This window comes from Pantoea sp. X-Soil-YNGN-785 (genome assembly GCF_059730585.1).
Genome location: NZ_AP035942.1, coordinates 2638991 through 2754333, shown reverse-complemented (window position 1 = coordinate 2754333; position 115343 = coordinate 2638991). Strand labels below are relative to the sequence as shown.

At 57.5% G+C, this 115343-nt stretch carries 82 protein-coding genes, 1 tRNA gene and 1 riboswitch (2 of these 84 running past the window's edge); of the genes, 36 read left to right on the top strand and 47 right to left on the bottom strand.

Annotated elements, in window-relative coordinates; genetic code table 11:
• Positions 1–489, bottom strand: partial view of an MFS transporter gene (locus AC6I8E_RS12715; RefSeq protein WP_497824064.1) — the 5' portion only. It extends 666 nt beyond the left edge of the window; 489 of the gene's 1155 nt are visible here — the first part of the coding sequence; its start codon is at positions 487–489; its stop codon lies beyond the left edge, outside the window.
• A gap of 738 nt (positions 490–1227) precedes the next feature.
• Here AC6I8E_RS12715 and AC6I8E_RS12710 point away from each other — a divergent pair.
• The 6 genes from AC6I8E_RS12710 (at position 1228) to ompC (ending at position 28205) form a co-directional block, all read left to right on the top strand.
• Positions 1228–19239 carry an Ig-like domain-containing protein gene (locus AC6I8E_RS12710; protein WP_497824063.1) on the top strand — a complete coding sequence of 6004 codons (18012 nt, stop codon included), beginning with the start codon at positions 1228–1230 and terminating at the stop codon, positions 19237–19239.
• A 345-nt stretch (positions 19240–19584) separates the two neighbouring features.
• Positions 19585–21501: an Ig-like domain-containing protein gene (locus tag AC6I8E_RS12705; RefSeq protein WP_497824062.1), complete on the top strand. Its 1917-nt coding sequence runs from the start codon at positions 19585–19587 to the stop codon at positions 21499–21501.
• A gap of 304 nt (positions 21502–21805) precedes the next feature.
• Positions 21806–23161, top strand: a complete 1356-nt coding sequence (locus AC6I8E_RS12700; RefSeq protein WP_013358552.1) for a TolC family outer membrane protein — start codon at positions 21806–21808, stop codon at positions 23159–23161.
• Between the two features lie 16 nt (positions 23162–23177).
• Complete coding sequence (locus AC6I8E_RS12695) at positions 23178–25322, top strand: type I secretion system permease/ATPase (RefSeq protein ID WP_497824061.1); 2145 nt, start codon at positions 23178–23180, stop codon at positions 25320–25322.
• The gene (locus AC6I8E_RS12690) at positions 25319–26488 is read left to right on the top strand and encodes a beta-barrel domain-containing protein (protein ID WP_013358550.1); all 1170 of its coding nucleotides are present in this window, start codon (positions 25319–25321) and stop codon (positions 26486–26488) included. Before AC6I8E_RS12695 ends, AC6I8E_RS12690 begins: the two co-directional genes overlap by 4 nt.
• A 598-nt stretch (positions 26489–27086) precedes the next feature.
• Positions 27087–28205 (top strand): porin OmpC, encoded by a 1119-nt coding sequence (ompC, locus tag AC6I8E_RS12685; protein ID WP_033783713.1) that lies wholly within the window; start codon positions 27087–27089, stop codon positions 28203–28205.
• A gap of 26 nt (positions 28206–28231) precedes the next feature.
• Here ompC and AC6I8E_RS12680 read toward each other — a convergent pair whose 3' ends face one another.
• The gene (locus AC6I8E_RS12680; RefSeq protein WP_013358548.1) at positions 28232–28426 is read right to left on the bottom strand and encodes a hypothetical protein; all 195 of its coding nucleotides are present in this window, start codon (positions 28424–28426) and stop codon (positions 28232–28234) included.
• 149 nt (positions 28427–28575) lie between these two features.
• Positions 28576–28686 carry a hypothetical protein gene (locus tag AC6I8E_RS12675; RefSeq protein WP_013358547.1) on the bottom strand — a complete coding sequence of 37 codons (111 nt, stop codon included), beginning with the start codon at positions 28684–28686 and terminating at the stop codon, positions 28576–28578.
• A 172-nt stretch (positions 28687–28858) separates the two neighbouring features.
• Between AC6I8E_RS12675 and apbE the strand changes: the two genes are divergently transcribed.
• From apbE to AC6I8E_RS12660, 3 genes are all read left to right on the top strand, one after another.
• Positions 28859–29905, top strand: a complete 1047-nt coding sequence (apbE, locus tag AC6I8E_RS12670) for an FAD:protein FMN transferase ApbE (RefSeq protein WP_497824060.1) — start codon at positions 28859–28861, stop codon at positions 29903–29905.
• The gene (gene alkB, locus AC6I8E_RS12665) at positions 29905–30546 is read left to right on the top strand and encodes a DNA oxidative demethylase AlkB (RefSeq protein WP_497824059.1); all 642 of its coding nucleotides are present in this window, start codon (positions 29905–29907) and stop codon (positions 30544–30546) included. Before apbE ends, alkB begins: the two co-directional genes overlap by 1 nt.
• A 95-nt stretch (positions 30547–30641) precedes the next feature.
• The gene (locus tag AC6I8E_RS12660) at positions 30642–32294 is read left to right on the top strand and encodes a multidrug ABC transporter permease/ATP-binding protein (protein ID WP_497824058.1); all 1653 of its coding nucleotides are present in this window, start codon (positions 30642–30644) and stop codon (positions 32292–32294) included.
• A gap of 156 nt (positions 32295–32450) precedes the next feature.
• Here AC6I8E_RS12660 and AC6I8E_RS12655 read toward each other — a convergent pair whose 3' ends face one another.
• The 5 genes from AC6I8E_RS12655 to AC6I8E_RS12635 all read right to left on the bottom strand — a co-directional run bounded on the left by AC6I8E_RS12655 (position 32451) and on the right by AC6I8E_RS12635 (position 36037).
• The gene (locus tag AC6I8E_RS12655; RefSeq protein ID WP_497824057.1) at positions 32451–33167 is read right to left on the bottom strand and encodes a 4'-phosphopantetheinyl transferase family protein; all 717 of its coding nucleotides are present in this window, start codon (positions 33165–33167) and stop codon (positions 32451–32453) included.
• Between the two features lie 72 nt (positions 33168–33239).
• On the bottom strand, positions 33240–33443 hold the full coding sequence (locus tag AC6I8E_RS12650; protein WP_003854174.1) for a hypothetical protein: 204 nt from the start codon (positions 33441–33443) through the stop codon (positions 33240–33242).
• A gap of 439 nt (positions 33444–33882) precedes the next feature.
• A tRNA-Pro gene (locus AC6I8E_RS12645) sits at positions 33883–33959 on the bottom strand.
• Positions 33960–34032: 73 nt separating this feature from the next.
• Positions 34033–35787: an LPS biosynthesis-modulating metalloenzyme YejM gene (gene yejM, locus AC6I8E_RS12640; protein WP_497824056.1), complete on the bottom strand. Its 1755-nt coding sequence runs from the start codon at positions 35785–35787 to the stop codon at positions 34033–34035.
• A 22-nt stretch (positions 35788–35809) separates the two neighbouring features.
• The gene (locus tag AC6I8E_RS12635; protein WP_010248348.1) at positions 35810–36037 is read right to left on the bottom strand and encodes a YejL family protein; all 228 of its coding nucleotides are present in this window, start codon (positions 36035–36037) and stop codon (positions 35810–35812) included.
• 158 nt (positions 36038–36195) lie between these two features.
• Here AC6I8E_RS12635 and yejK point away from each other — a divergent pair, with 158 nt between their 5' ends.
• Positions 36196–37200 carry a nucleoid-associated protein YejK gene (gene yejK, locus AC6I8E_RS12630; protein WP_013358541.1) on the top strand — a complete coding sequence of 335 codons (1005 nt, stop codon included), beginning with the start codon at positions 36196–36198 and terminating at the stop codon, positions 37198–37200.
• Positions 37201–37319: 119 nt separating this feature from the next.
• Here the strand turns inward: yejK and rplY are convergent, their stop codons facing one another.
• Both rplY and radD read right to left on the bottom strand, forming a co-directional pair.
• Positions 37320–37604, bottom strand: a complete 285-nt coding sequence (gene rplY, locus AC6I8E_RS12625) for a 50S ribosomal protein L25 (protein ID WP_013358540.1) — start codon at positions 37602–37604, stop codon at positions 37320–37322.
• A 141-nt stretch (positions 37605–37745) separates the two neighbouring features.
• The gene (gene radD / locus AC6I8E_RS12620) at positions 37746–39500 is read right to left on the bottom strand and encodes a DNA repair helicase RadD (RefSeq protein ID WP_013358539.1); all 1755 of its coding nucleotides are present in this window, start codon (positions 39498–39500) and stop codon (positions 37746–37748) included.
• Positions 39501–39655: 155 nt separating this feature from the next.
• Here radD and rsuA point away from each other — a divergent pair, with 155 nt between their 5' ends.
• From rsuA to AC6I8E_RS12605, 3 genes are all read left to right on the top strand, one after another.
• Positions 39656–40375, top strand: a complete 720-nt coding sequence (gene rsuA / locus AC6I8E_RS12615) for a 16S rRNA pseudouridine(516) synthase RsuA (RefSeq protein WP_033783707.1) — start codon at positions 39656–39658, stop codon at positions 40373–40375.
• A gap of 49 nt (positions 40376–40424) precedes the next feature.
• A complete protein-coding gene (locus AC6I8E_RS12610) occupies positions 40425–41621 on the top strand; it encodes a Bcr/CflA family multidrug efflux MFS transporter (RefSeq protein WP_013358537.1) in 1197 nt (398 codons plus the stop codon).
• Positions 41622–41913: 292 nt separating this feature from the next.
• Complete coding sequence (locus AC6I8E_RS12605) at positions 41914–42234, top strand: YejG family protein (RefSeq protein ID WP_013358536.1); 321 nt, start codon at positions 41914–41916, stop codon at positions 42232–42234.
• Here the strand turns inward: AC6I8E_RS12605 and yejF are convergent.
• From yejF to yeiP, 9 genes are all read right to left on the bottom strand, one after another.
• A complete protein-coding gene (gene yejF, locus AC6I8E_RS12600) occupies positions 42221–43825 on the bottom strand; it encodes a microcin C ABC transporter ATP-binding protein YejF (RefSeq protein ID WP_370426612.1) in 1605 nt (534 codons plus the stop codon). The genes AC6I8E_RS12605 and yejF overlap by 14 nt on opposite strands.
• Complete coding sequence (locus AC6I8E_RS12595; protein ID WP_497824055.1) at positions 43826–44848, bottom strand: ABC transporter permease; 1023 nt, start codon at positions 44846–44848, stop codon at positions 43826–43828.
• A complete protein-coding gene (locus AC6I8E_RS12590) occupies positions 44845–45939 on the bottom strand; it encodes a microcin C ABC transporter permease YejB (RefSeq protein ID WP_013358533.1) in 1095 nt (364 codons plus the stop codon). The genes AC6I8E_RS12595 and AC6I8E_RS12590 overlap by 4 nt, the downstream gene beginning before the upstream one ends.
• Before the next feature lie 11 nt (positions 45940–45950).
• A complete protein-coding gene (locus tag AC6I8E_RS12585; RefSeq protein ID WP_195857834.1) occupies positions 45951–47759 on the bottom strand; it encodes an extracellular solute-binding protein in 1809 nt (602 codons plus the stop codon).
• Between the two features lie 44 nt (positions 47760–47803).
• Positions 47804–49366 (bottom strand): cyclic di-3',5'-guanosine monophosphate phosphodiesterase PdeN, encoded by a 1563-nt coding sequence (gene pdeN, locus AC6I8E_RS12580; RefSeq protein ID WP_187266244.1) that lies wholly within the window; start codon positions 49364–49366, stop codon positions 47804–47806.
• Between the two features lie 221 nt (positions 49367–49587).
• Entirely contained in the window at positions 49588–50163 is a 576-nt protein-coding gene (mepS, locus tag AC6I8E_RS12575) for a bifunctional murein DD-endopeptidase/murein LD-carboxypeptidase (protein ID WP_013358530.1), read from the bottom strand.
• A gap of 513 nt (positions 50164–50676) precedes the next feature.
• Positions 50677–51384 (bottom strand): phosphatase PAP2 family protein, encoded by a 708-nt coding sequence (locus AC6I8E_RS12570; protein WP_013358529.1) that lies wholly within the window; start codon positions 51382–51384, stop codon positions 50677–50679.
• A gap of 43 nt (positions 51385–51427) precedes the next feature.
• A complete protein-coding gene (locus tag AC6I8E_RS12565) occupies positions 51428–52396 on the bottom strand; it encodes a CobW family GTP-binding protein (RefSeq protein ID WP_312215678.1) in 969 nt (322 codons plus the stop codon).
• Between the two features lie 74 nt (positions 52397–52470).
• A complete protein-coding gene (gene yeiP, locus AC6I8E_RS12560) occupies positions 52471–53043 on the bottom strand; it encodes an elongation factor P-like protein YeiP (RefSeq protein WP_003854146.1) in 573 nt (190 codons plus the stop codon).
• A gap of 163 nt (positions 53044–53206) precedes the next feature.
• Here yeiP and AC6I8E_RS12555 point away from each other — a divergent pair, with 163 nt between their 5' ends.
• The 4 genes from AC6I8E_RS12555 to fruA all read left to right on the top strand — a co-directional run bounded on the left by AC6I8E_RS12555 (position 53207) and on the right by fruA (position 57528).
• Positions 53207–53461 (top strand): YkgJ family cysteine cluster protein, encoded by a 255-nt coding sequence (locus AC6I8E_RS12555; RefSeq protein WP_147789442.1) that lies wholly within the window; start codon positions 53207–53209, stop codon positions 53459–53461.
• Between the two features lie 272 nt (positions 53462–53733).
• Positions 53734–54864: a fused PTS fructose transporter subunit IIA/HPr protein gene (gene fruB, locus AC6I8E_RS12550; protein ID WP_312215674.1), complete on the top strand. Its 1131-nt coding sequence runs from the start codon at positions 53734–53736 to the stop codon at positions 54862–54864.
• Positions 54861–55799: a 1-phosphofructokinase gene (gene fruK / locus AC6I8E_RS12545; protein WP_033733296.1), complete on the top strand. Its 939-nt coding sequence runs from the start codon at positions 54861–54863 to the stop codon at positions 55797–55799. Before fruB ends, fruK begins: the two co-directional genes overlap by 4 nt.
• Before the next feature lie 16 nt (positions 55800–55815).
• Positions 55816–57528, top strand: coding sequence for a PTS fructose transporter subunit IIBC (gene fruA, locus AC6I8E_RS12540; protein WP_013358522.1), 1713 nt, complete (start codon positions 55816–55818; stop codon positions 57526–57528).
• Positions 57529–57904: 376 nt separating this feature from the next.
• Here the strand turns inward: fruA and nfo are convergent, their stop codons facing one another.
• Positions 57905–58750, bottom strand: coding sequence for a deoxyribonuclease IV (gene nfo, locus AC6I8E_RS12535; RefSeq protein WP_195857839.1), 846 nt, complete (start codon positions 58748–58750; stop codon positions 57905–57907).
• 52 nt (positions 58751–58802) lie between these two features.
• The gene (locus AC6I8E_RS12530) at positions 58803–59858 is read right to left on the bottom strand and encodes a YeiH family protein (RefSeq protein ID WP_110330654.1); all 1056 of its coding nucleotides are present in this window, start codon (positions 59856–59858) and stop codon (positions 58803–58805) included.
• Positions 59859–59963: 105 nt separating this feature from the next.
• On the opposite strand from AC6I8E_RS12530, the gene AC6I8E_RS12525 reads away from it, so the two are divergent.
• From AC6I8E_RS12525 to AC6I8E_RS12505, 5 genes are all read left to right on the top strand, one after another.
• Entirely contained in the window at positions 59964–60338 is a 375-nt protein-coding gene (locus AC6I8E_RS12525) for a YkvA family protein (protein ID WP_497824054.1), read from the top strand.
• Positions 60339–60347: 9 nt separating this feature from the next.
• The gene (gene yieE / locus AC6I8E_RS12520) at positions 60348–61214 is read left to right on the top strand and encodes a DNA-binding transcriptional regulator YeiE (RefSeq protein ID WP_147789438.1); all 867 of its coding nucleotides are present in this window, start codon (positions 60348–60350) and stop codon (positions 61212–61214) included.
• Between the two features lie 117 nt (positions 61215–61331).
• Positions 61332–62798 carry an amino acid permease gene (locus tag AC6I8E_RS12515; RefSeq protein ID WP_497824053.1) on the top strand — a complete coding sequence of 489 codons (1467 nt, stop codon included), beginning with the start codon at positions 61332–61334 and terminating at the stop codon, positions 62796–62798.
• Positions 62799–63146: 348 nt separating this feature from the next.
• On the top strand, positions 63147–64223 hold the full coding sequence (locus AC6I8E_RS12510) for a FecCD family ABC transporter permease (protein ID WP_003854131.1): 1077 nt from the start codon (positions 63147–63149) through the stop codon (positions 64221–64223).
• Positions 64223–65011, top strand: a complete 789-nt coding sequence (locus AC6I8E_RS12505) for an ABC transporter ATP-binding protein (protein ID WP_033783692.1) — start codon at positions 64223–64225, stop codon at positions 65009–65011. Before AC6I8E_RS12510 ends, AC6I8E_RS12505 begins: the two co-directional genes overlap by 1 nt.
• A gap of 86 nt (positions 65012–65097) precedes the next feature.
• On the opposite strand, the gene fghA is transcribed toward AC6I8E_RS12505, so the two are convergent.
• From fghA to ptrR, 3 genes are all read right to left on the bottom strand, one after another.
• Positions 65098–65940: an S-formylglutathione hydrolase gene (fghA, locus tag AC6I8E_RS12500; protein ID WP_497824052.1), complete on the bottom strand. Its 843-nt coding sequence runs from the start codon at positions 65938–65940 to the stop codon at positions 65098–65100.
• A gap of 12 nt (positions 65941–65952) precedes the next feature.
• Positions 65953–67077 (bottom strand): S-(hydroxymethyl)glutathione dehydrogenase/class III alcohol dehydrogenase, encoded by a 1125-nt coding sequence (locus AC6I8E_RS12495; protein ID WP_010248270.1) that lies wholly within the window; start codon positions 67075–67077, stop codon positions 65953–65955.
• Between the two features lie 74 nt (positions 67078–67151).
• Positions 67152–68063: a putrescine utilization regulator PtrR gene (ptrR, locus tag AC6I8E_RS12490; RefSeq protein WP_013358513.1), complete on the bottom strand. Its 912-nt coding sequence runs from the start codon at positions 68061–68063 to the stop codon at positions 67152–67154.
• Between the two features lie 117 nt (positions 68064–68180).
• On the opposite strand from ptrR, the gene AC6I8E_RS12485 reads away from it, so the two are divergent.
• From AC6I8E_RS12485 to mglC, 7 genes are all read left to right on the top strand, one after another.
• A complete protein-coding gene (locus tag AC6I8E_RS12485; protein WP_033783690.1) occupies positions 68181–69308 on the top strand; it encodes a YbfB/YjiJ family MFS transporter in 1128 nt (375 codons plus the stop codon).
• 124 nt (positions 69309–69432) lie between these two features.
• Complete coding sequence (gene folE / locus AC6I8E_RS12480) at positions 69433–70098, top strand: GTP cyclohydrolase I FolE (protein WP_013358511.1); 666 nt, start codon at positions 69433–69435, stop codon at positions 70096–70098.
• A gap of 50 nt (positions 70099–70148) precedes the next feature.
• On the top strand, positions 70149–71312 hold the full coding sequence (gene yeiB / locus AC6I8E_RS12475) for a DUF418 domain-containing protein YeiB (RefSeq protein WP_497824051.1): 1164 nt from the start codon (positions 70149–70151) through the stop codon (positions 71310–71312).
• 147 nt (positions 71313–71459) lie between these two features.
• Positions 71460–72500 carry an HTH-type transcriptional regulator GalS gene (gene galS / locus AC6I8E_RS12470; protein WP_013358509.1) on the top strand — a complete coding sequence of 347 codons (1041 nt, stop codon included), beginning with the start codon at positions 71460–71462 and terminating at the stop codon, positions 72498–72500.
• 309 nt (positions 72501–72809) lie between these two features.
• The gene (mglB, locus tag AC6I8E_RS12465; RefSeq protein WP_013358508.1) at positions 72810–73805 is read left to right on the top strand and encodes a galactose/glucose ABC transporter substrate-binding protein MglB; all 996 of its coding nucleotides are present in this window, start codon (positions 72810–72812) and stop codon (positions 73803–73805) included.
• Positions 73806–73873: 68 nt separating this feature from the next.
• Positions 73874–75394: a galactose/methyl galactoside ABC transporter ATP-binding protein MglA gene (gene mglA / locus AC6I8E_RS12460; RefSeq protein WP_013358507.1), complete on the top strand. Its 1521-nt coding sequence runs from the start codon at positions 73874–73876 to the stop codon at positions 75392–75394.
• Positions 75395–75413: 19 nt separating this feature from the next.
• Positions 75414–76424: a galactose/methyl galactoside ABC transporter permease MglC gene (gene mglC, locus AC6I8E_RS12455; protein ID WP_013358506.1), complete on the top strand. Its 1011-nt coding sequence runs from the start codon at positions 75414–75416 to the stop codon at positions 76422–76424.
• Between the two features lie 658 nt (positions 76425–77082).
• Here the strand turns inward: mglC and sanA are convergent.
• The 6 genes from sanA to metG form a co-directional block, all read right to left on the bottom strand.
• Complete coding sequence (sanA, locus tag AC6I8E_RS12450) at positions 77083–77802, bottom strand: outer membrane permeability protein SanA (RefSeq protein WP_013358504.1); 720 nt, start codon at positions 77800–77802, stop codon at positions 77083–77085.
• Between the two features lie 135 nt (positions 77803–77937).
• Positions 77938–79635, bottom strand: coding sequence for an NAD-dependent malic enzyme (locus AC6I8E_RS12445; protein ID WP_013358503.1), 1698 nt, complete (start codon positions 79633–79635; stop codon positions 77938–77940).
• A 269-nt stretch (positions 79636–79904) separates the two neighbouring features.
• A complete protein-coding gene (cdd, locus tag AC6I8E_RS12440) occupies positions 79905–80795 on the bottom strand; it encodes a cytidine deaminase (RefSeq protein ID WP_418162902.1) in 891 nt (296 codons plus the stop codon).
• Positions 80796–80915: 120 nt separating this feature from the next.
• A complete protein-coding gene (locus AC6I8E_RS12435) occupies positions 80916–81608 on the bottom strand; it encodes a CidB/LrgB family autolysis modulator (RefSeq protein WP_278497361.1) in 693 nt (230 codons plus the stop codon).
• Positions 81601–81993 (bottom strand): CidA/LrgA family protein, encoded by a 393-nt coding sequence (locus AC6I8E_RS12430; RefSeq protein WP_013358500.1) that lies wholly within the window; start codon positions 81991–81993, stop codon positions 81601–81603. Before AC6I8E_RS12430 ends, AC6I8E_RS12435 begins: the two co-directional genes overlap by 8 nt.
• A 228-nt stretch (positions 81994–82221) precedes the next feature.
• Positions 82222–84255 (bottom strand): methionine--tRNA ligase, encoded by a 2034-nt coding sequence (gene metG / locus AC6I8E_RS12425; RefSeq protein ID WP_312215659.1) that lies wholly within the window; start codon positions 84253–84255, stop codon positions 82222–82224.
• A 177-nt stretch (positions 84256–84432) separates the two neighbouring features.
• On the opposite strand from metG, the gene apbC reads away from it, so the two are divergent.
• Positions 84433–85545 (top strand): iron-sulfur cluster carrier protein ApbC, encoded by a 1113-nt coding sequence (apbC, locus tag AC6I8E_RS12420; RefSeq protein WP_033733277.1) that lies wholly within the window; start codon positions 84433–84435, stop codon positions 85543–85545.
• Here apbC and AC6I8E_RS12415 read toward each other — a convergent pair.
• Positions 85542–85997, bottom strand: a complete 456-nt coding sequence (locus AC6I8E_RS12415) for a GNAT family N-acetyltransferase (protein ID WP_312215657.1) — start codon at positions 85995–85997, stop codon at positions 85542–85544. The genes apbC and AC6I8E_RS12415 overlap by 4 nt on opposite strands.
• 234 nt (positions 85998–86231) lie before the next feature.
• Between AC6I8E_RS12415 and ahpC the strand changes: the two genes are divergently transcribed.
• On the top strand, positions 86232–86795 hold the full coding sequence (gene ahpC, locus AC6I8E_RS12410; RefSeq protein WP_013358496.1) for an alkyl hydroperoxide reductase subunit C: 564 nt from the start codon (positions 86232–86234) through the stop codon (positions 86793–86795).
• Positions 86796–86866: 71 nt separating this feature from the next.
• Entirely contained in the window at positions 86867–88435 is a 1569-nt protein-coding gene (gene ahpF / locus AC6I8E_RS12405; protein WP_315310415.1) for an alkyl hydroperoxide reductase subunit F, read from the top strand.
• 54 nt (positions 88436–88489) lie between these two features.
• On the opposite strand, the gene AC6I8E_RS12400 is transcribed toward ahpF, so the two are convergent.
• Together AC6I8E_RS12400 and AC6I8E_RS12395 are read right to left on the bottom strand one after the other, a co-directional pair.
• Positions 88490–89449 (bottom strand): AEC family transporter, encoded by a 960-nt coding sequence (locus AC6I8E_RS12400; RefSeq protein ID WP_201252339.1) that lies wholly within the window; start codon positions 89447–89449, stop codon positions 88490–88492.
• Between the two features lie 97 nt (positions 89450–89546).
• A complete protein-coding gene (locus tag AC6I8E_RS12395) occupies positions 89547–89744 on the bottom strand; it encodes a hypothetical protein (RefSeq protein WP_013358493.1) in 198 nt (65 codons plus the stop codon).
• Between the two features lie 298 nt (positions 89745–90042).
• Positions 90043–90139, top strand: a riboswitch (TPP riboswitch).
• A 34-nt stretch (positions 90140–90173) separates the two neighbouring features.
• Between AC6I8E_RS12395 and thiM the strand changes: the two genes are divergently transcribed.
• Together thiM and thiD are read left to right on the top strand one after the other, a co-directional pair.
• Positions 90174–90971, top strand: a complete 798-nt coding sequence (gene thiM, locus AC6I8E_RS12390) for a hydroxyethylthiazole kinase (RefSeq protein ID WP_497824050.1) — start codon at positions 90174–90176, stop codon at positions 90969–90971.
• On the top strand, positions 90958–91758 hold the full coding sequence (gene thiD / locus AC6I8E_RS12385; protein WP_497824049.1) for a bifunctional hydroxymethylpyrimidine kinase/phosphomethylpyrimidine kinase: 801 nt from the start codon (positions 90958–90960) through the stop codon (positions 91756–91758). The genes thiM and thiD overlap by 14 nt, the downstream gene beginning before the upstream one ends.
• Before the next feature lie 46 nt (positions 91759–91804).
• Here thiD and AC6I8E_RS12380 read toward each other — a convergent pair whose 3' ends face one another.
• The 13 genes from AC6I8E_RS12380 to AC6I8E_RS12320 all read right to left on the bottom strand — a co-directional run bounded on the left by AC6I8E_RS12380 (position 91805) and on the right by AC6I8E_RS12320 (position 111785).
• Positions 91805–92491 (bottom strand): GntR family transcriptional regulator, encoded by a 687-nt coding sequence (locus AC6I8E_RS12380; RefSeq protein WP_013358490.1) that lies wholly within the window; start codon positions 92489–92491, stop codon positions 91805–91807.
• 100 nt (positions 92492–92591) lie between these two features.
• Positions 92592–94052: a mannitol dehydrogenase family protein gene (locus AC6I8E_RS12375; RefSeq protein WP_497824048.1), complete on the bottom strand. Its 1461-nt coding sequence runs from the start codon at positions 94050–94052 to the stop codon at positions 92592–92594.
• A gap of 67 nt (positions 94053–94119) precedes the next feature.
• The gene (locus AC6I8E_RS12370) at positions 94120–95403 is read right to left on the bottom strand and encodes an MFS transporter (RefSeq protein WP_033733262.1); all 1284 of its coding nucleotides are present in this window, start codon (positions 95401–95403) and stop codon (positions 94120–94122) included.
• A gap of 81 nt (positions 95404–95484) precedes the next feature.
• A complete protein-coding gene (locus AC6I8E_RS12365; RefSeq protein ID WP_013358487.1) occupies positions 95485–96495 on the bottom strand; it encodes a Zn-dependent oxidoreductase in 1011 nt (336 codons plus the stop codon).
• A 10-nt stretch (positions 96496–96505) separates the two neighbouring features.
• Positions 96506–97720, bottom strand: a complete 1215-nt coding sequence (gene manD / locus AC6I8E_RS12360) for a D-mannonate dehydratase ManD (protein WP_497824047.1) — start codon at positions 97718–97720, stop codon at positions 96506–96508.
• Positions 97721–98172: 452 nt separating this feature from the next.
• A complete protein-coding gene (gene yegS, locus AC6I8E_RS12355) occupies positions 98173–99072 on the bottom strand; it encodes a lipid kinase YegS (RefSeq protein WP_497824046.1) in 900 nt (299 codons plus the stop codon).
• Between the two features lie 221 nt (positions 99073–99293).
• The gene (trhP, locus tag AC6I8E_RS12350) at positions 99294–100676 is read right to left on the bottom strand and encodes a prephenate-dependent tRNA uridine(34) hydroxylase TrhP (protein WP_497824705.1); all 1383 of its coding nucleotides are present in this window, start codon (positions 100674–100676) and stop codon (positions 99294–99296) included.
• Positions 100677–100796: 120 nt separating this feature from the next.
• Positions 100797–101504 (bottom strand): envelope stress response regulator BaeR, encoded by a 708-nt coding sequence (baeR, locus tag AC6I8E_RS12345; protein WP_013358483.1) that lies wholly within the window; start codon positions 101502–101504, stop codon positions 100797–100799.
• A gap of 6 nt (positions 101505–101510) precedes the next feature.
• Positions 101511–102899, bottom strand: coding sequence for an envelope stress sensor histidine kinase BaeS (gene baeS / locus AC6I8E_RS12340; protein ID WP_370426598.1), 1389 nt, complete (start codon positions 102897–102899; stop codon positions 101511–101513).
• Positions 102896–104302, bottom strand: a complete 1407-nt coding sequence (locus tag AC6I8E_RS12335; protein WP_195857850.1) for an MFS transporter — start codon at positions 104300–104302, stop codon at positions 102896–102898. The genes baeS and AC6I8E_RS12335 overlap by 4 nt, the downstream gene beginning before the upstream one ends.
• Before the next feature lie 51 nt (positions 104303–104353).
• The gene (gene mdtC / locus AC6I8E_RS12330) at positions 104354–107428 is read right to left on the bottom strand and encodes a multidrug efflux RND transporter permease subunit MdtC (protein WP_013358480.1); all 3075 of its coding nucleotides are present in this window, start codon (positions 107426–107428) and stop codon (positions 104354–104356) included.
• Positions 107425–110547 (bottom strand): MdtB/MuxB family multidrug efflux RND transporter permease subunit, encoded by a 3123-nt coding sequence (locus tag AC6I8E_RS12325; RefSeq protein WP_147789774.1) that lies wholly within the window; start codon positions 110545–110547, stop codon positions 107425–107427. The genes mdtC and AC6I8E_RS12325 overlap by 4 nt, the downstream gene beginning before the upstream one ends.
• Positions 110547–111785 (bottom strand): MdtA/MuxA family multidrug efflux RND transporter periplasmic adaptor subunit, encoded by a 1239-nt coding sequence (locus tag AC6I8E_RS12320; RefSeq protein ID WP_497824045.1) that lies wholly within the window; start codon positions 111783–111785, stop codon positions 110547–110549. Before AC6I8E_RS12320 ends, AC6I8E_RS12325 begins: the two co-directional genes overlap by 1 nt.
• A gap of 239 nt (positions 111786–112024) precedes the next feature.
• Here AC6I8E_RS12320 and AC6I8E_RS12315 point away from each other — a divergent pair, with 239 nt between their 5' ends.
• Both AC6I8E_RS12315 and AC6I8E_RS12310 read left to right on the top strand, forming a co-directional pair.
• A complete protein-coding gene (locus AC6I8E_RS12315) occupies positions 112025–112984 on the top strand; it encodes an aldo/keto reductase (protein ID WP_013358476.1) in 960 nt (319 codons plus the stop codon).
• Between the two features lie 206 nt (positions 112985–113190).
• The gene (locus AC6I8E_RS12310; protein WP_497824044.1) at positions 113191–114534 is read left to right on the top strand and encodes a carbohydrate porin; all 1344 of its coding nucleotides are present in this window, start codon (positions 113191–113193) and stop codon (positions 114532–114534) included.
• Positions 114535–114760: 226 nt separating this feature from the next.
• On the opposite strand, the gene yegD is transcribed toward AC6I8E_RS12310, so the two are convergent.
• Positions 114761–115343, bottom strand: partial view of a molecular chaperone gene (gene yegD / locus AC6I8E_RS12305; protein ID WP_201252349.1) — the 3' portion only. Its footprint extends 770 nt past the window's final position; 583 of the gene's 1353 nt are visible here — the last part of the coding sequence; its start codon lies beyond the right edge, outside the window — the gene reads right to left on this strand; it ends in the stop codon at positions 114761–114763.

Below are 115343 nucleotides of genomic sequence, written 5' to 3'. Positions count from 1 at the left end.
GCTCAGCAACAGGCTCACCGTACCCGCTCCCAGAATCCCGCCCAGGCTGAAGAAGCCATGAAAGCCTGACATCATCGGTTTATCGGCAGCCTGCTCAACCTGCACCGCCTGATAATTCATCGCCACATCCAGCATGCCGAGCCCGGCACCAAACAGCATCAGCGCCGCTGCCATCACCAGATGAGAGTCAGCGGTGGCCAGCAGCGGCATCATAAGCAGCACTAACAGCGTGGAGAAGCCCATGACCCGACGGCAGCCAAACCGTGCCACCAGCGTGCCGGTCACCGGCATCGCGACCAGCGAGCCAATTCCCAGGCAAAGCAGTAATGCGCCCAATGAGGCGCCGCTGAGCTGCAGACGATCGCGGGCAAAAGGCACCAGCGGTGCCCAGGCTGACATCCCTAAACCATTAATCAGAAAGATGGTGCGTGTGCCCCAGTTCAGGCGGCTCTGATACTTATGTTGTTGTGCAGCGTCCAGTGCAGTCATAGGTCAGATTCATCAAGGGTAAAGCGGAAAAGTGTAGCACTGGCCGTGAGTTCAGTGGCCGTTGCGCCTCTTATTAAAGTGGTGCAGCAACATCGTTTAAATGGCAAAACCGGGAGTTTACCGACTTTTGCTGCGCCGCGAATTTTTTCCAGAACTTTCCTGGTATGACCACCACTCACACGGCATGACTTAACTCAAATTTCAATGCTGCTTTTCAACAAGTTGCCACCCAAAAGGCGGAACAGGACCAGCCATAAATGATGGCTGAATCGCATAATTAACAAATTTATTTTTCCGGCCTCAGGTTTTTGAAAGGGTGGTTTTTTAACCAATTTGCATCATTTATGGAAACAGTCAGCAATAAATTGACATGAAAAAACAAGGGCAAAGCGAATTTTCCGAAAACTGAATTTCAGCTATGGCTAATGTAATAAAGATTAAATCATAATGAAATCTGTACATTGAAATTGATTTTTACCAGGGTTACGCTAAAAATTACTTTGTCAGAACCGTTACGTCTTGCGTCAGTCTGTACAACTAAATCTAACAATAATACTGCCATCTTCCGCTTCACCAGGGATGTGTGGTGCAGCTTTGCTTTGCCATTTCAACATACACCAGGTTGAGACGCCTTCTGTGATTCAGAAGGTGAAACTATGTGTGAAGGCCTTAAGCATGAAATAAATTTATGTTTATGGATTCAGTATATTAGCTAATCTGGTGGAATAGAGGTTACAAATGGCAGAACTCACGCAAGGCCGTGTAGACATTATCTCGCGCGAAAACGGCACGCTCCTCTCACAGACCGCTGGCGGTTCGTCACAATCCATCAACCTCACCGAGCCAAGCGTTGTGCGCATCAGCGGCACGCGCGACATGGTGACGCAGTTCGAGCGCCAGGGTAACGATCTCGTGCTGAAAATGCGTGACGGCAGCACGGTACGCTATCAGAAATTCTTCCTCGATGACGCCGAAGGCCAGCACAGCGAACTGGTGTTCGATGATGGGGTTAATCCACCGGAACATGCGCTCTTTCCCCAGACTGCCGAGGGCGCTGAACTCGCCTCCGGTTCGGTTACGCCCACCTATGAGTCACTCGACAGCGTAGAGCCGCTACTGCTGGCGGATAACACCAACACCTCAATGGGCGTGATCACCGCGGGCGGTCTGGGTGTGCTCGGCTTAGCCGGACTGGCCGTGGGTGTAGGTCGTGGTGGAGGCGGCGGTGGAGGGAATGGCGGCGGCAACGATGGCGGCACTGATCCCGGTACACCGGTTACGCCAGGGACGCCTGCCATCACCCTGAATGCATTCGCTGACGATGATGTACTGGATAACGCAGAAAAAAACACCGATCAGGTACTGAGCGGCACTACCAGCAATGTTGAAGCAGGTCAGATTGTTACCGTGACGCTGGGCGGCCAGACCTACAACGCCACCGTGGGTGCGGATGGCAGCTGGAGCGTTACAATCCCGGCTGCGGCGCTGGCAGGACTCGCCGCAGGCACCACCACCATCGACGTCAGCGTCACTAACGCAGCAGGCACGGTGGCCACCGGCAGCCTGCCGATTACCGTCGCCGCCGCCGATCCCGGCACGCCTGCGACGCCAGCTATCAGCCTGAACCCGTTTGCGGGCGATAACCTGCTGGATAACAGCGAAAAAACGACGCCACAAACGGTATCCGGATCTACCAGCAATGTTGAGGCGGGTCAGACAGTTACCGTCACACTGGGCGGCCAGACCTACAACGGCACTGTGGGTGCGGATGGCAGCTGGAGCGTTGCGATTCCGGCTGCGGCACTGGCGGGACTCGCCGCAGGCACTACCACCATAGGCGTCAGCGTCACTAACGCAGCAGGCACGGCGGCCACCGGCAGCCTGCCGATTACCGTCGCCGCCGCCGATCCCGGCACGCCTGCGACGCCAGCTATCAGCCTGAATCCGTTTGCGGGCGATAACCTGCTGGATAACAGCGAAAAAACCACGCCACAAACGCTGTCCGGCTCCACCGGCAATGTCGAAGCAGGGCAGATCGTTACCGTGACCCTGGGCGGCCAGAGCTACAGCGGCAGCGTAGCGGGCGACGGCAGCTGGAACATCACCGTGCCTGCCGATGCGCTGAGCGCGCTGGCCTCCGGCACCACCACCGTCACGGCAACGGTCACTAACCAGGCGGGAACCGCTGCCAGCGGCAGTCTGACTCTTACCGTAGAGGCACCGCTGACCCAGCCGGGGACGCCGGTCATCACCATCGACCAGTTTGCCGGGGATGATATCCTCAGCAATGCTGAGAAAAGCAGTGACCAGCTGCTGAGCGGCTCCACCACCAACGTTGAAGCCGGGCAGATTGTCACCATCACGCTGGGCGACCAGACCTATAGTGCGCTGGTGGATGCACAGGGCAACTGGAGCATCACGCTGTCGCCTGAACTGCTGAATGCGCTGGCCGCCGGGACGGTTGCCATTTCGGCGGTCGTCACCAGTCAGGCTGGCATTGAGGCCAGCGAAAACCGCGCCATCAGCGTCGATACGCCGGTGGTTACGGGCCCGCCAGCGGTCACCGTGGATGACTTTACCGGTGACAATCAGCTGAGTAACACGGAGAAAGCCACCGACCAGACGGTGACCGGCAGCACCAGTAACATCGAACCCGGGCAGCCGGTGACGGTGACGCTGGGCGGTCAGACTTACAGCGGCAGCGTGGACGCGCAGGGCAACTGGAGCGTCACATTGCCATCAGCAGCCCTGAGCGCACTGGCGGCAGGTGAAACCACCCTGACGGTTTCGGTCAGCAATGCTGCCGGTAACACCGTGACCGGCAGCCTGCCGATCAGCGTGGAAGCCCCAGTGACGCAGCCGGGCGAACCGACTGTGACCATCGGTCAGTTTGCCGGGGATGACATTCTCAGCAACGATGAAAAAGGGACGGCCCAGACACTCTCCGGCACGACCACCAATATCGAAGCGGGCCAGACGGTAACCGTCACCCTGGGGGGGCAGACTTATCTGGGCACCGTCGATGGCAGTGGAAACTGGAGTGTGATTATTCCGGCAGCCGCGCTGGGCAATCTGCCTGCGGGCTCGAATGCCATTGGCGTCACCGTCAGTAACGCCGTGGGCCTAACCACCAGCGAAACCCGCGATATTTCGGTGGATGCGCCGACAACAGAGCCAGGCGTACCGGCCCTGACCCTGAATGATTTCGCCGGTGATAACGATCTGAGCAACGATGAAAAGGCGGTTGATCAGCTCGTCAGCGGCACCACCAGTAATGTTGAAGCCGGACAGCTGGTGACGGTTACCCTGGGCGGCCAGACCTACAGCGCCAGCGTGCAGGCTGATGGCAGCTGGAGCGTCACCGTTCCGTCAGCTGCGCTCAACGCGCTGGCCGCCGGCACGACCACACTCACCGTTTCGGTCAGTAATGCGGCGGGCGATGTCGCAACTGCCGCGCAGCCAATCACCGTCGAAGCCCCTGCAACGCAGCCGGGTCAGGCCACCGTGACCATCGACGCCTTTGCCGGAGATGACATCCTCAGCAACAGCGAGAAAGCCAGCGACCAGTTGCTGAGCGGTACCACCACCAATATCCCCGAGGGGCAGCAGGTTACTGTTACGCTGAACGGAGAGACCTTCACCGCCACGGTCGGCGCAGATGGCAGCTGGAGCGTCACGATTCCGGCCAGCTCGCTGGCCGCGCTGACCGCCGGAAGTGCGACCCTGAACGCCACCGTTAACGATTCGCTCGGCACGCCAGTCAGCGAAACCCGCGACTTCCTCGTAGAGTCATCAGGCACCGCGCCAGGCACCCCGACATTAACCATCAATGCCTTTGCTGGCGATAACGTCCTGAGCAACGATGAGAAGCTGGATGCTCAGGCGGTCTCGGGCAGCACCACCAATGTCGAAGCCGGACAGATTGTCACGGTGACGCTGGGCGGCCAGAACTACAGCGGCACGGTCGGCGCCGATGGCAGCTGGAATATCGCGATTCCGGCCAACGATCTCCTTGCTCTGGCTTCGGGCGCTGCCTCGCTGGTCGTGACGGTCAGCAATGCGGCTGGCACGCCCGTCAGCGATACGCTGGCGATTACGGTAGAACCTCTGGTTACCGAGCCGGGCCAGCCGGTGATCACAATCAATCAGTTCGCGGGTGATGACGTCCTGAGTAACGACGAGAAAACCAGCGACCAGCTATTGAGCGGTACCACCACCAACGTTGAGGCGGGCCAGATTGTCACGGTCACGCTGGGTGATCAGACCTACAGCGCTACGGTTGGTGTGGATGGCAGCTGGAGCCTGAGCGTCCCTGCCAGCGCGCTGGCGGCACTGGCGGCGGGCAGTGCCACTATCGCGGCCACGGTCACCAGTCAGGCGGGGGGAACGGTAAGTGAAGATCGGGTGATCGCGGTGGAAGCGCCTGCGGAGCCGGGCACGCCGACAGTCACGATCGCCCTGTTTGCCGGTGATGATCTGGTGGATAATAGCGAGAAGGCCGTCGATCAGACGCTGTCCGGCAGCACCAGCAATGTGGAGGCGGGTCAGACGGTCACCATTACCCTGGGCGGTCAGAATTACAGTGCGCTGGTCAACCCGGACGGCAGCTGGAGCACGCAGATCCCATCTGCGGCGCTCAGTGCCCTGGCGGCAGGCACCACGGCCATCACGGTCAGCGTCACGTCGGTAGCCGGTGCCTTAGCCACCGACAGCCGTGACATTAACGTCGCGCCGGCAGCCGGTGAACCGGGTGTGATCACGATCAGTGAGCCTGTCAGCGTTGATGGTTTCCTTAACCTGCAGGAGCTGAACAGCGATCTGATCATCGGCGGCTCGGCGGTGGGCGTCAATCCGGGCCAGGCGGTGCAGCTTAACTTCAACGGCAACAATTACAGTGCGGTGGTGGGCAGCAACGGCTTCTGGAGCGTCACCGTTCCGGCTGGCGATCTCAGTGGCATCACCGACGGCGTGAAACTGATCTCGGTTACCGCAACTGACGCCAGTGGTGCGCTGCTGACCGACTCCGCTCAGCTGAATGTGGTCACCACCACGCTGCCACAGATCACGCTGGATGAGAGCGCGCTTACCGATGGCATTCTTAATCAGACAGAAGCGGGCAGCGATCTGCTCATCGGTGGCAGCACCGGTAAAGCGGTGGCGGGCCAGTTGGTCGAAGTACAACTCAACGGCAAAACTTACAGCACCACGGTCAATGACGACGGCAGCTGGAACCTGACACTGCCTGCCGCCGATCTCGCCTTACTGCCGCAGGGCGCTAACGGCCTGACCATTACCGCGATTGATGAGGCGGGCAACCGCGTGGACGAGACGCTGAACTTCAGCGTCGACACGCTGCCACCGAACCTGATTGTGGCGGAAGTCGCAGGTGGCGATGGCATTCTTAACAGCGCGGAAGTGGCAGCAGGTGTGCCGGTAAGCGGTTCAGCTGCGCTGCCGGGCGAGCTGGTAACGGTCTCGCTGAACAACGTCGTTTACAGCGCAACCGTGGATGGGCAGGGCAACTGGACGGTGGATCTGCCGCCAGCGGCGCTGCAGGCGCTGTCAGATGGCAGCAGCTATACGCTGGTGGTTACCCTGACCGACGCCAGCGGTAACATCGCGACCCAGTCGCAGACGCTGGCCGTCAGCACGCAGCCGCCGGTTGCCACCGTCACCGCACCGGGCGGGGATGGCGTTCTGACCAGCAATGAGCTCACGGAGCCGCTGGTGATCAGCGGAACCGGCACCGCGGGCGACAGTGTAGCGGTCGGGTTAAACGGTAAAACTTACGCTGCTATCGTGGACGAAAACGGTAACTGGAGTGCATCAGTTCCGATTGCCGATCTTGCCACGCTGAGCAACCAGACTTATCCGGTCACCGTGACCGTGACCGATCAGGCCGGTAACAGCAGCACGCAGGATACCGATCTACGGGTTGCTACCGAAGCGCCTGCTCTGACTCTGAACCCTCTGGACGCTGACGGCGTAATCAACATCAGCGACGCGCAGCAGCCGCTGATTGTCAGCGGAACCGGCGACGAAGGTGACATCATTCGTGTCACGCTCAATAACCTGACCTACAGCGCTGTAGTGGCACAGGGTGGCAACTGGAGTGTAACCGTTCCGGCTGCCGACCTGGCGGGTGTGCCCAACGGTACTCAGCTGGTATCTGTCGTCGCGACGGACGCGGATGGCAATACCACCCCAGCCAGCAGTTCACTGATTTTCGCGACCACGCCGCCACTGCTGGAGGTCTCGACGCCGGGCAGTGATGGTTATATCAACATCGCTGAACACACGCAGGATCTCACCATCGACGGGCGCGGGGGGACGCAGGGCGACACGGTGGCAGTGAGTTTCAATGGCGAAACCTACTCCGCCACGGTTGACACCAATGGCACATGGAGCGTGACGGTGCCCGCCGCCATCATCAGTCAGTTGGGCGATGCACTCTACCCGGTTGACGTGGTAATCAGCGATGCTTACGGCAACAGCACGACCGTCGCCTCCAGTGTCACGGTGCTGGCGGCAACGTCACCGGCGCTGACCATTGATCCTGTGACCGGCGATAATCTGGTCGACAGTGCGGAACAGCTCACTGACATTCTGGTCACCGGTAACGTCACCGGCGTACCGGCAGGCCAGCCGGTATTACTGACCATTAACGGTCAGTCTTACGACGGCGTAGTGCAGGCGAACGGAAGCTGGAGTGTGACCCTGCCCGCCGGATCGCTGGGTGCCGCGGGCGATAAAACCTTTACCGTGGCGATTACCGACGTGGCCGGAAATCCGGCGCTGCCTGCCCAGGGGCAGTTCACCGTGATCACGACCAACGTACCGTCGCTGTCGATTGCCCCGATCAGTGACGACAACGCACTCAACGTGCTGGATGCGCAGAGCGATCTGATCCTCAGCGGCGGTTCCGCAAACCTGCCAGCGAACAGCCCGATCAGCGTGACGCTGGTGCCCGGCGGCACCCTTTACAGCACTACAACCGATGAAAACGGTAGCTGGACTCTGACCGTGCCAGCCGCCGACCTGGCGAACCTGGCGCAGGGTAACACCACCGTTACCGTCACCTCAGGGGATGTACAGACCAGCCAGACGCTGCTGGTGGCAACGACGCCGCTGGCAGAACCCCAAATCAACACGCCTTTCACTGATGGCATTCTCAACACTGAGGAAGCCAGCACAGCGCAGACGCTGACCGGCTCCGTCCAGCCAGGCCAGGCCGTCAGCGTGACCCTGGGCGGCATCAGCTATCCGGCAACGGTAGCGGCAAATGGTGACTGGAGCGTCACGCTGCCGCCAGATGCGCTACAGGCCCTGGCGCAGGGCAGCAATCCCGTTACCGTGACAGTGAGCGATGTCGCGGGTAACAGCACCAGCATCAGCGCACCGCTGACGGTGGATACCGGAGTACCGGTGCTGACCGTTAACCCGATTGCCACCGATGGTATTATCAATGCGGCTGAAACAGCCAGCGATCTGACCGTCAGCGGCACCGTCGCCCCGGGCAGCAGCGTCAGTCTTGTGCTGAATGGTGAGACCTACAGCGCCACGGTCGCCGCGGATGGCAGCTGGACCGCCACCGTACCCGCTGCCGATCTGCAACAGCTGACTGATGGCCGTTACGATCTCAACGTGACCGTTACCAGCGTCAGTGGCAACGTTGCCACCACGCCATTGCCGGTCACCGTGGATACCACCGCACCCGACTTCAGCATTAATGCGCCCGCTGGCGATGGTGTGCTGAACATCGCGGAGCAGGCTGCTGGTTTCAGCTTCAGCGGCGCAGGCAGTGAAGGTGACCGCGTCAGCGTGACGCTGAATGGCGTCACTTATACCGGCACGGTTGATGCGGACGGAAACTGGGCGCTGGCCGTACCGCCTGCTGCGCTTGCCGGTCTGACCAACGGCACCAGCTATCCGGTGGTGGTCACCGTCACCGACGTGGCTGGCAACAGCAGCAGCCAGAACAGTGCGCTGACGGTTGCCACCACGCCGCCTCCGCTGGTGGTTGCGCCGGTCAGCGGGGACAACGCGCTGAACACCGCTGAACTGGCGGAGCCGCTGGTCGTCAGTGGCAGCGGTCAGAACGGCGACATTGTCACGGTCCAGCTCAATGACCAGCTCTACAGCACCACCGTCGGCGTGAATGGGCAGTGGACGCTGCAAATCGATGCTAATGATCTGGCGGCGCTGCCTCCGGGCACGAATCCGCTCACCGTTACCGAAATCAATGCTAACGGCAACCAGAGCAGCCAGGTGGTTGATCTCAATGTGGCAACCTCGCCGGACGTGCAGCCTGTGCTGACCGTCGACAGCAGCACCTTTGCCGGTGACGGTATCGTCACGGCCGCAGAACAGTTACAGCCGGTTACGGTGCGCGGCAGCAGCAGTAACGTCGAGGCGGGCCAGCAGGTCGTCATCACCCTGAACGGCACGGACTACAGCGGCGTGGTCGGGGCCAGCGGCAACTGGAGCATTACGCTGCCTGCGGGCGTACTGGCGGAACTGGGCGAGGGCAGCCAGACGCTGAACGTCAGCGTGATCAACGCCGTTGGCAATACCGCCACCAGCCCGCTTAACTTCACTGTGGACAACACGCTGCCATCGATCGCGCTGGCACCGATCGGCGACGACAACTACCTCAATGCCCAGGAGCTGGGCGGTGCCGTTGTGGTCAGCGGCAGCACCAGCGGCCTGCCTGAGGGCAGCATTATTACCGTGCTTGCCAACGGCACCACAGCCAGCACCAGCGTGGCGGCCGATGGAAGCTGGAGCCTGACCTTACCAGCTGGCACCTTTAACGGCGCAGCCGATGGCCCGCAGACGATTACCGCTACGGCCACCGACGGCAGCGGACAACAGCTTGCCACCAGCGACGCTACCCTGACGGTGGTGGCCAGTGCACTGCCGGTGGCCACCCCTGGCGTGGCCTTTGATGACGGTATTCTCAACGGCGACGAAGCCGTCAGCGGCGGCGTGATCACCGGTAACACCGGCGTACCTGGCGACGGCCAGACGGTTATCGTCACGCTGGGCGGCACTAACTACAGCGGCACGGTCGACGCAGCGGGTAACTGGCAGGTCGCGGTTCCGCCAGCGGCCCTCTCTGCGCTGCCACAGGGCACCACGCCTTACACCGTGGTGGTCAGTGATGTGGCAGGCAACAGCAGCCAGGCTGACGGCAGCCTGGTGGTGGATACCCTGCCACCGGTGCTGAACTTCATCACCCCCTCCGATGGCATTATCAATGCCGCTGAGAGTCAGCAGCCGCTGACGCTGACCGGCAGCAGTGAAGCCAATGCGCTGATTGTGGCCAGCTTCAACGGCATCAGCCTGAGCACCACCGCAGACGTCAACGGTAACTGGTCGCTGGATCTGCCCGCCACGGTTTATACCGGGCTGGGCAACGGCACCTATCCTCTGACCGTGACCGCCAGCGACGCAGCAGGCAATGCCACCACCACCAGCCGCGATCTGGCGCTGAAAGTGGAGGCGGGCACGCTGCCGACCCTGACGCTGGATGCCTTTGCCGGTAACAATGTGGTCGATGGTGCGGAACGCCTCACCGATCAACGTCTGACCGGCACCACCACCAACGTCGAAGCGGGCCAGCTGGTCACCGTCACCCTTGATGGCACGGTCTACAGCGCCGCCGTGCAGGCGAGCGGAGCATGGAGCCTGATCGTGCCAGCCGGTGCGCTGGCGGCAATTGCGGATGGCAGCGCCAGTTTCACCGTGGCGGTCAGCGACGTGGCGGGCAACACCACCACCACTAATCTCACCTTTGACGTTAATAGCAACGCGTCTGGCCTGGCGATGGATGCCATCAGTCAGGACAACTACCTGAATGCGCAGGAACTGGGTCAGCCGCTGATTGTTACCGGCACCTCAGCGAATGTGCCTGAAGGCAGTCTGGTCACGCTGCTGTTTAACAACATCAGCTACACCGCGCAGGTCTCGGCCAGTGGTCGCTGGAGCGTGATCGTTCCGGCTGAGTCACTGACGGCACTCGCCGACGGGCCTTACACCGTCACGGTCACCGCGACGGACAGCGGCGGGGCGACCCTCAGCAGCGAAGCCGCGCTCAGCGTGCTGGCGGCGCTGCCAGCTCCGCAGATCGTCTCTGCTTTTGGCGATGGTCTGCTTAACAGCAGCGAAATCACCACGCCACAAACTCTGAGTGGCACTACAGGTGTGACAGGTGACGGCCAGACGGTGAACGTGGTTCTCAACGGCGTGACCTACAACGGCACGGTCGACAGCAATGGCAACTGGCAGGTCAGCGTGCCTGCCTCCGCGCTGGCCGATCTGCCGGAGGAGACGCTTAACTACACCGTTAACGTGCAGGATGCGGCGGGTAACACCGGCAGCAGCCAGGGCAGTGTCACGGTCGATCTGACGCCACCAACCCTGTCGCTTGATCCGGTTGCGGGCGATAACAGCGTCAATATCGCCGAAAGCACCGCGCCGATTGTGCTCAGCGGTAGCAGTAATGCCGAAGCCGGTCAGCAGGTCACTCTTACTCTTAACAACCAGATCTGGACCACCACCGTGACCCAGGATGGTGACTGGAGCCTGACGCTGCCTGCGGGTGCCCTGGCAGGGATTCCGGCCGGTGCGTATACCCTGACCGTGACGGTCAGTGATGCGGCGGGCAATCCGGTTACTGAAACGCGTGAAATCACCGTCGCAACCGGTGCCCTGTCGGTCAGCATTAATACCCCGTTTGGCGATGGCTACCTTAGCCAGGCTGAAACGGCGATCAGTCAGACGCTGAGCGGCAGCACCGGCGTCGTGGGCGAGGGCCAGACCGTCAGCGTGACGCTGGGCGATAATGACTACACTGCCACAGTCGATGCGCAGGGCAACTGGACGCTGACCTTAACGCCAGCGCAGGTGCAGGAACTGGCTGAGGGCGTGACGACCCTGGTGGTCAATGCCAGCGATGCCGCCGGTAACAGCGGTTCGCTGACCAGCGCAGTTACCGTCGATCTCACCCCGCCTGCGTTAAGCATTAACCCTATCGGCGGTGACAACATCATCAATTCAGTTGAGGTGCTGGAAGCTGTTGCTATCAGCGGAACAGCCTCAGTTGCGGATGCCGGACAAACGGTCACGGTCAGTTTCCAGAATACCGATTACACCGCCCGGGTACTCTCTGATGGCACGTGGCAGGTGACCCTGCCTGCCGCTGTCGTGCAGGGGCTGGCGGATGGCAGCTATCCGGTCGATGTGACGATCAGAGATGCGGCGGGTAACCTGACCACGGCGACCCAGACGCTGACGCGTGATGCGGACAGCCTGAATCTGCCGACCCTGGCCATTGGGACAATCAGTGATGATAACTTCCTTAACCAGGCAGAGTCGCTGCAGGATCTGAGCATCGGAGGCACCAGCACCAATCTGGTGGAAGGCCAGCTGGTAACGGTAACGCTGAACGCCATTCAGTACAGCGGCACGGTGGCCGCAGATGGCAGCTGGACCGTGACCGTGCCGGCCGCCGATCTGGGCAATCTGCCGGATGGCGATCAGCTGCTGGTCGTCGTCTCAGCGGATACCTCTGGCAACCCGGCCAGTGCCAGCGCCAGTCTGGTCGTGCTGGCCAGCGCGCTGGTTCAGCCAACGCTGACCCTGAACGTGGTGGCAGGCGATGATGTGATCAATGCTACTGAGGCCGCTGCGGATGTCGCTGTCAGCGGTGGCAGCACCCTGCTGGCGGCAGGAACGCCGGTAACCGTGTCGTTTAACGGTACTGATTACAGCACCACGATTGATGCTGACGGCAACTGGACGGTGACGGTACCGTCTGCAGCCTTCATCAACGTTGCGCCGGGCAGCACGCAGACCTTTACCGTCACCGCCAGTGATGTCGCCGGTAACCCGGCGGTCGCCACGCAGGAGGTCAGCTTCAGCACCACACCGCCTGTGCTGACGGATATTACGGTCAATGCGGGTGACACGCTAAACCTGGCGGAGTCGCTGCAGGATCTCACTATCAACGGCACCACCACGGGCGCACTGCCGGTGACGGTGACGCTGAATAACGTCAGCTATACCACCACGGCGGATGCGGACGGGAACTGGACCCTCACCATTCCCACAGCCGATGTGCAGCAGCTGGCAGATGGCCCTAACGCCATCACCGTGTCGGTCACTGACGCGGCGGGCAATGTCACTACCGACACCACCACCATACTGGATGTGGCGTTTAATACCCTGCCAGCGCTGACTCTGAACACGCCGTTTGGCGACGCGCTGGTCAGTGCAGCAGATGCCGCCGCGCCATTAACGCTGAGTGGTGACAGCACTAATCTGCCGGAAGGCAGCGTAGTGAATATTACCGTCGGCACACAGACTTTCAGCACCACGACCGATGCCAGCGGCAACTGGACGCTGAACCTGGCAGCGGGCGCACTGACGGGCCTGGACGATGGACTGACACAGGTGGTGGTCACCGCCACGGATGCGGCAGGAAATCCGGCGCAGGTTACCGCAGGCGTTGAAATCCTGCAGGCCCCGCCGGTTTCCGCCAACTTTGCTGCAACACAGTTCGGCGATAACGTGATTAACATCAGTGAAGCGGGTTCCGTTCAGCTGGTCACAGGCACGTCTAATCCTGTTGCGGGCCAGACCCTCAGCGTCACAGTCGGCGATGACAACATCCCGCTGTCGGTGACGGTCGATGCCAGTGGCAACTGGACAGCCAGCCTGACGCCGGAGGTGATCGCCAGCCTGGGTGCCGGTGAACACACGCTGACCCTCACCACCACGGATCGGGCCGGTAACAGCATCACAGAGACGCAGACCTTTGTCTCAGCGATTACCCCGATTGGCGCGCCAACGCTGGATACGCCATTTACGGATGGCCGTCTTAACGCGGCGGAAGCGGCAACGGACGGTATCCTGACCGGTACGGTCAACAGTGCTGATCCGGCCTCGGTGGCGGTGACTATCAATGGCACCGTCTATGCCGCGACGCTCACTGCTGGCGGTGCAGGCTGGTCACTGACTCTGCCGCCTGCCGTATTGCAGTCACTGCCGGATGGCAACCTGCCGGTCAGCGTGACCGTCACCGACGTGAACGGCAACATCGGCACCACCAGTGGTTCGCTGCTGGTCGCTGTCAATACGCTGCCGGATGTCACGCTGATCCTGCCGTTTGGTGACGGTGCGCTGAACGCCACCGAAGCGGGAACAGAGCAAATCCTCAGTGGCACCACCGGCATTACCGGTGCAGGACAGACGGTATCGGTGCTGATCGCCGGCTTTAACGGCGACCAGCCGCTGGCCGCCACGGTGCAGAACGATGGCAGCTGGTCGCTGGCCCTGTCGCCAGCGCAGTTAGCCACCTTCACCAGCGGCACGCATACCATTACCGTGACCGCTACCGACATTGCGGGTAACAGTGACGTGACGGCCCTGAGTGTGGTAACCGAAGTGGCTGTGCCGGTGCCGACCTTCACGCCTGGCGCGTTTGGCGGCGATAACGTCCTGAACATCAGTGAAGCCGCGGCAGGGGTCACCCTGACCGGCACCACCGGCAGCGTGGGGGATAATCAGGCGGTCAGCATTACTGTTAATCTCAATGGCAGCCTCTATTCCGGCACGGTGGATGGCAACGGTAACTGGACCGTTGACCTTCCTGGTAACGCGCTGAGTTCTCTGGGTAACGGGACGCAAATCCTGACGGTTAACGTCGTGGATGCGGCGGGTAACAGCGCATCGGCGCAGCTGCCGTTCACCACCGATCTCAGCGCGCCGCAGCCTGGGGTCAATCCGCAATTCCTCGGTGATTATGTGAATAGCAGCGATGTTGCCGCAGGGATTACGCTGAGCGGTACCACCGGTGAGGCGGGCGCAAATCAGACGGTGCAGCTGACGCTGGGCGGCAACACTTACAGCGCCACAGTGGATGCGAATGGTAACTGGACGGTGCCGCTGACCCAGGCGCAGCTTTCAGCGCTGCCGGATGCTACCTATCCGGTTACCGTGACGGCCACCGATGCGGCAGGCAACAGCACGACGATTAACAGCTCACTGGTACTCGACACCACGCCACCGGTACTGACCACTAACGCCTTTGCCGGCGACAATGCACTGAACTACGCCGAGAGCATTCAGCCGCAGATCCTTAGCGGCACGGCAACGGGCGCAGAGACGGGTGCCGTGGTCACGGTCTCGCTGAATGCCACGACCCTCGGCACCGCCGTGGTTGACGGTAACGGCAACTGGAGCGTGACGCTGACGCCAGAGCAGATGGCCACCTTTGGCGCATCCACAACCCTGGCGCTGGCAGTGACTGACCTGGCAGGTAACACAGCCAATGATGAGGTTGCGCTTGCGGTTAACCTGACGCCACCGCCAGGCCCGCTGGTGACGCTGGGCACGGTTTCGGGCGACAACATCATCAGCACCCAGGATGTCGCGGGTGGCGTCGTCCTGAGCGGCACCTCGGCTAACCTTGGTGCAGGCGGGGTGGTGACGGTGTTAATCAACGGTCAGACCTACGCCACCACGCTGGATGGGTCAGGCAACTGGTCAACGGCTGCGTTGCCGATCAGCGCCTTTGGCAATGCGGACGGCAGCGTCGCCATCACGGTGAATGCCACCGACGGCACGACTCCTGTCACCGTCAGCGGTAACGTGCTGATTGATCTGACGCCACCGGCCCTGACGATCAATGCCTTTGCGGGTGACAACCAGGTCAATGGTAATGAAAGCGCTACCAGCCAGACCATCAGCGGCACCGCCGATGTCGGTGAAGCAGGCCGTACGGTGGTTGTGACCTTCAATAACCAGACGTACAGCGCAGTAGTGCAGAGTAACGGCAGCTGGTCCACCACCGTTCCTGCCAGCGCGATGCAGGCCCTGACCGATGGCAGTACGCCGGTGATCACCGCGCAGTTGTCAGATGTCGCCGGTAACGTGACGACCGTGACACAGCAGGTGACGGTGGATACCGCCGCGCCGCTGGTCCAGGTTGACGCGCTGGCGGGCGATAACGTGCTTAACGCCGCTGATCTGGCCGTCAGTCAGGTACTGACCGGCAGCGCGCAGGGCGCAGAAGGCCAGACCATCGGCCTCTACCTGGGCGATGCCGCGCCGATCGCTACCGCAACGGTGGGTGCAGATGGTCGCTGGAGCATTGATCTTGCACCGAATGTCCTGTCGGGTCTCACTGACGGCGCGCTGGTGTTTGGCGTGCGGGTCAATGACAGTGCAGGAAATCAGACCGACGCGACGCTGACGGTCAACAAAGTGGTTAACAGTGCGCTGACGCTGGTGGTTGATTCGGTATTCGGCGACGGCACGCTCAGTGCGCTGGATACCACGGTGGCGCAGACCATCTCCGGAACTGCGACGTCGGCTGGTGTCGGGGCCACGGTATCGGTGGTGCTGGGCGGCGCCACGCTCTCTGCTTCTGTGGGTCAGGATGGCAAATGGGCCATCTTGGTGCCACCTGCGGTGCTGGATCTGGTCACCGACGGCAATCTTGCGGTTAACGTTACCCTGACCGATGCGGCGGGCAACACCCGCACCGTGGGTGAAACCGTGACGGCGATTGTCGATGCGGTGCCGGTGGTGGGCGCCCTCACCGGGCTGTTTGGCGGCGATAACCTGCTGAACATTGCGGAAGCGGCAGCCGGACAGCTGGTGGGTGGCGTAATCAGTAACGCGGCGGCAGGTTCCCAGGTGACGGTGACCTTCGGCAGTAAAACTTACAACACCACCGTACAGGCGGGCGGAGCATGGAGCGTTAGCCTGCCGGGCAGCGATCTCACCTCACTGCTGGATGGCAATCTGACGCTGGGCGTCAGCGTCCGGGATGCGGCGGGTAACGTCGCCTCGAATAGCGCGACGATCGGCATCTTTACCCAGACACCATCCATTTCCCTGACCTCTCTGTTTGGCGATGGCGTGCTGAATCTGGCTGATATCGCCACCGGCCAGGTGATCAGCGGGGTGGTGAACAACGTTGCGCAGGGCAGTGTGGTGACGCTTTCGGTGGGCAGCAGCCAGCTGACCGCGACCGTGGGTGCGGGCGGTGCCTTCAGCGCCACGGTGACGCCAGATATCCTGGGCACCCTGGCGCAGGGCAACCTGACGGTCGGGGCGTCGGTAACGGATGCAGCGGGGAATACCGCCAGCACCAGCGCCGGTATTCGCGTCGATACGCTGCTGCCAACCATCACGGTAAATCCGCTTTTCGGTGACGGTCTGCTGAACGTGGCGGATGCGCTGGTCACGCAGGTGATTGGCGGCGTCGTCGGCGGTGCAGAAGCGGGATCGCGTGTCGTCGTATCGGTGGGTTCTCAGCAGTTTGTAACGGCAACTGATACCAGCGGCAACTTTAACGTTTCACTGACGCCTGCGCTGCTGCAGGGCATTGCGGATGGCAATCTCACCGTCGGCGTCAGCGTCACTGACAGCGCCGGTAACACCAGCAGCACCACCGCCGGCGCGCTGGTGGGTATTCACAATCTGCCGAAGGTTACGCTCAATCCGTTGTTTGGTGATGGCGTGCTGAACCTGGCGGAATCGCTGGTGAGCCAGACTATCAGCGGCACGGTCTCCGGCGTGGCAGCGGGCAGCAGCGTCAGGCTGGCCATTGGCAACACAACGGCCACTGCGCTGGTCAACGCCGATGGCACGTTCTCCACCACCGTTTCGCCAGCCGTGCTCTCGACGCTGCTGAACGGTAACTTTACTGTCAGCGCGGCGGTCACTGACCTGGTCGGCAACGTCAGCAGCACCAGCGCAGGCGTGTCACTGGGACTGGTGCAGCCAACCCTGACGGTGAATACGGTATTCGGCGACGGGGTGCTGAGCGCAGCCGATCTGGCCTCGAACCAGACCCTGAGCGGGACCTCCAGCCTGTCAGCCGGCTCTACTGTCAGCGCCACGCTGAACGGCCTGACCTACACCACCAAAGTGGTAAGTGGCGGTAACTGGAGCATCAGCGTTCCGAAAGCGGATCTTGCCGCAATCACTGACGGCAGTAAAACCGTGACGGTGACCGGCACCGATGCCTACGGAAACGTGGCGAACAGCAGTGGAACACTGAGCGTTATCAGTCAGTCGACGCCTGTGGTCGCCATTACCTCACTGTTTGGTGACAATGCCCTCAGTGCAGCCGATGTCAAAACCGCGCAGACTATTTCAGGCACCGCCAGTAACGCCGAAGGATCGGTGGTACGCGTTACGCTGGGTGGCCAGACTTACAGCACCACGGTGAGCAGCAACGGCAACTGGAGTCTCTCTGTGCCAGCGGCTAACCTCGCTGCGATTGCGGATGGTCTGCAGACCGTGACGGCCAGCGTCATCAACGGCGCAGGCACCAACGGCGCCACCTCGGCGTCGCTGGGTGTGGTGAGTCACACTACGCCGACCGTCACTGTGAATAGTTTCTTTGGTGGCGATGGTTATCTCAATATTGCGGAAGCCAATACGGCTGAAACCATCAGAGGAACCAGCACCAACGCGGCGGGCGGCACCGTAACGGTTAACATGGCAGGTAATGTCCTCACCACGACCATCGGCGCGAATGGGGCATGGAGCATCAGCGTGCCGTCAGCGACGCTGAAAGGGATCGCAGATGGCAGCCATCCGCTGACCGTCACGGTGACGGATATTGGGGGCAATACCGCGACCAGCACCAGCAGCTTTACTGCGCTGTCCCATAATCAGCCGCTGGTCGGGGTTGATCCGGTGCTTAGCATCGTCGGTTCTCTGCTTACCGGCCTGGTCGTGCAGGGGGGATCGCTGAATGCATCTCAGGGATCGAAAGTCAGCGTGACGCTGCTGCTCTCCAACGGCAGCAACGGACCGACGCTGAATACCACCACCGATGCCCTGGGGCGTTACGCGGTTAACTTCTCACCGTCACTGCTGTCGGTGGGTGGCCTGCTACTGTCGCTGAACACGCTGGCAAAAGTCTCCATCACTGACGTGGCCGGTAACAGCTATACCACTACCAATACCCTATTGCTGGGTTCGGTGCTGCCGGTAACGCTGGCGGCCACCGAGTCGGTGGCACTTTTCTCGGTGGCGGATGACAGCGCCACCGTCGCCAGTGCCAGCGTGGAAACGCAGCATAACAGCAGCACCAGCAGCGACGATAACAGCGCCCATGTAGCCGTGGCCTCGACGCTGATTACCGATGCGGATACGGTGACGCCGGTCAGCAGCAGTGAAACCGTGGTGGCCAGTGACACCGCTGTGGCGGCGGCACCGGCAGAGGAGGTGGGTTACACCATTGGCGGCGTCGTGATTACGCTGGCCGATGGCAGTACGGCAGAGGGCGCTTCGGTGACCGGCAGCAGCGGGGCGGATACCGTGACGGTCAGCGACCTTAACTTTACCCATATTGATGGCGGCGCAGGCACCGATACACTGGTGCTGAATGGTGAATATCTCAATCTGGATCTCACCGCGCTGGGCCTGAAAGTTGAACACATTGAAGTGCTCGATTTGGGTAAAACCGGCACCAACTCTGTGAAACTCGATCTCAATGAGGCACTTAATATTACGGACAAACAGAGTGATGATTTGCTGATCAAAGGCGCAGATGGCAGTCAGGTCACACTGGCGAACAGCAACGGCGGTATCTGGGAAGTGACCGGCGAGCGCACGGTGGAAGGCAGAGTCTTTGAGATCTACCACAACTCGGCGCTGAGCAGTGAGAACACCCTGGGTGATGTGCTGGTGCAGCAGAACCTGCAGGTCCACGTGGCGTAGTCACAGCAACGTCTGTCAGGTCGTTATGAGAAGCGGGTGCGGAAGCACCCGCTTTTTTTGTTTTAGTCACGTAATAATTTCACTTTCCAGATTATCGCCACTATTCATTAGCAGAATGAAAGATTAGGGTAAGCGCAGCAAACGGCGTGACGCCGTAAATCAGCATTCTGACTCCATTTGTCGCTTTTATCAGCGTCTTCTTTCATCATCCCTGTTACCTGCGGGTAATCAGTTCCGACCAGCGGAAACGGGCAGCGTCAGCTGGCCCACTACCCATCGTCAGTCTTAACGTCCGGTTTATCCGGGCGTTTTGGTCTGCGTTTCTGTTCTGAACTGAGGTTACCTATGTCAACACGCGATACGCTTCGTTCCGTCCGGTTCGAATCCATTTTCCAGACGGCGGTGAGCGACTTTGCCGTCGCCGACAGCGCGCTGCCCGCCATTGCGCCAGTCGCAACGCAGAGTCTTAATCTGCCCGTCACCCCTCTCTCTGCGGAGTCTCCGCATAGCAGTCCGCTCAACTACAGTGCCCTGGCGGTCAGCGCGGTGGAAAGTTCGCCACCCGCTGCACTGCGCCCCTATGAACCGATTGCCAGAGATGGCGTCATTGCCGCCTGGGAGGCGCAAAAGCCGGTGCATCTGCGCGGCCGGGCTGAAGGCGAAGCGGGCTCAACGGTCACGCTGACGTTTAACGACCAGAGCTGGCACAGCACCGTTAACAAGTGGGGCTACTGGAACGCCTCCATGCCGGCTGATGCCCTGAAAGGCGTGCCGGATGGCAATCATAGCCTGGCGCTGACCATTACCGATAAAGCGGGCCACAGCACCACGACCGACGTCGATTTTGGTCTCTATGTTGATCGCACCATCAAACCGACCCTGACAGTAGACACGGTCAGTGGCGACAACGCGGTAAATATTGCTGAGAGCATTTACGGCGTTGAAATCAGCGGCAGCGCAACACACCTGCCGGCGGGGTCATTGCTGAAATTAACCCTGGGCACGCAGACCACCACTGCCCACATGGAAAGCGACGGCAAGTGGTATGGCACTTTCCAGGAAAGCGATATGCAGGCGCTGCAGGATGGCGTCTACAGCCTCAAAGTGACGGCGACCGATCCGAATGGAAAAACCGTAACCGACTATCACGACCTGACGCTGATTACCCACCTGAGTAGCCTGCCAAAAATTACCTTTGATAAGATCACGTCGGACGACGTGATTAATCTGGCAGAAACCCAGCAGGATCTGCTGCTGAGCGGCACGCTCTCTACCGTGATGCCGGGTCACCGGCTGGTGATCACCGGTGCCAACCAGAAAGATTATGCTGCCACAATAGGCGAGGATGGCCACTGGCAGGTGGTGATCCCGGCGGCGGATGTGCACGACTTTATTAATATTGGCGAGATCCGCGCCTGGTCGATCGACGGGGCCAATAACTACACGGATGCCACGCATGAGCTGAATATCCACACCGGCTTTATTCCGATTTACACCGAAATGGATCTGGGCGATGACATGACGCTTAACTATCAGGAGGCGCAGCACGATCTGAGCTTCTACGTTGAGGGCTGCAACACGCTGGAGATCAACGGCAAAACCTACCAGCCCGATGCGCAGGGCATGGTGACGCTTACCTCCGGCGAGCTGATGGCGCTGCCGGATGGTCCTGTCGCCGCTACTTTTCATCGCCAGGATCAGTACGGCAACAGCGACACGCAGAACTGGGACTCCCTCTTTACCGTGGCCGTGCATCAGCGGCCAACTCTGACGCTGGACACCGCCTTTGATGACAACAAAATTGATGCCGCCGATGTGAACAGCTGGCATCTGATCCAGGGCAGCTCCAGCCATCTGCAACCGGGCAGCCTGGTAGAATTAACGCTGGGCGATCAACACTACAGCGCCAGCGTAAAAGCGGATGGTGGCTGGGCACTGACCATTCTGGCCGGGGAGCTGGCGCCGCTGGATGATGGTGAGTACCAGATGACGGTCAGCGGTAAAGACAGTGCCGGTAATCTGGCCACGGCCAGCCAGACGGTGCAGGTGGTATCGCATACCGAAACGGCCAGCCTGATGGCGGATCAGACGGTGGATAACCTGCTGGAAACCGTCACGCTGACCCAGCAGGCGGAGACCGCGCACGTGGCGCACGCCTCCACGGCTTCTGCCGTTCCGCAGGAGAGTCATCTCTTCTCCGATGTTTCTTACACCCTTGCCGATCATCTGCTGCAGCATCCTGCGGCACAGCCGATAGTCTGACGCCAACACATTAGTAAAATCACTGCCTTCCGGACAGGTCTGTTAAGCCTGTCTGGATTGGTATGGATTCCTTTGTTGTTTGTTTTTCGTCCATAAAGGAGAAATATTAAAGAATTCATCTGTTTTTAGCAGGAATAAGCGCGGGATATGATCTAATAATGTTAAAGGTCGTTTAGCGTCCCGCTTGCGAACCATAAATAAAATAACGCAATAAAACGGTCTGGCTCTGAGATACACCCCTTTTTGCTCGCTTTGTTCACCAGGAAAAACACCATGATGATAAGAACCCCTGCTGGTATGGATAATGAACAAAGCGCGATTAACTTTTTTGTTGTGCGCCCTGAGTGGCGTGGCAGTGCCCGCGGCCTTTGCCGCACCGTTACCGAAAGCCGAATTTAACTGGCGCGCCGCGCCAACCGAAGAACAGATTGCCAGCTTAACGCTGCGCGACGCCATTCTCCGGGCCTTTGCCCGCAATCCGAAAATCTCGGAAGCGGCGGCACAGATCCACGTCGGTGAGGGGGATCTGGATGCCGCCCGCAGCGCCTGGTATCCGCAGATCTCACTGCAGGGTGCCGCGGGACGCTCTCACCAGACCGACTCAGCCGGCAGTCTGAACAATAATGGCTCCGGCGGTATCACGCTCAGTCAGCTGCTTTACGACTTTGGCCGCACCGGCAGCGCCATTGATGAACAGCATGCCCTGTCAGAGGCTTATCGTTTCGGCCTGTTCGATTCGATGACGACCGTGGCGGAAGATACGCTGCAGGCCTACCTCGAAGTCAAACGCTACCAGGCGCTGTCTGAAACGGCGCACACCAATATCGCCTCGCTGCAGCGGGTACGGGATATCGCAAAACTGCGTGCCGATGCCGGACTCAATTCCCAGTCAGATGTTTTGCAGGCGGAAACCCGCATCGCCGCGATGCAGGCCACGCTGGAGCAATATCGCGCCCAGCTGCGTTCTGCCACCGCGCAGCTGACCGTGCTGACCGGTGTCGTGCCCGCCACGCTGCCCGAACTGCCCCAGGCGTTGCTGAAACAGCAGATCACCCTCGACAAAATTGCCTATGAAAGCAGCGCCGCAGTACGCAGCGCGCAGTCTAAACAGGAAGCCGCCCGTGAGCGGGTGCGCCAGGCTCAGTCCGGGCACTGGCCGACCATCAAAGTGCAGGCAGGCCGGACCCGCTATGAAAACGATCGTTCATCTTACTGGGATGATGAAGTGCAGCTGCAGGTGGAAGCGCCGCTTTATCAGGGCGGCATGGTGAATGCCAAAACTGAGTCAGCGGAGGGCGATCGCGAAGCGGCACAGGCTGCGGTGCAGCAGGCCAAACTTGCCATCAATCAGAACGCCTCGACTGCCTATGCCGACATGATCGGGGCACAGCAGCGGCAGGCCGCCGGAGAAGTGCAGCTGGCCAGCGCCGACCATACCCGTAATGTCTACGCCGATGAATATCGTCTGAGTAAGCGCAGCCTGAACGACCTGCTGAGCGTGGAACAGGATGTGTTTCAGGCCGACAGCTCACGTATCACCGCGCTTTACGATGGCTGGGACGCCACCGTGCGCTATGCCGCCGCGGTAGACAATCTGCTCGATATCATGGGTATCGATCGCCAGCAAAGCAGCGGCGATCTCCTTCCTTCGCTGCAATAGCGATAAGGCATAAATAATGAGTACTTCAACCCTGAATACCGATAACTGGATTGCCGCCATGCTGCGCGTCGCCGCGCGATTCGGTAAACCTGCCGATGGTAAAACCCTGCGTCAGCAGATGCGCTGGTTTGAACATCTGCCGGTGTCACAGCAGCTGGAGCGGCTTTCCGGGCTGCTGGGACTGCATCTGGCCATGGTACCGCAGAACAAACTGCGCTGGCGTCAGGAGATCACCCCGGTGGTGCTGGTGCTGGAAAATGCCAGCGTGGCGGTGCTGGAGAATATCGATTCTGACGGCAGCGCACGCTACTGGCTCAGTGAAGGCGGCGATGTGGTGCGTGAAAGCGCCTTATCGGAACTGCTGACGCGCGCTCAGGGCGATGTCGGCGTGATTGGCGTGGCGGCGCGTGGCCGGGATGCGCGTATCGACGAATTTGTTCAGCCCTATGAGCCGCACTGGTTCTGGAAAAACTTTCGTGGCATGGGTCGCCGTATTACCGAGATCTCGCTGGCCTCGGTGATCAGTAATGTGCTGGCGCTGGCCGGTATTCTCTTTTCGATGCAGGTCTACGATAGGGTGATTCCGGCGCAGTCGCAGTCCACGCTGTGGGTACTGTTTGTCGGGGTGCTGATCGCCGCAGCCATTGAGTATGTGATCCGGCTGATGCGAACTCAGGTGTCAGACTTAATGGGCAAACGCATCGACCTCAAAGTCTCCGCCATGCTGTTTGCCCGGGCGATGAGCATCCGTAATGAGGCGCGGCCAAAATCGACCGGCTCCTTTATTTCGCAGTTGCGTGAGATCGACCAGGTGCGTGAGTTGCTGACTTCAACCACGGTGGGTGCAGCAGCCGATCTGCCGTTTGTCATCCTGTTCCTGTTTATCATGTCGTTTGTGGGCGGCTGGCTGGTGCTGATCCCGCTGGCGGCAATCCCGCTGATCGTTATTCCCGGCCTGCTGGTGCAGATCCCGATGGCGCGGCTGGCCAAAGAGGGGCTGCGCGAGGGCGCGCTGCGCAATGCGGTGCTGGTGGAAACCATCGAAGGGATTGAGGATATCAAGGCGCTGCAGGCAGAACCCTATTTCCAGCGTCAGTGGGAACAGACCCACGAAGTCAGCGCTTCAATCAGCAATCAGCAGCGGTTATGGGGCGCACGCCTTACCGGCTGGGCATCGACCGTGCAGCAGCTCACTTATGCCGGAATGCTAGTGTTTGGTGTCTATCTGGTGCTCGATTCGCAAATCACCACCGGTACGCTGGTTGCCTGTAGCCTGCTCTCATCCCGCACCATCGCCCCATTAATGCAGCTGACCATGGTTTTCTCACGCTGGCAGCACGCCAAAATGGCGATGAAAGGGCTAGATGAGCTGCTGAAAAAGCCGCTCGATCAGCCTGAAGCCGCCACGCTGGCGCACTGTCCGACGCTTACCGGCCAGTACGATCTGCGCAATGTCCATTACAGCTATGACGAAGAGAATGAAAAAAATGTGCTCCACGTGCAGCAGCTGCAGATCAAGCCCGGCGAGAAGATTGCCATTCTGGGCAAAGTCGGGGCAGGGAAGTCGACGCTCCTGAAGATCCTGGCCGGTCAGGCGCAGGCCACTCAGGGCAAAGTCATTGTCGATGGCGTCGACATTGAGCGTATCGATCCTGTCGATTTACGCCGTCAGCTCGGCTGGCTGTCGCATGATTCCCGTCTCTTCTTTGGCACGCTGCGGCAGAACCTGATGCTGGGTAATCCCCACGCCAGCGAACAGGAGATGCTGCAGGCGCTGCGCATCAGCGGCGCGCTGTCGCTGGTCCAGCAGGATGCCGCCAGTCTGGATCGTATTATCAATGAAGGCGGACGCGGGCTGTCAGGCGGGCAGCGTCAGATGGTGATGCTGAGCCGGATGATCCTGCGGCAGCCGCAGGTGGTGCTGCTGGATGAGCCGACTGCGGCCATGGATGAACAGCTGGAGGAACATGTGATCCGTCAGCTACAGGGCTGGATCAGTGGCCGGACGCTGGTGCTGGTGACGCATCGCCCGGCGCTGCTGAAGATGGTTGATAGGATTGTGGTGATGGATAACGGCCGGATTGTGGCCGATGGTCCGCGTGACGAGATCCTGCGCCGTGCGACGACGCCAGCGACGCCAGGGAAAGGAGATGCTGCATGAGTCTGGTTATTGTTGATAAAGATCTTGCCCGTCATGAGCGCCGGACATCGGCAATTATCTGGCTCTGCACCGCCGCGCTGGCGATTTTTCTTATATGGGCGCACTTCGCCATTCTGGATGAGGTGACCGTCGGCACAGGTAAGGTAACACCTTCCAGCCGCGCGCAGGTGATTGACAGCCTGGACGGCGGCATCGTCAAACAGCTGAATGTGCATGAGGGCGATATTGTTGAGAAAGGGCAGGTGCTGGCGACGCTCGATCCGACGCGCTTCCAGTCCAACTTCGGCGAAGCGCAGGCCAAAGTGCGCACGCTGCGTGCCTCATCCGAAAGGCTTGAGGCCGAGTTGTCGGGCACGCCGCTGACGTTCAGCGCCGAAACCCTGAAGGAGCCGAACCTGGTCACGCGCGAACGGCAGCTCTACGAATCGCGTCGTCGTAATCTCACCGAAACCATCAGTAACCTGCAGCAGTCGCTGAAACTGGTACAGGATGAACTGCGGCTGACGGAACCGCTGGTGGCTAAGGGCGCGGCAGGACAGGTCGAGGTGATTCGTTTGCGCCGTCAGGTCAGCGATCTGCGCGGTAAAATTGATGAGGCGCGTAACGACTATCTGGTGCGTGCCCATGAAGAGCAGGTGAAAAACAATGCCGAACTGGATGCACAACTGCAGGTTGCTGCGGGCAAAGAGGATCAGCTGACGCGTGCTACGCTCTACTCACCGGTACGCGGCATCGTCAAAGATATTCAGGTCACCACGGTCGGTGGCGTACTGGAGCCAGGCGGTAAGCTGATGGAAATCGTGCCGCTGGAGGATCAGCTGCTGATTGAGACGCGCATCAATCCACGTGATATCGCCTATATCCGCCCCGGTCTGGCCGCCACCGTAAAAGTGACCGCCTATGACTCTTCTATCTATGGCGACCTGCCCGGCGAAGTTGAAACGGTGTCGCCCGATACCCTGCAGGATGAGGTAAAACGCGATCAATATTACTATCGTGTTTACGTTCGTACCCAGAAAGCGGAGCTGACCAACCGTGCCGGACGAAAATTCCCGATTGTGCCGGGTATGGTGGCCAACGTGGAGATTAAAACCGGTCAGAAATCGGTCATGGACTATCTGATTAAGCCGCTGAATAAAGTCAAAGAATCGCTACGCGAGCGCTGACAATCAGCAGCATCCCCACTATCCGCCTGCTTAATTACGGTGATAAATTAACATGGCGGATATCTCATCATTCCGTGTGCAAAGCGTGCGCAATTTAACACTCTGTGTGGAAATAAGACGTAGTTAATTTAACCCGCTTAAGAAAGTTTACGTGGATATAACGGAACGGCAAATTGCAGGCAAAAAAATGCCGGACGATTTGTCCGGCGGGAAATAATAAGTTGTACATCTCATTCGGGGAGAATGAAGGTAATAATGGAATAAATGATGATAGCGGGGTCTATTCTATTACCAGATTCCGCAAAAGTTTTATCATTCAGTGCTTCAGAAAGGTCTGATGCAACCTGTTGATAACAAAGAATACCAATTGAGATTGACGATTCGTGCGCTGATTTTTATCGATCCGTGCTGGTTATTAGTTCCTCGATATTTACATTAAGAAATAACTGTTTCGACTTATGAAACACTTTTGGAAATTTAGTAGCATTTTCCTGGTGGATTATTGCCCGTTATATAACAACAATGGCCTGCCGGCTGAATTTTTAATCATTCAGTTCGCAGTGGCAAATAATAAAGGCACATAACAGAGGGTAATAAAATGAAACGTCGCGTTCTCTCCCTGGTGATCCCTGCATTGCTGGTTGCAGCAGGATCAGCAAACGCAGCTGAAATCTATAACAAAGACGGCAACAAATTAGACCTCTTCGGTAAAGTTGACGGTCTGCACTACTTCTCTGATAACGACAGCTCTGACGGCGACCAATCCTACGTTCGCTTCGGCTTCAAAGGTGAAACCGAAATCAGCAATGAGCTGACCGGTTACGGCCAGTGGGAATATCAGGCCGCGCTGAACAACGCCGAGTCTCAGGGCACTGCTGACAGCTTCACCCGTGTCGGCTTTGCCGGCGTGAAATTTGGGGATGCAGGCTCGTTCGACTACGGTCGTAACTACGGCGTAGCCTACGACATCGGCGCATGGACCGACGTGCTGCCCGAGTTTGGTGGCGATACCTATGGCGCGGATAACTTCATGTATCAGCGCGGTAACGGCATGGCGACCTACCGCAACAATAACTTCTTTGGTCTGGTGGATGGCTGGAACTTTGCAGTCCAGTATCAGGGCAAGAATGGCAACAGCAGCGAATCACCTAATGGCCGCGACGTACTGGGCCAGAACGGCGACGGCTGGGGTCTGAGCACCACCTATGATCTGGGTCAGGGCTTCGGCATTGGCGCAGCAGCTTTCCAGTCTGACCGTACCAACGATCAGAACAGCGCAACGTCAGGTATTCTTGGCCGCGGCGATAAAGCGGAAGTGTACACAGGCGGTCTGAAATATGACGCGAACAATGTCTATCTGGCAGCGATGTACTCACGTGCTTACAATGCGACCCGCTTTGGTGACAGCAGTGACGCCTCTTCAGCTTACGGGTATGCGGATAAAGCGGATAACTGGGAACTGGTTGCACAGTATCAGTTTGACTTCGGCCTGCGTCCATCCCTGGCCTATGTTACCTCACGCGGCACCGATGTTCAGAACTGGGGCAAACAGAATCTGAAAAAATATATCGATGTTGGCGCGACGTACTACTTCAACAAAAACATGTCTACCTATGTTGATTACCAGATCAACCTGCTGGACGACAACGCCTTCACCGACGCAGCCGGTATCAATACCGACGACGTGGTGGCACTGGGTCTGGTTTACCAGTTCTAAATGTTCTGAGTTGTCAGGGAGCGCAGTTACCGCTGCGCTCCTGCATCACCTTCCGGGCTGAGCGCTTCAGCCTTTTGCCACTTTGTGGGTTCTGGTGCTGTTGTTACCGACGACACAACACTGCCGAATCGTGCACCTTCAAATGCCACACCTGCCAGCGTAAAGGCTGAAAAGCTCAGCCAGTGATGCCATGCTGTTGGCCACTTCTGTGAATTTTTCATTCTGCACCTCTCAGAGATAAACACTGTTTCAACAGTGCAGAATTCATGCCAGCTTTACCGCTCTCACAGCCACAGACGGCGCGCCCGTTTTGGTACACTTGCCGCGCGCGTCAGAGAGGCATTGCCCCAATCAGGTGCAGCCAGGCCTGTTAATGGCGCGGCCGGGAAGGCGTCATATGACGATGACGACGCTGTTCGACCACTTTATAACTTCCATAAACAAACAGACCCAGGGCAATAACGAGAATCGCATAAATCATCTGTAGCTCCTTACTTTGAATTAATGTTTATCGCCTGTCGGGAGGCGGGGTCAGGATAGATGACCGGTGAATGTTCTCGTGATTCAGAAAAATATTCAACGCTATTTAAGCTAATTTACCCGAAGTTTATGCTTTGTAGCAGAGCTGAATAAAGTGTTACAAGTGAGGGAAGATGCGTTCTCAGATTAATCTGCTGTTTATAGCGATGTTGGTACTGATGTTAGCAGCCTGTGATAAGCCAGCGGCAACAACCGCACTGGTACTGGAAGGAAAAACGATGGGGACCGTCTGGCGTGTGAGCCTGGCGGGAGTAGAGAGCGAACGTAAAGCGGAGCTGCAGCAGCGCATTCAGCAGCGGCTGGACGCGGATGATGCTGAACTCTCAACCTGGAAAGCCGATTCCGTGCTATCGCGCTTCAACCAGAGCCGGGAGCTGTCACCGCAGCCGGTGAGTGAAAATATGGCGGATATTGTCATCACCTCTTTGCGAATTGGCCGCCAAACCGGCGGGGCGATGGATATCACCGTCGGGCCACTGGTTAACCTGTGGGGTTTTGGGCCGACGAAACAGCCTGGTCATACGCCGGATGCGGCACAGATCGCTGCCGCCCGGGCGCAGATCGGGTTACAGCATCTGCGGGTGGTGCAGGGTGCAGACGGGCAGTGGCTGCAGAAAGATCTGCCTGACCTTTATGTGGATCTCTCAACGGTGGGCGAGGGCTTCGCTACCGATCATCTGGCGCGGCTGATGGAGCAGCTCGGCATCAACAACTATCTGGTGTCGGTCGGGGGTGCGGTGCTGAGTCGTGGTCTGAATGCGCAGCAGCAGCCGTGGCGTGTGGCGATTCAGAAACCGACGGATCGCGAAAATGCGGTTCAGGCGCGCGTTGATCTGCAGGGACACGGTATCAGCACCTCCGGCAGTTATCGCAACTATTATGAACTGGACGGCAAGCGCATTTCTCATGTGATCGATCCCGTTACCGGACGGCCCATTGAGCATAAACTGGTCTCCGCCACGGTGATCGCCACTACGGCACTGGAAGCCGACGGCTGGGATACCGGATTGATGGTACTCGGTACCGAAAAAGCCAAAGCGCTGGCGATAAAAGAGCATCTGGCGGTCTATCTGATCAGTAAGCAGGGCGATAAATTTGTCAGCTGGATGTCGCCGCAGTTTGCTGCCTTCCTGATCCCCGACAAATCCGGAGAACCCTGATGTTAGATCTTTTTAGTGAAGAGCAACCCTGGCAGGAGCCGCTGGCTGAAGGTGCTGTGATCCTGCGGCGTCGCGCGCGCGAAGAGGCAGAAGCGCTTTATCAGCAGATCATGACGATTGCGGAACAGAACCCGTTTGCCCATCGCATTACGCCCGGCGGCCATCGCATGTCGGTGGCGATGACCAACTGCGGCGATTTTGGCTGGTCGGTGGATTCACGTGGCTACAATTATCAGCAGCAGGACAACCTCAACGGACGTCGATGGCCACCCATGCCACCGCTGTTTCGTACTCTGGCAAAGCAGGCGGCATCAGAGGCAGGATTTCCTGACTTTAATCCGGATGCCTGCCTGCTTAATCGCTATGAACCGGGCGCGAAGCTGACGCTGCATCAGGATAAAGATGAGAAAGATCTGCGCCAGCCTATCGTTTCGGTGTCGCTGGGCTTGCCGGCGGTTTTCCAGTTTGGCGGCTTCGAGCGCGGCGACACGACTCAGCGTGTGCTGCTGGAACATGGCGATATTGTGGTGTGGGGCGGGCCGTCGCGCCTGCGTTATCACGGCATCCTGCCGCTGAAGCCAGGCGTTCATCCGCTGGCCGGTCCCTGGCGTTATAACCTGACGTTTCGCCGCGCCTTTTGACCCGCCACGCCGGTTATGGCGTGGTGAGAATAACTATTGCTATCATTTGGCATCCCATTACACTGCAGGCTGTTTTTAGCTGATGGATTGCCTGCATGACGTTGTTAAGCGTTGTTTTTCGCCAGTTCCGCTGGCCTTTTCTCGGGGTGATTGCGCTGACGTTGTTAAGCGCCGTGCTGGGTATCGGCATGATCGCCTTCATCAATCGCGAAATGATTGTCGCCATTAACACCTCCTTTGCGGTATTGCCGCAGTTTCTGTTGCAGTTGGTGGTGCTGATGGCGGTGACGCTGGCCTCGCAGCTGGCGCTGACGATGCTTGGCCATCAGTTTGTCTGGCGACTGCGCGGCGAGTTTATTAAGCGTATCCTCGATTCCCGGGTTGAGCGCATCGAGCAACTCGGCAGTGCGCAGCTGCTGGCGGGGCTGACCAGCGATGTGCGGGCGATTACGCTGGCCTTTGTACGCCTGCCGGAGCTGTTTCAGGGCGTCATCATTACGCTTGGCTCGGCAATTTATCTCGCCTGGCTGTCGCCCAAAATGCTGCTGGTGACCAGTCTCTGGCTGGGTGTCACGCTGGTGGGCGGCTGGATGCTGGTTTCACGCGTGTATCAGCACATGGCAAAGCTGCGGGAAATCGAAGATAACCTCTATCGCGATTACCAGACGGTGATTGAAGGGCGCAAAGAGCTGCAGCTTAACCGCTTCCGTGCACAGCAGGTCTATGACACCGTGTATCAGGAAGATGCCCGCGCCTGGCGTCATCATATTGTACGCGCGGATACTTACCATCTCAGTGCGGTTAACTGGTCAAATATCATGACGCTAGGCGCTATCGGCATGGTCTTTTTTATGGCTAACAGCCTGGGCTGGGCTAATACCGCCGTCGCCGCCACCTTTTCCCTGACGCTGCTTTTCTTACGCACGCCGCTGCTTTCGGCGGTGGGTGCGTTACCGACGTTGCTCAGTGCCCAGGTCGCTTTCCGTAAGCTCAACGCCTTTGACCTCGCGCCTTATCAGCCCGGGTTTCATGCCCCATCTGCCGTCTCTGACTGGCAGACACTGGAGCTGCGCGACGTCTCTTTTCACTATGGTGATAATGGCTTCCAGGTGGGACCAATTAACCTGACGCTGCGCCGGGGAGAACTGGTGTTCCTGATTGGCGGCAACGGTAGCGGGAAATCGACGCTGGCGATGCTGATGACCGGACTTTATCAGCCGCAGTCCGGCACGCTGCTGCTTGATGGTAAAGCGATCACGGCTGACGAGCTGGATGTGTGGCGCAGCCAGTTCTCGGCGGTCTTTACCGACCTGCATCTGTTTGACCGGTTAATCGGGCGGGAAGGGGTTGCGGCCAATCCGGCGCTGGTTCAGCAGTGGCTGGAGCGGCTGAAGATGCAGGACAAACTGAAGATTGAAGGCAACAAAGTGCTGAACCTGCGGCTATCTAAAGGGCAGAGTAAGCGACTGGCGCTGCTGCTGGCGGTGGCGGAAGAGCGCGATGTGCTGTTACTGGATGAGTGGGCGGCCGATCAGGATCCCCATTTTCGCCGCATCTTTTATCGCGAGCTGCTGCCGTGGTTGCAGCAGGCGGGTAAAACGGTGTTTGCCATCAGCCATGACGATCACTACTTCATTCATGCCGACCGGCTGCTGGAGATGCGCGAAGGCCAGTTAACGGAACTAACCGGTAATGAGCGCGATCTTGCCACGCTCGACTCGGTCAAGCGCACCGACACCGGACTTTGACGGCAGCTGGCAAAACTTAGCAGAAAAGCGCACTGGCGTGCTGCGCGTCAGACAGGCTACTTTAGCAATCAGCAGAAACGTCGGTTTCTGCCATCCTGAAACGTCTTCTTTCGTCTGTGTTTACCCCGGCTAAATACCCTTGTTTAGCCGGTTTTTTTAAAGCCGATGCGTGACCAGGGTGATGACCTGATTCTCCTGCCACATAAAGTCCGCTTCCAGTAACGTCCCCCTCGCAAAACGCTCGCCGAAGTGCTGAGTCAGGCTCAGCGTGGCACTTTGCTGCGCGAAATCTACGGACACCAGTGCCGCATCCAGAAAGTCCATCGGCTGATGCAGTTGTGGCCATAGCGCTTTATATACGCTTTCTTTGAACGAGAAGAGCAGGGTAGCGGCCGCACTGAAGGAGATGGGCAGCGTCCGCAACAGCTGCTGTTCCTGCTCGTTCATCAGCAGCGTTGCCGTTTCCTGTGCCGTGGTCTCTGACATCAACTGCTCGACATCGACGCCAACTGCGCAGGGCTGACGGGTAGCCGCCACGACGACGACACCACTACTGTGTGACAGTGACGCCTGAATGCCGGCAGGCCAGAGGGGGGAGCGGTCAGGCGCGTTAGTCAGAATGAAATCATCAATGCCCAGTTCTGCCATTACTGACCGGGCAAGTAACCGGCTGGCAAGATATTCCGCACGTCTTTTATTGACCGCCTGCTGCAGTCGGGCGGGCAGTGGAATACCCCATTCGACAGCCAGCGCGTCATGGTATTTTTGTGGGTCAAAGTGACTCACCGCCAGCAAAGGATCGCTGTGGTTAAGATGACAGGAAAGGATGAAGCCGCCTGCAACAGGCGGCAGCGGCAGGTCGGGATAGCGCATGCGAAACCATCATCAGAACCCAAAAAGGCATTTAATCAGGCGCGATGGTTCAGGGCAAGCAGCCCGCCGCAATCAGTCGTTGGGAGGAATGGCAAAACTCTTGAGAGAAACAACGAAATGGTGGTGACCCCTGCTGATGCGTGCACCCCGGTCGCACCAGTGGCTCGCCAGACGAAAGAAATCGTCGCTGCCAATGTCATACGCCAGTTCCACTTTGCTAATGCCTGAATGAAGTAACGCTTCTGCATCTTTCAGGCTTTTCGCTTTGATCGCCATAAAAATTATCCGTCAATTTCTGGGGAGTTCAGGGTAGTTATTTTCTGTGACATTTTTGTTTCAGTTTGATGAAAAAGCGCAGCGGGTGGCTACTTTTGTGAGGCGGATCAGGCTTTTTTGCAAGCTTTAACCTGATGATTACATGAGGAATGTTAACCCCGTTCGGGATTAATCTGAATATTAAGCAATGGGAAGCAGCGACAAAGAAAGGCCGCGTCAGACGCGGCCCTGTGGGTTACTTTTCGTCTGGCGGGGAAGGTTGCTTATCGCCGGACTCGGGTGCTTCGGTTGGATCGTCTTTTTCGATGAATGTCATGAACTCTCCTCTTGTTACCCACACGTTTTGAAGTATAGATCGGATTGCTGGACGTGCGAGGGAAGTTAAAGTCTGACGACAGAAACGAAAAAAGCAGCCTTTTGGGCTGCTTTTCAGGGAATTTGGTCGGCACGAGAGGATTTGAACCTCCGACCCCGGACACCCCATGACCGTGCGCTACCAGGCTGCGCTACGTGCCGAACACTGGAAGATAAGTCTACTGGTTATCGTCATGAATGCAAGATACCCGCAAACTATTTGCCTGATAATTAATCAGTTAGCGATAAACCGCTTCTCCTCGGTGAGTACCTGCAACAGCAATGCCAGCTCTGGCTTGTGATCTTTAAGCGCGTTGCCCTGCGCATCATAAGCGCGATAGCTGCCATTGTTGTTGAGCACCAGCGTCACCTGCGGCGTGGTAATGACCAGTTTATTCTCTTCGCTGCTGGCGACCCAGTCATGGCGACGACGCGCTGCAAACAGATCTTCACTCTGCGAGTAATTCACCGGATTGGTCCGCACATGCAGCAGGCGCTGCATCAGCGTCGCCATCACATCCTGATGATCCGAAAGGCGATCAACCGTCTGCGCGGGGGTGTCAGGCCAGTGAATCACTAACGGCACCTGCAACGTCTGGCGGTTTCCGGCACTGTCAGGATTGCCATCCAGCGCCAGACCACGCTGCGCGGTGATCACCACGACGGTGTTCTTCAGCAAATCACGTGCCTGCAGGCTGCTGAGCACCGCGTGAATCTGTTCATCAACAGCCGGAGCCTGACGCAGATAGCTGCGCTGACGCGCTTTGGCACTGTCGCCGGTCACATCAGGGCCGTTCAGGGCGATCCATGAGAACCAGGGCGCCTGTGAATCTTTCTGTTTCTCCAGCCAGTTCTGCCATTGCCCCACGGTGCTGGCGTTGGGCTGACTGCTGGTGGCAGGCAGTGAATAATCGGTCAGCAACGCCTGGCGGTAGAGCGGCGGATTAAAGCCTTCTGAGGAGAACAGGCCAAACTGATAACCCTGGGTACTCAATGCACCCAGCAGGGCAGACGGCGTCCGGGAGGCCAGAATGCCGTTCATGTAGCTGGAGGAGATACCGTAGAACAGGCCGAATAAGCCTTTCTCCGGCGTATCACCCGCGCTGTAGTGCTGCGTGAAACGCACGTTCTCGCTGGCAAACTGATTGAGTTGCGGCAGCGCTTTGGCCAGCGTGGCGTTGTTCAGACCATCGACGGTCAGCACCAGCAGGTTATTGCGTGTCCCGGCGTCACGGAAAGTAATGTCGCTCAGCGGATACTCTACCGCCAGCGCTTCCGGATCCCCCTGCTGAACCAGACGGCGCTGATACTCCTGCGCATCCAGCAAGCCGTGACGTTCCAGGAAGCGGCGGGCGGTCATCGGATAGGAGAGCGGCAGATTGGCTCGCTGCATGGTAATCGGGCGATAGAAGTTGGCATCGGCCCAGATATACATCAGGTGGCTGGCAAAGAAGGCGCTGATAAACAGAGCTGCGACAGGTTTACCAAATGAACGGCGATTGAGGCTGCGCAGCTTCTGCCAGCTCCAGGTCGCAAACAGCATCTCGACCAGGAAAATCAGCGGCACGCTGATAAACATCAGCTGCCAGTCACGCGCCATCTCGCTCTGATCGGGGTTAATGACCAGTTCCCATACCACCGGATTCAGGTGCAGGTGGAAACGGCTGAAGACCGCACTGTCGACCATCACCAGCGTCAGCCCGGACGTCGCAATCACCGCAGATAACACCCGCATCAGCCGTTGCGACATCACCACAAAGGTCAGCGGGAAAATAATCAGCAGATAAGCGGCAAACACGACAAAACTGAAGTGGCCAACCCAGCTGGTATAGGCGTAGATACGCCCCGCCAGCGAAGAAGGCCAGTCGGCGACCAACAGGTAGCGACTGCCTAAAATCAGCGCGAATAAGATATTAAACAGAGCAAACCAGTGCCCCCAACTGATCATCTGGGAGACTTTTTCGCGGTAGCGCTGCCGGTTGGTTACCATATTATGAAGTCAAATCAGCCAATTAATGAGCGTTGTCGTCGCGCACAGATGCCTGAAGGGCATCGGCGAAAGAGCGTGCCAGTGAACGACGTTGCGCCGGAGCGACATCGCTGTTAATTAAGTTGGTCACCATATTTCCCAGTACCATCAGGGAGAGGTCGGTGGGGGCTTTATCCTTGTGCAGGATTTGGGCCATTTCCGCGAGGAGTTGTTCCACGCGTTCGTCACTGTAGCGTGATGATTGTGCCATATCGTCGTCTAAGCTCATTTCAAAAGGCGATATATTACCGGAACAGCGCACTTTTTACCGCAATTTTATCGAAAGTACCGCGTTCGCTTTCAGCATGGAGTTGAAAGCCGATGCTGGCGGTGTTTGAATACGCGCCTGTGCTAAAAGGAGAGTCTACCATGAGTCTGGATATCGACCAGATTGCCCTGCATCAGTTAATCAAACGCGATGAAAACCAGCTTGAACTGGCGCTGCGCGATTCGCTGCTGCCTGCCACCAACACGGTCAACGCGATGGTGGAAGAGTTACACCGGGTTTACAGCGCAAAAAGCAAAGCCTATGGCCTGTTCAACGCTGAGAGTGAACTGGCAGAAGCGCTGCGTAATTGTCGTAAGGGCAACGATGATTTTCTCGCTTTTAGCCGTGCCGCGACCGGTCGTCTGCGCGACGAGCTGGCAAAATACCCGTTTGCGGAAGGCGGCGTGGTGCTGTTTATTCACTATCGCTATCTGGCGGTGGAGTACCTGCTGATTGCGGTGCTGAACAGCCAGTCCAGCATGCGCGTCAATGAGCAGCTGGATATCAGCAGCACGCATTATCTCGATATCAATCATGCGGACATCGTAGCGCGTATCGACTTAACCGAATGGGAAACCAACCCGGAATCGACCCGTTACCTGACCTTCCTGCGCGGCCGCGTTGGTCGTAAGGTCGCTGACTTCTTTATGGACTTCCTCGGAGCCGAAGTGGGATTAGACACTAAGGCGCAGAACCGCGGTCTGTTGCAGGCGGTCGATGACTACTGCAACGAATCGGAACTGGACAAGCAGGAGCGGCAGAACTATCGCCAGCAGGTTTACAGCTACTGCAACGAGCAGCTGCAGGCGGGCGAAGAGATTGCGCTGGAAGATCTGTCGAGCGAACTGCCACCGCTGGGCGAAAAAACCTTCCAGGCCTTTACCCAGGAGCAGGGTTACGAGCTGGAAGAGAGCTTCCCTGCGGATCGCAGCACGTTGCGTCAGCTGACAAAGTTTGCCGGAAGCGGCGGGGGACTGACCCTGAACTTTGATGCGATGTTGCTGGGTGAACGCATTTTCTGGGATCCGGCCACGGACACTCTGACGATTAAGGGCACACCGCCTAATCTGCGCGATCAGCTCCAGCGCCGTACCAGCAGCAAATAAAAAAAGCCGGGCTTAGCCCGGCTCTGTTGCCTGATACGTCGATTGTCCTGGTGTATCAGCGACAAAATAAAAGGGCCGGTTTCTCAACCGGCCCTTCTGTTTTTCAACGTAATTCGCGATTAAGCGCGAACGAAGTCGATGTGGAACAGTTTTGGCTTGAACGGGTGACGCTGAACAGCCTGAACTTTCACTTTAGTTTCTTTGCCGTCAACTGACAGGGTCAGAACTTCGTCGTAGAAACCTGGCTTAGCCTGCAGGTTCATTACTGAGTCGTGATCCAGATCGATGGCAACAGCCGCTTCAGAACCACCGTAGATGATGGCCGGGAAACGGTTTGCTGTACGCAGGCGGCGGCTCGCACCCTTACCCTGCTCTTTACGTTCTACTGCATTGATAGTGAGCATTAATATATCTCTTTATTTAATCCTGCTACAGGCGACCCAGTAACAGGCAGGTTATTCAATCCCGCTGATGCACATGCAAAAGCGGGCGGCAGTATAGCCGTTATGCCAGGTGGTAGCAAACGATATACCCGCCAGCAGGGATTACCGCAGCTCATTGGCGCGGCGATAACGACCCTGATAATCAAACATTTTCTCGCGGATTTGCCAGAACTGGCCTTTGGCGCGCGCCACGACAAAGTCGGGATGTCGCAGCAGGGGCTGCAACGCCAGCACGTCAGCGGCGGTCTGCCAGCCCAGCGGTACGCCGGGCGCGCGCTGATGCGGGCGCATAAAGAGCTGTTCAAACGCCTTACGCTGGGCGGGTGTCTGCAGGCGAAACCGTTCGCTGACGCTGGTGCCTTCCTCATCATGATAAGTTGCCTTCAGCCATTCACCTTTGGCGTCGCGGCCCTGTTCCAGCGTCATACCGCCACAGCGCAGCACCAGCGCATCCTTCAGTTTCAGGGCAGCTTTAAGCATATCGTCCGGGTCGACCAGAATTTTGTCGCACTGATGGCAGCGCCGGGCGGCAATATCATTCTCTGCGCCACAGTCAGGGCAGCTTTTAAAGCGGAAGCGGAAATCACACTGTTCGCGCTCACCCTCATCATCTTCCAGCACGCCCTGACAGCGTCGGCCAAAATGCTCAATCACCATGCCATCGGCGGTCGCCTTGCCCCAGAAGGTGTTGGCGAAACCGCAGGCGGGACAGAAAACCTGCACCGGCTGGTTGTCGCTCTTACCTTTAGGCGCGCCGACTTCGGGCGTAAAAAGGTCATGCGGATTACCGGCATAATCCAGGATAAGACAGTCGGTTTTACCGGGCGAGAGCCGCAGCCCGCGGCCGACGATTTGCTGGTAGAGGCTCACTGACTCGGTCGGGCGCAGGATCGCAATCAGATCCACGTGCGGAGCATCAAACCCGGTGGTCAGCACCGCCACGTTCACCAGGAATTTCAGCTGCTGCGCTTTAAACGCCAGAATCAGGGCATCACGCTCGCGGGCGGGGGTGTCGGCAGAGACCAGCGCGCTGTTTTCAGGCAGCAGCTGCAGAATTTCCCGCGCATGCTCTACCGTTGAGGCGAAAATCATCACCCCCAGCCGATCTTCAGCGAACTCCACAATCTGCCGGATGATATGGGGCGTTACGCGCTGCTGCTGTTTCAGCTCGCGATTCAGATCGGCTTCGCTGAACAGGCCGTTAGACTGTGCCGTCAGGCGGCTGAAATCATACTGCACCACCGGCATATCCAGCCGCTCCGGCGGCACCAGGAACTGATGCTTGATCATATAGCGCAGCGGCAGCTCATAGATGCAGTCGCGGAACAGCGATTTTTCGTCGCCACGCACCATGCCGTGATAGTGGAACTGATAAATCCAGCCTTTACCCAGCCGGAACGGTGTGGCGGTCAGGCCGAGTAAACGGAGCTGAGGATTGTGCTGACGCAGATGGTTGAAGATCTGCTGATACTGGCTCTCTTTGTCATCGCCGATGCGGTGGCACTCATCGACGATCACCAGCGAGAAGGCGCTGTCGAACAGGTCGAGGTTACGCGCCACCGACTGTACGCTGCCAAACACCACTTTGCGCTGGCTCTCTTTGCGCTGCAGGCCGGCGGCAAAAATATCGGCCTCCAGTCCGTAAGCCTGATATTTGCTGTGGTTCTGTGCCACCAGCTCTTTGACGTGCGCCAGCACCAGCACCCGGCCACGCGCCAGCCGTGCCAGCTCGGCAATCACCAGACTCTTTCCGGCACCGGTTGGCAGCACAATAACGGCGGGCTCCTGATGGCGACGGAAATGCGCCACGGTGGCATTCACCGCATCCTGTTGATAGGGGCGTAAGGTAAAAGACATGTTGCTCACTTTTATAAAACTGGTGGTAATTATGCCATGAAAGGGCGGTAAACGCGCTGTCAGGCTGGCGCGGATCACGTTATACTTCCCGCACATTTTCAACGGTTAACCAGGCCGTTTCAGATTCCCTCCGCAGTAACAGGCAAAACGAATTCATGCGACTCGACAAATTCATCTCTCAGCAACTGGAAATCAGCCGCGCTATCGCTCATCGCGAGATCCGTGGCCAGCGTGTCACCGTCAACGGTGAAGTGGTGCGCGACACCGCGTTTAAACTGCTGCCCGACCACGAAGTCGCCTACGACGGCAACGTGCTGCAGATGCTCACCGGCCCACGCTACTTTATGCTGAACAAACCGCAGGGCTACGTCTGCTCAACCGACGATCCCGATCATCCGACTATCCTCTATTTCATCGAAGAGCCAATGTCATTCAAACTGCACGCGGCAGGGCGTCTTGATATTGACACCACCGGGCTGGTGCTGCTGACAGATGATGGCCAGTGGTCACACCGCATTACCTCGCCACGTCATCACTGCGAGAAAACCTATCGTGTCACCCTGGAATCGCCGCTCGGTGACGATACGGCCGCGCAGTTTACCGCGGGCGTGCAGCTCCACAATGAGAAGGACCTGACGAAACCGGCACAGCTGGAGGTGATTACCCCCACAGACGTGCGGCTGACCCTGAGCGAAGGCCGCTATCACCAGGTGAAACGGATGTTTGCCGCCGTCGGCAACCGGGTCATTGAGCTGCATCGCGAACGTATCGGTGACATTGCGCTGGACGACGATCTGGAACCGGGCGAATACCGGGCGCTGACAGAAGACGAGATCGCCAGTATCGGTCTGCCAAAAGAGCTGCAGGCAAAATAACCGGGCGGGCCAGGCGGCCCGTACCTGATTCATTTGTGCAGGAGAGGCTGTGCGTAAGGAAAAGAATTCGCCAACAGGACTGGTTGTCATCCTTGGTCTGTTAGCCATGCTGATGCCATTGTCGATCGACATGTATCTGCCTGCGATGCCGCAGATTGCGCGTGAGTTCGGTGTGTCAGCCGGTAGCGTGCAGATGTCGCTTAACCTCTACATCCTTGGCTTCGCGATTGGCCAGCTTATCTATGGGCCACTGGCAGACAGCTATGGGCGTAAGCCGGTGATTGCACTCGGCACCCTGATCTTCGCCTGTGCCGCCGCGGCCTGTGCGCTGTCGCAGAGCATCGACCAGCTGATTCTGATGCGCTTCCTGCACGGGCTGTCGGCTGCCGCAGCCAGTGTAGTGATTAATGCCCTGATGCGTGACAGTTACTCGAAAGAGGACTTCTCGCGCATGATGTCCTTTGTGATGCTGATTACCACCATTGCGCCGCTGCTGGCCCCGATTATCGGGGGCTGGCTGCTGGTGCTCTGGAGCTGGCATGCCATCTTCTGGGCACTTGCGGGCGCGGCACTGGTGACGACGGTGCTGGTCACTACCCAGATCCGCGAAACCCTGAAGCCGGAGCAGCGACAGCGGTTTCACCTGCGCACCACGCTGGGCAATTTCGTAACCCTGTTCCGCCACAAGCGGGCGTTCAGCTATATGCTGGCGAGCGGCTTCTCCTTTGCCGGGCTGTTTACCTTTCTCAATGCTGGCCCCTTTGTTTACATCGAGCTGAATCACGTCTCACCGCAAAACTTTGGCTACTACTTTGGCCTTAACGTGGTGTTTCTGTTTCTGCTGACGCTGATTAACAGCCGCGCCGTGCGCCGCTTTGGCCCGGTGGCAATGTTCCGGCTGGGCCTGCTGATTCAGTTCTGCATGGGGATCTGGCTGCTGATTGTCAGCGCTTTCAGCCTCGGTTTCCTGCCGCTGGTGATGGGGATCGCGCTGTTTATCGGCTGTGTGTCGATGGTCTCATCGAATGCGATGGCGGTGATCCTGGATGAGTTCCCGCACATGGCGGGCACGGCCTCGTCCCTGGCGGGCACGCTGCGTTTTGGCGTCGGCGCGTTTGTCGGTGCGTTGCTGTCGCTGGTGAGTTTTAACAGCGCCTGGCCGATGGTCGGCACTATCGCACTCTGCGCAACAATCTCTCTGTTGCTCTTTTTCTACGCTTCACGTTCCCGCACTGCGCCCCGTTAATCGGGCGCAGTGGTTTCCCCGCCGTTGTCCGCAGTGATGCACATCTCGCCGGTTTTGTTTCTTACTTGTGAAAAGTTTTAGCTAAAAAAGTAACCACAATGCGTCTAAAATGATTGTTAACGGCGTGTGAACGCGGTACATATAGGCTGAAGTGCGATGTAAGTCGCAAAAAATGCGCTTCTGCAATCCGCATGGACGGGCCAGTCATCCCTGTCCTGACTCTGCGGGGATCAACCCGTTTTCAGCCGGGCAGGTCGGTGTTGCGACATAAACTCATCGGGGAGAGTAACCTATGCTGCAACTTTCAATTGTGCATCGTCTGCCACAGCGTTTTCGCTGGGCCAGCGATCACCACAGTGCCATTGAATCCGATGACACAATGCTGGATGAGCAGGAGTTCGTGGCGTTGCGTCTGATCAGCCATGACGGCATTCCGGCGTGGGAGATCCTGCAGCAGCTGAAAGAGGTGCTGGCGGATATTCAGGTCGATTGCAAAGTGGCTGAGTGCGAAGGGCAGCCCTGCCTGTTTATTCAGCGTCGCGACGAAAGCGCCACTAACTGCTGCCTGAAAAATCAGGGCGTGGCGATTGCGGAAACTTTTATCGCAGGTTGAGTTGCGCTGACTGCAGCAGCTCGCGGGTATACACAGCCGTCGGTGACGCAAACAACGTTTCACACTCTCCCTGTTCCACTACCTCCCCCTGACGCAGCACAATAAGCTGGTGACACAGGGCGCGAACCACATCCAGGTCGTGACTGATAAACAGATAGCTGAGCTGACGCTGCTGCTGTAAGCGGCGTAACAGCGTCAGAATCTGCTTCTGCACCGTGCGATCCAGCGATGAGGTGGGTTCATCCAGTATCAACAGCTCCGGCTCCAGAATCAGTGCCCGTGCGATAGCAATACGCTGTCGCTGACCGCCAGAGAATTCGGCCGGATAACGATGCCGGCTTTCCGCTTCCAGTCCCACTTCTTCCATCACCGCAATCACCCGCTGCGCCTGCTGGGCACTGTTCAGTTCGGGCTGATGCACCGCCAGACCTTCAGCAATAATCTGCTGCACCGTCATACGCGGATTGAGCGAGGAATTGGGATCCTGAAATACCACCTGAATGCGCTGACGCAGCGGCAGAAGTTGCCGGCGCGACAGCTGATGCAGCGGCTGGCCGTCAAACCAGACGTCGCCACGTGAGGAAATCAGCCGCAACAGCGCCAGGCCGGTGGTGCTTTTACCCGACCCGGACTCGCCCACCAGACCCAGACTTTCGCCCCGCCGCAGGCTGAAACTCAGCCCGGAAAGCACCTGCTTTTCGCCGGTCTGCCGCCGGAACAGTCCGCGCCGCTGCGCAAAACTGACCTTAAGCTGTTCGACCCGAAGAATGACCGGCGCGTCTGCGGGTAGCGGCAGCGCTTTTCCTTCCGGCTCCGCAGCCAGCAGCTGCTGGCTGTAAGGATGTTGCGGCTGGTTCAGCAGAATCTGGCTGCGATTCTGTTCCACGATATGACCCTGACGCATCACGCTGACGTTATCCGCCAGCTGACGCACGATATTCAGGTTATGGGTGATAAACAGCATGCCCATATTCAGCTCCCGCTGCAGTTCACGCAGCAGCGCCAGAATCTGCGCCTGTACCGTCACATCCAGTGCAGTGGTCGGCTCATCGGCAATCAGCAACTGCGGCTCGGTCAGCAGCGCCATGGCGATCATCACCCGCTGGCGTTCGCCGCCGGAAAGCTGGTGGGGGAAATCGTTGAGCCGGGTAGCAGGCTGACGGATACCGACCCGATCAAGCACGCTGAGAATCTCACCACGTGCAGCCGGACGACGCAGCCCGCGATGCAGCGACAGCACTTCATACAGCTGCTTCTCCACGGTGTGCAGCGGATTCAGCGATACCATCGGCTCCTGAAAAATCATTGCGATCTGGTTGCCGCGAATCGCGCGCAGTCGTTGCTCGCGGGCGCGCAGCAGATCTTCACCGTTAAACAGAATCTCTCCACGGGGATAAACCACCGCCGCCTCATGCAGCAGTCGCATTACCGACAGCGCCGTGACGCTTTTGCCGGAACCCGACTCACCCACCAGCGCCAGCGTTTCGCCCGCGTCAATGCGCAGTGAAACGTCATTCACGACCTGGCGAAGCTGCTCGCCCTGACGAAAGGCGACCGAGAGATGATTGATGGCAAGCAGTGGCGTTGTCATTCAGGCTCCTTTGCCCGGATCAAAGGCGTCGCGCACCGCTTCGCCGATAAAAATCAGCAGCGAGAGCAGGATCGCCAGGGTGAAAAAGCCCGCCAGGCCCAGCCAGGGCGCCTGCAGGTTATTTTTGCCCTGCAGCAGTAGCTCGCCCAGCGAGGGCGAGCCCAGCGGCAGACCGAAACCGAGAAAGTCGAGGGAGGTGAGCGTGGTGATCGATCCGCACAAAATAAAGGGCAGAAAAGTCAGGGTAGCCACCATCGCGTTAGGCAGCATGTGACGCAGCATAATCCGGCCATCCCTGACGCCCAGCGCCTGTGCTGCGCGGATGTAATCAAAGTTTCGGGTTCGCAGAAACTCGGCCCGGACCACGCTCACCAGGCTCATCCAGCCAAACGCCACGGTGACCAGCAGTAGCCACCAGAAACCGGGCTGAATGACGCTGGAGAGGAGGATCAGCAGAAACAGCGCTGGCATGCCGGACCAGACTTCAATCATTCGCTGCCCAATCAGGTCAATTCTGCCGCCGAAATAACCCTGCACCGCGCCAATCACAATCCCGATGATACTGGAGATAAGTGTCAGCAGCACGCCGAACAGCAGGGAGATGCGCGTGCCATAGAGCAGCCGTGCCAGTACGTCGCCACCGTTGGCGTCCGTGCCGAGCCAGTTCTGCGCAGAGGGCGGAGAGGGGAACGGCACCTGAGTAGCAAAGTTGATGGTGCTGTCGCTGAAGCGAATCGGAGCCCATAAAGCCCAGCCGTTCTGCGCAATGCGCTGCCGCAGCCAGGGATCCTGATAATCCGCCGCTGTCGCCAGTACGCCGCCATAGTCGGTTTCGCTGTAGTCAAACAGCAGCGGCACCGTCCAGCGCTGTTGATAATGCACCAGCAGCGGCTTGTCATTGGCGATCAGTTCGGCACACAGCGACAGCAGGAAAATGACCAGAAAGATCCACAGTGACCAGTAGCCGCGCCGGTTATGGCGAAAGCGCTGCCAGCGCTGTTGATTCAGCGGAGAGAGCGTCATGAGCGGCTCCCGAAATCGATGCGCGGATCGACCAGCGTATAGGTCAGATCGCTAAGGATATTCATCAGCAAACCGATCAGCGTGAAAATATAGAGTGTGCCAAACATCACCGGATAATCACGTTGCAGCGTCGCATCATAGCCGAGCAGGCCGAGTCCGTTGAGCGAGAACATCACTTCGATCAGCACCGAACTGGTAAAAAACATGCTGATAAACGTGGCGGGAAAGCTGGCGATGACCAGCAGCATCGCATTGCGAAATACATGGTGATAGAGAATACGGCGTTCCGGCACGCCTTTGGCGCGCGCGGTCACCACATAGAGCTTACGGATCTCATCCAGAAAGGCGTTTTTCGTCAGCATCGTCAGTGTGGCAAAGCCGCCAATCACCGTTGCCAGTACCGGCAGGGCGATATGCCAGAAGTAATCCAGCACTTTGCCATACCAGGGCAGGGTGTCGTGCTGCGCAGACGTAAGCCCGCGCAGCGGGAACCAGTCGAGATAGCTGCCACCGGCGAACAGTACGATCAGCATGATGCCGAACAGAAAAGCCGGAATGGAGTAGCCAATGATAATAAACGCGCTGCTCCAGACATCAAAGGCGCTGCCGTTGCGCACCGCTTTGCGGATCCCGAGCGGGATCGAAACCAGATAGATGATCAGCGTGCTCCATAATCCCAGACTGATGGAGACCGGCAGGCTCTCCTTAATCAGCCCGATCACCGAGGCGCTGCGAAACAGGCTGTCGCCAAAATCAAAACGCAGGTAGTTCCACAGCATCTCGCCGTAGCGCTGCCACAGCGGTTTATCGAAGCCGTAACGCTTTTTAATTTCCGCAATTACTTCGGGATCCAGCCCGCGCGCCCCACGGTACTGATTATCTGCGGGATTAAGATGACTGACGCTGGCGCGTGAACTGGCGTTCTCCGCGCCGCTGCCGGGCAGGCCAGTGGTCTGACCAAACTCAATATTCGCCAGCGCCTGATCGACCGGTCCGCCGGGCGCGATTTGCACGATAAAGAAGTTAAGCGTGATGATCGCCCATAAGGTCGGGATAATCAGCAGCAATCTGCGCAGAAAGTATGCGGCCAACGGTCATCTCCTTAGCGTTTGCTGGCCGGCAGGCGTCCGGCTTTATTTGTGTCGTACCACCAGTTTTCCAGCCCGGTGCTGTAGGCAGGTTTGCGGGCAGGGTGTGAAAACTTATCCCAGTACGCCAGCCGTTGTTCAGCGTTGTACCACATCGGGATCATATACGCATTCCACAGCAGTACCCGATCCAGCGCCTGTGCCAGCGGCCGCAGCGCGGCAGGGTCGCCCTGATGCGCGATAATCTGTTTCACAAAGTGATCAACGATTGGGTCTTTGACCCGCGCGGTATTCCACGACGAGGTGATGTAGTCGGACTGCCAGAGGATCTGCAGACTGGAGGTCGGAATCGGCATCGCCCCATAAACGGTGGCAATCATGTCATAGTCGCCTTCACGCCAGCGCCGCAGGTACTGCGAGCTGTCGATCTGCCGCAGGTTCAACGTAATGCCGAGCCGCGCAAGGTTGTGCTGCAACGGTAACGCCCATTCAGTACTGGTGCCACCGCGCAGCAGCAGTTCGACCGTAAATGGCTGACCGGTTTTATCGTTAATCAGTCGGCGATTTTTAATCTGCCAGCCCGCCTGTTTCAGCAGGTCAAACGCGCTTAACAGACTGGCGCGGTCATAGCCGCTGCCATCGGTTTTGTGCGGCAGATAAGGCTGGCTGAACAGCGCAGGTGGCAGTTGCGCGCGCCACGGTTCAAGCAGCGCCAGCTGCTGTGCATCCGGCACGCCGTGGGCCGCATACTCTGTATTCTGGAAGTAGCTGCTGGCACGCTGCCAGGCACCGTAATAGAGCGCTTTATTCATCCACTCGAAATCGAACATCAGTGACAACGCCTGGCGCACGCGGCGATCGTGGAATAGCGGTTTTTCATTGTTGAATGCCAGCCAGCGGGTATCGATAGCGGCGTCATTGGGCGCGGTTTCTTTAACAATGCTGCCATTGTCGAAATTGCGGCCGCGATACTGGGTCGCCCATTTCTTCGCCGATGTCTCTTCACGCCAGTCGTACGCACCCGCTTTAAAGGCTTCGAACGCTACATTGTCATCCAGATAGTAGTCATAGCGCATGCGATCAAAATTAAAGCGTCCACGATTCACTGGCAGATCGGCGGCCCAGTAATCTTTTACCCGGCTGAACTCAATAAACTGGCCCAGCTTCCAGCGCGTAATGCGATAAGGCCCACTGGAAAGCGGTGGTGCGCTTAACGGCTCGTTAAACTTCTTATCGCGCCAGAACGACTCGGGGATAACCGGTAGCGTCAGTAACCCAAGCAGCAGATCTTTATCCGGTTTCTGTGCCCCGATGCGGACAGTGTGATCGTCCAGCGCTCTGACGGTCACGCCACGGTAGGCGACGCGGAACTGAGGCACGCCCTCGGTCATGAACTTCTGAAAGGTGAACGCTACGTCGCGGGCGGTGACTGGTGTGCCGTCATGGAACCGGGCGCGGGGATTCAGGCGTATTTCAATCCAGGTAAAATCGCTGGCGTAGCGGGCTGATTCAGCAATCAGCGGATAATAGCTGCCCGGTTCATCGTCTGAGCTGGTGTACAGGCCGTCATAAAGCGTGCCGGTATTGATGCCCGGATTGCCGCGTGAGGCGTAGCGGTTGAAATTGTCGTAAGTGCCCACTACCGCCAGGGTAATACTGCCGCCTTTTGGCGCGCGGGGGTCAACGTAATCGTAATGGCTGAAGCCGGGCGGATATTTCGCTTCGCCGGCCTGTGTGAAGGCGAACGTTTGCAGGACTGATGCAGCCAGCAGCGGGGCGCTGAAGAGGCCGCACAGCAGCAGAAATCCCAGGCGAAATAGCATGTTCTCTCCCGTTAAATGTCCGGCGCGATTCGGGCCAGAGAGTCTCAGGCGTTATGACGCCGGAAATAGTCTATCAGCGTTTCCGGTCGCAGCGGACGGCTGAAGATGTAACCCTGCAGATGAGTCACGCCACGATGGATCAGCCAGGCGGCCTGTTCGCCGGTTTCTACCCCTTCCGCCACACTTTTCAGATTCAGTTTCTTCGCCAGCTGCAGCACGGTGTCCAGCACCGGCGAGGTCAGGGTTTCTGTGCCGATGCTCTGGACAAAACCACGATCGATTTTCAGGTAATCAAACGCATAACGTTCCAGATAGATCAGCGCACTGTGTCCGGTGCCAAAATCATCAATGGCAATATTGATATGCTGCTGATGCAGCCAGTCAAACAGTTCTCCGACGTTTTCATCGCGCACCATGGCGCGCTCGGTAATCTCAAACACGTAATTAAAGTGAGCTGCAGGCATGGTATCAAGCCAGCGCAGCACATCCTGCCGGAAACAGCTGTCAGCCAGATGCAGCGGAGAGATGTTGAGGCTGAGGCAGGCATGACGGGGAATGGTATGACACAACTGGTGTGCATCACGGGAAACCAGCTGAAACAGATGCCGGGTCAGCGGAATAATCAGGTTCTGCGACTCGGCATACTGAATAAACACATCGGGCGGGATCGGGCCTTCGGTCGGATGGGTCCAGCGCAGTAACGCTTCCATGCCATAAGGCTGACCATCATGGGAGGTGACCAGCGGCTGATATTCAACGTGAAACTCGCCGCGCTTCATGCCCCGGATCAGCTCTTTACCCGGACGCTGATAAACAGATAACAGCAGCCAGCAGCCGCCGGAAACCAGCAGTGACAGCAGCAGGCTGCACAGCAGGATATTCTGATAATCACTGAACGCCAGAACCGAACCGAACAACACAAACTTCAGCGGATAGCCTGTCAGCGCCTGCTGATACAGCGGCGGCGGCAGACTTTTATTTTTCATCACGCCAGGCTGCCAGCTGGTTAAGGCACTCTTTTGCGCCATCAGCGCCATACCGGTAATTTCCGGATGCCCGGAGACCTGCAGCTGGTAGGGAGCCAGACTAATATTCAGCGTCGCGAAGACACCTGACTGCGGACTGCCAGGATTTTTAATCCACAATCCCAGCGCCGGTTTATTTGGCTGAAGCGGCGTGCCTGACATCAGCTGCAGATCGATGTCACGTGAGATATCACTATCAGGTGCGATCACATTAAGCGGCAGGCTAAAACTGCCGGTGGCCGAGGAGCAAAAGGCATTGCCGTCGTTAACCAGCAGGATGGCGCGGAGATTACCGGCAAACGCGGCGCGCGAGGTCAGTTCACGATTAATGGTATGACAGGCAGTGTGGGTGAACGGAAGCAGGGGACTGAGGGTGCTGTTGAGCAGGCTGGAAAGCGTTTGCTGTAATGCTGTGCGGCTGTTCTCCAGCAGTTGCTGATGCTGTCGTTCGCGCTTCTGCCAGGTCTGGTGAAATGACAGGGCGGCAAACAGCAGAAAGAATACGCCACCGGCCATCGCACTACTCCATGCGATTCGGCGAGGATAGGTGGCATGGCGCCTTAGCGCCCCCGACAGTGGCATGAGGAACTTCCCCTGATCAAATTATTATTATGTATTGCACACGACTGCTTCGGTTTAAGCGACCGAGAATATAACGAGAGTGTCCGAAATGTCTCGTTATTAATCTGAAATACAATGCTTTTATCTGATAAAACGACTGCCGCTAAGAATAAGGCACGAAAAAAAACGCTGCGTAAGCAGCGTTTCATGTTCTCTGGCTGAGAGAAGATCGAAGGTGATAATCAGGTCGGGTTGCGACTTAATACACGGCGTCCTTCACGGTAACGCTTTTTCCAGTAGTCATCATTGAGACTGGAGATCATGACGCCACTGCTGGTGGAGGCATGAACGAAATTGTCGTTACCCAGATAAATACCCACATGACGACCAGTCGAACCGGCACGGAACATCACCAGATCGCCAGGACGCAGTTTACTGCGGGTAATCTCTTTACCGGTGTCCTGCTGCTCAGAGGTCGAGCGCGGTAATTCTAAGCCAAACTGATCGCGGAAAGTGCGTTGTACAAAGGCGGAACAATCGATCCCGCGTTTGGTATCGCCACCGAGGCGATAGCGCACACCTTTCCAGACGGCGTATTGTTCCATGATGCGCGACTTAACGTCGACGTTACGCACCATTTCTTCAAACTCATCCTGAGACGCCTGAAGTAAAAAACCATTGTGGTTGTTAACTTCATGATTCTCGTTATTCGCGTTTTGACTGCTATGGGTACTGCTACAAGCTGAGAGGAGTGTGGCCAGCGCCAGTGCGGGCACGATCCGCAAGATATATCTCAGTATTGGTTGAGACTTGACCATTATTCGGGTTTTCCTTCGATTTCCTTACGACAAAATTGTCGCCAGCCAGATGACAAAACAGGGAGATTAATAAGCGAAACAGCCTAAGACAAATCCTTAATTACTAAAATGTGTTAATGGACACATTTTAACGGTAAAAAATCCGAATTTTCTGCCGCTGTAGCCTCACTGCGACTGAGGTTAACTGATTACAGACGCCGTGGCGAGTGCTTTTAATCAATTTCATATAGGTTTTTTTGATGTGAAATCAAACCGTAACACACTGACTACTTTAGCAACAATTGTGGTGAAATGATGATGAGAACAGGCAGTGAAAGGGGCGTCAATTCAGGGCATAGCCTCTGTTTTTGGAGTTTTCTTAATTGACAGAGGGTGTTGGTGGCTATTTAACCTGTCAGCAGGGTCATAACCTTTTCTTTTCGTGAATTTAATTAGCAGGCTAATAGTGGTGGGCTGTTTTTTATAAGCGCGGACGGTTAAGACCAGGGCGATTAAATCGTCCGCGCTTAACATTTACGTCACGGGCTTATATTTACCCGGTAATTTGCGATAAAACCAGTTAACCAGCACGTCACTGGCCGGCGTTAATAGCCACCAGCTCAGCCCCACTAATATCACTGACATTGAACCGACGGCAATATCGGTAAACCAGTGTGCACCCGCCATGACGCGCGGCAGTGAAAATATCACCACAATAGCGGTGGCAATTAAAAAACGGCTAAAACCAAAATAACGCCAGATAAAGCAGGCGAAAATAATCAGCATCATACCGTGGTCGCCTGGGAAGCTGTCTTTCGAGGCATCTTTAGCGGGGATACCGGTCAGTTCGCTGACGCGATGCACATTCTCGAAGAACAGCGTCGGACTGGAGTGTTTCACCGGCAACAGGTGGCCCAGCTGGTTAAGCACCACGGCGGTGAGCAGCATAGTGATGCCGATAGCCAGCATCCGCCGCCGCGCCTGTGGCGTTTCACGTCGCCAGATCGACAGATAAAGCAGGCCCATGGCCAGCAATGACACCGCATCAAAACCACGAAAATTGGTGATGGCGACGATCAGTGCGAACAGCGGATGGCTCACCATCTGATTGTTGAAGCCATAGAATATAGTTTTATCAATGCCGAACCAGAAACCATGTTCTGGCGGCAGATACCACGAAAGAAAGAGCACTACGCCCAGTGCATTAAGCAGCAGGATAGTAATAAGGCGGGTTGCGCGCATAATCAGAACTCATTTAAAAAAATAACCGCCGACAATACCTGTCTTAGCGTAAACGGCACTTCAACAACGCCGATTGTAGCCGATTCCAGTCAGCCTGCTGAGAATGGATGATCTCAATGCGGCTATCGGGTGGCGGTGTGGCGAGGGTTTCACTCTGCAACTCTTTTGCCTGGCAGTTAATACGCATTGTGCCTTCTGGCGTGCGCATCACACCTTTAATACGATCGACCGCTGCCTGCCGTACCCACTCCCGCAGTGCGCCGCTGTCGAACAGCGTATCAGCATCAAACAGCCAGCCGCAGGCGCTGTAACCCTGGCCGTGATTCAGCGCCCGACGCCAGCGTGCTTCGCCATCCAGACGTAACGCCGTCAGACCGCTGGTAGGATTTGCCGGATGATGATGATGCGGCAGAGGGAGATCACGTGGCTGATACGGCATATCCAGCAGGGAAAGGGGGACCTGACCAAATTCTGTCTGTATTAATGGACGCGGAGGCTGCATCTGCTGGTGCCAGTCCGCCAGGCGCTGACGGTCCGCTTCATCCCAGCAATCACGCTTGTTGGCGATGACAATATCGGCAGCCGCGAGCTGATCGCGGAAATTTTCATTCGCAACGATGCGAGGATCGGCCAGCTGACGCGCATCCAGCAGTGTCAGGGTGGCATTCAGTTGCAACCACGCCTGATAAACCGGCGCACTTAACATTTCTAACACCTGACGGGGATGGCCCAGGCCGGTGGGCTCAATCAGCAGCCGATCGGGCTTACTCTTTAGCAGCATATTCAGCCCGACCTGCATCGGCAGGCCATTCACGCAACACAGGCAGCCGCCGGGGATCTCTTTCAGCGTGGCGCCGCGATCGGCCAGCAGGGTGCCGTCGATCCCGATCTCACCAAATTCGTTGACCAGCACTGCCCACTTTTCCCCGGCGGGCCTGGCGGCCAGCAGATGGCAGAGCAGCGTGGTTTTGCCGCTACCCAGAAAGCCGGTGATCAGGTTAACGCGTGTCATAAGCCAACTCCTGCCAGAGAATAGCGTGATAATGTAATACTATAACATTATCACGATAGGCAGAAAGCTACCGGTCAGTCTGCTCGACCCATGTAGCGGCGTTCAGCGATATGGATACGGATGCGATCACCATTGCTGAGGTATTCCGGCACCTGGATAGAGAGACCCGTGCTCATGCCGGCTGGTTTGGTGCGGGCACTGGCTGAAGCACCTTTAATGCCGGGAGAGGTATCCACGATTTCCATGTCTACGGTTTGTGGCAGTTCCAGTGCCAGCACCTGACCTTCCATCGTCAGTACGTGAATGCCAGGGATGCCGCCTTCAGGGATAAACAGCAGCTCTTCTTCAATCTGCTCCTGTTTAAAGGAGTAGGGGGTGTAATCCTCATCATCCATAAAAATGTATTCGTCACCATCTATATAAGAGAAGGTCACGCTGCGGCGGCTGAGCGAAATCGCATCAATAATCTCGTCGCCCTTGAAGCGTTCTTCGACTTTTAAACCGGTGCGGACATCGGTAAAGCGCATTTTATACAGGGTGGCGGCACCGCGTGCGCTGGGGCTCTGGACATCAATGTCCTTAACCAGCAGCAGTTTACCGTTGTGCGTGACGGCCATCCCTTTTTTGATTTCATTGGCTTTTGGCATTGCTGTTCTCGCTATCTTGAGAGTGAAGTGCGCGCAACGTTACTCGCGCCGGTGAAAACTGGCAATATCGTGGATGCGAAATTTTATGTCAGGCCGCGGCTTTCATGGTAATTAGCGCGGTGGACTGCTATTGTCGCCGCGACTTTCTCTGCCGGAGCACAGCATGCAATGCCGTAGCCAATGCGGTGCCTGTTGCACGGCACCTTCGATCTCCTCGCCGATTCCTGGCATGCCTGACGGCAAGCCCGCCAACACGCCCTGTATTCAGCTTGATGACACACTTCGCTGCAAACTGTTTGGCTCACCACTGCGTCCAGCTGTCTGCGCAGGTCTGCAACCCACACACAGCATGTGCGGCGATTCCCGTCATCAGGCGATGACATATCTGCTGCAACTCGAAGCGGATACCGCGCCCTGAGGCGCTGACGCTGCTGAAATTTCTGGTCCGGCAATCTCTGGTTTACAGCAACCGCGTCAGCCTGTTCACTTTTTATTCCCCTTAACCGCCCTGAAATGTGCGTAACATCAAAAATCTGTTACGCCATTTGCGCATTTTCTTGCCTCCGGAAAGTTGCTGTACCACAATCCCTGAAACGTTTCAGCGGTGACTGCGCCACCTGTTTTCAACAGCATGGCGTAAAAAAATCCCCACTGGCTGAAACGATTCAATCTCAGCAAGCGAGGAGAATTATGTTCCAGCTCGAATTGCAGGCCATCCATACCGGAGCCAGCGCCCAGAACAAAGAAGAGGCCATTCGTCAGGTCGCTGCCGCGTTAACCGCTGCAGGTAATGTGACGGAAGGCTACGTCAACGGCATGCTGGCGCGCGAACAGCAGACCTCAACCTTCCTCGGCAACGGCATCGCCATCCCTCATGGCACCACCGATACCCGCGATCTGGTGCTAAAAACCGGTGTTCAGGTGTTCCAGTTCCCGCAGGGCATTGCCTGGGGCGACGATCAGACCGCCTATGTCGCTATCGGGATTGCTGCTAAGTCAGATGAACATCTGGCGCTGCTGCGTCAGCTGACGCATGTCCTGAGCGATGACTCTATTGCCGAACAGCTTAAAACCGCCTCTGCTGAAGATCTTCGTGCGTTGCTGATGGGCGAGAAACAAGCCGCCGAGTTCAGCTTCGACACTTCATTAATTACCCTGAACGTCGCCGCCAGCGATCTGATTACCCTGCAGGCAATGAACGCCGGTCGGCTGCAGTCCGCGGGCGTGGTGGATGCCAGCTACGTCGCAGACGTGGTTTCAACGACGCCGCTGAATCTGGGGCAGGGCATCTGGCTCAGCGACAGCAGCCTCGGCAACCTGCGCAGCGGCGTGGCTATCAGTCGCGCTGAACATGCCTTCGACCATAAGGGCGAACAGGCTGCACTGTTAATCAGCGTGTCGGCGACCGATGAGTGTCCGCTGGAAGTGCTGGGCTACCTCAGCGCATTACTGCAGCAGGGCAAAGCCGATCGTCTGCTGAAAGCTGATGCGGCAGGCGTTTACGCGCTACTGACCAGCGAAGTCGATGAGCAGGCTGAGGTGCTGACCGCCGAATACACCATCCGTAACGAACATGGCCTGCATGCCCGTCCGGGCACCGCGCTGGTCAGCGTGATCAAGCAGTTCAACAGCGACATCACCGTGACCAACCTCGACGGCAGCGGTAAACCTGCCAATGGCCGCAGCCTGATGAAAGTGGTTGCGCTGGGCGTGAAGAAAGGCCATCGCCTGCGCTTCACTGCCAGCGGTGACGATGCACAGCAGGCGCTGAACGCGATTGAAGAAGCGATCACCAGCGGTCTGGGCGAGGGGGCATCATGAGCAGACGCGTCGCCACCATTACGCTGAATCCGGCGTATGACCTGGTGGGCTATACCCCTGAAATTGAACGTGGCGAAGTGAACCTGGTGAAAACTACCGGGCTGCATGCTGCGGGCAAGGGCATCAACGTTGCCAAGGTCCTGAAAGACCTGGGTATCGATGTCACCGTGGGTGGCTTCCTGGGTAAAGAGAATCAGGACGGGTTCCAGCAGCTGTTCAGCGAGCTGGGCATTGCTAACCGTTTCCAGGTGGTGCCAGGCCGTACCCGTATCAACGTTAAACTCACTGAACAGACCGGCGACGTTACCGATCTGAATTTCTCCGGTTTTCAGGTAACGGGTCAGGACTGGGATCGTTTTACCACCGACTCGCTGACCTGGCTGGGCCAGTTCGATATGGTCTGCGTCAGCGGCAGCCTGCCGGAAGGTGTCGATCACGATGCCTTTACCCGCTGGATGACCGAACTGCGCACCCACTGCCCTTGCATCATCTTTGACAGCAGCCGCGAAGCACTGGTGGCAGGCCTGAAAGCCGCACCGTGGCTGGTTAAACCTAACCGCCGTGAGCTGGAAATCTGGGCCGGCCGCAAACTGCCAACCCTGCAGGATGTGATTGGTGCTGCGCACGAACTGCGTGAGCAGGGCATCGCCCATGTGGTGATTTCGCTGGGCGCAGAAGGCGCACTGTGGGTCAACGCCTCAGGTGAATGGATTGCTAAACCGCCGGTGTGTGAAGTCGTCAGCACCGTGGGTGCAGGTGATTCCATGGTTGGCGGCCTGATTTATGGCCTGCTGATGCGCGAATCCAGCGAACACACGCTGCGTCTTGCGACTGCTGTGGCGGCAATGGCCGTCAGCCAGAGCAATGTCGGCGTTTCCGATCGTACTCAGTTGGCCGCAATGATGGCGCGCGTCGACTTACAACCCGTTAACTGACAGCAGGAGAGCGATAATGAAAACGCTGCTGATTAAAGACCCTGTACTGGGACTGGCTTCCGCTTATATGGCGCAACAACGTCTGGCTGCGGCCGCACCTGCTGCGGGCCTGACTCTGACTGATAACCCTGCCGACGCTGAACTGGCGATCGTGCTGGGCAAAAACGTGCCGGACGATGCGGCGCTGAACGGTAAAGCGGTCTGGCTGGGCGATATCCAGCTGGCAGTCCGCGAGCCGGAAACTTTCCTGAACCGGGCGAAAGCCGAAGCCAAAACCTGGCAGTCAACCGCTGCGGTGGCCACACCGGCTGGCGCTGCTGCTGCGGCACCGGCTCAGACTGGCGCGCCGAAACGCGTGGTTGCCGTTACCGCCTGTCCGACCGGCGTGGCGCACACCTTTATGGCTGCCGAGGCGATTCAGGCCGAAGCGACCCGCCGCGGCTGGTGGGTGAAAGTTGAAACCCGCGGTTCCGTGGGAGCCGGTAATGCGATTACTCCGGAAGAGGTGGCTGCTGCCGATCTGGTGATCGTCGCTGCTGATATCGAAGTCGATCTGGCGAAATTTGCCGGTAAGCCGATGTACCGCACCTCAACCGGTCTGGCGCTGAAGAAAACCGCGCAGGAACTGGATAAAGCGGTAGCAGAAGCGAAGCCGTATAAAGCGGCGGCTGCCGGACAGAGCAATACCAGCGAAGAAGAGAAGAAAGGCGGCGCGGGGGCTTATCGTCACCTGCTGACCGGTGTTTCTTACATGCTGCCGATGGTGGTCGCGGGTGGTCTGAGCATCGCCCTGTCGTTCGCTTTTGGTATCACAGCCTTTAAAGAGCAGGGCACACTGGCTGCGGCACTGATGCAAATCGGTGGAGGCAGCGCCTTTGCCCTGATGGTACCGGTGCTGGCGGGCTTTATCGCCTTCTCTATTGCTGACCGCCCGGGTCTGACGCCAGGTCTGATTGGCGGTATGATAGCCACCAGCATCAACGCAGGCTTCTTAGGCGGTATCATCGCGGGCTTTATCGCCGGTTATGCGGCGAAGCTGATCAGCGGCAAGGTGAAACTGCCGCAGAGTATGGAAGCGCTGAAGCCGATACTGATTATTCCGCTCTTTGCCAGCCTGATCACCGGTCTGCTGATGATCTACGTGGTGGGTAAACCAGTTGCAGGCATCATGAATGGCCTGACGCACTGGCTGGCCAACATGGGTACGGCGAATGCGGTCCTGCTGGGTGCGATTCTGGGCGGCATGATGTGTACCGATATGGGTGGTCCGGTGAACAAAGTGGCTTACGCATTTGGCGTTGGCTTACTGAGTTCGCAGACGTATGCACCCATGGCCGCCATCATGGCCGCCGGTATGGTGCCACCGCTGGCGATGGGTCTGGCTACGCTGGTTGCCCGTCGTAAATTCAACAAAGGGCAGCAGGAAGGCGGTAAAGCGGCACTGGTTCTGGGTCTCTGCTTTATCTCTGAAGGTGCGATTCCGTTCGCTGCCCGTGACCCGATGCGCGTTCTGCCTTGCTGTATCGTCGGCGGCGCGGTTACCGGCGCGATCTCCATGGCGATTGGCGCGAAACTGATGGCACCGCACGGTGGACTGTTTGTCCTGCTGATCCCTGGCGCAATCACCCCGGTTGTCGGCTATCTGATGGCGATTATCATCGGCACCGCGATTGCCGGTCTGAGCTATGCAGTTCTGAAACGTCCGGAAGAGCAGCTGGCGAAAGCCTGATGTGCAGAAGTGCCTAATCTGCTGAAGTAAAAATAACAGGGAGCCGGATGGCTCCCTGTTATTCCAGTTGACAAAGTCGGGCCCGGTGGCGGTGAGACCGAGCTGGCACTGGGAACACGGTCAGATCGGAAAGACGCAAAAGCCGCCATCCATGGCACGCTCGGCCCGCGCGATTACGCACCTCATCCCTGAGGTGCGCCCGTAAACGGGCCAACGCGTTGCGTTGTTCAAAAACGCTCCCGGCGTTTTTATCCGGGCGGCGGGACGCTTTCCTCCTCTGACCCTGTTCCCTGCGCATTGAGCTAATACGTTGCTGCCAGGTTCAACCGGCTTTCGGTTCGTCAGCGGTCTGAGGGAGCCATCTGGCTCCCTTTTTCTATCCCTGCTGCTCGGCTTTCAGCCAGGCAATCTCATCTTTCCAGATATCGGGATTGATGGTCTCCAGAATCAACGGGATACCATCAAACCGGGGATCTTTCATCAGCCAGCTAAACGCCGTTTTGCCGATATTCCCTTCACCCAGACTGTGATGGCGGTCAACGCGACTGTCAAAGGCGCTTTTGGCATCGTTCAGGTGCATGCCGCGCAGATAGTCAAAGCCGACAATGCGCTCAAACTCAGCAAAGGTCGTTTCGCAGTCCGCTTCGGTGCGCAGGTCATAACCGCCAGCAAATGCATGGCAGGTATCAATGCAGACGCCGACGCGCGTCTTATCTTCGACATGCTCAATAATGGTGGCGAGATGCTCGAAGCGGAAACCCAGGTTACTGCCCTGACCGGCGGTATTCTCAATCACGGCGGTCACGTTCTGCGTCTGATCGAGCGCGATGTTAATCGACTCTGCAATCCGCTTCAGGCACGCTTCTTCGTCAATCTGATGCAGATGGCTGCCGGGATGGAAGTTGAGCAGCGTCAGGCCGAGCTGATCACAACGTTGCAGTTCATCAATAAAAGCCGCGCGGGATTTCTCCAGCGCCTCTTCAACCGGATGACCGAGGTTAATCAGAAAACTGTCGTGCGGCAGGATTTGCTGCGGACTGAATTTGTACGTCTCGCAGGCGGCGCGAAAAGCATCAATCACCTCGGTGGAGAGCGGGGCGGCCTTCCACTGACGCTGATTTTTAGTAAAGAGGGCGAAGGCGGTGGCTTCTATTTCATGGGCGCGGATCACGGCCTGATCTACGCCACCTGCCGCACTCACGTGTGCGCCAATATATTTCATGCCTTACTCCTGGGGGCTATGCACGGGTGAAGCGGCATGATACCCGATGCCGCTAGCCCATGAAATGTTGCACCAGCAGATTGATGGTGCCGCCGCCCGCGATTAACCAGCCAAATACCAGTGCGCCCAGCAGCAACGGTTTAACGCCAGCCTCACGCAGCGCGCCAAAACGGGTGGTTAAGCCCAGCGCGGCCATCGCCATTGCCAGCAGCAGACCCGCCAGTGCATTCAGCGTGGCCACCAACGCCGCAGGCAACAGTTGCAGCGAGTTAAACAGCGCGACCGCGATAAACAGCAGGGCGAACCAGGGAAAGGTCACCGGCTGACGCGCCTGGCTCGCGTTGCGTTTGCCGCGGATTACCGCACTCAGGCAGAGCAGGAACGGCGCCAGCATCATTACCCGCAGCATTTTGGCAATCACGGCGCTGTTCTCAGCCTCCGGGCTGATACTGTGCCCGGCGGCCACGACCTGCGCCACTTCATGAATGGTTGAGCCAGTGAATACCCCAAACTGTGCGGCACTCAGCCCCGGAAACAGGTGATGCGCCAGCGGCCACAGCAGCGGATAGATAAAGATGGCCAGCGTGCCGAACAGCACCACAGTCGCGATAGCCACCGCAACTTTCGATGGCGCGGCTTTCACCACCGGCTCGGTCGCCAGTACGGCCGCCGCACCGCAGATACTGCTGCCTGCACCAATCAGCCAGACGGTATCGCGATCCAGCTTCAGCAGCCGGATGCCCAGCAGGCAGGTCACTAAGAAGGTGCTGCTCAGCGTCAGCGCATCAATCAGGATGCCGCTGAAACCGACGTCAGCGATCTGCTGTAAAGTAATGCGAAAGCCAAACAGGATGATCCCCAGCCGCAGCAGCTTCTGCTTAGCCAGCACCACGCCGCTGTCGCAGCGCGACGCCAGCGGCATATAAATGCTATTACCGACCAGGATGCCCAGCATAATCGCCAGGGTCAGTGAACCCAGCCCTGCTGCTGCAATTGCCGGTTGCTGCGCCAGCCAGCTGGCAGCCCCGGCAATCGCGGCAGTCAGCAGCAGACCAGGGAACCAGAGCGCAACGGGATGATGCGTTTTAGGGATGCTCAGTTCGGTCATGGTGTCACTCCTCGTGGTTGAGTCATGATCATGAGGGCGACTGGCTTAAAAGTGAAATTGATAATATATTTATAATTGACCAGAATAAACGATAAGGCAGCAATCATGATAGTTTCGCGTCTGCGCCGCTGGGCGACGCTGATCAAAAAAGATATGTTCGTGCTGTGGTTCGCCTTTCGCGATCCGCGCACGCCCTGGTGGAACAAGCTGGGCATGCTGGGGCTGGTTGCTTATGGGGTCAGCCCGATCGATCTCATCCCGGATGTGATCCCGTTTGTCGGTCTGCTGGATGACGCGGTGATTATTCCCACAGGCGTCATGATCCTGTTGCGTCTGCTGCCGCGAGAGGTGCGCATCACCAGCAGCGAGCGGGCGCAGTCCCAGCGTTCGCGCGGCAAAAAGATGGCAGGCTGGCTGGTAGTCATCGGGCTGATCTGGCTGGCGTTAATCATTTACTTTGTCAGGCACTCACTGAGTTAAGAGGCGACGATGCACATTACGCTGCGGCAAATCGAAGTGTTCACCGAAGTGCTGAAGAGCGGCTCCACCACTCAGGCGTCGCAACTGCTGGCGCTGTCGCAGTCGGCGGTCAGCGCGGCGCTGGCCGATCTGGAGAGTCAGCTCGGGGTACAGCTGTTTGATCGGGTCGGCAAACGGCTGGTACTGAATGAGCATGGGCGACTGCTCTATCCGCGTGCGGTCGGGCTGCTGGAGCAGGCGGGCGAAATTGAGCAGCTATTCAAAGAGGATAACGGCGCGATCCGCATCTTTGCCAGCAGCACCATTGGTAACTATCTGCTGCCGGGCATGATGGCGGCCTATCGTCGCGATTTTCCCGGTCTGCCGCTGGAGCTGAGCGTCGGCAACAGTCAGGATGTGATTCAGGCGGTTTCCGATTTTCGCGTGGATGTCGGCCTGATTGAAGGGCCGTGCCATATGACCGAACTGGTCAGCGAACCCTGGCTGGAAGATGAGCTGGTGGTGTTTGCCGCGCCCGATGCCGCGATTCTGCAACAGCCGGTAACGCTGAAAACCCTGGCAGAAGCGCCGTGGATCCTGCGTGAACGCGGATCCGGCACCCGGGAAATCGTCGACTATCTGCTGCTGTCTCACCTGCCAAGTTTTCAACTGGGTATGGAGCTGGGCAACTCCGAAGCGATCAAGCATGCCGTGCGGCACGGCATGGGCATCAGCTGTCTTTCGCGCCGGGTGATTGCCGATTTGCTGGAGGCGGGGACGCTGATAGAACTGACGATTCCGTTGCCGCGTCTGACCCGGACGCTCTATCGCATCCATCATCGGCAGAAGCATATTTCAAAGGCACTGACGCGCTTTTTGTCCTATTGTCGTGAGTGATTGCTAATAATTCGGGCGCGATCATGAACTTAACTTATAACAGTATGGCATCAGCTATACAGAGGCGGTCTGGCTGCTACAATCGCGCCTCATTTTTACCCAGCGTAGCGTTAACACATGCATAATGACTCAAAAACAACACAACAACCTGCATTACGACGTGCGTTAAAAGCCCGTCATCTGACGATGATCGCCATCGGCGGCTCCATCGGTACCGGCCTGTTTGTCGCCTCCGGCGCTACCATTGCTCAGGCTGGCCCCGGCGGGGCACTGCTCTCCTACATGCTGATCGGCCTGATGGTCTACTTCCTGATGACCAGTCTCGGTGAGCTGGCAGCCTTCATGCCCGTATCCGGTTCTTTCGCCACCTACGGCGCAAAATATGTCGAAGAGGGCTTTGGTTTCGCACTCGGCTGGAACTACTGGTACAACTGGGCGGTGACCATCGCGGTTGACCTGGTGGCGTCCCAGCTGGTGATGACCTACTGGTTCCCCGACACGCCGGGCTGGATCTGGAGCGCGCTGTTCCTGGGACTGATATTCCTGCTTAACTACATCTCAGTAAAAGGTTTTGGCGAGGCGGAGTACTGGTTCTCGCTGATTAAAGTGGCCACCGTCATTATCTTTATCATCGTGGGCGTGCTGATGATCACCGGCATCATGCGCGGTGCGGCGCATGCGGGCTGGCAGAACTGGCAGGTGGGCGATGCGCCATTTGCGGGCGGCTTTGCGGCGATGATTGGCGTGGCGATGATTGTGGGATTCTCCTTCCAGGGCACCGAGCTGATCGGTATCGCGGCGGGCGAATCTGAAGACCCGGCAAAAAATATTCCGCGTGCCGTGCGGCAGATTTTCTGGCGTATCCTGCTGTTCTATGTGTTCGCCATCCTGATTATCAGCCTGATTCTGCCGTATACCGATCCGCAATTACTGCACAACGACATTGACGATATCAGCGTCAGTCCATTCACTCTGGTGTTCCGCAACGCGGGTCTGCTCTCTGCGGCAGCGGTGATGAATGCGGTGATCCTGACGGCGGTGCTGTCTGCCGGCAACTCCGGTATGTATGCCTCAACGCGCATGCTGTACAACCTGGCCTCTGAAGGTAAAGCGCCGCGTATTTTCGCGAAGCTCTCAAAGGGCGGCGTGCCGCGCAATGCCTTATGGGCGACCACCGTCGTGGCCGGGCTGTGCTTCCTGACCTCAAAATTTGGCAATCAGGAAGTTTATCTGTGGCTGCTGAACACCTCAGGCATGACCGGTTTTATCGCCTGGCTGGGTATTGCCATCAGTCACTATCGCTTCCGTCGCGGCTATGTCGCCCAGGGCCGTGACCTGAACGATCTGCCATACCGTTCCGGCTTCTTCCCGCTGGGACCGATTTTTGCCTTCGTGCTCTGCCTGATCATCACGCTGGGTCAGAACTATCAGGCCTTCCTCAACGACAGCATCGACTGGTATGGCGTAGCGGCAACCTATATCGGTCTTCCGCTGTTCCTGATTATCTGGTTCGGCTACAAGCTGACGCGCGGCAGCCGTTTCGTGAAGTACAGCGAGATGGATTTCCCGGTTCATAAAGATTAGCTCTGTGCGCTTGCGCTGTTGAGTCAGATGCCTGACACAGCGCGTTGAGGCTGCTCCCGGCCTTAAAGCGATGGGAGCATACGTCTGAAGCAAAGCATAGCGGGCCATGGATGGCCCGCGCTGAGCATGCCAGGGATGGCGTTTTTGCGTCTTTGCGAAAGACGTATGCTCCCTGAGCAAGTGCCCCATCTGCAACCTCAACGCGCTGTATCTGCCGGTATCCTGCCCATATCAACACCGTTTTTTACCCTTTTTTCACGTCTCGCTTATCTTCACGAATTGATAATTATTATCACCTGCACTATTGTGGCTGCGTTTTCTGACGTGATAGCCACACAGGGTTCAAACATGACTACCGAAACTTCGCTGCTGGCGGGGGAAGAGACGCTTCACCACACCATGCAAAATTACCATCAGGTGCTGCGCCGCCGCCTGATCTGGATTGGCGTATTACTGGTGGCCATTGTCGCCTCGCTGATCCTCGACTTCACGCTGGGTCCGGCCGGGCTCTCACTTGATACGCTGTGGAATACGCTGCTCAGCCCTGACAGCGTGGATGCCGGCACCCGCGTTATCGTCTGGGACATTCGTTTACCCTATGCGCTGATGGCGCTGGTGGTAGGGCTGTCGCTGGGCCTGGCAGGTGCAGAGATGCAGACCATCCTGAACAACCCGCTGGCCAGCCCCTTTACGCTGGGTGTCTCCTCGGCGGCGGCGTTTGGTGCTGCACTGGCGATCATCCTCGGTGTGGGTATCCCCGGCATTCCTGATCAGTGGTTAATCTCTGCCAACGCCTTTGTCTTTGCGCTGTTTGCCGCGCTGATGCTGGATGCCGTGACCCGCTGGACGCAGGTTTCATCGGCGGGCGTAGTCCTGTTCGGTATTGCGCTGGTCTTTACCTTTAATGCGCTGGTCTCAATGATGCAGTTCATCGCCAGCGAAGACACCCTGCAGGGTCTGGTGTTCTGGACCATGGGCAGCCTGGCGCGTGCTTCCTGGGAGAAGCTGGGCGTATTAACCGTCGCGCTGGCCATTCTGGTGCCGTTCTCGATGATGAGCAGCTGGAAGCTGACGGCGCTGCGTCTGGGTGAAGATCGTGCGGTGAGCTTTGGTATCGATGTTCGTCGTCTGCGCCTTACCACCCTGCTGCGCATCAGCATTCTCTCGGCGCTGGCGGTGGCGTTTGTTGGCCCGATCGGCTTTATCGGTCTGGTGGCACCGCATATTGCCCGCATGATGTTTGGTGAAGATCACCGCTTCTATCTGCCCGCCAGTGCGCTGGTTGGTGCGCTGGTGCTGTCGCTGGCGTCGGTCGCCTCGAAAAACCTGCTCCCCGGTGTGATCATCCCGGTCGGCATTGTCACCTCACTGATTGGCGTGCCGTTCTTCCTGAGTATTATTCTGCGTCATCGGGGGACAGTGTGATGGAACAGGGTCTGACGTTACGCGGCTTCAGTGCCGGGTATCCCAAACATAAAGTCATTGAAAATCTCAACGTGGCGCCGCTGCCACGCGGGGAGATCACCGTGCTGCTCGGGCCGAATGGCTGTGGTAAATCGACGCTGCTGCGCGCGCTGGCCGGGCTGAATAAAGGTCAGGGTGAGATGTGGCTCAACGGTGAAGATCTGATGACCCAGCCGTTTGCCCGTCGCGCAAAGAATGTGGTCTATCTGCCGCAGTCATTGCCTGCTGGCGTGCATCTGCATGTGCTGGAGTCGATCATCGTGGCGCAGCGCGCCTCGGGTGGACTGCACAGCGCCAGCAGCGAAGCGGAAATCATGCATCTGCTGGAACAGCTGGGGATTGCGCATCTCGCGATGCGTTACCTCGACCAGCTCTCCGGCGGACAGAAGCAGCTGGTCGGGCTGGCGCAGTCACTGATCCGTCGCCCTAAGCTGCTGCTGCTGGATGAGCCGCTGAGCGCGCTGGACCTCAATTACCAGTTCCACGTGATGGATCTGGTCCGCCGCGAAACAGCCCAGCGCAACATCGTGACGGTGGTGGTGGTGCATGACATCAACATCGCGCTGCGTCATGCGCAACACGCGCTGATGCTGAAGCAGGGCGCGCTGGTAGCGGAAGGGCAGCCGGATAAGGTGATCACGCCTGCTACGCTGGCGAAGGTGTATGGCGTGAATGGCCGTATCGAACACTGCTCGCGCGGCATTCCGCAGGTGATGATCGACGGGCTGACCGGACCGGCACTGGTCTGAGAATCTGGCAGGCCTGGCCTTGAGCCAGCGTTTGCGGCAGTACAGTATGCAGAAAAATTCAGGGCCGCAATTGCGGCCCTGATTATTTACGCCAGTAGATGCTGTGCATGGAAGCGCAGATGATCTTCCACGAAGCTGGCGATAAAGAAGTAGCTATGGTCATAACCCGGCTGAATACGCAGCGTCAGCGGGAAACCGACTTCTTTAGCGATCTCCTCTAACCGCTCCGGTTGCAGCTGATCGGCCAGGAACTGATCGCTGTCGCCCTGATCGATCAGGACTGGCAGACGATGCGACACCTTCGCCATCAGCTGGCAGCTGTCATATTCCCGCCACGCTGCCTGGTCATCGCCCAGATAGGCCTGAAACGCTTTCTGGCCCCACGGCACCTGCATCGGGTTCACAATCGGCGCAAACGCAGACGCCGAGGCAAAGCGGTTACCCAGACGCAGCGCCAGCATCAGCGCGCCGTGTCCGCCCATGGAGTGACCCATAATCGACTGACGTTCACTGACCTTGAAGTTGTCGGCAATCAGGGCGGGCAGCTCGCTGCTCAGATAGTCGAACATGCGGAAATGCGTGGCCCAGGGTTGCTGAGTGGCATTGAGATAAAATCCCGCGCCCTGACCCAGATCGTAGCCCTCATCGTTGGCAACGCCTTCGCCGCGCGGGCTGGTATCCGGCATAATCAGCACCAGACCCAGTTCCGCCGCCACGCGCTGCGCGCCCGCTTTGGTGGTGAAGTTCTCATCGTTGCAGGTCAGCCCGGCCAGAAACCAGACCACCGGCGGCGGCGCATCACCATGCGGCTCAGGCAGATAGATGCTGAAGGTCATCGGGCAGTTCAGCACGGCCGACTGATGACGCCAGCGCTGCTGCCAGCCGCCAAAAATACGGTGTTCTTCCAGTAGCTCCAGAGTGGATGCCATAACGCCTCCTGATTACTTGTTAAAGTGCACGACCGAGCGAATCGATTTTCCTTCGTGCATCAAATCAAAGGCGTCGTTGATCTCTTCCAGCGGCATGGTGTGGGTGATGAAGTCGTTCAGGGCAAACTTACCATCAAGGTAATCCTGCACAATGCCAGGCAGCTGTGAACGGCCTTTCACGCCACCAAAGGCGGAACCGCGCCAGACGCGACCGGTTACCAGCTGGAACGGACGGGTAGAGATCTCTTCACCGGCACCGGCGACGCCGATAATCACAGACTCGCCCCAGCCTTTGTGGCAGCACTCCAGCGCGGAACGCATTACGTTGACGTTACCGATACATTCAAATGAGAAGTCCACGCCGCCGTCGGTCAGCTCGACAATCACATCCTGAATCGGCTTATCGTAATCTTTCGGGTTAATCAGATCGGTGGCACCCAGTTTGCGCGCCAGATCGAATTTGCTGGTGTTGAGGTCGATTGCAATGATGCGTCCGGCTTTCGCCATTTTGGCGCCGATGACCGCAGAAAGACCAATGCCGCCGAGACCGAAGATTGCCACGGTGTCGCCTTCTTTCACTTTGGCGGTGTTCATTACCGCGCCCATGCCGGTGGTGACGCCACAGCCCAGCAGGCAAACTTCTTCCAGCGGCGCTTCTTTACTGATTTTCGCCAGTGAGATCTCCGGGATGACGGTGTATTCAGAGAAGGTCGAGGTGCCCATATAGTGGAAAATCGGTTTACCATCTTTGAAGAAGCGGGTGGTGCCGTCCGGCATCAGACCTTTACCCTGGGTGGTTCGGATCGCCTGACAGAGGTTAGTTTTGCCCGAGAGACAATATTTACATTTGCCACACTCTGGCGTGTAAAGCGGAATGACATGGTCACCCACTTCTACGCTGGTCACGCCTTCGCCCACGGCTTCCACGATGCCGCCGCCTTCATGGCCGAGAATCGCCGGGAAAACGCCTTCCGGGTCAGTGCCGGAGAGGGTATAGGCGTCGGTATGACAGACACCGGTCGCGACAATGCGCACCAGCACTTCGCCTTTTTGCGGTGGCATCAAATCCACTTCTTCGATTTTCAGCGGTTCGCCAGCGGCCCAGGCAACAGCGGCACGGGTTTTGATCATGTTCATGCAATCCCTCTTCCAGTCAGATTTTGACGCGCGATGGCGTCGTGTGGTTATGGTTTAAACATAGCGTGGAACGCTTATTCCGCCGCCTGTAATGGGTGAATCAGCTCATCGTTAAGCGGACGATCGTCAAACTGTTCAATAATCAGGTATTTCAGCGCTTCGACATTGGGGGTAAAGGCGTCGCGTCGCCACATCAGCCAGGTGGCGGTATCGCGATAAGCGGCGGGTAAGGTATGCGCCTGTACCCGCGATCGGTCTGCCATCTGCTTCAGCACCGATGCCGGGATCATCGCAACGCCTGCGCCGCCCGCCACGCAGGCCAGCATGGCGTGATAAGACTGAATCTCCATCACGTTGTCGGGCGCGGTCTGGCTGTCGCGATACCAGCTCTCCAGCTTCACCCGGTAAGAGCAGCTGTTGCGGAAGGCAAACAGGGTGTCGTCCTGCACATCGCGCGCCGTGGTAATAGGCGCGTGATCCAGCCCGGTGATCAGCACCATCTCCTCGCGAAACGCGATGCAGCCATTCAGATCGTCATGGGAAACCGGCCCATCCACCAGCGCGGCAGCCAGGGTGCCTTCGCGGACCCGGTCAATAATTTCGCCCGAGGTGCCGGTAATCAGCGACAGCGCCACTTTAGGGAAGCGCTGGTGATAGGCGGCGAGCAGACCAGGCAGGCGGGTCGCTGCGGTACTCTCCATAGAGCCCAGCGCAAAGTTGCCTGCCGGTTCGCCGGTGCGCGTCATACTCATCGCTTCTTCGCTTAATGCCAGAATACGCTGCGCATAATTCAGGAAATTATGGCCCATCGGTGACAGGCGAATGCGCTGCTTCTCACGAATAAAGAGATCCACACCTAATTCTTCTTCCAGCTGGCGCAGCCGCGTGGTGAGATTAGAGGGAACGCGATGCAGCTGTTCGGCTGCGCGCGCCAGGGAACCCGTTTCGGCGACGGAACAGAACATACGCAGCTGAACTAAATCCATATCTTCTCTTCCCGTAAACAAGTTGGTTAATATTATTCACTTTCCGTGAGTTTAATCATCCTGCATGCTGTTAGCAAGTCAGAAGAGATCTCAGGGCAGAACAACAGGAGTTCAGCAATGGCGTTACGCGTCGCGCTCAGCGCGTTTTTAACCTTATTTGTAGCGATGGGCATTGGGCGATTCGCTTTTACGCCGCAGGTGCCGCTGATGATTCAGGCGCACCAGCTGACGCTCACGAGTGCCAGCCTGGTCGCTGCGCTCAACTATCTTGGCTATCTGTGTGGCTCGTTTGATGCCATGCGCGCGCACCGGCGGGTAGAGCTGCGTTTGCAGGCGGGCGTGTGGGGCGCAGTGATCCTGACGCTGCTCTCTGCACTGGCAACCGGTCCATGGCTGCACGGTGCGATACGCTTTCTGATTGGCTGGGCCAGTGGCTGGGCGATGGTGCTGGTGGCGGCCTGGAGTAACGAACAGTTGCATCGGCATGGTCGGGCAGGGCTGTCGGCGGCCGTCTTTGCCGGGCCGGGCTGCGGCATTTTTGTCAGCGGTCTGCTGGGGGTGGCGCTGCACACATGGCAGGTCTCCGCCGGTCTGGCCTGGGCCGCTTACGGTGCGCTGGCACTGCTGCTGATTGCGCTGATTACGCGTAACCTGCCGCGTCGGGGCGAACTGCATCGCCCGGATCAGGCACCGGAGCCGCTTGTGCTGGATCGCAACCTGAAACGTCTGGTGCTGAGTTACAGTCTGGCGGGCTTTGGTTATATCCTGCCCGCCACCTTTTTGTCGCAGATGGCCGCTACGCGTTTTCCTGACGGTATCTTCGCGCAGTTTGTCTGGCCGATATTTGGCGGCGCGGCGATGATCGGCATCGTGCTGGGGATCCTGACGCGGCGCTGGGGGCACAGTCACGTCCGTCTGGCGATAGTACTCTGGGCGCAGGCACTGGGCGTTTTTGCTGCGGCACTGCTGCCAGGCTTTAGTGGTCTGCTGGCCGGTGCGCTGCTGGTAGGCGGCGGCTTCCTCAGCGTGGTGCAGCTCTCGCTGCTCTGCGCCCGTGAACTGGCGCCCAACCATCTGCGATACATGGCTGGCCTGCTGACCACCGGCTACGCGGTGGGTCAGCTGGTCGGTCCGCTGCTCTCTTTTCTCTCTACTGCCCTGTTACACCGGCTGGAGCCTGCCCTGTGGGTGGCCGGGGCCAGCCTTGTCTGGGCGGGCCTGCTGGTCTGGCGAAGAAGTGAGTGAAAAGCTTTCATCACCAATCTGATTGATTGCTGGATTCCCCGCAAAGAAAGTTTCACAATACGCGCCTGATTACAGGGCCCGCAGGCAAAAGCTTGCGGGCGCAACACCAGCCGGAGAAGAGTAAATGAGCACCCTAAGTCAGGAAGCTGCCCTGGTTCACGAAGCGCTGCTGGCGCGTGGATTGGAAACGCCGTTACGTGCACCGACGCGCGACATAGATAAAGAGACGCGTAAAAGCCTGATTGCCGGGCACATGACGGAAATCATGCAGCTGCTGAATCTGGATCTTGAAGATGACAGCCTGATGGAAACGCCGCATCGCATCGCCAAAATGTATGTGGATGAGGTTTTTTCCGGTCTCGATTACGCCAACTTCCCGAAAATCACCGTCATTGAGAATAAAATGAAGGTTGATGAGATGGTGACCGTGCGTGATATCACCCTGACCAGCACCTGTGAACACCACTTTGTGATCATCGATGGCAAAGCTACGGTCGCCTATATTCCCAAGGAAAAGGTGATTGGCCTGTCGAAAATCAACCGCATCGTGCAGTTCTTCGCCCAGCGCCCGCAGGTGCAGGAGCGTCTGACTCAGCAGGTGCTGGTTGCACTGCAGACGCTGCTGGGCACCAACAACGTTGCGGTCTCGATTGATGCAGTGCACTACTGTGTGAAAGCGCGTGGCGTAAAAGATGCCACCAGCGCCACTACCACGACCTCTCTGGGCGGCCTGTTCAAGTCCAGTCAGAATACCCGCCAGGAATTTTTGCGCGCGGTACGCCATAGTTGAGTTAACGGCGGGCACATGATGTTGCCCGCGTCGTCAATGCAGGGTGCCGCATGCAACAACGCTATCACGCGCTGGATTTCATTCGTGGATGTGCCATTCTCGGCATCCTGCTGCTCAATATTGTCGGCTTCGGCCTGCCTTCTGCTGCTTACCTGAATCCGGCCTGGCAGGGCAGCGTCAGCCTCTCCGATGTCTGGACCTGGGCACTCTCTGACGTATTTGCTCAGCTCAAATTCCTCACCCTGTTTGCACTGCTGTTTGGCGCAGGTCTGCAAATGCAGCTGCCGCGCGGCAGTCGCTGGCTGACAGCCCGGCTTTCCATTCTGGTACTCATCGGTTTTCTGCATGGTGTCTTTCTCTGGGAGGGCGACATCCTGCTGGACTACGGCATTATCGGGCTGGTGGTCTGGCGGGTGCTGCGTGATGTGCCTTCAACCCGCAGCCTGATGAATACCGGCATTCTGCTATATCTGGTGGGCTGCGGCGTGCTGCTGGTGTTTGGGTCGATCTCCGATCCTGAACCAACCAACTCCTGGCTGCCGGGCGCAGCCGATCTGCAATATGAGCAGTACTGGAAACTCGCCGGCGGCTGGGAAGCGATACAGAACCGGCTGGACCATCTCTCGTCAGGGCTGATGGCGCTGGCGGCGCAGTATGGCTGGCAGCTGGCGGGCTTAATGATGATTGGTGGCGCACTGCTGCGCAGCGGCTGGCTGACAGGGGAGTTTCCTCTCCGCCACTATCGTCAGGCGGCGGCCCTGCTGCTGACAATGGGCTTCTCCATTGCGGTGGCCGGTGTGGCAGCGCAATGGCTGTTACATTGGGAATTCCGCTGGACGGCTTTTTACCTGCAGGCTCCGCGCGATCTCGCCAGCCCGCTGATTAGCCTGGGCTATGCCGCGCTCTGCCTGGCGTACTGGCCGCTGATCTCGCGCTGGCGCATCAGCCACGCCATCCAGTGCGTGGGCCGTATGGCGCTGACCAACTATCTGCTGCAAACGCTTATCTGTACCACGCTGTTCTATCGCTTTGGCTTCTATATGCACTTCACCCGGCTGGAACTGGTGATGATTGTGCCTGCGGTGTGGCTCATTAATATCCTGTTTTCACTCATCTGGTTACATTTCTTCGCCCAGGGGCCGCTGGAATGGCTGTGGCGGCGACTTACGCTGCTCTCAGCCGGCAAATCACGCATTACCGACAACGCCAGATAATGACCGCCATCACAAAGGTTACAGAATTGTATGTAACCGTTTTCATTGATGTGACGCAATTCACGCTGTACGCCTCCTGCCCCTGACAGAATAGCGCCGGTGTTCAACCCGGCGTGATGCCCTATTTTTCCTTTCTGGAACTGCTGCATGATAACTATTCGTGATGTTGCCCGTCAGGCTGGCGTGTCAGTGGCGACCGTGTCGCGCGTTCTCAATCAGAGCAACGCCGTGACCTCTGACACCCGCGACGCCGTGTTGCAGGCGGTTGAGGCGCTGGGCTATCGCCCCAACGCCAACGCCCAGGCGCTGGCGACGCAGGTCAGCGATACGATCGGGGTCGTGGTGATGGATGTCTCAGATCCCTTCTTCGGGGCGCTGGTTAAAGCAGTGGATACCGTGGCGCAGCGCGTGCACAAGCATGTGTTAATCAGCAACTCCTGGCATCAGGAAGAGAAAGAGCGTCATGCTATCGAGGTGCTGATCCGGCAGCGCTGCAGCGCCCTGGTGGTTCACGCGAAAACGCTGCCGGACGCGGAGCTGGCGGACTTTATGCAGCACGTGCCTGGCATGGTGGTGATTAACCGCATCGTCCCAGGATTCGAACACCGCAGCGTCAGTCTGGATAACGTCACCGGGGCGCTGATGGCCTCAAGAACCCTGCTGCAACAGGGGCATAGCCGCATTGGCTATCTCTGCTCCAGCCATCCCATCGAGGATGTCGCGCAGCGCCGTGAAGGGTGGATGCAGGCGATGGCAGAGCAGGGCATCCGGCCGCAGGAGAGCTGGATTGCCAGCGCAGAGCCAGACATGCAGGGGGGCGAAGCGGCGATGGTGGAGCTGCTGGGGCGTAACCTCAACCTGACTGCGGTGTTTGCCTATAACGACGGCATGGCGGCTGGCGCCCTCACTGCGCTGAAAGACAACGGCATCCAGGTGCCACAGCATTTTTCTGTCATTGGCTTTGATGACATCCCCATCTCCCGTTACACCGATCCGCAGTTAACCACTGTGCGCTATCCCATTGTATCTATGGCAAAAATTGCCACTGAGCTGGCACTGCAGGGCGCAGCCGGACTGCTTGATGACACCGCAACCCACATCTTTATGCCAACCCTGGTGCGGCGTCATTCGGTGGCGCAGCGGCAAAATGTGGAGTCCGTCACTAATTCAGGCGATTCAGGCATGTAACCGTTTTCAATCTGTGATTGTATTCACAGTTAATTAACATTGCCCTCACTATGATGGCAGCGTCTTACCGGACTGAAACATTATGTAACGCCAGTGTAACGGCATCAGTTGTGGTCTCAGTAGCCGGTTAAAGGGTTTATACCCTCTTCATGGAAGCGTTCTGGCACAGGGAAGTCAGGTTTTAGACGGCGTTTAACGGCTTAACATCTTCATTATGTTAGCCAGCGCGCCGATCTGTTTTACCAATTGCGCTCACGCACGTTTGGCGTTAGCGCTAAAAAGACCCTGCATAATAAAACCGGAGATACCATGAATAAGAAGGTTTTCACGCTTACAGCACTGGTTGCCAGCATGATGTTTGGTGCAACCGCTCACGCAGCTGACACCCGTATCGGCGTGACCATTTACAAATATGATGACAACTTCATGTCAATGGTGCGCAAAGACATCGAGAAAGAAGCGAAAGCGATCGGTGGCGTACAGCTGCTGATGAATGACTCGCAGAACGACCAGTCCAAACAGAACGATCAGGTTGACGTGCTGATGGCAAAAGGCGTGAAAGCGCTGGCGATTAACCTGGTTGACCCGGCTGCCGCTGCCGTCATCGTAGACAAAGCGCGTGCCAACGAAGTACCGGTTGTCTTCTTCAACAAAGAACCCAACGCCAAAGTGCTGGCCGGTTATGACAAAGCTTACTATGTCGGTACCGATTCCAAAGAGTCTGGCATCATTCAGGGTCAGCTGATCGAGAAGCACTGGAAAGCGACCCCAGCCTGGGATCTGAACAAAGATGGCACCATTCAGTTCGTCCTGCTGAAAGGCGAGCCAGGCCATCCGGATGCTGAAGCCCGTACTAAATATGTCATCGACACGCTGAACAAAGATGGTCTGAAGACACAGCAGTTAGCGATGGATACGGCGATGTGGGACACTGCACAGGCCAAAGATAAGATGGATGCGTGGCTGTCAGGCCCGAACGCCAAGAAAATTGAAGTTGTGATTGCCAACAACGATGCGATGGCGATGGGTGCCGTTGAAGCGCTTAAAGCGCACAACATGACCTCCATTCCGGTCTTTGGTGTCGATGCCCTGCCAGAAGCGCTGGCGCTGGTGAAATCCGGTGCGCTGGCCGGTACCGTGCTGAACGATGCGGAAAACCAGGCGAAAGCGACGCTGGATATTGCCAATAACCTGGCGAACGGCAAAGCGGCAACCGACGGAACGAACTTCAAGATGGTCGATAAGATCGTCCGCGTTCCTTACGTGCCGGTTGATAAAGAAAATCTGTCTCAGTTCTCGAAATAAGATCGATTACGGGCGCGACCGCTGTCGCGCCTTTTTTATGTCACCACCGTTTTTTAGCCAGGTAAAATATGGCCAGTGATAACACGACCGCGCAGCGAGAATATTTGCTGGAAATGACGAATGTTTCGAAATCATTTCCCGGCGTTAAAGCGTTAGATAATGTGAATTTAAAAGTGCGGCCTCACTCTGTTCATGCATTAATGGGCGAGAACGGTGCCGGGAAATCCACCTTATTAAAATGCCTGTTTGGTATTTATAAAAAAGATACCGGCAGTATCCTGTTTCAGGGTAAAGAGATTGACTATAAAAGCTCTAAAGAGGCGCTGGAAAATGGCGTATCGATGGTGCATCAGGAATTAAACCTGGTTCTGCAGCGTACCGTGATGGACAACATGTGGCTGGGGCGTTATCCGCGCAAAGGCTTCTTTGTCGATCAGGATAAAATGTACCAGGACACCAAAGCGATTTTTGACGAGCTGGATATCGATATCGATCCGCGCGACAAAGTGGCTAATCTTTCTGTGTCGCAGATGCAGATGATTGAAATTGCCAAAGCGTTCTCCTACGACGCGAAAATTGTGATTATGGATGAGCCAACTTCCTCGTTAACCGAGAAAGAGGTGAATCACCTGTTCACGATTATTCGTAAGCTGAAAGATCGCGGCTGCGGTATTGTTTATATTTCGCACAAGATGGAAGAGATTTTCCAGCTGTGTGATGAGATCACAATTCTGCGTGATGGGCAGTGGATCACCTCTCAGCCGCTGGAAGGGCTGGATATGGATAAGATCATCGCCATGATGGTCGGCCGTTCACTGAACCAGCGTTTCCCTGACCGTACCAACGTGCCAGGCGAGACGATTCTTGAGGTGCGTAATCTGACGTCACTGCGTCAGCCATCGATTCGCGACATCTCATTTGATTTGCGTAAAGGGGAGATACTCGGCATTGCCGGGCTGGTGGGCGCTAAACGTACAGATATCGTCGAAACGCTGTTTGGCATTCGCGAGAAATCGGGCGGCACCATTAAACTGCATGGCAAACCGATTAATAATCACAGCGCCAATGAAGCGATTAACCACGGTTTTGCGCTGGTGACTGAAGAGCGGCGTTCAACTGGTATTTATGCTTACCTGGATATTGGTTTTAACTCGCTTATTTCCAATATTAAAAAATATAAAAACAGTATGGGACTGCTGGATAATAAACGCATGAAGAGTGATACCCAATGGGTTATCGATTCAATGCGCGTAAAAACGCCAGGTCATCATACACAAATTGGTTCGCTTTCGGGCGGTAACCAGCAAAAAGTGATTATTGGCCGCTGGTTATTGACCCAGCCTGAAATCCTGATGCTTGATGAACCAACTCGCGGTATTGATGTTGGTGCGAAATTCGAAATTTACCAGCTGATTGCTGAGCTGGCGAAAAGAGAAAAAGGCATCATTATTATCTCATCCGAAATGCCGGAGCTGTTAGGCATTACCGATCGTATTCTGGTAATGAGTAATGGTCTGGTAGCAGGCATAGTTGATACCAAAACGACCACGCAGAACGAAATATTGCGTTTAGCGTCATTACACCTTTAATGAAGCAAGGGCTGTTAACATGAAAGCGACTACAAAAAAGAATGCGCTAACCTGGTTAAAAGAGGGCGGCATTTATGTCGTTCTGCTGGTATTGCTGGCTATTATTATTTTCCAGGACCCGACATTTTTAAGTTTAATGAACCTGAGTAATATTCTGACCCAATCTTCGGTGCGCATTATTATTGCACTGGGTGTGGCGGGTCTGATTGTGACCCAGGGTACTGACCTGTCAGCCGGACGTCAGGTCGGCTTAGCGGCGGTCGTTGCCGCAACGCTGTTGCAGGCGATGGATAACGCGAACAAAGTCTTCCCGACGCTGGATACGGTGCCGATTCCACTGGTTATCCTGACCGTGTGCATCATCGGCGGTGTGATTGGTCTGGTCAACGGTGTGATTATTGCTTACCTGAAAGTAACGCCATTTATCACCACGCTGGGCACCATGATTATCGTTTACGGTATCAACTCACTCTATTACGACTTTGTGGGTGCCTCGCCGATTGCCGGTTTTGATGCAGGGTTCTCGAAATTTACCCAGGGCTTCTTACGCTTTGGTGATTTTAAACTCTCATTCATCACGTTCTATGCCGTGATTGCCATTATTTTCGTCTGGATTCTGTGGAACAAAACCCGCTTCGGTAAAAACATTTTTGCTATTGGCGGTAACCCTGAAGCGGCGAAAGTGTCAGGCGTGAACGTGCCTTTGAACCTGATCATGATTTATGCCCTGTCAGGTGTGTTCTACGCCTTTGGCGGGATGCTTGAAGCCGGTCGTATCGGTTCTGCCACCAATAACCTCGGCTTTATGTATGAGCTGGATGCAATTGCGGCCTGTGTGGTCGGCGGCGTCTCCTTCGCCGGTGGTGTGGGTAGTGTGGCGGGTGTCGTCACCGGTGTGCTGATCTTCACCGTTATCAACTACGGTCTGACCTATATCGGCGTCAACCCATACTGGCAGTACATCATTAAGGGCGGCATCATCATCTTCGCCGTGGCGCTGGATTCACTGAAATATTCACGTAAGAAGTAAGACTGATTCAACGCTAAAAAAGCGACCTTCGGGTCGCTTTTTTTATGGGGGTGAGTGCTGGGAGCGTTGATTTGAGACGGAGTATGCGAAGGGAACACGGTCAGATCGAAAAGACGCAAAATCTGTTATCCGTTACATGCCCGGCCTATAACATCCCTGGCGTAGGGAGCTTTTAATGGGATAAGTGCTGGAGTTGCTGCTTTGATACGGAGTATGCGCAGGGAACACGGTCAGATCGGAAAGACGCAAAAGCCGCCATCCATGGCACGCTCGGCCCGCGCCGTCCCTGGCGCGGGACGCTTTCCTCTTCTGACCGTGTTCCCTGCGCTTCAGGCTTTTTTATTGCTGTTAGATTCGCCTAAGCCTCAGGGAATTCAAACAGACGACTCACCCACTTAAAACGATGGGAGCGTACGCCTGCAGCAAAGCATCGCGGGCCATGGACAAAAACGCCGGGAGCGTTTTTGAACAACGCAAAGCGTTGGCACGTTTACGGGCGCACCTCAGGGATGAGGTGCGTAATCGCCCGCGCTGAGCCTGCCAGGGATGGCGTCTTTTGCGTCTTTGCGAAAGGCGTAAGCTCCCTGAGTCTTGTACCTTGCTGCCAGACTGCAGCTCAGCGCATATAACAGAGTTTCATTAAACCGCTGAACGTCAGCTATTTCCGCAGCTTCTGTTCCAGCTCCAGCAGCTGCTCTGGCGTCACCGCCGGGTAACTCTGTGCATCCTCAGGAACATCGTGTACGGCGGGAATCGGCACCAGCGGGCCTAAGAAACGGGGTTCACGCTTGAGCAGGAAGAGATCCGCCAGTGCGCCCAGCCGGGCACCCACTTCACGGAAGCGCACGCTCAGCATGTTTTTCGGTGAAGGTACCGCATAACACTGCGCCTGAATACCCAGCTGCAGGGCGATAAACAGCGCGCGCTCACAGTGGAAGCGTTGCGTGATAATAATGAAGTCGTTGGTATCAAACACTTTGCGGGTGCGCACAATCGAATCCAGCGTCCGGAACCCGGCATAATCGAGCACGATATCGGCCGGGTCGACACCAGCTTTGATGAGATCGCGGCGCATCGTCATCGGCTCGTTATAGCTTTGCAGCGCGTTATCACCGCTGAGCAGCAGATAATTCACCTTGCCGCTGTTATAGGCATTCAGCGCACCCTGCATACGATAGAGGTAATACTGATTAATGACGCCGGTACGATAATATTTAGCTGTACCCAGTACCACGCCCACCTGACGATGCGGCAATGAGGCAACATTTTCGTAGATAAAAGGCGCAGTTTTCCAGCTGATCCAGCGATCAAGGCCGAGCGCCGTTGCCACCATCAGTAAGATGATGAAAAGCAGACCAATGAGAACGCGTTTCAGCATGCGCCTGGAGACTCGATGTCAGAATGTTGAGATGGGACAAGGCTACTTGAGCAGCCGCAGCGAAGCAAGTTACTGCCGGCTGGCTGTACTCTTTTTGAACACTGCCGGATCAAGGGCGATCCGGCAGCGGGAAGATTAAATCGAGGTACGACGATAGTGACGATACTGCGGCAGCCAGAAGTTGTTGGCGATAGCCTGTGACAACACATCTTCTGAGGTCACCACGGCGACACCGGCCAGCTGAGCGGCTTTACCCACTTCCATCGCAATGATTTTCGACACGCCCTGAATATCTTTAATCTCAGGCAGCACCGGGCCTTCGCCTTCGTTCACCAGCGGAGAGCAGTCGGCGAGCGCGCGGCTGGCGGTCATCAGCATCGTATCGGTAACACGGCTGGCACCTGCGGCAATCACACCCAGACCAATGCCCGGGAAGATGTAGGAGTTATTGCACTGCGCAATCGGGTAAGTTTTGCCGTTCCAGCTCACTGGCGAGAACGGGCTGCCGGTTGCGACCAGCGCAGCACCGTCAGTCCAGGCGATAATATCGGCTGGCGTCGCTTCCACGCGTGATGTCGGGTTCGACAGTGGCATCACGATAGGGCGCTTACAGTGCTTGTGCATCTCACGGATGATCTCTTCGGTGAACAGGCCCGGCTGGCCGGAAACACCAATCAGAATATCGGGCTGCGCATTACGCACCACATCCAGCAGCGAGATTGCATCATTGGTCACATCCCAGTGCTGCAGGCTTTCGCTCTTCTGCACCAGCTTGCTCTGGAAATCGAGCAGGTTAGGCAGCTTGTCCGTCAGCAGACCAAAGCGATCCACCATCATCACCCGGCCACGGGCTTCCGCGTCGCTCAGGCCTTCTGATTTCATCTGCGCGATGATCTGTTCAGCGATACCACAACCCGCAGAACCGGCACCCAGGAACACCACTTTCTGTTCGCACAGGCGGCTACCGGCTGCGCGGCTGGCGGCAATCAGCGTGCCGACAGTAACGGCGGCGGTGCCCTGAATATCATCGTTAAAGCAGCAGACTTCATCGCGATAGCGGTTCAGCAGCGGCATGGCGTTCTTCTGGGCGAAATCTTCAAACTGCAACAGCACTTTCGGCCAGCGGCGCTTAACGGCCTGAATAAATTCGTTCACGAACTCGTCGTACTCTTCGCCGGTAATGCGCGGATGACGCCAGCCCATATAGAGCGGATCGTTCAGCAACTGCTGGTTATTGGTGCCGACATCCAGCACCACCGGCAGGGTGTAAGCCGGGCTGATGCCGCCACAGGCGGTATAGAGTGACAGCTTACCAATCGGAATACCCATCCCACCGATGCCCTGATCGCCCAGGCCCAGGATGCGCTCGCCATCGGTCACCACAATCACCTTCACATTCTGCTTGGTGGCGTTTTGCAGCATATCTTCGATGCGGTCGCGGTTTGGGTAGGAGATGAATACGCCACGCGCACGACGGTAGATTTCAGAGAAGTGTTCGCAGGCTGCGCCGACGGTGGGGGTATAGATGATGGGCATCATCTCTTCGAGATGGTTATCCAGCAGGCGGTAAAACAGCGTTTCGTTGGTGTCCTGGATGTTACGCAGGTAGACATGCTTATCGTTATTGTTTTTGAAGTCCTGGAACTGACGCCAGGCACGCTGCGCCTGCTCTTCAATCGATTCCACCGCTTCTGGCAGCAGACCGTTAAGGTTGAATTCGTTACGTTCTTCGATGCTAAAGGCGCTGCCTTTGTTCAGCAGGGGAAATTCCAGCAAAATCGGTCCAGCATAAGGAATGTACAGCGGGCGTTTACTTTCGTAGTCGAGTTCCATGCGGTAATGCTCCGGTTGCAGTGTTGTCTGGCGTCACGCCGGAAAGGTAGCGCCAGTTTTCTCACCCGTTATAGCTCAGACTGCAGGTCCGGCAGCGGCAGAGTAACCGCTGCAGAAACAGTCACGACCGTGCTGCTATCCTGCAACCTGAATTATTCAGAGTAATTTGTAATGACGTGAATTCTGGCGCCAGATCCTATGAAATTTCCCACAGAAGTACAGCGTTTGTTAATAAAAGCTCACAAAACTGTGGCATCTCTGACAGCGGGTTATGCTTTGTTCAGCGTCACCTGCAGCAGCTCACCGCAACCAAATGTCTCAAGCGTCGCCTGCGTGGCGGCGAACTGGCTTAACGTGGCATTTTCTACTTCGGCTAAAACCGCTTTTTTTATCTGACGAACATCGCCGCCCTGCATGTTCAGCAGGACCAGTGCTGCCTGAAGCGGTGGGAAGCTCGGGTTAAACGCGGCATTTTCCGCATAACGACCAGCCACAATCTTGTCATCCGTGGTGAGCAGCGCAACACCCGCATGGGACTGGCTGTAGGGCGCGTGGCTGGCATTGGCGGCGGCAACCGCCGCCTGCACCAGCTCATCACCTTCGGCCACATAGCCGTGATCCACCTCGTCCATCAGGAAGGTCGTGATGTCGAGATCGCGCGGGCCAAAGGCATCCGGCAGATAATCGGCCAGGGTGCTGATTGCACGCTGCGGCAGGCTGATGCGAATGCTGGTGCCGCTGTTCAGTTCATTCATAAACTGACGGCAGTGACCGCACGGCGTGTAGTTAACGGTGATGGTCTCAAGCTGGCGCTCGCCGCGCAGCCATGCATGGGTAATGGCGCTCTGCTCAGCGTGAACCGTCTGCTGCATCGGCGTGCCGACAAATTCCATATTAGCGCCGAAGTACCAGTTGCCGCTGACGCCACGGGCAATCGCCCCGACGTTGAAATGGGAGACGGTGGCAACGGCGCAGGACGCCGCCAGCGGCAGCAGCGTCAGCGCCAGCGTATCGGCATCCATCTGCGTCTGTTGCTGCAGTGCGGCGACCTGGTCGGCGCTGAGTACCGCGTGGAAGTCAGGATCGTCCAGCAGGGGAGCGAGTGCAGTTTGCAGCGTTGACGGCAGTGCCTCAAAAGCAGAGAGGAAACGGGAGTGCATGTGAGCCTCATTAAATTCAGCAGGGCGATGTGCCAGTCACCGGTTTATATGTGATCCAAATCGCTCTGACAATGTAACCTGTGTTGCATGTTTCAACTTTGCGAGATCTCTCGCAAACTTTCAGCCAAACCAGTGCATCAGCAGCGGAAAAATAAAGGGTGCCAGCAGGGAGGTGATGATGCCGCAGATCACCAGCGCCAGAGAGCTGAATGCCCCTTCCTGATAGTCAAGTTCCGCGGCGCGCGCGGTGCCCAGCGCATGCGACGCATTGCCAATTGCCAGTCCGCGCGCTGCTTTCGATTTCACGCCCAGCAGATTCAGCACCGTGTGTCCGAATACCGCCCCCAGTACACCCGCAATCAGCACGCAGATAGCGCTGATGGCGGGGATGCCGTGCAGCGAGCCGGAGACGGCCATCGCGATGGGCGTGGTCACGGATTTAGGCACGATGGTGGCGGCAATTTCGGGTGTGGCACCCATCCACAGGGCAATGGCGGTGCCTGAGATCATGGCGGTCAGGCTGCCGATAAAGCAGACGCCAATAATCGATTTCCAGCGGGCGCGGATCTGATGCATCTGCTCATACAGCGGCAGTGCCAGCGCCACCACCGCCGGTTGCAGCAGCTGATTAAGAATCTGGCTACCGGCGAAATAGCGCGAGTAAGGAAGCTGCAACAGCAGCAGTATCGGGATAATGATCGCCATCGCGACCAGCAGCGGATTAAGTAGCGAGATTTTCAGCCGTATCGCCAGCTTGCGCGCCAGAAAAAAGGCCGCCAGCGTCAGTGGCAGTGACCACCACATGTCACTCATCGGCTGACTCTCCGGCCGGACGGCGGCTGTGAAGCTGGTGGGCGCTGACGCCGACAATAGAAAGCACCAGGAAAGTACTGACCACACAGGAGACAACAATCGGGCCAAACTGTGCGGAGAGGATATCGGTGTAGCTCATCACCCCGACGCTGATTGGCACAAACAGCAGCGCCATATAGCGAATCAGCAGATGACAGCCCGGTTTTACCCAACTGACCGGCAGGATTTGCGACGCCAGCAGGGCGAACAGAATGAGCATTCCCAGGATGCTGCCAGGCAGCTTAATGGGCAGCAGCGAAGCGATGCCGATACCAGCGTATAAGCAGAGATAAATGATGATAAAGGCGCGAAGATATTGTCCGCAGACAGACAGCACGGTGAGCATGGCAGGCTCCTGTTTTCACTGAGCTTCATCATACGCATTAACCGCTTAGCGTGCTAGCGATCACATTTATGCCGCGGAGTAGCAGCAACGGGCAAAGCGTTTCAGCACAAGGAAGCGGGGCAGTAGCGGTGAGAATGCGAAGCGGGGAAAATAACCCTTCGCGCCAGTGATACGGCGCGAAGGGTTCAGAACGGCACTGCGCTTAACCTTTTGAGCGTCGGCAGGCGATTACTTAACCGGCATACCCGGTACAGCACCGCTGTCGACGGAGAGTACGAACAGATCTTTGCCGCCCGGACCCGCTGACAGCACCATGCCTTCAGAGATACCAAAGCGCATTTTACGCGGCGCCAGGTTAGCCACGATAATGGTCATTTTACCGACCAGCACGGCGGGATCAGGATAGGCGGCAAGAATACCTGAGAAGATCTGACGCTTCTCGCCGCCCAGGTCAAGTTGCAGACGCAGCAGCTTGTCCGAACCTTCCACCAGTTCCGCCTGCTCAATTAGCGCGACGCGCATATCGACTTTGGCGAAATCATCAATGGTGATGGTTTCACCGATCGGCGCATCGGCTAGCGGGCCCGTGGCGGCCGGTGCACTGGCGGCAGCGGCATCCTCTTTCGAAGCCTCAATCAGTCCTTCGACTTTCGCCATTTCAATGCGGCTGTAGAGCGCTTTGAACGGCGCAACCTGATGATCCAGCAGCGGCTGCGCAATCGCATCCCAGCTCAGTTCACAGTTGAGGAAGCCTTCTGCACGGGCGCTCAGTGATGGCAGTACCGGCTTCAGCCAGGTCATCAGAATGCGGAACAGGTTAATACCCATTGAGCAGATAGCCTGCAGATCGGCATCGCGGCCTTCCTGCTTCGCCACCACCCACGGAGCCTGTTCATCGACATAACGGTTCGCCAGGTCAGCCAGCGCCATGATTTCACGGATAGCACGGCTGTATTCGCGTGCTGCCCACGCGTCACCAATCTTTTCTGACGCATCAACGAAGGTCTGGTAGAGCGCCGGATCGGCCAGCTCTGCTGCCAGTTTGCCGTCAAAGCGTTTGGTGATAAAGCCCGCGTTACGTGACGCCAGGTTAACCACTTTGTTAACGATGTCAGCATTCACGCGCTGGACGAAATCTTCCAGATTCAGGTCGATATCGTCGATACGTGAAGAGAGTTTTGCCGCGTAGTAGTAACGCAGGCTGTCGGCATCCAGATGCTGCAGCCAGGTGCTGGCCTTAATAAAGGTGCCGCGCGACTTCGACATCTTGGCACCGTTGACGGTGACATAGCCGTGTACAAACAGGTTGTTTGGCTTGCGGAAGTTGCTGCCTTCCAGCATCGCTGGCCAGAACAGGCTGTGGAAGTAGACGATATCTTTACCGATGAAGTGATACAGCTCGGTCGTCGAGTCTTTACGCCAGAATTCGTCAAAGTCGATGTCGCCACGCTTGTCGCACAGGTTTTTGAACGAGCCCATGTAACCGATAGGCGCATCCAGCCAGACGTAGAAATATTTGCCTGGCGCGTCCGGAATTTCAAAGCCGAAATAGGGCGCATCGCGGGAGATATCCCACTGCTGCAGGCCCGATTCAAACCACTCCTGCATCTTGTTCGCCACCTGATCCTGCAGCGCACCGGAGCGGGTCCAGGCCTGCAGCATGGCGCTGAAAGACGGCAGATCAAAGAAGAAGTGCTCGGAGTCGCGCAGGACTGGCGTCGCACCGGATACCACGGATTTCGGGTCGATCAGCTCGGTCGGGCTGTAGGTCGCGCTGCAGACTTCACAGTTGTCGCCATATTGGTCAGGGGATTTACATTTCGGGCAGGTGCCTTTCACAAAACGGTCCGGCAGGAACATCCCTTTTTCCGGATCGTAAAGCTGCGAGATGGTGCGGTTCTTAATAAAACCGTTCTCTTTCAGACGGCCGTAAATCAGTGCAGACAGCTCACGGTTTTCGTCGCCGTGAGTCGAATGATAGTTGTCATAGCTGACGTTGAAACCGGCAAAGTCGGCTTCATGCTCGCTTTTCATCTCTGCAATCATCTGCTCCGGTGCAATGCCTAGCTGCTGAGCTTTCAGCATGATCGGCGTGCCATGCGCATCATCGGCGCAGATGAAGTAAACCTGATTGCCACGCATTCGCTGATAACGCACCCAAATGTCTGCCTGGATATGCTCGAGCATGTGGCCGAGATGAATTGATCCGTTCGCGTAAGGCAGTGCGCACGTTACCAGAATTTTTTTAGCGACTTGAGTCATAGTTTGCGTAGCTTTCTGTTGATTGAAAAAACGGGCTTAGATGGTAACTGAAGGCTTCTCCTGCGTAAACACAAGGGATTCACCCCTGCCAGTCCCCGCAGATCCACGAGCATCTGATATCATTGACAATACATCGCTGAAACACAGCGTAAGCACAGCAGAAATAAGGAGCAGGGGATGACAGTACAATCCCGGGAACCGCATACGCCAGAGGGCCTGCGCGCCATCGTGGCCGGCGTATTGAGAAGCTTTGAGCATCCGACCCTTAAGCAGAATCTCACCGCCCTGAAGGCGTTGCATCATGTGGCGCAGCTGGATGGAACGCTGCATGTGGAACTGCTGATGCCGTTTGCCTGGGCCAGCGGGTTCGACGACCTTAAAGAGCAGGTCAGCGCCGACCTGCTGCGTCAGACCGGCGCCAGTGCCATCGACTGGCGGCTCAGCCACGATATTGCCACCCTGAAGCGGGTGAAAAACCAGCCGGGTGTGAACGGGGTTAAAAACATTATTGCAGTCAGCTCCGGCAAAGGCGGCGTCGGTAAATCCAGCACCGCCGTGAACATGGCGCTGGCGCTGGCAGCCGAAGGCGCACGGGTCGGGATTCTGGACGCCGATATCTATGGCCCGTCAGTGCCGAACATGCTCGGCACCCAGGATCAACGCCCGACCTCGCCGGATGGCACTCATATGGCACCGATCATGGCACACGGGCTAGCCACAAACTCCATCGGCTATCTGGTGACAGACGACAATGCGATGGTGTGGCGCGGGCCGATGGCCAGCAAAGCACTGATGCAGCTGCTGAATGAGACGATGTGGCCGGAGCTGGATTATCTGGTGCTGGATATGCCGCCCGGCACTGGCGACATTCAGCTGACGCTGGCGCAGAACGTGCCGGTCACCGGCGCGCTGGTAGTGACCACGCCGCAGGACATCGCCCTGATTGATGCCCGCAAAGGGCTGGTGATGTTTGAAAAGGTCAATGTGCCGGTGCTCGGCGTGGTGGAAAACATGAGCCTGCATATCTGCAGTCAGTGTGGCTTCCACGAGCCCATCTTTGGCACCGGTGGCGCGCAGAAACTGGTGGAGGATTACCAGACGCAACTGCTGGCCCAGCTGCCGCTGCACATCGATTTGCGTGAAGATCTTGATGAAGGTGAACCGACGGTAATTCGCCGTCCCGACAGCGAATTTACCGCGCTCTATCGCCAGCTGGCCGGACGCGTTGCGGCTCAGCTTTACTGGCAGGGCGACGTGATCCCCGGCGACATCGCCTTCCGCGCGCTTTAAGCCCGACCCGACCCGCTGGCATAGTGTGAGGCCAGCGGGTAGTGCATCAACACGTAGCCGCCGTGCTCGCCTTCGCCCTGTGAAATCATCTTCCAGCCATGTTGCAGATAAAAGGCCTGCGCCGCTTTGTTCTTCTGCAGGCACTTCAGCGCGCCGGTTGAGGTAAAGCGAGCTTCAACGGCTTCAAGTAAGGCGCTGCCCACGCCCCGTCCCTGCCAGTCAGGATCGACATAAAGACTGTGCAGGAAGTTGTCGTTCTCCAGCAGCCCCGCAAATCCGACGCGCAGTCCCTCAGCTTCCGCGACCAGCACGGTTTCCCCCAGAATCACTCCATCAAAATCTTCCAGCTGCCACTCACTGCCGTCGAGCCAGCGCCAGTTGTGTCGCCGCGCCGCCAGAAACAGCGTACGCAGGAAAGGACGATCGGCTTCCGTAAACGGACGAATCTCCACAGGTCAGCTCCCTTATCATCTTGTCTTACAAAACTAGCAGTGATTCGCGAAGACGGGCGAAAAGATAAAGCGGGTTAAATGTCACGAAAATCGCTGTACACTGCCTGCCGGGCCAGAGAGCATCAGGCTCTCAGCGTTTGATAGCTTTCGTTTATCAGATTGATAACGACCGCGTATTAGATGTTGGCCCGAAAATTATGTAACCTGCATCACATATTTTAACGGAGGCCACAGATGTCTATTATCAATACCAAAATCAAGCCGTTCAAAAACGCAGCATTCAAAAACGGCGAATTCATCGACGTAACCGAGAAAGACGTTGAAGGTAAATGGAGTGTGTTCTTCTTCTATCCAGCTGACTTCACCTTCGTCTGCCCGACCGAACTGGGCGACGTGGCTGACCACTACGAAGAATTCCAGAAACTGGGCGTAGATATCTACTCTGTTTCTACCGACACCCACTTTACCCACAAAGCCTGGCACGGTTCTTCAGACACCATCGCGAAAATTCAGTACGCGATGATCGGTGACCCGACTGGCGCGCTGACCCGTAACTTCGAAATCATGCGTGAAGACGAAGGTCTGGCTGACCGTGGTACGTTCATCGTTGACCCGGAAGGCGTTATCCAGGCTATCGAAATCACTGCTGAAGGCATTGGCCGTGACGCCTCTGACCTGCTGCGCAAAGTAAAAGCGGCTCAGTACGTGGCTTCTCACCCAGGTGAAGTGTGCCCGGCTAAATGGAAAGAAGGTGATGCAACTCTGGCTCCGTCCCTGGACCTGGTTGGCAAAATCTAATTCCGCTTCGCCCTTTCGATCATTCTCCAATCGGGTGCTGCGGCACCCGATTTTTTGACCAGGATATCACTATGCTCGACACAAATTTGAAGACGCAGCTCAAGGCTTACCTTGAGAAATTAACCAAACCTGTTGAGTTGATCGCCACCCTGGATGAGGGTGCAAAATCAACCGAGATCCGTGAACTGTTGGTTGATATCGCCGGCCTGTCTGACAAAGTCAGCTTCCGCGAAGAGAACGATCGTCAGGTGCGTAAGCCCTCATTTCTGATTACTAACCCAGGTTCGAACAGCGGCCCGCGTTTTGCCGGTTCTCCACTGGGTCACGAATTTACCTCACTGGTGCTGGCACTGTTACAGACCGGTGGGCATCCGTCGAAAGAAGCACAGAGCCTGCTGGATCAGATCGCGGCGCTGGACAGTGACTTCCATTTCGAAACTTATTATTCACTCTCATGCCATAACTGCCCTGACGTGGTTCAGGCGCTGAACCTGATGGCGGTGATTAACCCGCGCATCAGCCACACCGCTATCGACGGTGGCCTGTTCCAGAATGAGATTCAGGAACGCAACGTGATGGGCGTGCCAGCGGTTTACCTCAACGGTAAAGAGTTTGGTCAGGGCCGCATGAGCCTGGCCGAAATCGTCAGCAAAGTAGACACCAACGCCGATAAACGCGCAGCGGAAGAGCTGAACAAGCGTGACGCCTACGAAGTCCTGATTATCGGCAGCGGCCCGGCGGGCGCAGCGGCAGCGGTCTATTCAGCACGTAAAGGTATCCGTACTGGTCTGCTGGGTGAGCGTTTTGGCGGCCAGGTGCTGGACACGGTGGATATCGAAAACTACATCTCCGTGCCGAAAACCGAAGGGGCAAAGCTGGCAGGTGCACTGCGCGCACACGTTGATGATTACAACGTGGACGTCATCGAAAGCCAGAGCGCCATCAGACTGATTCCGGCGGCGAAAGAGGGCGGACTGCACGCCATCGAAACCGCCTCCGGCGCAGTACTGAAATCACGCAGCATCATCCTGGCGACCGGCGCACGCTGGCGCAACATGGGTGTGCCGGGTGAAGAAGAGTACCGCACCAAAGGCGTCACCTACTGCCCGCACTGCGATGGCCCACTGTTCAAAGGCAAGCGCACGGCGGTAATCGGCGGCGGTAACTCCGGTGTTGAAGCGGCCATTGACCTGGCGGGTATCGTTGAACACGTTACGCTGCTGGAGTTTGCCGGTGAGATGCGTGCCGACCAGGTGCTGCAGGATAAACTGCGCAGTCTGAAGAACGTTGATGTGATCCTGAACGCGCAGACCACTGAAGTGAAAGGCGACGGCACCAAAGTGACCGGCCTGCACTATATTGACCGTACGACGCAGACCACCCACGAGCTGCCGCTCTCCGGTATCTTCGTTCAGATTGGTCTGCTGCCGAACACCCCATGGCTGGAAGGCGCGGTTGAGCGCAACAAAATGGGTGAGATCATCATCGACGGTAAATGCGAAACCAGCCTGAAAGGCGTATTCGCAGCGGGTGACTGCACCACCGTGCCGTACAAGCAGATCATCATCGCCAGCGGCGAAGGTGCCAAAGCCTCACTGAGCGCGTTTGATTATCTGATCCGCACTAAGTCTGCTGAATAACGTTTCGTCAGCCAGACAACAGCCCTTCAGCATCCATGCTGAAGGGCTTTTTTATTAATAGCCCGCCAGCGTCATCAGCATCATCCATACTGGCGTCGTCACCGCCGCAAATACCGTAGAAAAGAGCATACTCGCCGCCGCCGGGCCAGGAATGACATTGAACTTCTGCGACATCAGATAGACGTTAACTCCGACCGCCATCGAGCCCAGCAATACCACCACTTTACTCTCTAGCGGCGGCAAGCCGGTCAGCCAGGCAATCGCCCATACCGTCATCGGCTGCAGTATCAGCTTCAGCAGGCAGATGGTATAGCTCTCTTTAAGTCCGTCCCGCACCCGATAGTGCGCCAGGCTCATGCCCAGCGTGACCAGCGACAGCGGCGCGGCCAGTGAAGCCAGCATCTTTAACGGTTCCGCGGCGAGCATTGGCAAAGGACGCTGCAGAAAACTCCAGGCCGTTCCGCTGAGAATGCCGATGATCAGCGGATTCTTCAGCACGCCAGTCAGAGTGTGCCACACGCCTTGCAGCGAGAAGCTGCCCTGTTTTGCCCATTCGACCGAAACGGTGAGTAAGGTCCAGAGGATCAGGCTGTTAAACACCAGCACCAGCGCCACCGGGGGCAGGGCTTCTGGCCCGAGCAGCACCGTAGCTACCGGGATCCCCAGCATCACGTTATTGGAAAAGATGCCGCCCAGGGCAAAGACCGAAGCCGCCACGCCATCCAGATTAAACAGCCTTGTTGCCAGCACTCTTCCCACGATAAATACCAGCAGGCAACTGCCGAAGAAGGCCAGGAGCAGGCGCGCATCCACCGGCGGACTTTGCGAGAAGGTGCTCATCACCCGAAACAGCATGCAGGGCAGCGCGACGTTAAACACAAAACGGTTCATCCCTTCACTGATGCTGGCGGGCCATTTTCCGAGGCGCGTCAGGCAGTATCCCAGCAAAATCAGGATAAACAGCGGAGCTGACAGATAAATTTGATGGCTAAGGCTTTCAAACAGCAGTGGCATAGGGAGAGTCTGGTCAGACGATGATTAGTTACCAGACTAACAAATTGCTAACTAACTGTTAACTATAACGGTGTCCGGATTGAGCGCAGCAGGGACGCTAGCCTAACCAGCGGCGTGCCTGCTGGTCACTGATATCGCGATAATAGACGCGATGAATGATTTCGCCGCAGCCCGCACAGTGCGCGGAAATATAGGTGGAAAGATAAGATCTGCCATTTGGCGCGATAGCACCCCGACGTTCAATAATAATATCCTGCCATCGATGGCGGTGAGGAATAAGCGCTGATAATCGCATCATACATCCTGAATAGTATGAATTTCTGCTCCAGAAGTTTATTAACTCACTGAAATAAAGTGTTTTTTACGATGATGCTGCGGGCAGGTTAATTATTATAGGGTCACCAGAATCCCTGCGGGAAATATTACCCGTCAGGGTAATAAACAGGGCTACCTAGAAAGAGGTATCCCGATAACCCGCAGCATTAAGCCTTTTTCTGTACTGCTGAGAGTTGATCGGGATCATGTGAATTGTTCCAGTTCCGATTATTTTCCAGGCTTGCTTTAACGGTACGCCTTGCCTATGCTGCAAGCCGTAACACGACTCGGGGTGCCCTTCTTTGTGAAGGCTGAGAAATACCCGTATTACCTGATCTGGATAATGCCAGCGTAGGGAAGTCTGATGCCTGACCGCATTCGCCTTCTTGTTCGCCGGTTGGGAGCAACGATGACACATCAATCTCAACACCTTTCTGCCGCGCACTTCGCGCCCGTTCTGCACACTTTCCGCCGTCAGTCACCGCTGGTGCACTGCATGACCAATGACGTGGTCCAGAATTTCACTGCCAACGTCCTGCTGGCACTCAATGCCTCACCAGCAATGGTGATCGATGCTGACGAAGCGGCACAGTTCAGCCGCTTTGCCGATGCGTTGCTGATTAACGTCGGCACCTTAACCCGTGAGCGTCAGCAGGCGATGCAGGCTGCCGTCACCGCCGCCAGTGAGGCGGGAACCCCCTGGACACTCGATCCGGTCGCCGTCGGCGCGCTGACGCTGCGCAGTGACTTCTGTCAGCAGCTGCTCAGCCAGCAACCGGCGGTGATCCGCGGTAATGCGTCAGAGATTCTGGCGCTGGCGCAGCAGGCCAGTGGCGGGCGCGGTGTTGATACGCTGCATCAGGCGGATGCAGCACTCGATGCGGCACTGCAACTCGCTGAGACCTGGCATTCGCTGGTCATTGTCACCGGCGAAGTGGACTATGCCACCGACGGTCAGCGAATCCTCGCCATCAGCGGTGGACGTCCGTTAATGACGCGCGTGGTCGGAACCGGCTGCGCGCTCTCTGCCGTAGTGGCGGGATTCAGTGCTCTGCCGGGCGATCGGCTGATGAATGTGGCGGCAGCCTGTCAGGTCATGGCCCTGGCGGGGGAAAAGGCGGCGGCGCAGGCAGCCGGGCCGGGCAGCTTTGCCACAGCATTTATTGATGCACTCTGGACGCTGGAGGTGGAGCATGAAGCGCATTAATGCTCTGACGATTGCCGGTACCGATCCCAGCGGTGGCGCAGGCATTCAGGCCGATCTGAAAACTTTCTCTGCCCTGGGCGCCTACGGCACCAGTGTGATTACCGCACTGGTGGCGCAGAACACGCAGGGCGTGCAGTCGGTTTATCGCATTGAACCGAGCTTTGTTGCCGCTCAGCTCGATTCAGTGCTGGATGACGTGCGCATCGACAGCGCAAAAATCGGCATGCTGTCTGAAACGGCCATCGTGGAGCAGGTTGCGGCCCGGCTGAGGCGTGCTGAGATCCCGTTCGTGGTGCTGGATACAGTGATGGTCGCGAAAAGTGGCGATGCGCTGCTCTCGCCAGACGCCGTGGCCAGCGTACGCGAGCAGTTATTACCACAGGTGTCGCTGATCACGCCAAATCTGCCGGAAGCGGCGGCATTGCTGGATTGCGCTATTGCCACCGATGAGGCGGAGATGCGCGAGCAGGGACGGGCCTTGCTGGCACTCGGCTGTCAGGCGGTGCTGATGAAGGGTGGTCATCTGGCGGCGGCGGAGAGTCCGGACTGGCTGATTACTCACTCAGCAGAACAGCGATTCAGCACGCCACGCGTGCATACCCGTCATACCCATGGCACCGGCTGCACGCTGTCGGCCGCCTTAGCTGCGTTACGTCCGCGCCATGCTGACTGGGCAGAGACGATTGATGAAGCCAAAAACTGGTTGCAGCAGGCGCTGTTAAAGGCGGATTCGCTGGAGGTCGGAAAGGGGATTGGACCGGTGCACCATTTTCACCAATGGTGGTAAAGGCGAAGGCCCGCATCGACCTGGTATTCAGGCGGTGCGGGCAGTTTCAGGGGGCTTCAAACCAGGCGCTGTTGCGCTCGGCAATCGGGGTGATTGAGAAGATCATCTCCTGCAGGTGACGGCGCATCGCCGCTTCGGCGGCATCGGCATCATGGCGCTTCAGCGCGGCAAAAATCTCTTCATGCTGCTCAATCAGCCTCTCCGGTGGTGAGACTTCACTCAGCGTCAGAAACCGCACCCGGTCCATGGCCGCTTTTATGTTTTCCACCGTTTCCCAGGCGAGCTTGCAGTCAATGCTTTCAGCGATCAGGCGATGAAACTCATCATCCAGAGTGAGGAAAGCCTGGCTGTCATGCCGCCCGGCGGCCATGCGCTGCAACTGCAGATTGTGTTCCAGCGCCATCAGGGCGGGATCGTCAATCTCCACCGCTGCCCGCCGCACTACCGACACTTCCACCGCCTCACGGATAAAACGGCCATCCGCGACACGTTTAGCGGAGATTTTGCGCACGAAGGTGCCGCGCTGCGGCAATACCTGTACCAGTCCGGCTTCAGCCAGCTTAATGAACGCTTCACGCACCGGCTGGCGCGAAACGTTGAAGCGTGCGGAGACCTCTTTTTCAGAGAGCAGCGAACCTGGCTGAATTGCGCAGGTGACAATATCTTTGCGCAGATAACGGTAAATCTGCTGATTTACCGGTTCGCTGGTAGTAATGGTATAGGCGATCGACATGCAGCAATATCCATATTACGGCTGGCACAGGCCAGCACGATGGGAAAGTGTCAGTCTAATCAGGGTACTGCGCCTGCGCCAGTGCTTTGTGACCGCAGCATTAGCTGCGGTTCAGGTACTGATGCACTGTAGCTCGTGCGCCCTGGGTGGTGAGTTGCTGATACCAGGCCGTCAGCCGGGCGACCACGTCGCCATTCTGCGCCAGATCCTCGCCGAAGACTTCGCGGATGGCGAGTAATGCCCGTACGCGAGCCTCACCCTCTTCGCTGGCGGCAACGCACTCTGCAAGCTGCGCTTTCATCGGATCACGGATCTCAATCGGCTGGCCATGTTCATCAACGCCACCGACATAGCGCATCCAGCCCGCTATGCCCAGCAGCAGCAAATCGCAGTCACTGCCGCGCTGCAGGTGCCAGCGCAGGCTGTCGAGCATACGCTGTGGCAGTTTCTGTGTGCCGTCAGTGGCAATCTGTCCGGTGCGATGTTTAATCGCTCGGTTTTCATAACGGGCGATCAGCGAGTCGGCATAGGCATTGAGATCCACGCCCTGGGTGCGCAGTGTGGGTGCCTGCTCATCGATCATCAGGGAACGTGCGGCGGCACGGAAATGGGGATCGGCCATGCAGTCGCTGATGTACTCATAACCTGCCAGGAAGCCGAGGTAAGCCAGGAAAGAGTGGCTGCCATTCAACATGCGCAGTTTCATCTCTTCATAGGGCAGGACATCACTGACCAGTTCTGCGCCCGCCTTTTCCCACGCCGGACGACCATTGACGAAGTTATCTTCAATCACCCACTGGAAGAAGGGTTCCGCTTCAACCGCAACAGGGTCGCTGGAACCCAGGCGCGCGCTCAGGGCCGCAAACGCCGCATCGGTCATCGCCGGAACGATGCGATCCACCATGGTTGAGGGGAAGGTCATGTGCTGCTGAATGTACTCTGCCAGTTCCGGATCCTGCTGCCGGGCCAGTTGCACAATCACATTACGGGTGACGTGACCATTTTCCGGCATGTTGTCACAGGACATCACGCTGAAGGCAGGTAACCCCTGGTCACGGCGGCGGCGGATCGCGGCCAGAATCAGACCCGGTAGCGAGCGCGGCGCATCCGGATGCTGCAGATCATGGACGATATCGGGATGATCGGGATTTAAATTGCCACTGGCGGGCTGATGGCAATAGCCTTTTTCAGTGACTGTCATGGAGACAATCGCCACTTCAGGCTGACTCATGGCGTTAATCACCGCCTCAATACCGTCACTTTTACCGTGCAGCGCCTGTGTGATGACACCAATCACCCGGGTATGCAGGGAATCATCGGCCACCTCTGTCAGGGTATAGAGCAGATGCTGCTCACGCAGGGCGTGAATCAGCGCGCCGCTGTTGAGGTTCACTTCGCAGTATCCCCAGTCGCTGCCCTGTTCAGCCAGCTTATCGCTGCAGAGTGCCTGATGGGCGCGATGAAACGCACCAAAACCGATATGCACCATGCGGGTTTTTAACTGGCTGCGGTCGTAAGCGGGGCGCCGGACCTCAGCGGGCAGGCGATCAATCTGTAACATAGTCCGTCCTTATGGCAAACGGGGCGCAAAGCGCCCCAAAATCATCATTCTGTTAGCGGAACAACACTCAGACCGAAACCGGTTTATCCTCAGGTTTTGGACTGCGAATCACAAACAGCACCAGGAAAGCCCCCAGCGCGGCGACACAACCCGCCAGGATAAAGGCGCTATCGAACTTACCGGTGTGCTGAACAATAAAGCCGGTGACGATCGGCCCGATGATGCCGGAGAGGCTCCCCACCAGATGGATAAAACCGCTGATGCTGCCAATACGGCTCTTGTGCACCACATCCTGAATAATCGCCCAGTAGATCGCGCCGGTGATGTAGAGAAAGAAAATGGACACCGACATCATCATCACGGCGGGAACCACCTCTTTTATCGTACCCGCCAGTGCCACACAAATTGCGGCTGCCAGCAGTGAGACCACCAGCACAATTTTGCGGGACAACAACAGTTTGCCGGTGATATTAAAGATTCTGTCAGAGATCCAGCCACCCAGCGCCAGGCCAACGAAACCGACGATCCACGGGATCATGGTGGTGATGCTCATCGATTTGATATCCAGGCCGTGCGCCTGCACCAGATAGGCCGGGAACCAGCTCAGGAAGAAGAACAGGATGTAGTTGTAGCAGAAGAAGGCAAACGCCGTGACCAGGATAATTGGCTGGCGCAGGTAGTAACCAAACGGATGCGGCGTTTCAGACAGGTCGACCTCGTCATTCGGGCTGGTGGCTTTCAGGCGATCGATCAGCAGACGCTCTTTTTCGGTGACCAGTTTGCTTTTCGCCGGATTATCAGCGGCAAAGAAGAGCCAGAACGCCATCCATACCAGACCGATACAGCAGACGATCACAAAGGCCGGACGCCAGCCGTAGGCCAGGGCCAGATAGCCGATGATCGGACCGGCTACCGCGCCGCCCAGCGGTGATCCGGCACTTAGTAAGCCCATCGCCGTGGCGGCCTGCTTCTTCGGGAACCAGCCATTAATCGCCTTGTTAGCCGAAGAGCAGATCGGGCCTTCAGCCATGCCGAACAGCACTCGCAGGATCAGCAGCGACCAGAAGCCGGTAGCCAGCGCGGTCATACCGCAGAAAATGGACCAGGCACCCACGGCCACGGCCAGCACGATTTTGGGGCCATAGCGGTCAGTGGCGAGGCCACCGACAAAGTTAAACAGGGCGTAGCCGAAGAAGAAGCTGCCGAAGATCATGCCGAACTGCTCAGCATTAATCGCCAGATCTTTTTCAACCAGCGGCACGGTCAGAGACAGGGCAACACGATCGAGGTAATTGATCATGTAAACCAGGAACAGCAGCAAAACGAGGGTCCAGCGCAGATTCTTGAACATACAAACTCCGTGATCTGTTTTATCTTTTTAATTATGCCGGCGGGTACACACCGGCAGAGGACACCTGGTGTTCAGCGGGCATTAACCCATCTGAAGGATCACTTTGCAGCAGGTGCGCGGATCTTTTTCGAACAGGGTCATCGCGCGTTCAATCTCCTGCAGCGGGAAGTAGTGGGTTACCAGCTTCTCTGGCTGGATTAACCCCTTTTCCATCCATTCAATTACCTGCGGGAAGCGGTTGCTGTTAAGACGTGAGGTAAACAGCGACAGCTCTTTGCTGGTCAGGCTTTGCTGGGTAATGCTGCACGGTTCGCCGGAGAAGCCCAGCAGACCGATGCGCGCGGCCGGTGAGGCGAGGGCGGCGGCTTCTGCCAAAATGGAGGGATGGCAGGCCGCGTCGATAATCAGCGTGGGCTGCACGCCCTCAAGCTGAGCCGCTAACGGGATTTCGCTATTATCAAACAGCTGATCGGCACCGCTCTGCTCAGCCAGCGCCAGACGTTCCGGCAGGCGATCTACCACCATCACCTTTTTCACCTGATAGACGCCCTTCAGCACCTGAATGGCGGTGAGCCCCATCGGGCCGGCGCCATAAATCAGCGCCACATCATCCGGCTGCGGCTTGAGAAACGCCGTGATGTTGGCTGCGATAGTGAAAGGCTCGATCAGGCTGGCGAGCTTATCGGGAATCGCGTCCGGCAGGTGCCAGGCATTTTTAGCCGGGGCCAGCGCATACTCGCTGAAGCCGCCGTCGCGGTGCACACCAATCACCTGCAGGGTGGTACAGACATTGGGACGGCCTACCGAGCAGGGATAGCAGTGACCGCAGCTTACCACCGGATCGACCGCGACGCGCTGGCCCAGTCGTGCCGCGTCGACACCGTCACCCACCGCATCGATCACGCCAAAAAATTCATGACCAATCACTCGCGGATATTTCGCGAACGGGTTATGACCGTGCCAGATATGCACGTCAGAGCCACAGATGCTGGCATAGGCCACTTTAACCCGGACTTCGCCCGCCGCGGGTTGTGGCAGTGGACGTTCAGCTAACACCAGTTCACCCGGCTGTTCAATCACTACGCTTTTCATGGGGTTCTCCTTACCAGTTCCACAGGGTGCCATCTTCAAGACGGGCGACCGGCAGATAGGCTGGTTCATAGGGATATTTCGCCGCCAGTTTCTCGTTGAATTCAATGCCGAGGCCCGGCTTGTCGCCTGGATGCATGTAGCCCTGGTCAAAGGTGCAGTTAGCATCAAACAGCTCCATCATCTGTTCCGAGAAGCCCATGTACTCCTGCACGCCGAAGTTCGGTACCCAGAGGTCAAAGTGCAGCGCAGCCGCCATGCAGACAGGGGAGAGATCCGATGGGCCGTGCGAGCCGGTACGCACCTGATAGAGTGACGCAAAATCAGCAATACGACGCATCCCGGTAATGCCGCCCGCGTGGGTAATGGTGGTGCGGATATAGTCGATCAGCTGCTCTTCAATCAGCTGCTTACAATCCCAGATGCTGTTGAACACTTCGCCTACCGCAATCGGCGTGACGGTGTGCTGGCGAATCAGACGGAAGCATTCCTGATTCTCAGCAGGCGTCGGATCTTCCATCCAGAACAGACGATAATCTTCCACGCTCTTGCCGAAACGTGCCGCTTCAATCGGCGTCAGGCGATGGTGCATGTCATGCAGCAGATGCTCATCGAAACCAAACTTGTCGCGGATCGCCTCAAACAACTTTGGCGTGAAATCAAGGTATTTCTCGGTTGACCAGAGCTGCTCTTCCGGCCAGTTACCTTTGGTCGCAGGTTCATAGGCCAGGCCTTTACCTTTTGCCATGCCGTAGGTGGTTTTCATGCCCGGCACGCCGCACTGCGCACGGATCGCTTTGAACCCCAGCTCTTTGTGCTTCGCATAGTCATCCATCACTTCATCGATGGAGTGGCCGGTGGTGTGGCAATAAACCATCACGCCGGTGCGTGAAGCGCCGCCCAGCAGCTGGTAGAGCGGCATGTTGGCGGCTTTACCTTTGATATCCCACAGCGCCATATCGACAGCCGAGATCGCAGACATGGTAACCGGGCCACGACGCCAGTAAGCGCCTTTATAGAAGTATTGCCAGATGTCTTCGATCTGATGCGCATCGCGGCCAATCAGCTGCGGGCAGACGTGATCTTTCAGGTAGGAGGCGACCGGCAGTTCTCGGCCATTCAGCGTGGCATCACCCACGCCGGTCAGCCCCTGATCGGTGGTGATCTTCACGGTGACAAAGTTTCTGCCTGCGCAGGTTACAAATACTTCCGCCTTAACAATTTTCATCCTGTTTGCCTTTCAGTCAGCGTTCAATGATGAAAAAGTACGCGGTTTAATACTACCATACAAGTTAGTCTGGCAGAGTTGTGAAGCCAGTCACAGAGAGTTTTCTGGGGCGAAAGGGGGTAATGAACTGGCGTATTATTTGGCGACAAAAAGGGCGACGTGGTAGTAAAACGACGGGCGGCCAGCGTGAAAAAGGGGCTTTCGCCCTCTTAAGATTATTGGCAGCGTCTGCCCCAGCTGGCTGTAAGACCCAGCCGACGGAGGGAACACAGTCAGATCGGACAGTCGCAAAAGCCGCCATCCCTGGCATGCTCGGCCCGCGTCGTCCCTGACGCGGGACGCTTTCCTCCTCTGCCCGTGTTCCCTACGCTTTAAGCTAATGCGTTGCTGCTAAATTCGTTCAGCTGTGAGTTTGTCAGAAATCTGAGGGGCTTTCGCCCTCTGACCCATACTCAGGATAGGAGTTCACACTGCGGCGGCAGGCGACAGCTCAGCGCGCCCGCCATCACCTCAATCACGAATTCACGCCCGGAGAGCGGTTCACCATCCAGGTTAAAGGTCATCTCGTGTGGAGAGCGAATCGTCAGCGACTCCAGCTGCGTGGTGACGATACCGGGATTGTCATCGTCGCCGGTCAGCGAGTGCAGCAGCGTCGGCAGCAGCTCCTGCGCGGTGACAATACTGACGTCAAGCCGGCCATCGTTGATCAGCGCACCAGGGCATAAGCGCTGACCGCCGCCCGCCTGACGCCCGTTACCGATACCGATAACCAGTGCATCACCCTGCCAGGCGAAATCGGGACCGCTGATCTCGCAGGTATCAGGTTTCAGCGTATCCATGCGCATCAGGCCGTGAATAAAGTAGGAGACACCGCCCAGCGCCGATTTCAGCTTTTCCGGTGTTTCTGTGGTGATGCGGGTGCCAAATCCGCCCGTCGCCATATTGATGAAGTAGTGGCTCTGGTTCACTCTGGCCAGATCGATGGCATGCGCTTTGCCCTGAATCGCCAGTCGCAATGCCGGTTCCATCTCTTCCGGAATACCGACGCTGGTGGCAAAGTCGTTGGCAGTGCCCAGCGGCAGGATGCCCAGCACCGGGCGATGATCGGCATCTGATGCCGCCAGCGCAGTGGCAACCTCATTAATGGTGCCATCGCCGCCACCGGCTACGACGGTCTCCGCCTGCAGCGCAATCGCCTCTCTGACGTACCTGTCGCCATCGCCTTTTTCAAACGTGACACGCACCGCAATGTCGAAGCCTTCTTCACGCAGGGTGGTAATGGCTTCGCGCAGATCATCATTACCCGCGCCTTTCCCATTCAGGATGAGCAGCGTAAGCTGTTTATTGTCCATTTTGCGTTCCTTGAAGATCTACAGAGTAAGAAGGGAATGTATAGCACAGCTGCCAGCAGTAAATTATTGGCGAAAGAGAGAGAAAAGAAAACCCGCACGGGGGAGCCGGGCGGGTAAATGAGGTGGTTCCTGGTAAATCTGCCGTTTGTTGTTACTCGTTAGCAGCAGGCGGGACTATAAAGCAGCGCTGCGCAGGGGTCTGTGATCCTGTTCTGATTTCCTCAAATTGTTTCCGTTAGTAAACGATTATGAGGATCACGGGTATCTTCGCCGTGATCAAAATTGCGCAACAGCAGCGCAAAACGCAGATCGACCTCTTCCGGCACACGCAGCCAGACGCGATGGCCATCGCCGGGTGCAACCTCAGTGGGTTCGCCACGCGCATTCTGCAGGGCATCCAGCTGGCCATTCAGGTTGCCTTCGGGCGTCATGATCTCCACGCTATCGTGCAGCATAAACTTGTTCTTCACAGCCACTTCCGCCCATTCGCCCCGACGCTCGCCGGTAAATTCACCGACAAACTGCTGGCGATCCGAGACCGAAAAACCCTGCTGATAATTCTGGTAGCTGTCGTGAGTATGACGGCGCAGGAAGCCTTCGGTATAACCACGATGCGCCAGGCCTTCCAGCGTTAACAGCAGTGAGGGATCAAACGGCTTACCGGCCGCGGCATCGTCAATCGCCCGGCGATAAACCTGCGCGGTGCGGGCGCAGTAGTAATAGGACTTGGTGCGTCCTTCAATTTTCAGCGAATGCACGCCCATCTCGCTGAGCCGCTCCACGTGTGCCACTGCGCGCAGATCCCGCGAGTTCATGATGTAGGTGCCGTGTTCATCTTCGAACGCGCTCATCACCTCACCCGGCTTCATCTTCTCTTCCAGCAGAAATACCTTGTCGGTGGGCTGACCGATACCCAGCGTGGGCGTCACATCCTGTACCGGGATGGGCTCATGAATACCGACGATATTCCCCACTTCATCCTGCTGGCCTTCCGCCACTTTATACTCCCAGCGGCAGGCGTTGGTGCAGGTGCCCTGATTCGGATCGCGTTTGTTCATATAGCCCGACAGCAGACAGCGACCGGAATAGGCCATACAGAGTGCACCATGAACAAACACTTCCAGCTCCATCTCCGGCACCTGCTGGCGGATCTCAGCGATCTCCTCCAGTGACAGCTCGCGTGACAGAATCACCCGGCTCAGCCCCATCTGCTGCCAGAATTTTACCGTGGCCCAGTTGACCGCATTGGCCTGCACCGACAGGTGAATCGGCATTGACGGGAACGCGTCGCGCACCAGCATGATCAGGCCGGGATCGGACATGATCAGCGCGTCAGGCCGCATCGCTACCACCGGCGTTAAGTCACGAATAAAGGTTTTCAGCTTGGCGTTGTGCGGTGCAATGTTCACCACCACGTAGAATTTTTTGCCCAGCGCGTGCGCTTCGTTGATGCCCAGTGCGAGGTTTTCGTGGGTAAATTCGTTGTTGCGTACCCGCAGGCTGTAGCGTGGCTGGCCGGCATAGACAGCATCGGCGCCATAAGCAAAGGCATAACGCATGTTTTTCAGCGTGCCGGCGGGGGAAAGCAGTTCGGGTTTCATGATGTTCTCACTGATGTCAGGTCAGTATGCCGCCTTAAGCGACAGCAGCAGGGCCGTTAAGCCCTGCAAAAGGTGCGGAATTGTAGGCAGTGAGAAAAGGGAAGTAAATTGATCGGGATCAAACTAGATCAAATGACAGGCGTCGGCTTCCCAGCGATAGCCCATGCCGTAGACCGCACGGATAAAGGGTTGCTCGCTGTCAAGATTCTCCAGCTTGCGCCGCAGATTCTTGATATGGCTGTCGATGGTGCGATCCGTGACCACGCGATAGTCATCATAGAGATGGTTGAGCAGCTGTTCGCGTGAAAAAACCTTGCCCGGCTCCAGCGACAGGGTTTTCAGCAGCCGGAACTCCGCCGGAGTAAGATCCAGCGGCTTTTCGCGCCAGCTGGCGAAGAAGCGGCTCTCATCAACCCGCAGTAACGAGGCGCTTTGCGGCTCTTCCGCTGAACGTTTTACCCGGCGCAGAATCGTTTTAACCCGCGCCACCACTTCACGCGGGCTGAAGGGTTTGCAGATGTAGTCATCCGCGCCCAGCTCCAGCCCTAGCAACCGATCAATCTCTTCGGTGCGGGCGGTGACCATAATAATCGGCAGTTCGGAATGACGACGGATTTCGCGGCACAGCGTTAAGCCGTCGGTGCCCGGCAGCATCAAATCCAGCAGCATCAGGTCGGGTGGCGTCTGGCGCACATACTCGAGTACAGCATTGCCGTCGGCGATGTGATGGGTACGGTAGTTCGAGGCATGCAGATAATCGATCATCAGCTGCGCCAGTTTCGGCTCATCTTCGACCACCAGAATCAGCGGGTCGTGGTTTTCCTGGCTCATAAGCGTCTACACAGGGGGAACATAGCGCAAGTGTAGCGCGATTTTCAGTCCACCTAAATCAGAGTGCGCCGCATGAATATCGCCGCCGTGCGCATCTGCGATATTTTTACAGATGGCCAGGCCCAGGCCCGAACCGCCGCTGGCGCGATTGCGCGAGCCTTCGGTGCGGAAAAAGCGCTCAAAAATCTGCACCTGATGTTCTCTGTCTACGCCCGGTGCGCTGTCATCAAACTCAATGTGCCAGTGGGGGGCTTCATACTTCAGCGTCACTTCAACCCGTCCACCGCTGTCGGTGTAGCGCAGGCTGTTCTCAAGGAGGTTGGTGAACAGCTGCATCAGGCGGTCGGGATCGCCGAAGAAAGGCGCGTTGTCGGGCAGATTCAGCTTCAGCGTCAGGCCGTGCGCGCGATAACGTTCGGCAAAGCTGCCGGCGGTCACTTCCAGCAGCTGCACCAGATCGGTCGCCTGCTTGCGGTAGGCGAGGGCACCCACGTCCGACAGCGACAGCTGGTGCAGGTCTTCGACCAGCTTGGTCAGCACCACGACTTCACTCTGGAGTGAGGCGATCGCATCCGGCGTCAGTTTGCGTACGCCATCCTGCATCGCTTCGAGTTCACCGCGCAGGATCGCCAGCGGCGTGCGCAGCTCATGGGAGATATCAGCCATAAAGGCGCGGCGCATGCTTTCGTTTTTCTCCAGCGAGCTGGCCAGCAGGTTAAAGTCACCGGCCAGCTGGCCCAGCTCATCCCGGCTGCTGACCTCAACGCGGGTGGCAAAATTGCCGGCCGCCAGATGATGCGTGCCATCGACCAGCCGCTTGACCGGCGCCAGCAGGCCCCGCGCCATCAGCCAGGTCGCCAGCGCCGCCAGCAGCGTTGACAGCCCCACGATAATCCAGCTGGTGCGCCGCTGCTGTTGATCAAAGTTAATATCGGTACTGCGCGTCAGCCGCTCCGGTGGCGAGCCGATCACCCAGCCAACCACCTTACCGGTACTGGTCGTGATATTGCGTCTTGTGCCTTCCGGGGGCACCGGCCCCGGCGGTCCGACCATCACTTTATATTGCTGATCGAGGACCCAGAACTGGGTGCGCCAGCCGTGTGGCGGCAGCTGACTGCTGCTGTCAGGATTCTGCTCCAGCGAACGCAGCATGGTGAAGATCAGCCGATCGTTGTGGCGCAGAAAATCCCAGTTCCCATGCTGCTCATACTGATCGGCCAGCGCATCGCTGAGCAGATTCAGGCGCTGCTGATTGCCGCGCTTGATGTAGTCGACAAAGCCGTGTTCGAAACTGAGGCGAACACCCCAGTGCATGGTGATCAGCACCAGCATGCAGGTGGCGAAAATCGCCATAAACAGTTTGGCCCCGATGCCCAGGCGCAGGTTAACTCTCATTTTTTTCTCCGGCGTCGCAGATCAACGTTGGTACTCACCTGTGGCGGGACGCGCCAGAACACCAGCGCGGGCAGGATGATAATCAGCGACATGCAAAGGTAGGTATAAATAAACATCTGGTGCTCCGCTGCGCTGTTTGCTGCGCTCTCCTGGGCAAACGCGCCCAGCAGCAGCCCGGCCACGGTGACGCCAATACTCATCGACAGCTGCATAATCATCGACAGCAGACTGTTGCCGCTGGAGGCCAGCTCATCCGGCAACTCCTTCAGCGTCAGGGTATTCATCGAAGAGAAGCGAATGGCGTTGACCATGCCCTGCAGAAACAGCACCAGCGGCAGCAGCCAGACCCAGCCCATGAGCGCCACCAGCGGGAACAGCAGGACCACCAGCGCCAGCGCTATGGTCGACATCACCAACACATTACGGTAGCCATAGAGATTGACGATGCGCACCACAATGCGCTTCATTCCCATATTGCCCAGCACCATCGGAATCATCATCAGACCGGCGTGAAACGGGCTGTAGCCCATGCCGAGCTGCAGAAAGATTGGCGTCATAAAGGGCAGCATGCCGCTGCCGATGCGGCCGGTAAAACTGCCGAGCAGGCCAATAGAATAAACGCGATTATCAAACAGCTTCAGGCTGAACAGCGCGTTATCATTGCCGCGCGCATGCATCAGGTAAAACAGCAGAGAAAACATGCCAGTGAGGATCATGGCACCCAGCAGCAATGGCGAACCGCCGCTGCTGCGCTGACCATCCAGCGCCAGTGTCAGGGTAGCCATCCCGGCGGCCAGCAGGATAAAACCACCGAAATCAAAGCGGCGTGTCTGCATGCGGTAGTTGGGCATCAGCATCAGGGTGGCGATAGCGCCAGCAATGCCGACCGGGATATTAATCAGAAAGATCCAGTGCCAGCTGGCGTACTCCACCAGCACACCGCCCAGCGCCGGACCCAGCAACGGACCAATCTGGCCGGGCAGGGTCACAAAGGTCATGGCCGACATGTACTGTTCGCGCGGCACGATCTTCATTACCGTCAGACGGCCCACCGGCACCATCATGGCTCCGCCAATCCCCTGAACCACGCGCGACAGCACCAGCTGATCCAGTGTGCCGGAGATGGCGCACAGCAGCGAACCCAGGCTGAACAGCACAATCGCGCAGAAGAAGATGTTGCGCACGCCAAAGCGATCCGCCAGCCAGCCGCTGACCGGCAGCATCACGGCCACCGTCAGCACGTAATAGACGATCACCGAGTGCATGTGCAGCGGGCTGACGCCCAGGTCGTGTGCCATCGACGGGATCGCGGTATTGACGATGGTGGTATCCAGCGTCTGCATAAAGAAACCGATGGCAACAATCCACAGTTGCCAGCGGACGTTAGTGCTTTGCGTAGTCATCAATCCCCCCGATCAAGGCGTCACATCCGCCGTCCGTCGCAGCCAGACCCATTACGGCTGCTGTGCGGCGGCCAGCGGGCGTTTTCTGCGCCGCAGCTTATCCATCATTAAATAGACAACCGGCGTGGTGTAGAGCGTCAGCAACTGACTCATCACCAGGCCGCCCGCGATGGTAATCCCCAGCGGCTGGCGCAGTTCAGCACCGTCGCCGCTGCTCAGCACCAGCGGCAGCGCGCCAAACAGCGCTGCCAGCGTGGTCATCATAATGGGCCGGAAGCGCAACAGGCAGGCCTGGAATATCGCCTCCCGCGCGCTGAGCTGGCCATTGCGTTCGGCCTCCAGCGCAAAGTCGACCATCATGATGGCGTTCTTTTTCACGATACCGATCAGCAGCAGAATCCCGATTAGCGCGATCAGGCTGAAGGGCGTATCAAACAGTTCCAGCGCCAGCAGCGCCCCCACACCCGCCGAGGGCAGGGTTGAGAGAATGGTCAGCGGATGCACATAGCTCTCATAGAGGATACCCAGCACGATATAGACCGCCGCTATCGCCGCCAGCATCAGCCAGAGCTGGCTGCTCTGCGACTGCTGAAATACCTGCGCGGTTCCGGCAAAGCTGCCACGCACGCTGGATGGCACGCCGATCGCCGTCATGGTGCGTTCAATCGCCTCCGACGCCTGTGACAGCGACACACCCTCTGGCAGGTTGAATGAGATGGTCGATGCTGCCGACAGCCCTTCATGATTGACCGACAGCGGCGCATTTGCTGGCTGCCAGTGGGCGAACCACGACAGCGGTATCGCTTTGCCTTCGCTGTTAATTACGAACATCTGCGACAGGGCGCTGATATCCTGGGTGTAGCGTGGATCGACCTCCATCACCACTTTGTACTGGTTAAGCGGCTGATAGATGGTAGAGATCTGACGCTGACCAAAGGCGTTATTCAGCAGGGCATTAGCCTGAGAGACGTCGATACCGAGCCGCGCCATGCTTTCGCGGTCATAGGTCAGCGCCATCTCGCTGCCTTTATCCTGCTGATCGGAGTTCACGTCCGCCAGCTGCGGCAGGGCAGAGAACGCCTCGCGGATTTTCGGTTCCCACGTCCGCAGCGCGGCGAGATCGTCTGACAGCAGTGAATACTGATAACCGGCATTCGACTCCCGGCCACCGACCCGCAGATCCTGCACCGCATTCAGGTAGAGGCTGGCACCCGGCTCTTTTGCCAGCTTTGTGCGCAACCGCGCGATGATCTCCACGGCACTCTCTTTGCGCTCTGACAGCGGTTTCAGGGAGATAAACATTGAGCCGCTGTTGGTACGCATGCCACCGGTAAAGCCCACTACGCTGTCAACTGCGGGATCGGCGCCGACAATCTCCATAAAATCCTGCAGCTTACTGCGCATTGCCTGAAACGAAATGCTCTGGTCAGCAGAGATAAAGCCGGAGAGCCGCCCGGTATCCTGTTCCGGCATAAAAGTTTTCGGAATATGAACAAACAGCCAGCCGGTCAGGAAGATGGTGGCGAAAAACAGCAGCATGACCCAGCGAGCATGGTTCAGCACCACGTTAAGCGAACGACCATACCCCTGCTGGATCGCCATCAGCAGCCGACCCGCGCCGCGCCGGCGGGGCTGGCTGCGTGGCCCATGCGGCTTCAGCAGATACGCGCACATCATCGGTGTCAGGGTGATGGAGATAAACAGCGAGATAACAATCGACACCGACAGCGTAATGGCAAACTCAGAGAAGAAACGGCCAATCAGCCCGCCGATCATCAGCAGCGGCAGGAACACGGCAACCAGCGACAGGCTCATCGACAGCACGGTAAAGCCGACTTCCCGTACCCCTTTCAGCGCGGCGGCCAGCGGTTTCATGCCTGCTTCGACGTGGCGGGCAATGTTCTCCAGCACCACGATCGCATCATCCACCACAAAGCCGGTGGCGATGGTCAGCGCCATCAGCGAGAGGTTATTCAGGCTGAAGCCGCACAGGTACATCGCGGCAAAGGTGCCGATCAGCGAAACCGGCACGGCGACGGCGGGGATCAGCGTGGCACGACCGGAGCGCAGGAACACAAACACCACCAGAATCACCAGCGCCACGGCGATTAACAGAGACTGCTCCACTTCATGCAGCGAGGCGCGAATGGTAGGCGAGCGATCCTGAGCAATCTGCAGATCGATGGCGGCGGGGATCACCTCATGCAGCAGTGGCATTTCGGCGCGGATGCGGTCCACCGTATCAATGACGTTGGCTTCAGGCGTTTTGCGGATCAGCAGCAGCACCGCCGGTTTACCGCGCGACATCCCGGCGTTACGCACGTCCTGCACTGAATCCTCGACGGTCGCCACATCTGACAGCTTCACCGCTGCGCCATTATTGTAGTGCACCACCAGCGGCTGATACTCACGGGCAGTCTGCAGCGCATCATTGGTACGCAACTGCCAGCGCTGCTGCGCGTCGTCCAGTGCGCCTTGCGGCCGACGCTGGTTGGCGTTCGAGATCGCGGTGCGCACCGCATCCAGCGACACGCCCTGATTAAACAGCGCCTGCGGATTGAGCGCCACACGCACCGCAGGCAACGAACTGCCGCCCACGGTGACGTCGCCCACGCCCTCGATCTGTGACAGTTTTTGTGCCAGTTGGGTCGAGGCGTAATCATAGAGCTGACCGGGATTGTAGGTATCCGAGGTCAGCGTCATGATCATAATCGGCGCATCGGAAGGGTTCACTTTGCGATAAGTGGGACGCGACGGCATGCCGGTGGGCAGCAGGCTTTGCGCCGCGTTGATCGCGGCCTGCACATCGCGCGCCGCGCCGTTAATGTCGCGATCAAAATCGAACACCAGAATGATGCGGGTGCTGCCCAGCGAACTGGTTGAGGTCATTTCACTGACGCCCGCGATGCGTCCCAGCGAGCGCTCCAGCGGCGTGGCCACCGACGACGCCATAATCTCCGGCGACGCGCCCGGTAGTGACGCCGAGATAACGATCACCGGGAAATCGACCTGCGGCAGCGGCGCCACTGGCAGCAGCCGGAAACCCAGCATGCCCGCCAGGGCGATGGCCAGCGTCAGCAGGGTCGTCGCGACGGGCCGGTTGATGAACAGGGCAAAGAACTTCACTCTGCGGCCTCCGTGCGGCCAAAGCGGCGACGGGTGGCGTGCGCCAGCCGATCAAACAGCAGGTAGATCACCGGTGTGGTGAACAGCGTCAGCACCTGACTCAGAATCAGTCCGCCGACCATGGCAATGCCCAGCGGATGACGCAGTTCGGCCCCGACGCCGGTGCTGAGCATCAGTGGCAACGCGCCGAGCAGGGCCGCCAGCGTGGTCATCAGAATCGGGCGGAAGCGCAGCAGGCAGGCCTGATAGATCGCATCATAAGGCTTCATACCCTGTTCACGCTCCGCCGCCAACGCAAAGTCGATCATCATGATAGCGTTCTTTTTCACGATGCCGATGAGCAGGATGATGCCGATAATCGCCACGATATCCAGCTCATTGCCGCTGAGCATGAGCGCCAGCAGCGCGCCGACGCCCGCGGTGGGCAGCGTCGAGAGAATGGTGATCGGGTGAATAAAGCTCTCATAGAGCACGCCCAGCACGATGTACATCGCCACAATGGCCGCCACAATCAGCCAGACCGTGCTGCTGAGCGCCGCCTCAAACGCCAGCGTGCTGCCCTGGAACTGGGTCATCAGCTCGGCAGGCATGCCAAGCTGCGCTTCCGCCTGGGAAACGGCTTTTACCGCATCTTCCAGCGAATAGCCGTCAGCCACGTTGAACGAGAAGGTCGCCGACGGGAACTGGTCGAGATGGTTAATGCTCAGTGGCGTGTGGCGCTGCTCGATGCGGGCAATGGCGCTCAGCGGCACGCTGCCGCTGCCGCTGCTGTTCAGGCGAATCGCATCCAGACTCGCCAGCCCCGGCGTGGCGTTATTATCCTGCTCCAGCACCACACGATACTGATTCGCCTGGGTATAGATGGTGGAGATCAGCCGCTGACCAAAGGCGTTATACAGCGCGTTATCGACGTCCGCCATGCTGATGCCGAGGCGGCTGGCACTGTCGCGGTCCACGTTGACATAAGCTTCCAGTCCCTGATCCTGCCAGTCACTGCTGACATCGCGCAGCTGTGGCAGGGTGCTGAGCCGGGTCAGCAGGGCCGGAACCCAGGTGCTGAGCGACGACAGTGAACCCGATTGCAGTGTGAACTGATACGGTGTGCGGCTCGCCTGGGTATCAATGGTGAGATCCTGCACCGCCTGCAGCCACAGCTGCACGCCTGGCACCGCACTGACCTGCTGTTGCAGGCGCTGCTGTATAGCAGGAATCCGGTCGTCGCGCTGATCCAGCGGCTTGAGGTTGATCTGCAGCCGCGCGCTGTTCAGCGAAGCATTGGTGCCATCCACGCCGACAAACGAGGTCATGCTCTCAACCGCCGGATCTTTCATAATGATGGAGGCAACATCGCGGGTGCGCTGCGCCATACTGGCGTAGGAGACCGACTGCGGTGCCTGCAGCGTACCCTGAATAATGCTGTTGTCCTGCTGCGGGAAAAAGCCTTTCGGGATCACCATCCACAGCAGCAGCGTCAGGACCAGCGTGCCCAGCGCCACCGACAGCGTCAGCCAGGGGTGATTCAGCACCCGGCTCAGGCCTCGACCGTAGGTGGCGACGATACGATCAAACATCGCTTCACTGGCCCGCGAAAAGCGGTTCTGTTTGCGCAGCGACTCTGCGCTCAGCATCCTGGCGCACATCATCGGCGTCAGGGTCAGTGACACCACCGCTGAAATCAGAATCGCTACCGCCAGCGTGACGGCAAATTCCCGGAACAGGCGGCCAATCACGTCGCCCATAAACAGCAGCGGGATCAGCACCGCAATCAGCGAGAAGGTCAGGGAGATGATGGTGAAGCCAATTTCTCCGGCCCCTTTCAGCGCGGCGGTCAGCGGCTTTTCCCCTTTCTCGATATAGCGTGAGATGTTCTCAATCACCACGATGGCATCATCGACCACGAAGCCGGTGGCGATGGTCAGCGCCATCAGCGTCAGGTTATTGATGGAAAAGCCGAGGAAGTACATCGCCGCAAAGGTGCCAATCAGCGAAAGCGGGACCGCCACCGCCGGGATCAGCGTGGCGGGCACGTTGCGCAGAAACAGATAGATGATCATCACGACCAGCGCCATCGCCAGCATCAGCTCAAACTGCGTGTCGTTCACTGAAGCGCGAATATTGGTGGTGCGGTCGGTGAGCAGTTTAACGTCAACCGACTTTGGCAGGGCGGCAGTCAGGGCGGGCAACATGGCACGGATATTATCCGCCGTGGCGATGATATTGGCGCCAGGCTGACGCTGAACGTTGAGCACAATCGCCGCATCGCGGTTGGCCCAGGCACCGAGCCAGCTGTTTTCAGCTCCCTGTTCGATAGTCGCCACATCACCCAGACGTACCGGCGCACCATTTTTATAGCTGATGATCAACTGGCGATAATCTTCCGCCGATTTCATCTGGTCATTGGCTGACAGGGTGACGGAGCGGGTCGGGCCATCCAGGCTGCCTTTGGCAGAATTGACGTTGGCATTGCTGATGGCAGTCCGCACCGTTTCGCTGGTCAGACCCAGCGCCGCCAGCGCCTGCGCATTCATCTTCACCCGCACCGCCGGACGCTGGCCACCCGAAAGCGTCACCAGCCCGACGCCGCTGACCTGAGAGATTTTCTGTGCGACACGCGTTTCCACCATGTCCTGCACCTGCGTCAGCGGCATGCTGCGCGTGGTAACGGCCAGCGTCATGATCGGTGGATCGGCAGGATTCACTTTGCTGTAGACCGGCGGATTAGGCAGGTCGTTGGGCAGCAGGTTGGTCGCTGAGTTGATGGCCGCCTGCACCTCCTGCTCGGCCACATCCAGCGGCAGCGTCAGCTGGAACTGCAGCGTCACGACCGAGGCACCGCCGGAGCTTTGCGACGCCATCTGTTTCAGCCCAGACATCTGACCAAACTGGCGCTCAAGCGGGGCGGTGATAGAGGAGGTGACCACATCCGGGCTGGCACCCGGATAGAGCGTAACGACCTGGATGGTCGGATAGTCGACTTCGGGCAGCGCCGAGACCGGCAGGAAGCGATAGCCCAGTATCCCGGCCAGCAGAATCGCAATCATCAACAGCGTGGTGGCGACCGGGCGCAGAATAAACTGGCGTGACGGCCCGCCACTGTGATCGGGAGGCATGACCTGCATTACTCACGCTCTCCTTTTGACGGCAGGGTCGCGCGGGTAGCGCGCGGAGCATTGCTCTGCGGCGCGACCACCTCAACTTTCGCGCCTTCGGTCAGGCGATCCAGCCCGTCTGTCACCACGCGTTCACCCGCCTCCAGACCGGCGCTGATCACGACTTTTTCACTATCCTGCAGGCCGGCCATCACACTTTTCTTGCTGACCTTGTTGTCACTGTTCACCACCCAGACAAAGTGGCCCTCATTGCCCATCTGTAATGCGGCAGGCGGAATGACCACTGCATCCTGCAGGGTGTTGACCTTCAGTCGCACATTGACGAACTGGTTAGGGAACAGCGTGTCGTCCTGATTATCAAAACGCGCTTTGATTTTGATGGTGCCGGTAGTGACATCAATCTGGTTGTCGAGGCTCAGCAGTTTGCCGCTGGCGATCAGATTCTGATTACTGCGATCCCAGGCCTCCACCAGCAACGGCTGGCCGCTTTTCTGCGCCTGCAGAATCGAACTGATGCTGTTTTCTGCCAGGGTAAAAACCACATCAATCGGGTGTGTCTGGGTGATCACCACGATACCGGTGGTGTCGCCGCTGGTGACATAGTTGCCAACATCCACCTGTTTCAGCCCGACCCGGCCAGTAATCGGCGCGGTGATCCGGCTGTAGGTCAGATTAAGCTGTGCACTGGCAACGCCGCCCTCATCTGCTTTCAGGGTGCCGAGCGTTTCACTCACCAGTGAGCGCTGAGTGTCCAGCTCCTGTTGCGACACCAGCGAGGTTTTTGCCAGCTTCTCGAAGCGTGCCAGGTCGCGACGGGCATTCGCCAGCGTCGCCTGATCTTTCGCCAGCTGGCCCTGAGCCTGGGTTAACGCCACCTGATAAGGCCGCGGGTCGACTTCTGCCAGCAGATCGCCTGCGTTAACCTGCTGGCCTTCGGTGAAGTGGATCGCCAGCAGGTCGCCATTGACCCGACTGCGCACCGTGGCCGTGTTAGCAGCGGTCACCGTTCCCAGTCCGCTGAGGAATTGCGGCACGCTCTGGCGGGTGGCGGTTGCCGCCTGAACCGGTGCGAGGGGACGACGCGCGCCATCACCCCCTCTTTTGCCGCCACGTGGCGCTGGCGAATCCGTCTGGCTGCTGCTCTGCGGCTGGGCATTGCGCTGCCAGGCATAGTAGCCGCCAGCGGCCACGGCGATCAGGGCCAGCACGATCAGGGTTTTCTTCATAACAGGATGTCGGGTGCTCATGATTGTTGATGCTCTCCAGCAGTGACGTAGTCCCAGGCGCAGACATGAAAGGGGTAGCCTGCAAACGAAAGATTGTAGTCGCCTCTGACGGGCAGAAGTTGAAGGAAATAAGGATATCTGTCAGGGCGGGGTAATTATGCCTGTTCCTGCATTAATCGCAGCACAATCGTCATAAAGGCGTGAAATGACTTTGCTATGCTAAAAAACAGACCGTTTGTCAGGCAAATCAGGAGCAGATAATGAGTCAGAATCAAACCCGGCAGTTGGGTGACAGTGGTATTACGGTGCCGTTACTGACGTTTGGCGGCAACGTGTTTGGCTGGACAGTGGATCAAACCACCTCCTTTTCTCTGCTAGATGCGCTGGTGGATCGAGGGCTGTGGTTTATTGATACTGCCGACGTCTATTCCCGCTGGGCACCGGGTAACAAGGGCGGTGAATCGGAAACGATTATTGGTGAGTGGCTGAAAAAAAGCGGCAAGCGCGATCGGATCGTGCTGGCAACTAAAGTCGGTATGGAACTGTCGCCGGAAAAAACCGGGCTGAAGCCGCAATATATCCGTCAGGCGGTCGAAGATTCACTGCGCCGGTTACAGACCGACTACATCGACCTCTATCAGGCGCACCGTGACGATCAGGATACGCCGCTGGCGGACACGCTGAGCACCTTTGACAGTCTGATTCGCGAGGGGAAAGTCCGGGCTATTGGCGCCTCGAACTACAGCGCGGCGCGGCTTGAGGAGGCATTGCAGATCAGTGAAACGGAGGGGCTGGCGCGTTATGAAACCCTGCAACCGGAATACAACCTTTATGACCGACAGCCCTATGAGTCGGAACTGGAGCCGGTGGTCAGGGCGCACGGTTTAGGCGTAATCAACTACTACTCCCTCGCCAGCGGTTTTCTCAGTGGCAAATATCGTGATGCAGTGGATGCCAGTAAAAGCGCACGGGGTCAGGGCGTGGTAGACAAATACCTCAACCCGCGCGGTTTGCGAATCCTTGACGCGCTGGATGCGATCAGCGATGCGCATCAGGTGACACCGACGCAGGTGGCGCTGGCCTGGCAGATTGCCCGGCCCGGTATCACCGCACCGATTGTCAGTGCTACCTCACTTAAACAGCTCGACGATCTGACTGGCGCAACGCAGCTCACGCTGACCCCGGAACAGATTGATCAACTGGACCAGGCCAGCCGCTAATCACAGGGGCGTTAGCGCCCCTTTTTACTTTATGCCTGTTAAAAAGTGCGCACCCTGCCCGAAGAATAACCAATCAGCGATCCCGATCACAAATGCGTTAATAAACTGATGTTTCAGGAAATTATGCGCACGTATTTACAATAAATGAAGATAAGCCAGCATTATCCTCTGCCTGTCATTTCCCAAACTCATATAAGAATAACACTATGAAAAATCGACAAGCAGAACAGCGTTTTGCGCTGCGCCGTGTGGCAACCGGCACCCTGATCATGGCCATGTTTTCCGCACAGGCCATCGCCGCTGATGCTTTCAGCCCGGACTCTGAATGGATGTTTGGTGACTGGGGGGGTTACCGAACGCAGTTGCAGGACGACGGCATCAAGTTTGACGTCAACTACACCATGGAGAGTGCCGCTAATCTGGGCGGCGGCGCAAATACCAACACCACCATGCGCTACAGCGATCAGTGGACGTTCGGCACCAATTTCGATTTGCAGAAGCTGCTGGACTGGCAGGATGCTGAATTCCAGATGACCGTGACTAACCGTGACGGCCAGAATCTTTCCGATCAGGTCGCCGATCAACGCACCGGTATGCTCTCCTCGGTGCAGGAAGTTTATGGTCGCGGTCAGACCTGGCGTCTGACGCAGTTCTGGTTGCGCAAAGGCCTGTTTAACGATGTGGTCGATATCAAAGCCGGACGGGTAACGGTGGGTGAAGATTTTGACAACTTCGATGGCAATCTGTTCCAGAACCTGGCGCTGGGCAGCGGACAGGCGGGTAACTGGCGTGGCGATCGCTGGTTCAACTGGCCGGTGTCGCAGTGGGGCGGCCGGGTTAAGTTTAATATCACGCCGGATGTCTTCTTCCAGGTCGGTTTCTATAATCAGAACCGCGCTAACTACGATCGCGGCGATGGCTTCCGTCTGGATACCAGCAACTCCGAGGGCAATCTGGTACCGGTGGAACTGGGCTGGAAACCGACGTTCGGGCCGGAGAAATTACCGGGTAACTATCGCATCGGTTATTACTATTCGTCAGTGGATGGCGATGTCTATGGCAGCTGGCGCAACGGCGGCTATCAGGATCAGGCGCACTCCTACGGCGGCTATCTGTTATTGCAGCAACAGCTGACCGCGCAGGATGGCGATGTGAACCGTGGTCTGGGCGTGCGTGTTCAGGCGGTGATGAACGATCATAAGACCTCGAAGACCGATAACTATCAGTCTATCGCCTTTACCTGGACAGGGCCGTTCGATGCCCGTCCGCAGGATGAGATTGGTGTGGGCGCGTCGCGTATCCACGTGAACAGCGACTATACCCGCTCACTGCGTCAGCAGAATCAGGCCAATGGCGAGAGCCGCTTTGACAGCCCGACTTATCTGCCGATTCAGGAAGGTTCAGAGTACAACTATGAGGTTTACTACAACGCCAAAGTGACGAACTGGATGTCACTGCGACCTAACCTGCAGTATGTGGTGGCGCCGGGCGCGGTGAGCGAAGTGAAGGATGCGTTTATCGGCGGTATCAGCGCCAATATTGCCTTCTGATAGCGGGCTAAAAACGGCATCCTTAAAACCATTGCGGGGAGATCGTGCACAGGCTCAGGGAGTATACGCCTTCCGCAAAGACGCAAAAGACGCCATCCCTGGCAGGCTCAGCGCGGGCCATCCGTGGCCCGCGATGCTTTGCTACAGGCGTATGCTCCCATCGCTTTAAGATTCTGAGCTGTCTTTACGGAAAAGCGAGGAGCCTTTTTTACATCGATGCGCCGCATTAGCGGAACATCACTTCCGCCCAGCGGGCCAGGCCTGCGGTGACGGAGGCGAAATCATCGCCGCCCGCAATCGGCGTATCCGGCAGCGTCTGCTGCAGCGCTGCGCGCAGCAGTGGCGAACGCGCACTGCCGCCGGTCAGATAGATCACATCAGGCTTGATCTGGCTGGTGGCCAGCGCGAGCTGCACCTGTTCCTGGATTTTCTCCAGCGGCTGACTGATGGCGTCCTGCAGCTGACCCACCCCAATCTCTGTCTCTAATGCCGCGGCAATGAAGTCGAGGGAGGCGGTATGCGCCGGGCTGGCTGACAGCGCAATTTTGCTCTCTTCTGCCGCGCGCACCAGCCGGTAACTGAGCTTCTGCTGCCACACTTTCAGCAGGCGAGCCACGACGTCACCCTGTTCAGCATCCCGCACCAGATCCCGCAGCCACTTACCGCAGGCCGGACTGTAAAAGTCACTCTGCGCCGGAACATCATTGATGGCGATGGCGTTCCACCACGGCAGGGCAGGCAACGCGGTGCCTTTCAGGGTGTTACCGCCCAGGCCCAGCAATGGCATCAGGGTCTTAAACGTCAGCATA

Coding starts and splice junctions, on each gene's coding strand:
- yeiP (WP_003854146.1), bottom strand. CDS start 53,043: ATGCCAAAAGCCAATGAAATCAAAAAAGGGATGGCCGTCACGCACAAC.
- cdd (WP_418162902.1), bottom strand. CDS start 80,795: ATGCACTCCCGTTTCCTCTCTGCTTTTGAGGCACTGCCGTCAACGCTG.
- rplY (WP_013358540.1), bottom strand. CDS start 37,604: ATGCTCACTATCAATGCAGTAGAACGTAAAGAGCAGGGTAAGGGTGCG.
- thiD (WP_497824049.1), top strand. CDS start 90,958: ATGAAGCGCATTAATGCTCTGACGATTGCCGGTACCGATCCCAGCGGT.
- AC6I8E_RS12505 (WP_033783692.1), top strand. CDS start 64,223: ATGGAACAGGGTCTGACGTTACGCGGCTTCAGTGCCGGGTATCCCAAA.
- AC6I8E_RS12525 (WP_497824054.1), top strand. CDS start 59,964: ATGATAGTTTCGCGTCTGCGCCGCTGGGCGACGCTGATCAAAAAAGAT.
- AC6I8E_RS12320 (WP_497824045.1), bottom strand. CDS start 111,785: ATGAGCACCCGACATCCTGTTATGAAGAAAACCCTGATCGTGCTGGCC.
- nfo (WP_195857839.1), bottom strand. CDS start 58,750: ATGAAATATATTGGCGCACACGTGAGTGCGGCAGGTGGCGTAGATCAG.
- apbC (WP_033733277.1), top strand. CDS start 84,433: ATGACAGTACAATCCCGGGAACCGCATACGCCAGAGGGCCTGCGCGCC.
- AC6I8E_RS12510 (WP_003854131.1), top strand. CDS start 63,147: ATGACTACCGAAACTTCGCTGCTGGCGGGGGAAGAGACGCTTCACCAC.
- radD (WP_013358539.1), bottom strand. CDS start 39,500: ATGTCTTTTACCTTACGCCCCTATCAACAGGATGCGGTGAATGCCACC.
- AC6I8E_RS12605 (WP_013358536.1), top strand. CDS start 41,914: ATGCTGCAACTTTCAATTGTGCATCGTCTGCCACAGCGTTTTCGCTGG.
- thiM (WP_497824050.1), top strand. CDS start 90,174: ATGACACATCAATCTCAACACCTTTCTGCCGCGCACTTCGCGCCCGTT.
- AC6I8E_RS12380 (WP_013358490.1), bottom strand. CDS start 92,491: ATGTCGATCGCCTATACCATTACTACCAGCGAACCGGTAAATCAGCAG.
- mglC (WP_013358506.1), top strand. CDS start 75,414: ATGAAAGCGACTACAAAAAAGAATGCGCTAACCTGGTTAAAAGAGGGC.
- AC6I8E_RS12695 (WP_497824061.1), top strand. CDS start 23,178: ATGAGTACTTCAACCCTGAATACCGATAACTGGATTGCCGCCATGCTG.
- AC6I8E_RS12650 (WP_003854174.1), bottom strand. CDS start 33,443: ATGGCGATCAAAGCGAAAAGCCTGAAAGATGCAGAAGCGTTACTTCAT.
- AC6I8E_RS12710 (WP_497824063.1), top strand. CDS start 1,228: ATGGCAGAACTCACGCAAGGCCGTGTAGACATTATCTCGCGCGAAAAC.
- AC6I8E_RS12335 (WP_195857850.1), bottom strand. CDS start 104,302: ATGACTACGCAAAGCACTAACGTCCGCTGGCAACTGTGGATTGTTGCC.
- rsuA (WP_033783707.1), top strand. CDS start 39,656: ATGCGACTCGACAAATTCATCTCTCAGCAACTGGAAATCAGCCGCGCT.
- AC6I8E_RS12680 (WP_013358548.1), bottom strand. CDS start 28,426: ATGAAAAATTCACAGAAGTGGCCAACAGCATGGCATCACTGGCTGAGC.
- mglA (WP_013358507.1), top strand. CDS start 73,874: ATGGCCAGTGATAACACGACCGCGCAGCGAGAATATTTGCTGGAAATG.
- AC6I8E_RS12635 (WP_010248348.1), bottom strand. CDS start 36,037: ATGGCACAATCATCACGCTACAGTGACGAACGCGTGGAACAACTCCTC.
- yejF (WP_370426612.1), bottom strand. CDS start 43,825: ATGACAACGCCACTGCTTGCCATCAATCATCTCTCGGTCGCCTTTCGT.
- mepS (WP_013358530.1), bottom strand. CDS start 50,163: ATGGTCAAGTCTCAACCAATACTGAGATATATCTTGCGGATCGTGCCC.
- galS (WP_013358509.1), top strand. CDS start 71,460: ATGATAACTATTCGTGATGTTGCCCGTCAGGCTGGCGTGTCAGTGGCG.
- baeS (WP_370426598.1), bottom strand. CDS start 102,899: ATGAGAGTTAACCTGCGCCTGGGCATCGGGGCCAAACTGTTTATGGCG.
- yejM (WP_497824056.1), bottom strand. CDS start 35,787: ATGGTAACCAACCGGCAGCGCTACCGCGAAAAAGTCTCCCAGATGATC.
- AC6I8E_RS12325 (WP_147789774.1), bottom strand. CDS start 110,547: ATGCAGGTCATGCCTCCCGATCACAGTGGCGGGCCGTCACGCCAGTTT.
- ompC (WP_033783713.1), top strand. CDS start 27,087: ATGAAACGTCGCGTTCTCTCCCTGGTGATCCCTGCATTGCTGGTTGCA.
- baeR (WP_013358483.1), bottom strand. CDS start 101,504: ATGAGCCAGGAAAACCACGACCCGCTGATTCTGGTGGTCGAAGATGAG.
- AC6I8E_RS12485 (WP_033783690.1), top strand. CDS start 68,181: ATGGCGTTACGCGTCGCGCTCAGCGCGTTTTTAACCTTATTTGTAGCG.
- AC6I8E_RS12310 (WP_497824044.1), top strand. CDS start 113,191: ATGAAAAATCGACAAGCAGAACAGCGTTTTGCGCTGCGCCGTGTGGCA.
- AC6I8E_RS12515 (WP_497824053.1), top strand. CDS start 61,332: ATGCATAATGACTCAAAAACAACACAACAACCTGCATTACGACGTGCG.
- alkB (WP_497824059.1), top strand. CDS start 29,905: ATGTTAGATCTTTTTAGTGAAGAGCAACCCTGGCAGGAGCCGCTGGCT.
- fruK (WP_033733296.1), top strand. CDS start 54,861: ATGAGCAGACGCGTCGCCACCATTACGCTGAATCCGGCGTATGACCTG.
- AC6I8E_RS12570 (WP_013358529.1), bottom strand. CDS start 51,384: ATGCGCGCAACCCGCCTTATTACTATCCTGCTGCTTAATGCACTGGGC.
- mglB (WP_013358508.1), top strand. CDS start 72,810: ATGAATAAGAAGGTTTTCACGCTTACAGCACTGGTTGCCAGCATGATG.
- AC6I8E_RS12445 (WP_013358503.1), bottom strand. CDS start 79,635: ATGGAACTCGACTACGAAAGTAAACGCCCGCTGTACATTCCTTATGCT.
- AC6I8E_RS12585 (WP_195857834.1), bottom strand. CDS start 47,759: ATGCTATTTCGCCTGGGATTTCTGCTGCTGTGCGGCCTCTTCAGCGCC.
- yieE (WP_147789438.1), top strand. CDS start 60,348: ATGCACATTACGCTGCGGCAAATCGAAGTGTTCACCGAAGTGCTGAAG.
- metG (WP_312215659.1), bottom strand. CDS start 84,255: ATGACTCAAGTCGCTAAAAAAATTCTGGTAACGTGCGCACTGCCTTAC.
- AC6I8E_RS12555 (WP_147789442.1), top strand. CDS start 53,207: ATGCAATGCCGTAGCCAATGCGGTGCCTGTTGCACGGCACCTTCGATC.
- AC6I8E_RS12700 (WP_013358552.1), top strand. CDS start 21,806: ATGAACAAAGCGCGATTAACTTTTTTGTTGTGCGCCCTGAGTGGCGTG.
- AC6I8E_RS12690 (WP_013358550.1), top strand. CDS start 25,319: ATGAGTCTGGTTATTGTTGATAAAGATCTTGCCCGTCATGAGCGCCGG.
- folE (WP_013358511.1), top strand. CDS start 69,433: ATGAGCACCCTAAGTCAGGAAGCTGCCCTGGTTCACGAAGCGCTGCTG.
- AC6I8E_RS12705 (WP_497824062.1), top strand. CDS start 19,585: ATGTCAACACGCGATACGCTTCGTTCCGTCCGGTTCGAATCCATTTTC.
- AC6I8E_RS12430 (WP_013358500.1), bottom strand. CDS start 81,993: ATGCTCACCGTGCTGTCTGTCTGCGGACAATATCTTCGCGCCTTTATC.
- yegS (WP_497824046.1), bottom strand. CDS start 99,072: ATGGACAATAAACAGCTTACGCTGCTCATCCTGAATGGGAAAGGCGCG.
- sanA (WP_013358504.1), bottom strand. CDS start 77,802: ATGCTGAAACGCGTTCTCATTGGTCTGCTTTTCATCATCTTACTGATG.
- AC6I8E_RS12660 (WP_497824058.1), top strand. CDS start 30,642: ATGACGTTGTTAAGCGTTGTTTTTCGCCAGTTCCGCTGGCCTTTTCTC.
- AC6I8E_RS12395 (WP_013358493.1), bottom strand. CDS start 89,744: ATGCGATTATCAGCGCTTATTCCTCACCGCCATCGATGGCAGGATATT.
- AC6I8E_RS12595 (WP_497824055.1), bottom strand. CDS start 44,848: ATGACGCTCTCTCCGCTGAATCAACAGCGCTGGCAGCGCTTTCGCCAT.
- apbE (WP_497824060.1), top strand. CDS start 28,859: ATGCGTTCTCAGATTAATCTGCTGTTTATAGCGATGTTGGTACTGATG.
- AC6I8E_RS12375 (WP_497824048.1), bottom strand. CDS start 94,052: ATGTTACAGATTGATCGCCTGCCCGCTGAGGTCCGGCGCCCCGCTTAC.
- pdeN (WP_187266244.1), bottom strand. CDS start 49,366: ATGCCACTGTCGGGGGCGCTAAGGCGCCATGCCACCTATCCTCGCCGA.
- yejK (WP_013358541.1), top strand. CDS start 36,196: ATGAGTCTGGATATCGACCAGATTGCCCTGCATCAGTTAATCAAACGC.
- AC6I8E_RS12495 (WP_010248270.1), bottom strand. CDS start 67,077: ATGAACATGATCAAAACCCGTGCCGCTGTTGCCTGGGCCGCTGGCGAA.
- fruB (WP_312215674.1), top strand. CDS start 53,734: ATGTTCCAGCTCGAATTGCAGGCCATCCATACCGGAGCCAGCGCCCAG.
- ahpF (WP_315310415.1), top strand. CDS start 86,867: ATGCTCGACACAAATTTGAAGACGCAGCTCAAGGCTTACCTTGAGAAA.
- fruA (WP_013358522.1), top strand. CDS start 55,816: ATGAAAACGCTGCTGATTAAAGACCCTGTACTGGGACTGGCTTCCGCT.
- AC6I8E_RS12565 (WP_312215678.1), bottom strand. CDS start 52,396: ATGACACGCGTTAACCTGATCACCGGCTTTCTGGGTAGCGGCAAAACC.
- AC6I8E_RS12530 (WP_110330654.1), bottom strand. CDS start 59,858: ATGACCGAACTGAGCATCCCTAAAACGCATCATCCCGTTGCGCTCTGG.
- ahpC (WP_013358496.1), top strand. CDS start 86,232: ATGTCTATTATCAATACCAAAATCAAGCCGTTCAAAAACGCAGCATTC.
- ptrR (WP_013358513.1), bottom strand. CDS start 68,063: ATGGATTTAGTTCAGCTGCGTATGTTCTGTTCCGTCGCCGAAACGGGT.
- AC6I8E_RS12435 (WP_278497361.1), bottom strand. CDS start 81,608: ATGAGTGACATGTGGTGGTCACTGCCACTGACGCTGGCGGCCTTTTTT.
- AC6I8E_RS12315 (WP_013358476.1), top strand. CDS start 112,025: ATGAGTCAGAATCAAACCCGGCAGTTGGGTGACAGTGGTATTACGGTG.
- manD (WP_497824047.1), bottom strand. CDS start 97,720: ATGAAAATTGTTAAGGCGGAAGTATTTGTAACCTGCGCAGGCAGAAAC.
- AC6I8E_RS12655 (WP_497824057.1), bottom strand. CDS start 33,167: ATGCGCTATCCCGACCTGCCGCTGCCGCCTGTTGCAGGCGGCTTCATC.
- AC6I8E_RS12370 (WP_033733262.1), bottom strand. CDS start 95,403: ATGTTCAAGAATCTGCGCTGGACCCTCGTTTTGCTGCTGTTCCTGGTT.
- AC6I8E_RS12365 (WP_013358487.1), bottom strand. CDS start 96,495: ATGAAAAGCGTAGTGATTGAACAGCCGGGTGAACTGGTGTTAGCTGAA.
- yeiB (WP_497824051.1), top strand. CDS start 70,149: ATGCAACAACGCTATCACGCGCTGGATTTCATTCGTGGATGTGCCATT.
- fghA (WP_497824052.1), bottom strand. CDS start 65,940: ATGGCATCCACTCTGGAGCTACTGGAAGAACACCGTATTTTTGGCGGC.
- AC6I8E_RS12400 (WP_201252339.1), bottom strand. CDS start 89,449: ATGCCACTGCTGTTTGAAAGCCTTAGCCATCAAATTTATCTGTCAGCT.
- AC6I8E_RS12675 (WP_013358547.1), bottom strand. CDS start 28,686: ATGATTTATGCGATTCTCGTTATTGCCCTGGGTCTGTTTGTTTATGGA.